The organism is Sorlinia euscelidii (genome assembly GCF_036452135.1).
Classification (GTDB): domain Bacteria; phylum Pseudomonadota; class Alphaproteobacteria; order Acetobacterales; family Acetobacteraceae; genus Sorlinia; species Sorlinia euscelidii.
The window spans coordinates 115,343-230,685 of record NZ_JAWJZZ010000003.1; the positions used below are offsets into that span (position 1 = coordinate 115,343).

A 115,343-nucleotide genomic window follows, 5' to 3' on the forward strand; every position below is an offset into this window, starting at 1 on the left:
GAAACCCACGCGTGTCAATCTGACGCCATCCAGGCGAAACTGGTCAAGCCCGTGAGACGAGGCTTCCAACGCAACATGATCAACATGATGGGTTTTCAGCTCATGCAATGTCTCAGCAAGTTTGACCGGGTCGGGCGTTGTCAAAGGGGGAAGGCGCAGGTCCAGACCCTCAGAAACGAGGCCGAGCGTACCGATACTGGCGCAACGCACGCCCCGCATCATCCAGATCTGCCGCAGAAAATCGGCCGTGCTCGTCTTGCCATTCGTGCCGGTGATCGCCGCGATCTCGGCAGGTTGCGCGCCATAAAACGCGGCGGCGAGAAGGGCGAGGTCACGCCGGGGATTGGCGGAGGCGAGATGGAGGGTTTCACGGCCCGCGACGATGGTCACCGCATTCGGGCCGTGAGGGGACATGACGACATCAACCCCCTTCGCCACAGCTTGCGGAATATAGGTTGCGCCATCGACGGCGGCGCCATCAATCGCGACGAAAAGACTGTTCTGCGTGGCCAGGCGGCTGTCACCCGTCACCCCGCCAACCTCCCGATCCGCCCATTCCGGCTTTAAGGAGGCGGGCAGGCTGATGCGCGCTTGTCTGAATAGCTTCTGCAATTGCATGGCAAACGACCCTCCTTTACTTCCTGGGATGTGACGATGATTTCAGTTTGGTGGATTGCGGTTTTTTCTCCGCTTTCCTGACCCGCGCCGCGCCCGGGTCATTTCCCGGCCCGAGCGGTCGCACGCCGGGTGGGATGGCGGGCTCCAGCGGCATGGCCAGGGCGGCATCGATTTTAGCGGCATTTTCCACGTCGGGGAAAAGCCCGAGTATGGGACCAATGCGCGCGATCAACTTCCCGGCTGTCGGCGTTGCATTCCAGCCCGCTGTTGAGAAATTGTAGGTCTCCGGGATGCCCTTTGGTTCATCGAGCATGACGTATACGGCGTAACGCGGATTATTCATGGGGAAAATCGATGTAAAAGCGGAGATATTCGCGTGTTTGAGATAGTGCCCATTCGCGCCGATCTTTTCCGCCGTGCCGGTTTTGCCGCCCACGAAATAACCCGGCACCTCGGCTTTTCTGGCTGTGCCCTGCGTCACGTCGAGGCGCAGCATCCGGCGCAGAAGGCGGGATGTGCCGTCAGAAAGGACGCGTCGCCCCACGGGCGTCACGGCGCGCTCATCACCATCCCGCGTGGGCGGCAGGCCGACGCCTGTGCTCGGCGTGGCTTCCTCCGCACCCAGCGTGTCGGGGTCCTCATCGCGTGAAAGGAGGGTTGGGGTGATGAGGATGCCCCCATTCACAGTCGCCGCTGTGCCACGGACGATGGCCAGAGGCGATTCCGCAATGCCGTGACCGAAGCCGATCGTCATCACCGTCGCGACCCCCCAGTTTTTGCGGGCGGGCACAATGGGGCGGGCGGCTTCGGGAAGTTCGACGGGCACGCGGTCAAGAAATCCCATTTGTCCCAGCCATAATCGCTGCCTTTCCGCCCCGATATCGAGCGCGATATGGGCCGCTGCGGGATTGGAGGATTTCGCCAATACATCCGGGAGGGCCAGCCAGGGGGCAAAATGATCTGACTTGATGTCACGAATGGTGAAGCGCCCAATCTTGATCGGAATGGTTGAGAACCGGTCCCAGATATGCGCGACTTTCATTTCAAGCGCGGCCGCGGCGACTTGCAACTTGAAGGTCGATCCGGGCTCATACATGCCCGTCACAGCGCGGTTGAAGCGGGCATCGTCCGGTGCGCGGCCAAAATCATTGGCGTCATAATCGGGCAGGGAAACCATTGAAAGGATTTCACCCGTCCGCACATCCATGACGATTCCGGCCGCGCCCTTCGCCTGGAAATGATGCATCGCTTCATTGACCACATCGCGCGTGACAACCTGCACTCGTGTATCGATGGAAAGGCGGATCGGTGTCCGATCTTTCAAAAGGCGGTCATTGAAAAATTTCTCAATACCCGCCACGCCATGGTCATCAATATCCACGGCACCCAATATCTGAGCGGCGGTTCGGCCAAGCGGGTAATGACGACGCTCACCATTTTCGAAGTAAATGCCGGGGATGCCCAGATTATTGACAGCCAGTTGCTGTGACGGTGAGATGTCCCGCGCAAGATAAACAAACTGCTTGTCCTGCCGCAGCCTCTGCACCGTCGATTTCACATCGAGATCCGGCAGAACCGTCTTGAGCTTTTTTGCAGTGTCGGCGGGGTCAATCAATTCCTGCGGGTTGGCGTAGACTTGCGCAACGGGGAGGGACATGGCCAGGATCTGGCCATTGCGATCCGTGATCGCGGCGCGCTGCACCTGTAAAACCGGCATTGTCCGCCCGTCATTGCCTTCCGTCAGATCCGGCACAATCGGGATTTGGGCGCTGGCTTCACCACTGGTCGGCAACATCGGATTGATGATGGAGACAAGGAGGAGGCGAAGGCAGAGCGCCAGAAAAAGAAACGTAAACCCAACACCGACCCAGAAAATACGGATATGCATCCGCTCCAGATAAGGCGGCTCCCGCCGGGCTGCGATGGGGGCAGCGGGGCGTTGCGCTCTCCGGTTCAGACGCGTTCTGCGTTTTCCGTCATCGTGAGGTGGGGTGGGCACGGTTTACTAGGTGGGACAAATTAATTGCGCCGTGGCGCGGGCGGTGGCAACGCACCGTCAGCCATTGCAAAAGTGGACTCCGTATTATGTGTACCCAGCTGACGGTAACGTGTTTTCGTGGCTGCCAGACGCCCGCCTGAGGAGGGGCGCCAGGCCACAGCAGGCGTCGCTACAGCGCGGGCGCCGCGGTACGTGGCGTAATGCACATGCGAATCGGCATGCGCGCGCACCGCCGGTGTCGCCTCATGTTTCAAGGGGGGTGTGGCCAGGGCCAGGCGCGTTGAAAGATGGGGCTTATCGGTTACAACATGATGGGGCGACGCGTCTCGCTGTGCGGCGGCCATGACTTCAGTCGGCTTGGCTTTTATGGCCGGACCCATCTGCGTTGCGGGCGCAAGCGCTGAATACTGCGCCAAAGTGTCGTCCGCCGGAGCGGAAGCCGCCGCGACCATCACATCACGTTGCGGTCCTGCACGACCGGGGGCTGGCAATGCGGCAATGGCCGTGCCTAATCTCTTATATTGCGTGGGCGCCATCGGCGTGAGATCCGTCAGGAAGCGCGCAGAAAGTTTCTGCAGGCGATCCGGCTGGTTTAGAAGCGCCCATTGGGATTGCAACATGGCGGTTTGCTGCCGTACATCGTCCGTCTGTCGCACAATGGTCCTGATATTGTCGTCAAGGACATTTGTTTGATGCTTCTTCGAGTAAAGGAAAAGCCCGGATGCGCCGGCAAGCAGAACGCAAAAAATAGTATATGGCCGAATCATGATGTGCCCTCGAGTGGCTCGATAATATGTCGTGTTTTTTCCAGTACCCTGATTTTTGCGCTGCGGGCGCGCGGGTTTTGTTGAATTTCGTCGTCAGAAGGGGTGAGCGGCTTCCCGTGCGGCAGCCGGAACATATTTGTCGGCTCCGCCATTGTAATCGGCATGTGGCGCGACGGGCGCGCGACGCGACCCGCGGACGCCTGCATGGCGCGTTTCACGAGGCGATCCTCCAGCGAATGGAACGTAACCACCACGAGGCGCCCCCCCTCACGTAACAAAGCGGGTGCTGTCTCCAGCACGCGCTCGAGATCATTCATCTCGTCATTGACGGCGATGCGAATGGCTTGAAAAGTCCGTGTCGCCGGATCAATGCGTGAGCGGTCAGGATGCACCACCTTGCGAATGATGGCGGCAAGCTGTCCCGTCCGTTGGATGGGTTCTTCCTGCCGCGCCGTGACAATCGCGCGGGCGACACGGCGGGCGAGGCGCTCCTCACCATAGTGATAGATGATGTCCGCCAGCGTGGCCTCATCCGCCTCATTGACGAGATCCGCCGCGGATTGACCGGATTGTGACATACGCATATCGAGCGGCCCATCCTGGCGGAAGGAGAAACCGCGTTCAGCCTGATCGATCTGGAAAGATGACACGCCGAGATCAAGCACAATCCCGTCAAACGGCGCGACATCGGCGAAAAGCGTGGCCATGTCGCGGAAATTACCCTGGCGGATCTCAAAAGTGGGTGCGGCCCCGCGATTATCAGCGGCAGATTGGGCCTGCAGCGCCTGCCCGCGCGTGATCGCGTCAGGGTCCTTATCCAGTGCGAAGAGATGGGCTGGCGACTCGGCCATCATGGCGCGCATATAGCCACCGCCGCCAAACGTCCCATCAAGGTAAGTGCCACGCCCGTTGATCTGCAACAGCGTGAGGACCTCACGCAGCATGACCGGGTTATGGCCTTCAGATTGCGGCACGGTTGACATTTTGACGCGCGGGGAAAGCGGAAGGGTCATCATGCGTCTGACCCCTTGATGGATGAAGCGGAACGCTGCGCCAGGGTCGTGCGGGTACGCAGGCGCGCTTCCTCCCGCCTTCTGATGGCCGCACCCGGCTCCCAGATCTGAAAAACGCGTCCGAGGCCCATGAAAGTGACGTCGTCAGATAATCCCGCATGTTGCTTGAGCATATCGGGGAGGATGATGCGGCCCTCTTTATCCGAATCGATTGGATAGGCATCGGCATAGAGGCTGGCAGCGAGGTCGTCATGCTCCTCGGAAAAAATGTCGATGTCGTCAAGCGGGCGGGCAAGCGCACCGAAAGAGGAGGGGGGCCAGGCTTCAATGCAAGGGTGCAAATGCGATGGGCGCAGGATCACAAGCGCACCATCGTCGGAATGCAGCGCCTTAAGCGCGTTCCGGAACGGTGCGGGGATTGATACACGCCCTTTGGCGTCAAAACGGTTTTGGTGCGTGCCTAAAAACACACTCACGCCGCCTTGCTCCCGTCAAAATCTGTCATCAAACACCCGTGAAATCAGTTAACGAGTGTCTTTGTCATTTTGTGGGATATCATGGGATTTTATGGGAAGTCAAATAAAAAACCGCAGAAAACCGCCAAAAATCAGAGGTGTACGCGCGATTTTAAGTTTTTATTGGAGTTAAAAAAGCGTTTCATTTGCCGTGCAACAATATGGAAAGGCCCTCTTCTGTTTTTTATTTGTTCTTATTACGTTCCCGTTTGATCGTGTCAGGGCGAGCGCTTGCATTAACGATTAACGGTAGGTCAGATGGTCGATAAGCCGGGTTCTGTCCGCCGAGGCGGGGCGACCATTCATCTTGGGCGCGACTCACATCGCACCTCATGCAACCAACCCGAGTGACAGGGCGGAGGGGCCCCTCATCACGTCAGACGTGACGCGTCACTCCTATTCGGTCTTGCTCCCGGTGGGGTTTACCATGCCCCGGACGTTACCGCCTGGGCGGTGCGCTCTTACCGCGCCGTTTCATCCTTACCCAAAGCCCGAAGGCCCGTTGAGCGGTTTGATTTCTGTGGCACTTTCCCTGAGGTTGCCCTCGCCGGCCGTTAGCCGGCACCGTCCTTCCATGGAGCCCGGACTTTCCTCTGCACGCAGCTTGATGCTGGCGCAGCGGTCGCCTGACCATCTGACCCGTGTTTTACGTGCAGCAGGGGCGGGGTTTCGTCAAGATAAGTTTGCCTTAACCCCGCCTCGCCAGTGGCGTCACTGCACGGGCATGGGGCGGTAATGGCCCGGACTGCCCGCGTCATTCTGCAATGTGCGATCCGCCTTGTTCACAAGAATCGTGAAGGCCGTGGCCGTCTTGCCATCAACGCCAGGGCAGCCATCCGTTGCACGCACCAGAAACTGGACATGCGTTGCATGCGCCGGGTCAGCCCCATTGATGATCGGGACAACGCAACGACGTGGCACGTCCAGCAGCCCCTGATCCTTTACGAGCAGGCGCAGATGCTCCGTCAACTTGGTGTTGTCAAACCAGGCCAGATCATTGAACTGAACCTTGTCCGCCGCTTTTGGGAGCCATCCCATCTTGGCGGCCAGCAGCGCCAACAGCGCAACCGGGATAATGACCAGAAGACGGCGCAATATATGCTGCCGCAACGTCCGCCGCGGTCGACGCGTAGGGCCGGGCCCGGATGGCGGCGGCGCTGCGCCGTCCTGTTTCTGCGCTGTCATGGTTCAGAGAGACATGTCTTCATGCCACTTGGCATGATGACGTTTCAGCATGTCGCGCGCTTCATCCGGCCCCCAACTGCCAGCCTTATAATGCGCCATGGGTGTTTTACGGTCAGCCCAGGCTTTCATCAATGGCGCCAGCCATGTCCATGCTGCTTCGACCTCATCCCGACGGATGAACAGGATCGGGTCACCCCGGACCGCATCCAGCATCAGGCGCTCATAAGCATCGGGGTAACGCGTCTGGAATGTCTGCGCGAAATCAACTCGCATCGTTGCCTGGCCAAGGCTGAAATCATCATGCACGGGGTTTTTGGCGTTGAACGTCCAGGAAATACCCTCATCCGGCTGGACACGGATGGCCAGCACATTGCGTTTGGCTTCCGTCGGAAAAAGCCGCGACTCCGTCGGCTTGAAGGTGATGACAACCTCACTGACCTTCTGCTCAAGTCTTTTTGCCGTGCGGATGAAGAACGGCACGTTTTTCCAACGCGGGGAATCAATTTCGGCGCAGAGCGCGACGTAGGTTTCGGTCTGACTCTCCTTGCCAAGCTCTTCCAGATATCCGGGGACATTCTCAGAACCCATTTTCCCCGCCACATATTGCCCGCGCACGGCGTGAGACGCGACCGTCTGACTGTTAAAAGGCTTCAGCCCCTGAAGCACGGCGACCTTGGCATCGCGCACATCATCGGCGGCCATGGAGGCGGGCTTTTCCATCCCGATCAGCGCGAGCACCTGAAGCAGGTGATTCTGGATCATGTCGCGCAGCGCGCCGGACTCATCATAATAAGCGGCGCGCCCTTCAACACCCACGGTCTCGGCAGCGGTGATCTGAACGGACTCGATATGGTCGGATGACCAGACAGCCTCAAACATCGGGTTGGAAAAACGCAGGGCAATCACGCCTTGCACGGTTTCCTTGCCGAGGTAATGGTCGATGCGGAAAATATTTTCTTCCTTGAAATACTGCCCGACCGAATCATTGATGTCGTTTGCGGTCGCGAGATCGACGCCAATCGGTTTCTCCAGCACAACGCGTGCGTCGCCGACGGCGAGTTTCTTGTCATGCAGGTTTTTCGCGATCGCGCCGTAAAGGTTGGGCGCTGTCGCGAAATAAAAGACGCGCACGCGGTCAGCTCTGTCCTCGGAAACGAGCGCGCGCAGACTGTTCCAGTCACTTTCCGGTTTCGAGCCATCAAGGCTGACATAATGGACAAGTTTCAGGAAACGCTGAATTTTGGCGTCGTCGAAATCCTCTTTCTTGACAAACTTCTTGAGGGCCTCCAGCGCACGTCCTTGATACGCTTCACGGGTCAGAGGCGAGCGCGCCGTGCCGATGATACGCGCCTCTTCCGGAACCTGCCCCTCAAGCATACGGTAGTAAAAGCCGGGGAGCAGTTTGCGCATCGTCAAATCACCTGTTGCGCCGAATATGACGTAATCAAATGGCTTGACGGTTACGGTACGAGACATGGGTCTCACCTTTCTTAATAACAAAATGAAATATCGTGGCCATTATGCACAGACGTAAGCTGAGGGTAAAGGAGACGGCAAGTCCGCCCCTGGATGCCTGACGTTCTGCAAGACCGTTTCGCTTCGACGTGCTTTTCACGATGCCGAAGCGGCGACAGGAGGGAGATCGATACAGGGCGGCGACGTTGATCGCCCATTGACCAAACGGAAGAACGATTGATAATCCGACCCTGAGATTATTCGATCATGAGGGCTTATATCTATGGATGATACGACAATAACGCAAGATGCCGCCGCTGAAAGCGGCATGGTATCCGCCCAGCGGCTTCAATCGATCATTGATCGGGTTGAACGTTTGGAGGAGGAGCGCAAGGCGCTTGCGAGTGACATCAAGGATATTTTCCTCGAGGCGAAATCGGCGGGTTTCGATGTGCCCGTGCTGCGCCAGCTTCTCCGTATCCGCAAGCAGGAGCCATCAGAGGTGGAAGAGCAGGAAACCCTCCTCCATCTCTATCGTCATGCCTTAGGAATGTAAGCATTCGAAATAAAATTCGAGGAAGAGGGTAGCGGTGTGTCGATGGACGATATGTCTTCAGTTCTACCGGAAACGATGTCTTTGCCCCTCATACTTGGCTTTGTCATCGCCTTTCTTCTTTTCTTCTTCGTGGTACTGATGAACATTATCCGTCGCCGCCTGCACGTGATGGAGCGGCAATTGGTGGATATCGGCGCTGACCTCCGAACCGTGTCTCTGCGCCTCGCCATGGATGAGTTCGATGAACCGGCCATGCACGCAGACGGCACAGATGCGGACCTGTCGGAAGACCGGCCCAGCGTGTCTCTTGCCGCCGCGCCAGCTATGGCGTCATCAGCGCCGCCCATGGTGCCGCTTCAGGAGGTCGCCATGCCACGGGCGCGTTACATTAATAATGATGCTGGCAACATGCCTGTCCTGCCCCCGGAGGCTTATCAGGATTACGCGGATAATCCCTCAAATCTTTCTTCCGCCGATCTGTTGAAGCAAACGCATTTTGACCCGCCCGTCGGAGCTATGTCGGGCAAGGCCGCGCGACGTGCCGCGACGCAGCCGCCCCCGACGCCGGAAGAGGATGGCGATATCTGGCGCCTCCGCGCGACGCGTCGCGCCCCGACCACGCGCAGTGACGGGACACATGGCGCGCCCCATGCCGCGCCGCCTAAGGTGCGCAAGGAGCCCACGCTGAAATGGCCGCCCAAACCGCCTTCGACGTAAGCAACACAGTTTGTAGAGGGCGGTGTGCAGGCGGTCCTTAGCCGGAAACTGTTCTTCGCAGCATGACGAGGTCATCCCGATGGATCAATGCGTCGCGATGCGTGCCCGCGAGATCATCCGGGAAAGCTGCGCTGCGCTGTCCGGCCATCCTCTGAGCTTCTTCTGATGAGTAGGATGTCAGGCCGCGTGCTACCGCCGCGCCTTTCGGGTCCGTAACCGTCACAAGCGCATTACGCGGAAATTGGCCGTCAATTTTCTGCACCCCGACGGCGAGAAGTGAACTGCCCTTACGAAGCGCCTGCACGGCGCCCGCATCAATCTGAAAGGTGCCGCTCGGCCGTAAAGACCCCATGATCCATTTTTTGCGCGCTTTACCGGCACCCGCATGGGCGCTGAACCATGTCGCCCGTGCGCCGGACGATAATTTTCTCAGCGGATGATCAATATTCCCGCGAGCGATGGCCATCCGGGCACCCGCTTGTGTCGCGATATCCGCGGCGATCAGTTTCGTCTTCATCCCGCCGGAAGAGTAGCCGGGTGGGGGGTTGCCCCCCATCGCGCGAATCCGGTCGTCGATCTCCTCAACGAGGGGGATATGGGTGGCATCTGCGTGGGTGCGGGGGTCCTGGGTGTAAAGCCCGTCAATGTCGGAAAGCAGAATCAGCGTGTCAGCATCCACCATCTGCGCGACGCGCGCCGCGAGGCGGTCATTATCCCCGAAGCGGATTTCCTCAAACGCAATCGCATCATTTTCATTGATAACGGGCACGCACCCCATGCGGAGGAGCGCCCGAAGGGTTGAGCGGGCATTGAGGTGACGCTCCCGATTTTCCGTGTCTTCCGACGTCAGCAGCAATTGCGCGGCGGTGAGGCCATGATGCGCCAGGGAGGCACTCCAGGCCTGCGCAAGGAGAATCTGCCCGACACTTGCCGCGGCCTGCTTCTCCGCCAGGCTGAGGCGGGCGGCGGTCATATTGAGTTGCGTCCGTGCCAGGGCGATGGCACCTGATGAGACGATGATAACTTCAATGCCCAACCGGCGCCAGGCTGCAATGTCCTCACTGACACTATCGAGCCAGCCATCGCGCAATTTGGCAGCTTGCGTGTCAACAAGGAGGGCGCTGCCGATCTTGACGACAATGCGCTCCGCGGATTGGAGAGGAGAGACCATACTCACATGTCCGTCAGGATTGTTTCAATGACCTTACGCGATCCTGCGCGGCGCGCAAAAGCTTTTCCAACCCGATATGGGAGACGGCGGAAAGGAGGAAAATCTCCGTGCCGGCTGCTTTTTCAAGCGCGCGTTTTTTGGCGCTGATCTGCTGGGGCGTCAGGGCATCACATTTATTAAGCACGATGATTTCAGGCTTGTCCGCAAGTGACGTGTCGTAACGTTCCAGCTCCGCGCGGATCAGGCGATAATTTCTGACGAGATGCTTTTCCGTCCCGTCCAGTAGGTGGATTAACGCTGCACAGCGCTCAACATGGCCGAGGAAGCGATCACCCAGCCCCGCACCATCGCTCGCGCCCTCGATCAGTCCGGGAATATCGGCGATGATGAATTCTTCTGTCATGGAAAGGCGCACCACACCAAGTTGCGGGTGGAGTGTGGTGAAGGGATAATCCGCAATTTTCGGTTTCGCGCGGGACGATACTGAAAGTAAAGTGGATTTACCGGCATTGGGTAACCCGACAAGACCAATATCGGCGATGAGCTTCAGCCGAAGCCACACCCATCTCTCTTCCCCCGGCCAACCTTTATCGGCACGGCGTGGGGCGCGATTGGTGCTGGTTTTGTAATAAGCATTGCCGTAGCCGCCATCCCCCCCGCGACAAAGCAGGATCTCCTTACCGTCAGCATCAAGGTCCGCCAGCATGGTCTCACGCGATTCATCGAAGATCTGCGTGCCAATGGGGACGTTGATGATGACATCATCCGCTTTGGCGCCGGTCCGATCAGAGCCTGCGCCATTCCCGCCTTTCCGCGCCCGGAAATGCTGCGTGTAACGGAAGTCGATCAGCGTGTTGAGGTTGGGTACGGCTTTGAAAATGATATTTCCGCCGCGACCGCCATTTCCGCCGTCCGGACCGCCGAATTCCACGTATTTCTCGCGTCGGAAAGCAACGACACCGTCACCGCCATCACCGGAACGAAGATAGATTTTGGCCTGATCCAGGAATTTCATGGGCCACCTGTGGCTCGGTTCAACACAAAGAAAAGGCCGGTCTGTCGCAAGACCGGCCTTGGGGGAAGGTATAACCTTCCATCATTTAACGCGTCAGGATTTACAGGGCGACAGAGACGTGAACCCGCCCCTCTGCCCGACGCGTGAATTTGACGTGCCCGTCCGTGAGGGCGAAGAGCGTATGATCACGGCCCATCCCCACATTGTCACCGGCGATCATTTTTGATCCACGCTGGCGGACGATGATATTGCCCGCGATCACGCGCTCACCGCCGAATTTCTTAACTCCAAGGCGGCGGCCCGCGCTGTCGCGACCGTTACGGCTTGAACCGCCTGCTTTCTTTTGTGCCATTTCAGCTTCTCCCTATCTTCCGGCGACGCGATCAGGCCGCGTTGATGCCTGTAATGCGCAGCACTGTCACGGGCTGGCGATGGCCGTTTTTGCGACGGCTATTCTGCCGGCGGCGCTTTTTGAAGATGATGATCTTCGGCAGGCGATCCTGCGCGATGACGGTTGCCGTCACGGTCGCGCCCGCGACCAGAGGGGCGCCCAGCGTCACCCCGGCATCGGTGCCAACCGCCAGAACGTCAGAAAATGTGACGGTGCTACCGGCTTCCGCCTCAAGTTTCTCAACTTTGAGTGTTGCTTCCGTGGTCACGCGATATTGCTTGCCACCCGTACGTATAATTGCGAACATAAATCCCTCGTAAGACCGAACTCTTGACGATTTTTGCCGAAGTTTCTCCCCGGTCGGCACCGCCCAGTCGCTTTTTATTTATAGCCGCCTCACGGCAGCAGGCCCCGTGCGATACCGGAAAAGACCCGCTTACGTCAACTGTTTTTCACCCTTCCATGGCCTCCGGGCGGCCTGGCCTCAAAAAGAAACGTCATCCCCTTGCAATAGGGGCGCTTTCCCGCCTATGAGAACTCAGCCGACGACCGGAACCCGTGTGGAGAGGTGCCAGAGTGGTCGATTGGGACGGTCTCGAAAACCGTTGTGCCTTCACGGGTACCGTGGGTTCAAATCCCACCCTCTCCGCCACGGCGTCCTTGCGCATCCCGCCAGAGCGAATTGAGTCCACGCGACGCTGCGCGCAACGTCCGGTCTTCCCCGATGACATAACATAATGAGTAAGCGCCCGATAATGACGGGCCGCGTTTCGCGCGGTGCGCCTTTTTTGTGCGGTGGCGCCTGTTGGAGCGCGCATGGCTTCCGGATCATCGCGTCTGCTGCTGCTTATTGTTGATCAGCCGATATGGGGCGGTTTTTCATTGTTACGAGGCGAACGCCATCGCCTCTGTCAGGGCGCGTCAGGCGTGCAATTGAGCGGGAAAACAAGTTTTTCAGCATTAACGCTATCTGCCGATTACGCAGCGGGTCGCGAATCCCGTGGGTTGTCAGGGAGGACGGCCTGAAGCGTGATGTCAAGGCTACATTAATCTCGCTTTTCCCGATTATTGATTCCGGCATTTGCAACCCCCATTACCTTTCAGGACACGAGGTTTAACGATTTTATACGCCTAAATCGTGACGCGAAAGCGACAGCGATATAAATCGTTAACGCACGTGAAACTATAATGATAAGTGGGGGTAATGCGTGAAACGATCTGTTAATGATTGTTGGAAGCGACATAAACAACCTTGAATTTAAAGTTGGTGCCTCTTTCTCTGTTTAAATTCGACATTAAAGAAATGGCCGACACCGCATTCCCGCCCGGAAGGAGGCTTGTTGCGGACGGCTCCGTCGCGATTTGGCGGAAAAAACCGGGCCGAAAAGGCGAAGGGGGAGAAGTAAAAAATTCTGACCTGGATGGATTAAAGAAATATTTCTGATCGCCCTGCCAATATTGTCGTCGAGAAATGCCCATCTCGTGCTGAAAACCGCGCCTGACCGCCAGCAATAATCTGCCCGATCCTACCCATAATCCTGGCTTTCAGAGGATGGGCGGGGCGGTGATCAGCCGAGGCGACGGACAGGCCGCGTCACCCGGTTTCACGTCTTTTGGCACAGGGAATAGGTCAGCCCGTCAGTTGCACAGGGCGCGTCGCGTCGAGAAATTGCGCATTGGCCTGAAGTTCGGCGCGGATAACAACGAGATAGGCAATGCCGCGGATCAGCTCCATGCGCGTCATGAGGTCAGCCTCACTATATTCAAGCGCGCGAAACCGTCGAAGCGCCACGCCAGCAACGCGTGCGGAACGGACATGCTCATCATGCGCACGTTCGATCCTGTCCAGAAGCAGGGTCGCCGCGCGGCGCGCGCGATCCGGCAGGTGATCACGATTCAGGAGGGCGCGCAGGCGAATGATATTCATCCCAAGCGTCAGCGTGGCCAAGGTGCCTCTGAGATAGGTCTCAACAGTGGGGGAGGGCGCGCTGCCAGCGTGACGGATCAATTTTGCGAATCGATCGAGATTGCCGCTGATCCACATTCTTGTATCCGGCAAGGTCTGGAGATGACAGAGCGCTCGCAGTTCTGCGAGCATCTGCCGCCGCAATCGCATGCGTTCCGTTTCGGGGTTGAAGGGGATGATGATGCGGAAAGCCAGAACCGCCGCCGCAGCAGCGCAGACGACGGCGAAGGCTGAATTGAAAAAGGAAATCTCGTCAAGCCGTTGATGATTCTGAATATTGAGCATCGTTGGCATGAGGAGGCCGAACGCTGAGGAAACGCCGGTCGTCGGTTTATTCAAGCGCGCCAGACCTGAAATGAACATTGGTGGGAAAAGCGCGAGAATCAGCGTCTCATAAGTGTCAAAGGCCGGGACGAAGATCATCGTCAGGAGGCCGGCAATAAGGGCGGACCACAGGGCACCCCTGAAAAACTGTGTTGTGCCGAGAACGGGATTTTCCTGGGTCGCGAACAGCCCGCAGATCAGCGCGAGATTCGATATGAAGAGGGGGCCGGATGGCCAGGCGGTGATTTCATAAAAGAGGGCGCAGATGATGATGGCGGAGAAGACGCGGATGACATTATTGACCGCCTCTCGGATGTCGCGATGCACGGGCAGGTGGAATCGAAAACGATCGCGCGGGATCTGATGCGTGCTGGCATTATATTCCAGCAAGGCATCTTCGATTTCCCTTAACATTTCCGATATGGAAACATAAAGGACGCGCATATCAACTTCATCTTCCCGCGATGGAAAAGGCGATGCTGGCGTGTCGTCATGGGTTTGAGGGGTGATCGCGGCGTCGCGACAGCTTATCCGCAGAAGGTGTAATTCTGTCAGAATATCCGCCAGGGGGGCATCCTGTTCAAGGCGCGGCGTGATGGTGAGGACAAATTCCCGCACGCGCGCCAACATCTCATTCAGGCGCGGTTCCCGGTGTTTCAGCGCGGCGAGACGCGCCGTCATGCCGAGACACCGCGTCAGCAGGACGGCGACGGCGGCGAGGTCGGCCCGGGCGTGATCCCCTTCATGACCATGGGGGCCCATTTCGATTTCCAGATATTCGACTTCACTGTTCAGGCGCAGAATCCGCCCGAATAATTCCCGCCCCTGCAGCGCAATTGACCTGTCCTGACCCAGCACATCGGCGGCGCGTTTAAGGACGGCATCAAGAATCCCCTGGAGGCTTCTCCTGATACCGATGCGAGCCCGTTTCTCCTGCTGGAGGGAGAAGATCATCCCCATCGCCGCTTCGCACACGACGCCGAGGCCAATATAAGTGCTTCGGGACACGGCGAGGAAAAAGACATTATCCGGTGCCTGTGAGGCATCCAACGCAATGATGGCGCACGTATAGCCAGCCAGCGTCATGGCATAGGCGCGGTAAGAGCTGAAAAAAGTCGCCAACCCGGCGCAAGACCCGACCCATAGCGCCAAAGCGGGGAAAAAAAGCCAAGGTTCCTGCGGGAATGCGGCGATCAGTAGAACGCTGGCCACACCCCCCAGCAACGTGCCCGCCAGGCGCCACCGCGCTTTGGAAAGGCTTTCCCCGCGTGTCGCTTGCGCAACAGCCCAGACGGTCGAGGGCGCCCAGACCGGACTGTCCAGCTCCATCCACAAAGCGATTGCGAGGGCGACGAGGGCAGCAATCGTGTTGCGGAAGGCAAATTCAACGGCTTGCGGCGATGGGGCATAGAGCCATTTCCATCGGGCGCGGAAATCATGGTCGGTCGCGAGGCGACGACCGCGACCCAATCGGGTGGCGCATAGCAAAAAAAATCGTTCAGCCACCGTCACGCGTGGTTCCTGCCTAAAGATGCGTGCGTCAAAGAACGTCTTTGAGCCTGCCGGAAAAGACGCACTCCATTGCACAATGAAGCATTGAACGCAGCGTTAAAACGGACATTGTCCCACAACAGGATATATAAAAACCTTCAATGTCGCGTCAATTTAAGTTGGATGAAGCTGCGCCTGGCTTTGTGACGTGGCTTCCGCAACGAGTCGCAGGTCTGAGAGGAAGCGACGTTTTTCAAAATCCTGGGAGGCGCGGTCTTGAATGCGCAAAAGGTAGGATGGGTGGACGGTGATGAGCGCCTCAGAATTTCCAAGGCGGAAAAATCGTGAGCGCTCGCGATTAACGGTCACGGGGCGCCCCAACATGGCTGAAGCGGCGGAGGCACCCAGCAAAATAATGTGCGTCGGTGCGATGAGCGATATCTCCTGCGCGAGCCAGGGGTGACATTGATGGATGTGGATGAGGTCCGGCTTTTGATGAAGGCGGCGCCCGTAACGATTCACGAAACGGAAATGTTTAACGGAATTCGTGACATAAAGACGCGCTCGCTCAAGGCCGACCTCACGCAGAGTTTGGTCAAGCAGGGCACCGGCAGGACCGACAAAGGGGCGACCGGAGAGATCTTCCTGATCACCCGGCTGCTCCCCGATCAGCATGATTTTCGCATCAAGTCGGCCTTCCCCGAAGACCGTCCGTGTGCCGATGTCACAAAGTTCACAGGCTGCGCAATCAACAGCGTGTGCCCTCAGCTGCGCGAAACAACTTTCACGATTCGGTTCAGGCCCGCCTGCCAGACTCTCTTGATGAACTTCAGCTGGCGCGTCGGGGATGAGAGAGGGGATGGTTTTAACCGGCAGACGAAGTTGGGGAAGCTGCGCCCAATACCCTGATCCGAAAGCAATCTCCGATTGAAACTTTTCGTGCTGCGCTTTAAGCCCCCCTCGGGAGAAGAATAACGCACTCCCCGTCCATCGAATCGAGACGGTGTCACCTGAAACAACCCAAGGAGAGGGGATGATGCGCGTTAAAGTCGCGGCTTGACCTGTGAAGATGCGCTGGCCCCGCATGTCAAATAAGGATTGCGTTGAACGGTCAGGCGCTGTCTCCCTGCTGAAAAGTGCCAATTTTACAAAAGATTCACGGAAGCGCAGCACAGCCTCACGACCAGCCTGGATGAGAGTGTCGAGTTTGGGGGTCAAAGCTGCAATCTGGGCGTCATCCTGCTGTTGCAACGCCATGACAAAGGTGTAGAGCGTCTCAAAACGATGTGGATCCTGAGCGTGAAACGCCTCCTGCAATTGCACGTATCTCTGACGCGTTATTTTAAATGGTGAAGTGTTTTGTTCTGTCGAATCAAGGTTCTGACGTTGAAAAAGATCATCAGGAGGGTTAACGATCCAGTTGATATTGCGGGAATTAATACCGGCAGAAACATGCTTCCGAGTGGCGTCACGCCATGATCGGAAGTCATCATGATGCGCAAGTGTCACGTCAAACATATTGTTATTTACCTTTCATCCAGATGTGACCGGAAAATCTCCGCACTATAATTTTTTTTAATAAAATAAGAATATCTTCCGAAATACTTAATAACCGCTTTTCTCTCAGTGAGCGATTGGCATCGCTGTTGTGCAGTTTGATGAGGCATTAACGATCATTGACGAATTTCAACCGGTAGAAGCTTTTGAGACGTGCGAATCAGAGTTTCTTTTTTTTTGTAATTCCTGTAGGATTAACAGCATTAACGATCCTCTCGTAAGGCATCGGGGCACATTTGAAGCCGATATTTTGTAGCAACTTCTTTATCATGGGAACGTTCTGAGTTCCCGAGTAAAAAACCAGACCAGGGTAAATAAATGTCCGAGCATGACAACAATAAAGCTCTCCTTGAGCTTACAGTGAAAATCGTCTCTTCACATGTTGCAAATAACCCCGTGACAAGTGAAGATCTGCCTTCGATGATCAAACGCGTCTATGAAGCCCTTCGCGGGGCCGGCGCCGTTGCAGCAGAGCCAGAGCGTCCGCAGCCAGCTGTGCCCATCAAACGCTCGGTATTTCCAGATTACATTGTGTGTCTGGAAGACGGCAAGAAGCTCAAAATGCTGAAGCGTCACCTTCAGAGCGCTTACGGTATGAGCCCGGAACAATATCGTGAGCGTTGGGGCCTGCCAGCGGACTACCCTCTGGTCGCGCCGAATTATGCGGAGCGTCGCTCACATCTCGCGCGCGAGATCGGGCTCGGTCGCAAAATCAACGCCAATCTTGATGTTTCCGGCCGGAAAGATCGCACCCTCGGTAATGAGAATGAGGGTGGCTCGGGTCGTTCAGGCCGCAAACGCGCTTAATAAAGAGTAGGTCGTCGCTTCTCCTCCAGCGGTGCGTCAGGCGCCGGGAGGAGTATGTGACTTATTTGCAACTTACACGCGAAGAAATAGCTCGGATTTCGCCTGTCGCGAGAAGAATTACTTATTTTCCGAGCAAAAAAAATGCGGTAATTTGAGCTCGTTAAGCAGAGTTCATACATCCATTCGCGACCGAATGGGGCTACCGTTAACTGTCTTTAAATCTTTATCTCCTCGACAATAAGCGTGCGGTAGATTTATCAAAGTGAGCCGCATCAAGCAATTTTTACTGGGCTGGGTCTCGACATGCCTGGGGTTGCTCGGTGTTTTTGGTGGTTGCGCGATGCCATTATTTGTCAGGAGGGGGGAGCATGACGAGATCTGAGCTTATCGCACTGCTGAGTGAAGCATACCCGCAGCTTACAACCCGAGATATAGAGCGCATTGTGCAAACGCTTTTTTCCGAGATTGTTTCCGCCCTCGCGCGCGGGGATCGGGTGGAACTTCGTGGTTTCGGTGCTTTCGGGGTTAAGAAACGCGGTGCCCGGCTGGGTCGCAATCCCAAAACGGGTGAAGCCGTGGAAATAGATCAGAAATATGTTTCATTTTTCAAAACCGGGAAGGAACTTCGGGAGCGCATCAACGCCAAGGGTTGATCGAGGCGAGGGCGCAACCTCTCATCGCGAAATTGACAGAATCTTAGATTTCGAGAGTTGTGCGAGAGGTTGATTTGGCAATCATCGATATATTACAGGCGTCGGTACCCCCGATATTCCCGAGACTGATTTCATTCAATAGAAAATTGCGCAACATGATGAGCCGCATCGAGGCTTTTAGATTTTGCGGGTAGACAAGGTAAAGCTCAAGCGCCGGGACAGGATGGTCCGGGACAAGCCGCACGAGGTGGGGGTAGGATGCCGCCACGTAACTCGGCATGGCGCCAACACCCAACCCTTCTGAGATCGCTTCCGCCATGGCAGGGTAACTATTAACCTCCAGATGGCTGCGGGAGGGCATGTGCTGCCGTTTGCAAAGCGCCTTCCGAAGCCAGTTTGCGTGCGGCAACATAAGGGGATCACCGGAAAAACTAATGACCTGATGTTGTGCAAGGTCACGGAAATGGCGTGGAATGCGCCTATCCGCCAGATAATCCTGACTCGCGTAAACAGGTATTGAGAATGTCGCGAGATGTCTCTGGATCAGGTCAGGTTGTCGCGGCGGGTGCACGCGTATCGCGACATCGGCCTCACGCTGGTTAAGATCAAGATCTGTGTCGTCAAGTAAGACCTGAATATCAATCTCAGGTTGCTGAACGAAAAACCGTTCCAATCGTGGTATCAGCCAGTAAAGACCAAATTCGGATGTCGTTGTCAGTTTAATGACGCCCGTCGCTTTCGCGGTGCTGTCACGCAGCGATTCCTGTGTGGTGATGAGTTTCTCAAAAACCTCCCGCACAGTGGCGGCGAGGGTTTCACCCTGTTCCGTCAGGATCAGGCCCCGCGCGCGACGGTTAAAGAGCTGCACCCGCAAATCATCCTCCAGAGAGGAAATCTGACGCGAAACAGTGGATTGGCTCAACCCCAGTTTCTCACCAGCGTGGGTGAAGGAGCCCGCTTCAACCACAGCGTAAAAAATGCGCAGCTTGTCCCAGTCCACTCTCATTCCCCCACGCAAGATCTCATCAAAAACAGGAAATATATTATCCTTGGCCTATGCGTGTGATGATGGTGGCGCGTCAATAGGTGTGAAGGTGATCCGGCTCGAAAAGCGACACAATCCCTGTAAGCCGTGAAGACGGGGTCATGATTCACCCGCGATGAAGCGCTCCGCCTCCAGCGCAGCCATACAGCCTGTGCCCGCTGCCGTCACAGCCTGCCGGAAAACCCTGTCCTGCACATCACCGGCCGCAAAAATCCCGGGACGGGATGTGCGCGTTGAGCCGGGAGGCGTCGTGATATAGCCCTCCGCGTCACAATCTACGAACTTGAGAAACGGCGCCGTGTTCGGTTGATGGCCGATCGCGATGAAAACGCCATCGACCGCCAATGTCTCCAGAGTGTTTTCCTGGCGATTTTTCAGACGAAGCCCGCTGACGGTCGCCGGTGTGCCGTCAGAGAGAATGTCATCGACGCTGCGATTCCACAGAACCTCGATTTTAGGATCAGCGAAAAGCCGCTTCTGCATGATGCGTTCCGCGCGCAGCGTGTCGCGTCGATGGATGAGGGTTACTTTTTCCGCATGACGTGTCAGATAAAGGGCCTCCTCAACCGCTGTGTTCCCGCCACCAACGACCGCGACATGTTTCCCGCGGAAGAAAAACCCGTCACACGTTGCGCAGGCGGATACCCCAGCCCCTTGCAAACGGGATTCGGAGGGGAGGCCAAGCCATTTCGCCTGAGCGCCGGTGGCGATAACAGCCGTTTTGGCCAGATAAACATCCCCGGAATCCCCCGTGAAGCGAAATCGAAATGGGCTATCATCGCCGAGATCCTCACATGTTGTGACGAGATCCGTCACCATGCGGGTCCCTACGGCCTTTGCCTGGGCATGCATCTGCTCCATCAGCCATGGCCCCTGAATGGGCGCCGCGAAGCCAGGATAATTTTCCACATCGGTTGTGATGGTCAATTGCCCGCCAAGTTGTAGACCCGTCACCAATATCGGCTTAAGATTGGCACGCGCGGCGTAAATCGCAGCCGTATAACCGGCGGGCCCTGCACCAATCACGATAAGGTCCGTTTCATATTTACGCGTCATGCTGTCTTACCCATAAGATTGTCTATCGCATTCAAACTGTGGCTCTTCACCTACAATCCAGATATAGAGAATTCGAACGAAACACCAAACGGAGTTTCAGAGGAAGTTTACTGGCATTCTATGACGCGACATGATTCCGACACCTATAAGGCAATCGCATCCCCCCCAATAGATGATCACGCGTTGGACGCGACCGACCTTCGAATTGTTGGGGAATTGCAGATTCATGGCCGCATGACCAACGTTGAACTCGCGCGTCGCACGGGGCTCTCTGCGCCCCCATGTCTCAGGCGGGTGCGACGATTGGAGGAGCTTGGCATTCTCAAGGGCTATCATGCCGATGTGGATGTTGAAAAGCTCGGCTGGCCCATCACTTTTTTTGCGTTGATCGGACTCGAAAGTCAGAAGGGCGCCGCCCTGGAAGATTTTGAGGGGCGGGTCGCGGACTGGGATGAGGTGCGCGAGTGTCACATGATTCGCGGCGGTGGTGATTTTCTGCTGCGCCTCATCGCGCGGGACCCAAATCATCAGAACGAACTTACCCGCCGTTTGACGGATCTCGACGCCGTCGCACGTGTCGTGACCTTGCAAACCATCCGCACCAGCCTCAGCCGGGCCGGAATCCCTCTATGACGGCGCGCCCGCCGGTCGAACTTTCCATTATTGTGCCCTGTTTCAATGAGGCAGGGAACATTCAGCTTTTTTACACCGCGATCTGCAAGGTTCTGACCGATACGGCGTGGGAAATCATCTTCGTCGATGATGACTCGCCGGATGGCACGTCCCGGATCGTGACATCCATCGCGCAGCAGGATGCGCGCGTTCGGCTTTTGCGCCGTGTCGGGCGGCGCGGGCTGTCATCGGCGGTGATTGAAGGCGTGCTTGCCTCCACCGCGCCGCTACTCGTCGTTATGGATGGCGACATGCAGCACGACGAATCCATCCTTCCGCAGATGATCTCGCCCCTTCGGGAAAATCGTCAGGATATAACGGTCGCCAGCCGACATATGGAGGGCGGTGACAGTGCGGGGCTGGCGCATCGAGGGCGACACCTTCTTTCCCGCACCGGGATCAGACTCGGCCAGATTTTTCTCAAGCACCCTTTGACCGACCCGATGAGCGGCTATTTCGCTTTTCGGCGCGACTGTTTCAGTCAGGCGCTCCCAAAGCTGACGGGGACCGGTTTCAAGATCCTGCTGGAAATGCTGCTCGCCTTGCCGCGCTCTGTGCGCATGGGTGAGGTGCCTTTTGTTTTTCGCGAGAGACATGCGGGTGAGAGCAAATTAGGGCCGATTGTCCTGTTTCAATTTCTCGGCATGTTGGTAGAGCGTGTGATCGGGCACATCGTCCCCATGCGCTTCTTCGTTTTTGCTTTTGTCGGGGCGCTTGGCATATTGGTCAATCTGGCCGTGTCGGAGGGGGCGCGTTTTGCCGGGTTGGGTTTCGGGGCCAGTCAATCAACCGGTATGGTCGCCGCGATCATCACGAATTTCTTTTTGAATAACTGCCTGACATATCATGACCGTCCCCTCAAAGGCTGGCTGCGCCTCTCAACCGGTTTCGCGGTTTTCATGGTCGGATGCAGCCTTGGAGCTTACGCGAATATCGGCGTCGCGGAGATGATCTATCATGCTGACCGGCATTGGAGTCAGGCCAGCGCCGCGGGTGCGGTGATCGGCGTGGTATGGAATTACGCCGTCGCCTCCACACTTGTCTGGCGGTAACAATGCGCCTGGCCCTTTCCAATCATATCGCGGTCGGGTCCCTTCTCATTTTCGTCACTGTGGCGCGACTGATCCTCGCCGCCGAGATCGGCCTGACGCCGGATGAAGCTTATTACTGGATCTGGTCCCAGCATCTTCAGGGGGGTATGTTGATCATCCCCCCGCCGTGGCCTTCATCATCCGCGCCGGCACATGGATCTGGGGTGATACGACATTCGGCATCCGATTTTTCGGGCCGATTCTGGCGCTCGCCGGTTCGATTTTACTCATCAATGCAGGTCGGGACCTGATGGGGCGGTGCGAGGACGGCATCAAAGCCGCGCTCCTTTTCAATGCGACGCTCTTCCTCGGTGTCGGGGCGGCGACGATGACGCCGGATACGCCGCTCATCTTCTTCAGCACACTGGCCTTGTGGGCGCTGGGGCGTCTTTATGTGACACAGCAACCTGCATGGTGGCTCCTTATCGGCGCGGCTTTCGGGCTGGGTTTTGACAGCAAATATACCGCTGTGCTTCCAGCTCTTTCCTGCGGGTTGTGGTGGCTTTTCTCACCTCGAAAACCGCCCTTCAAATGGGTTGCTGGCGGCGCGCTGATGGGATGGCTCGTCATTTCGCCTGTCCTTCTCTGGAATGCGCAGCATCATTGGGCGAGCTTTCTTAAACAGGGCGGCAGGGCGCAGGATTGGGCGCCATCGCGTGCCGTGCAATTTGTTGGAGAATTGCTGGGGGGGCAGATCGGCCTCGCGACGCCGCTTATCTTTCTGCTGTGTGTGGGCGGTGTCGTTGCGGCGATAAAACAGGCGCGTCGCGGCGACGCTTTGTGGCTGCTCAGCGCCATGGTGGTGCTTCCGAGCGGCGTGTTTCTGCAACATGCATTCGGGGGAAGGGTCCAGGCGAACTGGCCGGTCATTCTTTATCCCGCCGCGATTCTGCTTGCCACACGTATGCGCGGTGTCACCGCGGCTGCCTGCCTCGGTTATGTCATGACGGGCCTCATTTATCTTCAGGCTCTGACTCACGTCATACCGCTTTCACCCCACCATGATATCGTAGCGCGCCAAACCGGGGGGTGGCGGGGTTTCGCGCAACATCTTGCGCGGCAGAGTCAGGGGCAGGCGGTCATATTCCGGGATTATGCGCAAGCGTCCCTCGTCCATTTTTACGCACCCGAACTGACGATCTACAGCACGGACCCGCGTTGGCTCTATCTTGATCGACCGGTCGGGCGGGAAGTAACGGCGCTTCTGGTTGAAAAACAGGACTCGCGGGATGCTATTCTGCACGGCTGGGTTGCGGCGTCGCCAAACCCAACGTCCTTATGTCGAAAGGCGCGGGGACAGAATATAAGATGTTACCGACTGACGCCGGTTGAAAAATCAGGAGGGGATTCGGTCATTATCAGGCGGGTGGGGTGATGCCAGGGCGCCAGCCATAAAAAAACCGCCCCGAAAGGCGGTTTTTACCGAACGTCGCGTGACGGCTCAGAAGCCTTCACGTTCCAGACGTTTGCGCTCCATTTTACGTGCACGGCGCACCGCTTCAGCAGCCTCACGCGCGCGGCGCTCAGAGGGCTTCTCGAAATGGCGGCGCAGCTTCATTTCACGAAAAATGCCTTCGCGCTGCATTTTCTTTTTAAGCGCTTTGAGCGCTTGATCGACATTATTGTCACGGACCAGAACCTGCACGTGCCTGTCATCTCCTGTCGCCCAATCGGTGTTGCGGGCTTGCTGAATAAATACGGTCAAGGACGCGCCATTTCGGCTTTTCGTCCGATCAGGTGGTCGCATTAGCATAATTGCGCGGCGCAGCACAAATGTTTTCACGTTTCCGCGCATTTTTGCCTATAAGAGTCAGTCGAAACACGCGCTTAGCCCGCCGGGAGCCCGCCGGTGCGCCAAAGCAAGGCAGAGAGGGCTGTTTACGATGCGTGATATCCAACACGCGCGCCGCCAGGGGCTCCCCGCGCGTAATGCCGCCTCAACACATCTTTACCTCCGTGAGGAACAGGTCCGCAGTGCGTGGGAAGCCACGACAGAGGCCTTTCGCCAGCTTGAGAAACAGTCAGATGCAAGGCGGATGGAGCACGGTATCGGCAAGGCGCATCAGCGCATTCTGATCCTTCTGGCCAATCGGCCCGGCCTCTCCGTTGGGGATGTGCAACGTAAACTGGTTGTTTCAAAGCAGAGCCTCAACCGGGAGTTGAATTTGCTGCTTCAAAAACGATACGTCACCTGCACGGTCGATGGAGTCGATCGACGCGTGCGGCGCCTCCACGTTACCGATAAGGGGCGTGAACTCGCTGATATCTGCTTCGAACCGCTGCGTCAGTCCCTGACGGCGGCTTACCGTCAGGCCGGGGCGCAGGCTGTGGAGGGGTTTCAACAGGTTCTCGCCTGTCTGACGCGCGATGGAGAAGAAACTTGAAATCAGCGCATATCCTCGTCGTCGATGATGACCCCCGTCTTTTAAAGCTGATCAAGCGTTTCCTTGATGAGAATGGCTTTCGGGTGACGACGGCCGCCAATGCGGCGGAGGCGCGTCATTTTCTCAAAATGGTTCAGCCTGATGCGATGATTGTGGATGTCATGATGCCGGGTGAGGATGGCATTTCCCTGACGCGGGCGCTGCGGGATGAGGGGTGCACATGGCCGATCATGGCGTTAACAGCGCGCGGCGAACCGGAGGAGCGCGTTGACGGGCTTGAGGCCGGGGCGGATGATTATATGGCCAAACCTTTTGAACCGCGGGAGCTGGTCCTTCGGCTTCAGGGCCATTTACGGCGCGCGACCGGGCAGGTGCCTTGTAGCGGAACGCGTCTGATCCGGATAGGCACGTTGGAATTTGATGCGCATCGTGGGCTGCTGAATGGTGGCGACGGCACGATCCATCTCACGGGCCGGGATGTCGCCCTGCTTCAACTTTTCTGCGCCCGCCCTGGGGCCATTCTGTCGCGTGAGGTGATTGCCGGTGCGCTGGCGCTGGAAGATGTGAGCGAGCGCAGCGTGGATGTGCAGGTGACACGACTGCGCAAGCGTATAGAACCGGACCCGAGAGAGCCGCGGCACCTACAGACAGTGCGCGGACGCGGCTACGTCTTCAGACCCTGACGGAAGAAGCTCTATGGTTTTTCGAAAAATCGGGCGCAGGATTGAACGGCCTTTACGGCGATTTCTGCCGCGCTCGCTTTTCGGGCGGTCGCTTCTCATCGTGTTTGTGCCCCTTTTTGTGACGCAACTTGTCGCATTCCAGCTTTTTTACGGCAATTATCTCAGCCTCGTCTCAAGACGCCTGGCCGACTCCGTTGTCGCTGAACTGGCCATGACGGTGCGGCTGGTGGCGCGCTTCCCGAACGAGCGTGACTGGATTCTGGACCAGGCGCGTCGGGAGCAGCAACTTGTCGTCACTTACGGTGATATGTCCGACGCCAAAATCCAGCGCACGCGCAACGTTTTAGGCCCGATGTACGACGACCTGCAGGATGCTGTCAGACGCGTCTTTCACACATCTTGCCGTATTGATTGGCACGCGACGTCGGATAATGTGCGGTTCGAGTTGCCGTATCGAGGCGGGCTGCTAAGTGTTGAAGTGCCGCGAAAAAGACTGGTGACGGGACCGGTGTGGTTTTTCCTCGCCTGGGCGGGCGGGAGCGCGACCATTCTTTTCGGCATTGCGGGGCTTTTTATCCGCAATCAGGTCCGCGTCATACGCGGGATTTCCCATGCTGCGGAGCAGTTCGGTATCGGGCGCGATGATGGGCCGATCCATCCGCGTGGCGCGCGGGAAGTGCGCAAGGCGGCGGTGGCTTTCAACCGGATGCAGGCGCGCGTCAACCGGTTTGTTGAGCAGCGAACGATCGTCCTTGCCGGCGTCTCTCATGATCTGCGCACACCGCTGACTCGCCTGCGTCTGTCACTTGCGATGATCCCGAATGCCGGCGTAATCGAAGCCGAGGCACTTCGGCCCGACATTGCCGATATGGTGTCCGACATTGCGGAGATGGAGGCGCTGGTGAACAGCTACCTGACTTTCGCGCGCGGGGAGGGGGCGGAAGCGCCGGTTGAGACGGATCTCAGTGCCTTGCTCCGTCGGATTGCCGCGGATACGGAACGTGCCGGCGGGCGCATCACCCATATTGATATCCCGGACGGCATTTCTGCCGTCGTGCGACCGGATGCGCTGCGGCGCGCGCTCGCCAATATCGTTGAGAATGCGCGCACTCACGGGGGCAACATATCCATAACCCTCAATCGCCGTGAGACAGAAATCTTTATCTGCATTGATGATGACGGCGAGGGCATTCCCCCGCATTTGCGGGAGGAGGTTTTTCAGCTTTTCTCACGCAATCGCGCGACGGTCAGCGGGAGTGGCCTGGGGCTGACCATAGCGCGCGATATCATGCGCGCCCATGGGGGCGAGATCACGCTTCTCGATAGCCCGCGGGGCGGGTTGCGTGTCCTGGTGCGTCTGCCGACGCCTGATTAAGGCGGCCTCAAACCCCGTGCCTAACGCGCAAGATCTTACGGGATCGAGTTACCTGTCCCGCCATTACCAGTTCCGATGGCGCCACCCCCAAGCGGGCCCTGGCTGCCGCCGAACTGGTTATTCATGTTTCCAAGCGGGTTGTAGCGGCCCACATTGCCCAGCAATTGCTGGAAGATATTGACCTTCGTCCCTGGTGCCGGCGTCGCGCCCGGCGCCATGCCGACATTATACCGGTCGCCGGAATCATATTGCGACACATTGCGCAGGACGCCGCCATGGTCAAACGCCAGCACCGTTACATCCTGTTTGCGGATTTTAGGATAGCTCAGCGGCTGTTGATGTGTGACGAGCGAAATGTAGATCCACTTATTATCGTCAAAAGTGGATGTCGTCGTCGGAGAGCCGATCAATTGCCGCACGTCATCCTTCGTGCTGGTGCCGGGGACGAGGAGTTTGAAATCGGATTTCTCAACCAGCGTGCCGCGATTTTGCGGAATCGGCCCGAAGACGGAACAACCAGCCAGTAAGGGTACGGATAGCGCCAAAGTGGCGGCGGCATAACGCAGGGAAAAAGCCGGACCCCTGGATGTGTGGACAAGTTTCACGCGTGTCATCAGCCGCAGATTCCCGCTTTCATTTGAGCTCCGTCATGTTATATCATCTGCCGATATCATAACAAGATGCCGTGCGGGCCTGACAGAGTGCGTGACACTATAGTGTCACCTGTCGGCGCAGCGCAATCTTCAAACGGTGCTGATGGCGCACAACTTTTCATTTAAGGACATGCCGCGTGGAGCTTCCTTCTGAGCTGGATTGCCGTGTGGCGCTTCACGGCCGAAACGGGGCGGAACGTCGCGTTAAGGTGGAAGCTAACCATGAGGAATGTGAGCGCATCGCTGAACGCCTTATGATCCCCGCCGTCAAGATGCTGACATGCACTTATAAAGTGATGCCTTTGCATGACCATTCGGTCATTTGCGACGGGTGGCTTGACGCGCAGGTTGTGCTGGCCTGTTGTGTCTCCGGCGAGCAGTTCGAGGATGTCGTGTCAGAGGCGTTTCGTGTCCGTTTCGTGACGGAAGCGCGTGAAAGCCCGCAGGATTTTCTTGACCCGGACCTGCCGGATGAAATCATTTTTGACGGACAGGTCGTTGATCTCGGCGCGCTGACGATTGAGCAACTGGCCCTGGCATTGCCGCCTTTTCCGCGCAAGCCTGACCTTCCGGAGGTCGATGCGGCCGAGGATCCCGCCACGTCGGATGACGATATGCCGACGACCCGCCCCTTCGCGCATCTCGCACATTTAATGAGTAAGAAGTCCCGCAAGGGCGATTGAGGTACGTCTCAGGCGCGAACACGCACGGATATTGTGCCGGTCAGGCGCTGACCCCATATAAACTGTGACGCCCGGCCTTTGACGCGCCTTATTGTCAGCATGTCCCGCCTCAGAAGGTGGGTGAGTCAGGCCCCGTGCGAGAGGTGCGGCGGATCAGGCGACGAGACGCTTGCGAGTTTTAAACGTGTCTGCTAGAGGATGCGCGCCTTATTACATTGAATCGTATCGCTCTGCATCACAGTCGCTCGACGTCTGGGACGGGCGACTTACTGGAAAGAGACCTTTTACCATGGCCGTTCCGAAAAGAAAAACCTCGCCATCCCGTCGCGGTATGCGCCGGAGCCATCACGCCCTGACGATTCAGGCGAGCGCAGAATGCGCCAATTGTGGTGAACTGAAGCGCCCGCATCACGTCTGCTCTCATTGTGGACATTATGACGGACGTGAGGTGGTTGCCGCCGGCAAGACCCTGAAGACAACCGTCCGCGCCTGATCCTGCGGCGGCTCGGCATGCCTTTGGCGGCTGAAGAGGACGGGTTGATGCGTGAGGCTCGCAATGATTGACAACGTCGTGGCGCCTGATCAGGCAGCTTCGTTCAGCCTCGCGATTGACGCGATGGGCGGGGATGACGCGCCTGAGATTGTCGTTGCCGGGTTAGATCTGGCCGCTGACCGCCATCCGGGCGCACGCTTCCTCCTTTTCGGTGATGAGGCCCGGCTGACGCCCCTCCTCGCGCGCTACAAAAAAGCGGCGCAGATCGCACAGATCGCCCACACGACGGAAGCGATCACGATGGAGATGCGGCCGACATCGGCCCTGCGCCTTCGGGACTCCTCCTTGAGAATGGCCATCACGGCGGTGGCGGATGGTCGGGCACGCGGTGTTGTCTCCGCAGGGAATAGCGGCGCCCTGCTCGCATTGGCTAAAATCCTCCTCAAAACCCTGCCGGGCATTTCCCGCCCCGCCATGGCGGCCGTCAATCCCTCCGCCCGGGGTGATGTCGTCATGCTGGATCTCGGGGCGAATATTTCCTGTGATGCGCGCAATCTCGTTGAATTCGCGGTCATGGGTGAAGCATTTTCCCAGGCTGTCCTCGGCCTGCCGGCCCCCCGCATCGGCCTGCTTAATGTCGGGGTTGAAGAGCTGAAAGGCGATGAGCGCCTGCGATGCGCTGCCGATGCCTTACGCGCCTCCCCGCTCAGTGCGCAATTTCTCGGTTTTGTTGAAGGGCACGACATCACGGCGGGGACGGCGGACGTCGTCGTTACGGACGGGTTCACCGGCAATATCGCCCTCAAAACGGGTGAGGGGGCGCTTAAGCTCGCGGCCCAGCTTCTGCAGCAGATTTTCAAAACGAATCTGCTGACGAAAATCGGCTATATTCTCGTGCGTCCCGGGCTGCGTCGAATGCGGGAATGGATTGACCCCCGCCAATATAATGGTGCCGTTTTCGTGGGGTTGAACGGCATTGTCGTCAAATCCCATGGTGGTGCCGACGCGGAGGGGTTCGCCTCCGCGATTGATGTTGCGATGGATGCTGTCGATAATGAGGTTAATAAAAAGATCCGCTCCCGGCTGAAGCAGATTCAGTTCCTGCAGGAAGCCCCGGACACATATGAGAGCGGCGCCCCCACCCCAGATTGAACATTCTGAATAACGCCTGATTTGCACTAAACTGTACTTTGCCGGGCCGATCCGACACGGTAGAGTGGCGTGCAAAAAAAAAGGAAGTCTTTATGCCTGTCCGCTCTAAACTGATCGGGTTCGGGGGGTATCTCCCTGACAAAATCGTCACGAATGCGGACCTCTCAACGCGGGTCGATACGTCGGACGAGTGGATTCGCACCCGCACCGGCATCGCGCAACGTCACATTGCCGGGCCGGACGATTCGGCGGCGAGTATGGGGGAAGCCGCCGCACGGGCCGCACTTGATTATGCGGGTGTCGATGTGGAGACGGTGGACGCCATCATCGTCGCCACCGCCACGCCGGACCAGCCTTTCCCCGCCGTTGCGACGCGCATTCAGGGTGCGCTCGGCCTTAAACGTGGTTTTGCCTTCGATATCAGCGCCGCGTGTTCCGGCTTTATTTACGCGCTGGCCGTTGCCGATTCTTTCATTCAGACTAAGCAGGCGCGCCGCGTGCTGGTGATTGGCAGTGAGGTTTATTCCCGGATTCTCGATTGGTCCGATCGCACCACATGTGTGCTCTTCGGCGATGGGGCAGGGGCTGTGCTGCTTGATGTCGCTGAACCGGAGTCGGAAAGTGCCATTCTGTCGACTCATCTGCATAGTGACGGTGCCCATGCTGATATTCTCTATGTGGAACGTGAGGGGCAGGATGGCCCGTCCCTACGTATGAACGGCCGGGAGGTCTTTCGACACGCCGTGACAAAGCTCGCAGAGGTTGTGGATGAGGCCCTGAATGCACATGGCATGACGGGCAAGGACGTGCAGTGGCTCGTCCCACATCAGGCCAATCTGCGCATCATTGACGGCGTCGCTAAAAAGCTCGCTCTGCCTCAGGAACGCGTCATTGTGACGGTTGACCGCCATGCCAACACCTCCGCCGCCTCTATCCCCCTGGCGCTCAACGAAGCTGTGCGCGACGGACGTGTAAAAAAGGGTGAAATTGTGTTGTTGGAGGCGCTTGGAGGCGGACTTACCTGGGGCGCCGCGCTTCTGAGACTGTAACAGTTACTGTTTTATTGACGTTAATATTTGACGCAGAAAATTACCGTGGTAGCTTGTGCACATGTCTACAATCACACGCGCTCATCTGGTCGATTTACTTCACACCCGTATAGGTTTGTCGCGGCAAGACAACTCTGACGTGCTTGAAAGCGTATTAGAGAATATCGCAGCAAGCCTCGAGTCCGGCGAAACCGTGAAATTAAGCGGTTTCGGGACGTTTGCCGTCCGCAAAAAGGGGCGTCGCATTGGTCGCAACCCCAAGACGGGGGAAGAGGTGGCCATACAACCTAGGAGTGTCCTGATTTTCAGGCCAAGCCAGATGTTGAAGTCAGCCCTCCGCGCGGCCCCTATCAAGGAAAAGAGAGTCGTCGAGGAGGTCACGTAAAATGGTCGATGGAAGGCCTGTTCCCGATTCTCAAGATGAGGCATTCGGCGCGAACTCAGCCAAGAGATACGGCAAGAAAGCGCCTGACGCCTATCGCACGATAAGCGAAGTCGCCGACCTTCTCCACGTCCCTCAACATGTGCTGCGATTCTGGGAAACGCGGTTTGATGAGGTCGCGCCGCTTAAAAGTGGTGGTGGCCGTCGTTATTACAGCCCGGATCAGATCGACCTGCTTCGCCGGATTTCGGAGCTTCTCTATGTTGAGGGTTACACGATCAAAGGTGTGCAACGGGTTCTGAAAGGCCATGGCGAGGTCCCGACGCCTGAAGCGGCATTCAGAACGTCGGACTACGTTCCCGCAGTTGGTTTCGCTGAGGATAGTGCGACGCCCTTCATTTACCAGTCGGGCAGCACGCAGAACTTCCAGGACGGTATCAGCGCGGCGGCCCGGTCTAAAACGCTTGAAGATGTATCGCGGGGCCATACGGGTCGGACTCAAATCGAGCCTGGCAATACGCCCTGCCTGCGCAATGGCTCAGAACCGAAAATCACATCGGGCTCTGCTGAGACCCGCCCAGATCGTAAGGCTGATGAGGCCGCGAGTGGGGAGCAGATGGATTCGGCGCGCTACACACGATTGATGGATAAGCAGGCGCAATTAATTGAGCTCCTGCGTGACGTGCGGGTTGAGTTGCTGGCGTTGCGTAAAAACCTCCCCTTACCTTAGAAAATCCCTCAAAGGCGCTTGCAGGCGGGGCCGCCCCCTGCTAAATGCGCAGGGGTCCAAACGACGGACGGGCAGTAGCGCAGCCTGGTAGCGCATCAGTCTGGGGGACTGGGGGTCGTGGGTTCGAATCCCGCCTGCCCGATATCTCCGTCCGCGTTTGGTCTTTCACGAAGCCATCTCATTTTTCCGGCGCGGTGCGCTCACCGTTTCCGTATTGCTCCACATCCTCCATAGCATATGCAATGCCGCCATGATGGCTGGCCCGAGGAAGAGCCCAAGCAACCCCCAACTTTCCACACCGCCGAGTATGCCGAGAAGCACCCAGAGGAATGGCATCCTGATCGTCCCACCGATAATGACGGGACGGACGAAGTGGTCGGCGATGAAGATAACGAGGCAGCCAATGGCAATAATCAGACATGCCGCGACCATTTTGCCTTGGATCAGCACCAGAAGCGCCGCGACCATCACCGTCGGCAGGGCGAGAAACGGGATCATCGCCGCCACACCCGTGAGAAAGGAAAAGAGAATCGGCTGCGGCGTGCCGGCAAAAGCATAAACGACACCCATCACAAAACCCTCTCCCAGCCCGACGAAAACAAGACCGGCAATGGTGCCATGAATCGAGAAAATAATCTGACGCGCGATGATTTCCCCGCGTTGCCCGAATGTCCTCTCCGAAACGGTGATGAGCCGCGCAATAATGCTTGCGCCATCCCGGAGGAGGAAGAACAGCGTTAAAATGGAAAAGAGAAAGAGGGTCGAACGTCGCAGGATGAGGGAGGTGACCTGTTTCGTTACCGCGACGCGATGCCCGCCTGTATCAAGAGAATGGAAAATCTGGTTCAGTTGCTGCGGGTCCGCGAGATATTTCTCCCAGGCATTGGCAATAGTCGTCTGAAGAAAAGGGAGGTCTCCCAGCCATGGCGGGGCGGGAACACCCTCATGCCGGACCGAATCCAGCCAATGCAAAGCCCCCTGCGCCTCTTCTGCTGTCTTCACGGCCAGATAGCTCATCGGGATGAGGAAGATCAGCGCGACAAAAAGCGTGAACAAGGCGGGTATCCAGTTGGAATGTCCCCATCTCTGCTCTGCATGACGGTAAAGCGGCCAGCAGGCGATGGCGAAGACACAACCCCAAAGCAATGCCGGCAGGAAGGATTGAAGGGTGTAAAGGGCGAGAAGCACAAAAAACACGCCGAGCAGCGCCCGGGCACGCCGCTGTGCGGGGCTGCTCATTTCCTCAGGCGGCGGCGGGGCGGTCTCCGCGGCGCGGCGGCGGGATGGCTTGCCGGGTCTTTGTGCTGAACTTGGGGGGTGATCGACGCCGGTTTTCATGTCCGTCCTGACTGCTTCCCGCTTTTCCGCGGAGGGGAGAGGGTCGTCAAACGGCAAGACACTGCGCCGAATTGACATAAATCTTTTATAGCAAAAACAAGGGCGCACCGCTGCGTCTTTTCAGAGCGCCAGAGGTTGTTTTCAGATCTGACGCGCGGCATCGCTTTACGGGGTGACAGGCTCAAGTTTGATGTCCTGATAAAGGACAGCGCCGATCTCTCGCGCTTCATGGGGGGTGAAGAGGCCATGACGTATAAAGAAGTCGATGAGCACAAGATTGACATTAAATTTGAATTTGTCAGTGTCCCGAACAAGGTCCAGAACGGTCTTCAGCTTCATCAGTTCAAACCGCGTCACCTCTCCATCCACGGGGCGGGGCGTGAAATCCTCCGGCAGGAACAGGTCATAGCAATAAAGCGTGTCGCGCCGTAAACCTTCAGGCCGATTCTGGACGTAATTCAAGAGACCGACCTGCTGTGCCTGATGACTTAATGAGGCCGGGATGCCCGCCTCCTCGGCCGCTTCCTTGATCATTGTATCGAAAGGCGACAGCCCTGCGGGCACGCCACCTGCAGCGAGGTGATCCAGCTTGCCTGGGTCGAGGCGTTTATCCGCTGCACGATGTCCGACCCAAAGGAGGCACTGATTGTCGCGCATGACGATGCCATTCATATGCACGCCGCGCGCGGCCATCCCGAGAAGCGGCAGCGCGCCACGATCAATCTGTCCGAGCACATGCCCATCCAGCGTGAACACGTCAAAAAGCTCGTTGAAACAACGGAATAATTGTTTCTGCGACAGAATCTCGCCAATTTCGGTCAGGCGATGATGTCCGGCAATATGCACGCCTTTCTGAAGCGTCGCGTGACCGGCTTCCTGCGGGATGTGCATGGCGATCTCGGCAGCGACCCAGCCGATCATATGGCCGTGATAAAAGAGCGGTTGCCGTGTCGTGCGAAGAGAGGAGGGGCGTAAAACGCTTATTTTTTCCAAAAAAAGGGCCGTCTTAGTGCCCTTCGCCTTAACGCATTCCATTCTCTGCTTCATTCCTTCCGCGCTTTACCGGCGGCGTGTCTCAGGGCATGACGGGCAAACAGCGGCACGGCGCGGGTGGCCCGTCCCGGATGGCTGTTCGAATGATTTTTAGCACAACTCCTGTCAAAAAGCGTGCCAAATGCACGGGATCTGTGCTTTCAGCTTGACGAAATCGAGCCTCTCCGTCATAAGCCGCGCCTGAATACCCATGTCGTGTGCCGGGGAGACCTCTCGGCGATCGAGAATTGTTTCGAGGAAATCTGCTATGTCTCGCCGCTGCCAAATTACAGGCAAAGGCGTGCTGACTGGCAATAATGTCAGCCACGCCAATAACAAAACGCGCCGTCGCTTCCTGCCTAATTTGCAGGATATCACGCTTCTGTCCGACACGTTGCAGACGGGCGTGCGTCTACGCCTCAGCACGCAGGGCATCCGCACGATTGAGCATAATGGCGGGCTTGACGCCTTCCTGCTTTCGGCACCGAATCGCAAGCTCCCCGCGGAAGCGCAGATCATCAAGCGCCGCATCCGTCGTGTGATGGAAAATCGGGCCGAAAAGTCAGCCTGACGGTCGGTCCCTCCCGGATGGGGCTGTCCGCATCCGGGATATTCTGAAGTTTTAAAGCCTTATCGTCAGCCGTCTTTGACCCGTTTCCTTGACGCATGGCGACATGGTCGATCCAAAACCCCCTCTGGTGAATAGGGGATTGTGACGGCCTCGGCGGGGGTGTTTCAGAAGGTCTGAAGCGCCTCAAGTGCATTGTGGAGGTTTATCCGTGTCCGACAGCAGCGTCGCAGAAGCCAAATCGGCTCTCTCCAAAATCCGAAATATCGGCATCACCGCGCATATTGATGCCGGCAAAACGACGACGACGGAGCGTATCCTTTATTATACCGGCATGTCGCACCGCATTGGTGAAGTCCATGACGGTAACACAACCACAGATTATATGGCGCAGGAGCGTGAGCGCGGCATCACCATCACGTCAGCCGCTGTAACCTGCGAGTGGAATGCGCACCGCATCAACATCATCGACACGCCTGGCCATATCGACTTTAATATTGAGGTCAATCGCTCACTGCGCGTTCTCGATGGTGCGATCTTCATTATTGAAGGTGTGGCCGGTGTCCAGCCGCAATCCGAGACAAACTGGCGTCTCGCGGATCGTTATAACGTCCCGCGCATCATTTTCATCAATAAGCTTGATCGCACGGGGGCGGATTTCTATCGCGCTTTCGACACATTGAAGGAAAAGCTCGACATCGTCGCTATTCCGCTTCAGTTGCCGATCGGCGCGGAAGAGAATTTTGTCGGTGTCGTCGATCTCGTTGAAATGCGCGCCATTATCTGGGAAGGCGGCGAGCTGGGTGCGAAATTCCACTATGAGGATATTCCGGCCGAGCTGAAGGAAAAAGCCGAGGAAGCCCGCCAGAACCTGCTCGACACGGCGCTGAGCGTCGATGAGACGGCGATGGAGGAATATTTTGAGAAAGGCGACGTCGCGGTCGAAACGCTGAAGAAATGCATCAAGAAGGGTGCCATTTCCGGTGAGTTCCGCCCCGTCCTTTGTGGTACAGCCTTTAAAAACAAGGGTGTGCAACCCCTCCTTGACGCGGTGATTGATTACCTCCCGGCACCGGATGAGGTTGAGGGTATCCGTATCGCGCCGCCGGAAGATGAGGAGGTGGACGAAAACTTCCTGCCGATCGTCCCGGTTGATCCGGATGGTAAATTTGCGGGTCTCGCTTTCAAAATCATCTCTGACAAATATGGCACGCTGACTTTCGTGCGTGTTTATCGCGGCGTGCTGAATGCCGGTGATACCGTGATCAACACGATCAAGGGCCATAAAGAGCGCGTGGGACGGATGTTCCAGATGCATGCGGATAAGCGTCAGGAAGTCAAATCCGTCGGCGCCGGTGATATCGCGGCGTTCGTTGGGCTGAAAGATACGGTCACGGGTGACACACTTGCGGATCCGAGTGACCCCGTCGTGCTTGAGCGCATGCAATTCCCCGTCCCGGTCATTGACATCTCCGTTGAACCGAAGACGAAAGACGCGGTTGAGAAAATGACTCTCGCCCTGCAGAAGCTTGCGGCGGAGGATCCTTCCCTCCAGCTTAAAACGGATCAGGAAACGGGTCAGACCATCCTTTCCGGCATGGGCGAGTTGCATCTCGACATTATTGTTGACCGTCTGCGCCGTGAATATGGCGTTGAGGCCAATGTCGGCGCGCCGCAGGTCGCTTATCGTGAGACGATCACCCAGACGCATGTTGAGACCTACACCCACAAGAAACAGTCGGGTGGTTCGGGTCAGTATGCTGAGGTGAAGATCGAATTCACCCCGGTTGAGCGGAATGCGGACATTCAGTTTGAGAATAAAGTCGTGGGTGGCGCTGTTCCGAAGGAATATATTCCGGCGGTTGAGAAGGGCATCCGTGTCCAGTCATCCACGGGTGTCCTGGCGGGTTTCCCGACGGTGGACTTCAAGTTTACCCTGCTTGACGGTAAATATCACGATGTCGACTCATCGGCTCTGGCCTTTGAAATCGCGGCAAAAGCATGTTTCCGTGAGGGGATGAAGAAGGCCGGTCCCGTCATTCTTGAGCCGATCATGGATGTCGAGATCACCACACCGAATGATCACGTTGGTGACGTTGTGGGTGACCTTAACCGTCGCCGTGGCATCATCCAAAGCCAGGAGACAGCGGGCTCAACTGTGATGATCCGGTCTCAAGTGCCGTTGAAGGAGATGTTCGGGTATATCTCGCATCTGCGTTCAGCCACGAAGGGCCGCGCTTCCTTCACCATGCAGTTCCACCATTATGACCCCGTCCCGCGCAATGTCGCGGATGAGATCATGGCCAAATCTGCCTGAGTCTTGTTAAAGCTCGAAAAAAAGACGCCTCCCAATCGGGAGGCGTTTTTTTTATACCGGTGGCGGTCGATTTCTTGTGAAGAGCCCATAGAAGAAGAGCAGGATCATCGCGCCGATGACAGAGGCGATAAAGCCCGCCGGCTGACCTTCAGCATAGAAGTTCAGCTGCTGACCGATCCACTCCGCGAGAAACGCGCCCGCAATACCGAGGATGATGGTGATGATAAAGCCACTCGGCGCCCGTCCGGGCATCAGCAGCTTGGCGACAAGCCCCACCAGAAATCCGACGATCAACGTCCACAAAATGTGCATAAAACGTCTCCAGACATAAAACCATTGCACTGGAAAACGAGTCAGATCGACTTAAGTTGACCTGACAGAAAATTACGTAGCAAATCGTGATATTTCCACACCGTGCAAAGGGTCAATGGGGCAGAAATGGCGCGGTAAATCAGCCAAATGCACCGTTCGCGTGCATGACGGCCGTGCTGATCTCTCTCAGCAGGTCAAACAGCCGCGCCATGGGGCGGAAGATCGTTTCATGTTCCCTCATGAAGCCTTGATCATCGCGAGCGCCCTGTGGCTCATGAAAACTCAGCTCAGACGGTGTACCAAGATATTGCGGGAAGATTTCCCCCAGCTTCTTGAGCGCCAATGGGATCTCTAATTGCAGGATCAATTGTAAGAGCCGCTCGCGGGAAATATTGTTTCGCGGGCTGAAATACGGGATGCGCGTGGCCAGCAGCCAGATTTCCTCAATCACGGCATGGCGTATCGCGTGGAGGATGCGCTCATCCCGCGCCATATGCAGGCCGTGCGACCAGACAGAATTAAGCGAGATGTGGTCTGCCTGGACGTGTCGATACATGGGTGGAAGATGCCGCCAGAACCCGAGCTCCTCCAGCCCCTTCGCCAGACGCATATATTGGCTGCGACGAGACTCATTGTCACTATTCGCCGCGCGGTCCAGCCAGGTGCCTGGGTCAAGCAGGTCAATAACGGCGCGCAGGGCGCCGATATCCGAGTGACTCAGGGCCTGCCGTGCAAAATCCAACGCCAGGTCAAAGCGACGGCTGGTGCGGGAGAGGCGCTCAAAACTATCCGCGTGCCGTGCCGCGGCGGAGCCCAGCCCCTGAAGCACATTCGCCCACCAGCCAAGCTGTTCCAAAATGGCGTTATTCGGGATCGCGCGCAGCTGATTGACGTGTGAAATACGTGTCACGCTGGCGCCATCCGCCTGCCGGGCTGAGGGGCGCGAGCCGGATTTATCAATCAAGGCCGGCCCGAAGGCCCCCAACATGCCAGCATAACCGGGATCCTCAACCAATGTCGCCATATCCAGCGCGATGGTTGAGAAGAAATCGAAGGAAAATTCCGGATTGGCGTAAATCGGGTCGGAAGAGGCTGTCTGTGTTTCCCGCGAAAGATGCTCCGCAATGGTCACGATTGTGGATGTCGCGAGTTCCGGCGTGCCGAACAGCGTGTAACCATCCGCCCCTTGAAATGCGGCTTCCTCTCGCACACGGATGTTGGCTTCCTTGAAGAGATGCGCCGTGTAAGCGGGTGAAAAATATTCCAGCCTTTGCTGAAAACTGAAAGGATGGGAACCGCGCCCGATACTCTCCCCATGCGTGTCAAACAACACAAGCTCAATATCGGTCAGCTCATGGCGGCGCATGAGCTCAAGCGTTTTGAGTCGCAAGCGTTCAACCAGATTGGTTGCCGCCAATTGCCCGATATAGCGCCCCGAATCTGAATAACCAAATTGCAGGCACAAACGGCCATTATTGCGCAGATAGTCTCGCCAATGAGGGGAGCGGAAGCATTCTTCCAGGATTGTGTCGCCGTGCTCCAGCGCGGACTGAGTCTCAAAAAGCGGGGAGATCTGGATCTGATCATCCCGGATGCCGAAATGCCGGGACAGCCACAATGTCGCCAACAATGTAAAGCCGCTCTCCGTCTCCGCAATCAAAAACCGGATCGGCGTCGTCTGGTCGATATGTTTGAGGATCTGCGCCATCGTCATCATCAGCCGCGCCGCGGAAATTTGCTCCATCAGCAGGGAGCCGAAGTCAACCGGGACGGGTGGCGCCTTTTCATTGAGCGCTTCGTTGATCTGGCCGATCACCTTCCGCCGTCGGGAAGGGATTGCAGGGTCATCTTCAATGCTCAGACGGTGGCGAACGACATTGTAAATCTGTGTCGCGTTCAGCCGGGTATGGATATGCGCCGCGCTCAGCCCGTGGGCCGTGAAGCCACTCCAGGCAATGTCGATCTCACGACGGGCGGCCGCGTCACATGTCTCTCTGGCCGTCTGGTAGAGATCTGACAGTGCATCTGCGTCCAGCAGGGCTTCATCACGCCGCCCGATCAGAACCGCCGCGAAGGCGGCAACATCTTTCGCGGCATTTCGGCCGGGCCGGGGGCTTGCACTGCGCTGCGCTGAGACAGCGTCAATCGCCACACGCAACCGGGCGAGGAAAGGGCTGTCCGTCGGCAGAAATTTTGCAAGCTGCGCCTTAAGACGCCGCAATTGCGTTTCCTTGAGCGCGAGACGGATTGCAATCGTGTCCCACCAGTGAATGTCGCTGCGCCCATCCGTATCGAACCCCACCCAACTCGCCAGAACGACAGGACTTGGTAATAAAGCCGCGTCAGGCCATTTTTCCCGGCAGGCATCCAGGAGTGCGCGGTTGAGCGCGTCAATCGCATCCCGCCCCGTAATATGGCGGCGAGGGCGAGGTCCTGCTCATGCCAGAGTGTTGGCGCTTCTAGCCTTCGATGTGACGCCAGTTTCGGGACTTCAAGCGCGGGGTCTGTCGCGAGGTGGGCAAGCTGCTCATAGACAGCGTCGCTCAGGGCAAAAGTCGGGTGCGCCGTAAAAACGGCGGAAAAAGCCGGGCGCGCCAGACGGTCACGCAGGTCTTCAATCCGTTCACATTGCGCGACAAGCTGACGGGCGGCCGAGATAAGGCGATCAGCCAGAGGCACTTCTGCGTCCAGCCCGACATAATGGCGAAGATGGGCCGCGCGATGATGCAGCGCCGTGTCCCTCAACTGCCGAACCGTCTCTTCCAGATCGTCAATGCTGAGTTCCTCGCTGGCAAGTCCGGCGCTGATGCGCTGCGTCATGGCACTGACCTGGCCATGCCTCTTTTCAGCTAGGGTTGGGTCACCCTCCAAAGCCGCCATCAATCTCGCGTTTGATGCCTTTGGTCGCGACGTCCGCGCCGTCATGGCCGTCTCCGCAGGGAAGGGACGTTCAGTTATCGGGGCGTTAGGGCGTTCTGTCGGCAAGATTATCTCAATATGCAAAGGAGGTTTATCGGGTGCATTCTCTACAAGCCTCCGTTCGTGCGCAATGATGTTTCATAAGGCGAGAGGAAGAATTTTAGGTTATCAGGGCGACTTACGGGCGACAGTGACGCAGATGTAACGCATGTCGCGGTGGGGACGGTGCATGCGCGTGACAGGTCAGGAACATACCGTCCGCCACGTAAAAAAATCAGGCGGCCGGGTTTTATCCGATTGGGCCTTCAGACGTTGCAGGGTGATGCCGATAATTATTCAGTCAGATCAGAATGCCGCGAACGCTTATCGAAAAATGCGGCGTGTGGCGACGAGTATGCTTGTGGTCATGGGCGGTGTCGGCGTGGCATCGACCGTCCTGCCCATGATGCATGTCGTCAGGGAGGGATGGCTCGTCGGGCTGATCGGGGCGGGTGCCCGTGCCGGTTTTGTGGGGGGGATTGCCGATTGGTTCGCGGTCACGGCGCTTTTTCGCCATCCGCTCGGACTGCCCATTCCCCATACGGCGATTCTCGTCCGTCAGCAGGCGCGCCTGGCGGAGGCGACCGGACGCTTTGTCGCGTCGCAGTTTTTTGATGAGGCTGAAGTCACCCGCGCGCTCGAATCCGCACAATTACCGGGCCGGTTGGCGGGCTGGCTGGGCCATGATGCTTTTCGCGCGACCTGCTCCGCCGCCATTCGGGGCGCCCTGCCGGGCCTGCTGGACAGGGTGGAGGATGGCACGGCCGCCTCCGCCATCCGACGCGGTTTTGAGATGCTCGTGGCCGGCAAGGCGACAGGGCCGCTCCTGATCCGCATTTTACGCAGTCTCGTGCGGGATGACCTGCATCAGGAGGTGGTTTCCTTCCTCCTCCTGCGACTCAAAAATGCGATTCAGGAGAAGGAGGATCACCTGCGCCGTTTCATCCAACGGCGCGTGACGGAACAAGGCGGCAAAGTCGTGGGCTGGATGATCGGCCCTTCCGTCGCGCAGAAAGTGATCACGTCCCTTTATAATGAGCTGGAAGGAATCGACCCTGCCGACCCTCAGATGCGGGAGAATATTACGGAATGGCTGCGGCGGGAGATTGATCTGCTCGAAAATGACGCGCCGCGTCGCGCCCATCTGGAGGAGAGCCTACTGCGCCTGATTCGTCATGACAGCGTCCTGTCATGGAGCGGGCAGATCTGGCACCGCCTTCGCAGCCGGATCGAGGATGATAGTGAGGCGGATGACGGTGTGACGGCCCAGTTCATCGACTCGATTCTGCTCAGCACCTCTCACCATCTCAAGTCTGACCCGGCAACGGCGCAGAAGGTCGACGCCACGATCCGCGCCATTATTCTGCGTGTTCTGCCCGCGATCCGTGCCCAGCTCGCGCAATATATCGCCAGCGTCATGTCGAAATGGGACAGTCAAAGCCTGACAAACCGTCTTCAGGAGCGGATCGGGAAAGACCTGCAATATATCCGCGTCAATGGAACGCTGGTGGGGTTCATCATCGGCGCCATGCTGGAAGCCGCTTCCCGCTTCTTCCGCATGGCGATGCATTGAAAACGCGATAAAAAAACCAAAAAGCCCTTGACTGAAAACGGGACCGGGTCCATCTCAGGGGCAAAGAGGACTTGCGTGGTCTTGAATGAATTTTACCGAATCTTTGAGGTAAGCGATGTTGCGACTTTCCAAATTAGCTGATTACGCGGCCGTGCTGCTGGTGCAGCTTGGCCAGCTGGACACGCTCGCAACGGCGTCCTCCCTTGCGCAATCCACAGGTGTGCCTGAGCCGACCGTCGCGAAACTACTCAAAGGTCTGGCGGGAGATGGACTTGTCACCTCGTTTCGGGGGGCGCGCGGCGGATATCGTCTCGGTCGACCGCTTGATCAGATCTCAGTCGCATCAGTCATTACGTCGGTAGATGGGCCGATTGAGGTCACAGCCTGCGTCAATGGCCGCTATTGTGATGCGGGGCCGCTCTGCTCTCTCTCCGGTCATTGGGACATGGTGAATGACGCTGTCTTCCGCGCGCTGGAAGCCATCACGCTGGCGGATATGATGCCGTCACGCCCCCAGGCAAAAGCGGCGCCTTTAGCCGCCATTATTGATACAAGTCCCCGTTATCGTCATGGAGCGTCTTCATGAGCGCGTCGACCGAGACTCGCGACACCATCGAATCCCTCGCCCAATCGGGATATAAGTGGGGGTTCGAGACGGATATCGATATGGAAATGGCCCCGAAGGGCCTCGATGAAGATATCATACGTTATATTTCCGCCCGGAAAGATGAGCCGCAATGGATGCTCGATTGGCGTCTTCAGGCTTATAAGGCGTGGACATCCATGGCCCCGCCGCAATGGCAGAAGCCGAAATTCCCGCCGATCGATTTTCAGGACGCCCATTATTTCGCGCAGCCAAAAAAGAAGCCCGGCCCGAAATCCCTGGAAGAAGTCGACCCGGAACTCCTCAAAACCTACGCCAAACTCGGCATCCCCCTGCATGAGCAGGCCATTCTGGCCGGTGTCGAGGGTGCTGATGCGCCTGCTGACGGCCAACGTCCGCCCATCGCGGTGGACGCGGTCTTTGATAGTGTTTCGGTTGTCACGACATTTCGCGAGACGCTGCGTGCGGCGGGTGTGATTTTCTGCCCGATTTCAGAGGCGATCCGGGAGCATAGCGACCTCGTCAAAAAATATCTCGGCAGTGTCGTGCCCGTCAGTGACAATTTTTACGCTGCGTTGAATTCGGCGGTTTTTACGGATGGTTCTTTCGTCTTTGTGCCAAAGGGCGTCAAATGCCCGATGGAGCTTTCAACTTATTTTCGAATCAATGCGCGCAATACCGGACAGTTTGAGCGGACGCTGATCATCTGTGAGGATGGGGCCTCCGTCTCCTACCTTGAGGGCTGCACCGCGCCCATGCGTGATGAAAATCAACTTCATGCTGCGGTCGTGGAGCTTGTCGCCCTGGATGACGCCTCCATCAAATATTCGACCGTGCAGAACTGGTATCCCGGTGATGCGGAAGGTCGAGGCGGCATCTATAATTTCGTCACAAAACGCGGCGCCTGTCGTGGCCGTAACGCCAAAATCTCATGGACGCAGGTTGAGACAGGCTCTGCCATCACCTGGAAATATCCATCCTGCATTCTGGCGGGGGACGGTTCGGTCGGAGAGTTTTACTCCGTGGCCGTCACGAATAATCATCAACAGGCGGATACAGGTACCAAGATGATCCATCTCGCGCCCAATACGCGCTCAACGATCATCGCCAAGACGATCTCTGCAGGGCATTCGGACAGCACCTATCGCGGCCTTGTACGCATGACGCCGCGTGCACGGAACGCGCGTAATTTTTCACAATGTGACAGTCTTCTGATCGGTGATCAGTGCGGTGCCCACACGATTCCCTATATTGAAAACCGCAATTCCTCCGCGCGGGTGGAGCATGAGGCAACGACATCCAAAATCTCCGAGGATCAACTTTTTTACTGCCGGTCCCGCGGCATATCGGAGGAGGATGCGGTGGGTCTGATCGTGAATGGTTTCTGCCGCGATGTCCTGAAGGAATTGCCCATGGAGTTCGCCGTGGAAGCGCAGAAGCTCTTACAGGTCAGTCTCGAAGGCAGTGTCGGATAGGATGAAGCGCATGAATGATTTTCTCAAAATTACCGACCTGCATGCCGAGGTCGCGATGTCGGAACCCCCAAAAAAAATCCTGAATGGCCTGACCCTCTCCGTGCCACAGGGTGAGGTACACGCGATCATGGGGCCGAATGGCTCGGGGAAATCGACGCTCTCTTATATTCTGGCCGGGCGCGAGGATTATGCCGTGACGGGCGGTTCCGTCCTGTTCAAAGGGCAGGATCTGCTTGCCTTGACGCCGGAGGAACGCGCCGCTTCGGGTGTTTTCCTCGCTTTTCAGGCGCCGGTTGAGCTGCCGGGTGTCAATAATGCTAATTTCCTGCGGATCGCCGTCAATGCAGTGCGACGCGCGCGCGGTGAGGCGGAGCTGGACGCGGTCGCCTTCCTGAAAGCCGTGCGCGCTGAGACGAAGCATCTGCACATGTCCGATGAGATGCTGAAGCGTAACGTTAATGAAGGTTTCTCAGGCGGGGAGAAGAAGCGCAATGAAGTGCTTCAGATGCGGATGCTGCGCCCGTCATTCGCCATCCTCGATGAGACGGATAGCGGGCTGGATATCGACGCGTTGCGCATCGTGGCGGAAGGCGTCAACAGCCTGCGCGGCCCTGATTTTTCCGCGCTGATCATCACGCATCATCAGCGCCTGCTCGATTACATTAAGCCAGACCGTGTGCACGTTATGGCCAAGGGGCGTATCCTGCATAGTGGTGATGCGTCCGTGGCGGTCGAACTCGAAGCGAAAGGCTATACGCGTTACCTGGAAGGTGCGGCATGACGGCGACTCAAAGCCTATCGCCCGGCCTCGTCGGCTTTCTTGATCGCGCCCGGTCCGGTGAGGGGGCGCGTCTATTGCGGGAAACCGGCCTGCCGCATCGACGCATGGAGGCCTGGCGTTATACGAACCCCCGCTCCCTGTCGGAGCAGATTTATGCCGCGCCATCGCATCTGGATGCCGCCGCCCTCTCTGCGCTTCTCAGCACGCTCCCTGACCTGCCGGGCCGCCGCGTGACTTTCGTCAACGGCGTTCTGGCGGAAGGTGATGCAGGCGCGCATGCGGGGGACCTCGATCGTGAACCGTTCGAGACTACAATATCGCCTCTGACGGCGCTGAATCGTGCCCTGCGCCAACCGGGCCTCACCCTTGAAGTCGGGGAGGGGGTTGATGAAGGCACCGTCAGTCTCACAACGATGAATCAGCATGAAACGCTGTCCTCGACCCATTTGCATCACCGCATTCATCTGGAACGCGGTGCGCGTCTCGTCCTTCTTGATTTCCAGAAAGGTAACGGCCCCTATCTGGCCAATCCCGTCTATGATCTCGATGTGGGACCGGGCGCGACCCTTGCGCATATCCGCATTATCGAGGATAGCCGTGCGGCTGAGTCCCTTTCCGTGATTGAAGCGCGCGTCGCAGCCGGTGGCGTTTATAACAGCTTTACACTGGTCCTTGGCGGGGCGCTCTCCCGGCAGGAAATTGACGCCCATCTGATTGAAGAGGGTGCGGCCGTGCATATTAACGGGGCCCAATTGATCGGGACGGGCCAGACGGGCGACATCACCTCCGTCATCAATCACACGGCGCCGCATTGCCAGTCGCGCCAGACTGTCGCGAATGTGATTTACGGGCGTGGCAAAGGGGTTTTTCAGGGTAAAGTCGTTGTCGCACCTCATGCGCAGAAGACAGATGGTTTCCAGATGAATCAGGCGCTGCTTCTCTCCCCTGAGGCGGAAATCAACAGCAAGCCGGAGCTTGAGATTTACGCGGATGACGTTAAATGCTCCCACGGGGCAACGGTCGGGGCTATTGATGATGAGCAGCTTTTTTACCTGCGCACGCGCGGCATTGATGAGACGCGCGCACGCGAAATGCTGATTGAGGCTTTTCTGATGGAGGTGATTGCGCTGGCACCTTGTGAGGCCCTGTTGCCATTTTTACATCAACGTGTCGCCGCATCCGCCAATCTGAGACATGTTTCATGAGTGACGTCGTGACCCCACCTTTATTGCGTGAGGATTTCCGCAGCCATTTCCCGATTTTACGGGAAAAAGTGCACGGGCGGCCCTTCACCTACCTCGATAGCGCCGCATCCGCGCAAAAGCCGGAAGTTGTTATCGAAGCGATGGCCGAGGTGATGCGTCACCAATATGCCAATATCCATCGCGGCCTGCATTATATGAGTGAGCATACGACTGAGGCCTATGAAGCCGTCCGCACGAAAGTCGCACGCTTTCTCAACGCGCCGCGGCGGGAAGAAATCACCTTCACGCGCAACAGCACGGAAGCGATCAATCTCGTCGCCTATAGCTTCGGGAGCCTCCTTGAACCCGGCCAGGCCGTGCTGATTACGGAGCTGGAGCACCATTCCAATATCATTCCGTGGCAGCTCCTCCGGGATCGCTGCGGGATCTCCCTGCGTGTCGCGCCGATCACGCCGGAGGGGGAACTTGATCTCGACGCGATGGAAGCGCTTCTTGCAGACGGGAAGGTCGCGCTGGTTGCGGTCACGCACATGTCCAACGTGCTGGGTACGCTCACCCCCATTTCCCGCATCGCCGCGCTCGCGCACCAATATGGCGCGAAACTGCTTGTCGATGGGTCACAATCCGTCGTGCATGAGGCCGTCGACCTCGAAAAGCTCGGTGCGGATTTCTTCGTCTTCACCGGTCACAAGCTTTATGGTCCGACCGGTATTGGCGTGCTTTGGGGGCGCACGGCGTTGCTTGAAGCGATGCCGCCCTTTATGGGCGGCGGCGAAATGATCGAAAGCGTGACCTTTGAAGCCTCCAGCTGGGCGCCCATCCCGCATAAGTTCGAGGCAGGGACACCGCCCATTATTGAGGTGATCGGGCTGGGCGCAGCGATTGATTTCCTTGAAAAATATGATCGCGCGCAGCTTCGGGCGGAAGAACAGTCATTAACCAAAATGCTGCTGTCAGCATTGGGCACCGTCAAAGCGGCGCGCGTCATTGGCGCTCCGGCGCAACGCGGCGGCGTCGTCTCCTTTACGCTCGGCAATATCCACCCGCATGATCTCGCCGTTCTGCTGGATCAACAGGGGATCGCGATACGCGCCGGTCAGCATTGCGCGGAGCCGCTCCTGCGGCGACTCGGTGTGACAGCGACGGCGCGGGCAAGTCTGGCGGCCTATTCCACCCAACAGGATGTTGAAGCCCTGATGGCGGGGATTGAAAAAGCCCAGTTCGTTTTCGGGGAGGGTCATTAATATGAGTGCCACCCCACGTCACGTCCTGACTCAGGCGCTCAATGCGCCTGACGAGGCCGCTTCTTCTCAGTTGAACGAAGATCAGATCATCGGCGCGATTGCCTCGGTTTATGACCCGGAAATACCGGTCAATATCTATGAATTGGGCCTGATTTACGCCGTCGATATGTACGAGGATGGGCGCGTCAATATTGAAATGACGCTGACAGCCCCCAATTGTCCGAGTGCGCAGGAGCTTCCTTTACAGGTCAAGCAGGCGGTCGAGTCCGTGCCGGGTGTGACGGCGGCGAAGGTTGAGATCGTCTGGAACCCACCCTGGGATATGAGCCGCATGAGCGATGAAGCCCGGCTTGCGTTGAATATGTTTTGAGAGTCTGACAAGAGGTCTGTCATGCAGGATAACCACCCCGCCACCCCCCAACGTCCCTCCCTGCCGCCATTGATGGAAATGACGGAAAATGCCGTATCTCGTTTGCGGACGCTTTATGCAGGGGCGCAGAAGGGGAAGACGCTGCGCATCTCTGTCTCCAACCGTGGCTGTTCCGGTAAGTCTTACGAAATGGACTTTGTTGACGCGCCGAACCCAGGTGATGAATCGGTGGTGAAGGATGATGTCCGTCTGTTCGTCGATCGCAAGGCCACGCTTTTCCTCATCGGGACGGTGATGGATTTCGAGGCCGGAATGATGCAGTCCGGTTTCACCTTCTCCAACCCGAATGAAAAAGGGCGTTGCGGCTGCGGCGAAAGCTTTTTCACTTAAGCGAGTCGTTTCGCCAGCCTTTTACGGTCCAAAGTCAACGCCACGACCGCTTCAACCTCCGCAGACCAGAGAAACTGGTCGATAACGGACCAGCTCAGTAACCCATAGCCCTGCCGCACGAACGGTGCGAGATCATTCACCAGGGCTTGCGGATTGCAGCTGACATAAATGACGTCTTTCACGCCCGAAGCGGCAACGCGCGCCGCCTGCGTGCCAGCACCTATGCGCGGCGGGTCCACGACGACGAGGCGAGACTTCTCGAGTTCTTTCTGTTGCAGAGGCTGGCGGGCCAGATCCCTGACGGAGCATGAGAGACGCCTTCCCGTCCGGGCAGCATCCAGTGCCGCGACGGACGACGCCGCCCCCTCATACGCCTCGACAAAACCATGTGCGCTGAGGGGCAGGGTCAGTGTACCCATGCCGCTATAAAGCTCAGTGATACGGTCGCGTTTATTAAGTTTCGGAAGCGCGTCACAGACGGCGGCGATGATGGCAGCCTCACCGGAGGCGGTCGGCTGCATGAAAGATCCGGGCGGCGGGGACAAGGTCGTGCCTGAAAAATGATGCGTGACGGGGCGCAGTTGCGCGATGACCTCCGGCGCACTGCTAAAGGATTTCCCCTGTCGCCAACAGATGCGCGGAATGCGGTGCGCGGCTGCGAACGCTGCGATTTTGCCGCGATCCGAGAGGGAGGGCGCGGCATTCGCGCCAATGACGATATCTGCACCGGAGTCGAAGAGATTAATATGGAGATCCGCCTCACGCGAGATTGCGCCGAGGCGACGCATCAATTCACGCAGGGGTGCTACCAACGCGAAAATCCGGGGGTCGAGAAGTTGGCAGGATGTCATATCGATCGGCGCGCTTTTGCGCTGATGGAGGCCGATCACCACACCTTCCTCACTTTTGACCACGGCGAGATCAACACGGCGGCGGGATCGGGGTGCAGACTGGTGCATCAGGGTCGGTACGGGCACGTCAAAACCCGCACGTTCCAAAGCCGCTTGCACGCGGGCGCGCTTCCAGTTCAGCTGATCCGGGAAAGGAAGACGCTGCGTCGCGCATCCACCACATTGCGTGAAAATGGTGCAGGGCGGGGTCATAGCGTGCGGTGCGGGGGAGACCAGATGATGTCCCAGGCAATGGCCTGCTTCATCCGTCTGAAGGTCGAGAACATCTCCGGGGACAAGATGAGGAAAGTAATAGGAGCGCGCACCAATTTGGGCAACGCCGTCCCCCTCTCGCCCTAATGAGGTGATCGCGACGCGATGCGTCACCGACATTATTCGGGGGAACCGACCGCGCCTGTATCCGAAATACGGTTCCGTCGCGGCGCATTCATGAAGTTTGGCACCGCGCTTCCAAAACCTGGCCCGTCATGATCCGTCACCGCCTGGATGTTTTCACGGTCCTGACGGGACGTCGGGCGTTTACCCTCGCGATGGCGCTCCCGCTGAGCCTGATGCGGAACCTCATCGCGTTTCGTCTCGGCGGGCCTCCGCTCTTTCTGACGATGATTTCGCTGACGGTTGGCGCGGGGATCCGCCTCATCGCGCCAATCCACCATTTCGATCCCGTCAATTTCGGGGCGTGGCAATTTTTTATGGGTCAGCTCTTCTATCGCGTCCAGAAGCGGCTTCTGCGTCGGGGTTGCGAGACTGAAAGCATGACCGGTTTTACCCGCGCGACCTGTGCGCCCGATGCGATGCACGTAATCTTCAGCATTGAATGGCAGGTCGAAATTAAAAACATGGGATAAACCGCCAATATCAATGCCGCGCGCGGCGACATCGGAACAGACAAGGATTTTAATATCGCCGTTTTTGAATTGCTCCAACGTTTTGAAGCGCGTCGCCTGATGCAGGTCGCCATGCAGGTGACCGACGGAGAAATGGTGTTTATGCAGCGATTTCTGCAGGATATCGACATCACGTTTGCGATTGCAGAAGACGATCGCATTCTGCACGTTTTCCCGCTGGAGGAGCGTGCGCAGAGTGCGGCGCTTCTCGCGTTCTTCCACGATAATCAGCGCTTCCTCAATGGTCGTCGCCACAGATGCCGCGCGAGACACCGTAATTTCCTCCGGGTTACGGAGGAACTGGTCCGCGAGATTTCGAATTTCGGGCGCCATGGTGGCGGAGAAGAAGAGCGTCTGACGATGGGCCGGTAAGAGCGACGTGATGCGCTGGACATCGGGGATAAAGCCCATATCCAACATGCGATCCGCCTCATCGATCACGAGAATGCCCGCCTGATTGAGCAGCAACCCGCCGCGATCGTAAAGATCCAGAAGACGGCCGGGCGTTGCGATCAGGATGTCGACACCCTGATTAAGGGCCGCGCGCTGATCCATCATGCTCTCGCCGCCGATCAAAAGCGCGTGATTGAGGTTCAGATGCTTGCCATACAGATTGAGATTTTCCGAAACCTGAAGGGCAAGTTCCCGTGTCGGTTCCAGAATAAGGGAACGCGGCATCCGCGCCCGCGCGCGGGAGCCTGTGAGGATTTCCAGCATCGGCAGAGTGAAGGAGGCGGTCTTCCCCGTACCCGTCTGCGCCACGCCGAGCACATCTCGATGACGGATGACAAACGGGATGGCGCGCGCCTGGATCGGCGTTGGGCGTTCGTACCCGATTTCCTCGATTGCCTTCAAAAGGGGGGCGGATAAGCCGAGCGCATCGAAGGGGGGGAGGTCCTCTTCCTCCGATTTCGGCGCTTCGGCTGGCGCATCGATAGATGAGGCTGACTGACCTTCCGGGGATGTCGTTTCATCCGGGAGGAGCGCCTTTTTACCCCGCGTGCGACGTGTTGAAGGCGCTTTGCGGCTTTTTGCAGCCGGCTCCGGCGTGGTGGCTGGTGACGTGGCAGGGGCTTCCGCGGCCGTTTCAGAATCCTCGGGCGCGACAAGGGCTGCGGCCTCCTGCTTTCGACGGGTGCGACGTTTCGGTTTATCGGTTGAGGCGGATGCCAAAGCGTCCGCCTCCGTGGAAGTGGCGCGGGATTTGACGGGCGCGCGGCGCTTCTTCGGTGTCACAACGTCTTTTTCAGCCGTCGCTTCCGTGACGATGTCCAAGGATACCGGCTTTGACGCGGCTTTTGCACGGGTGGCTCGCTTGCGTGCGGGTTTGGCCGGTGCACTGTCCTCTGGTGGGGCAGCGTCACTTTCGGGCGTCATTTGGCTCTCACCCTTGACAGATCGAGACCGTGATGGGGTCGCTTTGCGCGGAGCGCGCGCGGATGATTTGGTCTTGGTAGTTACAGAGCTGTTTGACAAAAAAACTGCCTTCTGATGACACGGTTCAATACCGGGGTGAGGCGCAACGCTGAGTTGCGGAAGCGCGCAACGACCGGGACTTATTCGCGTCCCTATATCGGATAATTGACTTAAGGTTCAATGATAACATGTCCAGAGCGGCGGTAAGAAATAATTTTTGTTCAAATCCCGCTATTTATGACACCTGCGACAATGGCAACAACGCCCAGCGCACTCATCAGGATGAGTCGGTAGTAAATCGCCCGCAATGTTTCCGGCTTTGAGCGGATCGCGCGCCGCGCGGTTCGGAAAGGTCCGAAATAACATGAAATGAACAGAATAGCCATCAGCAACGCCGCGCCCTGCATCGCATTGATCGGCCAGGGCAGGGCGGAGAAACGGCCGATGCGCGTGACGAGAAGCCAGCCCGTCACCAATGTTATAAGCATGACAGGCCATGAAATCCGGAAATAGCGCGTCAGCGCGGCGAGGATGACGTTGTGGCGTTGCACGGCGTCCAGCGCGCGGACACTGGCCCGCGTGACGGTAACGATAAACCCGCCACCGCCGACCCACGTGATGATGCCGATAATGTGAAGGGTTAAAACAACATCCCACAAAACTGCGTTGATCATCTCATCTCCAAGTCAGGTTTTCGGCTTGCACGGTTATCACGATTTGGCGAAGCTGCAAGGGGGCAAAGCAGGCGCGCCACGCCATGAATCTTGCCCATAACGCGTACGCCGCCGCAGTGCCTTGATTTTCAGTCTCGGATTTGGGGTGAGCTGGCGGTGCGACTTTCAGGATGAGGGTATCGATCGTGTCACTGCCGCATCAGTTCTTTCATCATGCCGTGCTGACCCCGGCGGAGTTTGCCGCGCTGGATGCGACGGCGGCCCGGATCATCGGCATGGAAACGCTGATCGCACGCGCCGGTTGGTGCGTGGCGCGGGAAGTCAGGTCACGCTACGCGCCGTCCCGGGTCCTCATCCTTTGCGGGCCGGGCAATAATGGGCGCGATGGCCAGGAAACAGCGAAGAACCTGGTGCGGGCGGGATGGGACGTTAAAATGGCATTTTACCCTGACACATCGCAGTCATCGCCGGAATGGCTTGCGCGGGCGGGGATTGTCGCAGTGCCCTTTATCGCCGAGGAGGCAGCGCGCGCGGATCTTGTCATTGATGCTGTTTTCGGCGCGGGGCTGAATCGTCCGCCGGATGCCGCCCTGATATCGGTGCTGCGCGCAGCGCGACGGCGTGTCGCCATAGATGTGCCGTCAGGTGTGGACGGTGCGACGGGTGATATGCCTGATGACGCACCTGAATATGATTTGACCGTGACCTTTGTGCGGCTGAAACCGGCGCATCTTCTCGCCCCTGCACGATTTATGATGGGCGACATTGTCTGCTGCGATATCGGCATGGACGACGCACTTGTTGCATCCCATGCCGGACAGGTTTTTCAGAATACCCCTGAGCTCTGGAAGATACCGGCCATGTCAATGACAGGTCATAAATATGACCGTGGCATTGTCAGCATTATCGGTGGCGCCGTTATGCCCGGCGCCACGCGGCTGGCGGTGGACGGGGCGCGTCGCAGTGGGGCGGGCCTTGTCCGCATCGCGGCCGGTCTTTCAGCGCCCCTCTATCATATTGTTGCGCCGGCCGATGTCATCGTCGATGCTGACCCTCTTGAAACGTTACTGGATGACGCGCGTCGGAAGTGCTGGATCTGCGGTCCCGGCCTGACGAAGGATGAGGTCGGCGCGAGTTTCAATCTTCTGGTGGGTGCGGGGCGTCAGATTGTTGCAGATGCAGGCGCGCTCGCCTGGGCCGGGTCCGCGCCGGAGATGTTAAGGGGTGCGACCGTTATCACACCGCATATGGGTGAATTTGCCCGGCTTTTCGGCGGAAAGCCCCGTGATCTGATCAAGGCGGCAGGTCAAGCGGCCGTGAAAACCGGCGCGGTCGTCATTCTGAAAGGCGCGTCAACGCTTATCGCCGCGCCGGATGGGCGCGTTGCCATCAACGTCCATGCTTCCCCGAAATTGGCGACGGCAGGCGCGGGCGACACGTTGAGCGGCGTCATCGCGACCCTTCTTGCCAGCGGCATGGCGCCGTGTGAGGCGGCCTGCGCCGCTGTCTGGATACATGGGGAGGCCGGACGTCGCGCCGGTCCATGGCCTCCGGCAGAGGAATTCGCCCAACATCTTGGCGCCGCGCGGGAAAGCGTAGAACGCCGCTTGTGAAAAACCCCTAATTGCTGTAAGCCGCGCGGCAAAGCCTTAGAGCGATCTCAAGGCCTGACTTTATGCGGGCGTGGTGGAATTGGTAGACACGCCAGACTTAGGATCTGGTGGCGTAAGTCGTGGGGGTTCAAGTCCCTCCGCCCGTACCAACTTAATTTGTGCTGTCGACGCAAAGAGGTCCATGCCTGGCACGATCGTCGATAGCAGCTTCGTCGAGAGGATCGCCTGGAAGATGCAGGTTACGCAAACGCAATCCGAAGGTCTCAAGCGTGAATTCAAAGTCACGGTGCCCGCATCCGACCTGCAGGAACGCCGCGCCGCCCGGTTGCAGGAGCTTGCGCGCACGGTCAATATCCCCGGCTTTCGCCCCGGCAAAGTGCCGGCATCGGTCGTCAAACAGCGTTTCGGTCAGTCGGTTGAGGGGGAAGTCCTCGATAAGACGATCAATGAATGCGTGTCGGAGCTGATGAAGACTCATGATCTGCGCCCTGCATCCCAGCCCAAAGTGGATGTCGGCCAGCTTGACGATGCAAGTGACCTCGAATTCACGCTGAACCTTGAAGTTCTGCCCGCGATCACCATTCCGGAAACGTCGGATATCACTTTGACGCGCATGACAGCGAAACCGGCGCAGGACGGCATTGACAAGGCGTTGGAAGAGCTTGCCAAGCGGAATCGCAGCTTTGAGAATATTGAGGAAGCCCGCCCCGCCAAGGAAGGTGACGTGCTGAACGTCAATTTCGTCGGGAAGATTGATGGCACCCCCTTCGATGGCGGCACGGCCAATGACGTCAATGTCGAAATCGGTGGCGCTGGCTTTATCCCCGGCTTCGCTGAGCAGATTGAAGGCATGTCCGCCGGTGAGGAAAAAACCATCAATGTGACCTTCCCGGCTGATTATCAAGCGAAAGAGCTTGCCGGGAAGGAGGCACAGTTTGAGATTAAAGCCAACAGCCTCAAAAAGCCTGTCGACCCCGCGATTGATGATGAGCTCGCCAAGAAAATGGGTTTTGAGTCGTTGGAGAAGTTGCGGGAGCTGATTTCCAGCCAGGCTGAAAATGAATATTCCCAACTGACGCGACTGCGCATCAAACGGGAATTGCTCGATAAACTCGCCGAGAGAACAGATTTCGAGGCGCCGGAATCGATGATCGAAGCTGAATTCGGGCAGATCTGGCAGCGTATCGAGCAGGACCGGCAAAATGGTTCACTCGATGAGGAGGATGCCAGCAAGTCGGAGGATGATCTCAGATCAGATTACCGCAAAATCGCCGAGCGCCGCGTGAAACTCGGACTTCTTCTGGCGGAGATCGGTCGTGAGAAGGAGATTTCCGTCTCACGTGAAGAGTTGATGGGTGCCGTCCAGCAGGAGGCTATGCGCTACCCTGGGCAGGAACAGGCTGTTTTCGAATTTTTCGGGAAAAACCCGCAGGCCGTTGAAGGTTTGCGCGGGCCGATTCTGGAGAATAAGGTCGTCGATTATCTCATTGAGCTGGCACAGGTGACCGATAAGGAAGTGACGCCGGAAGAGCTGGCTGACATGCCGGGCGCCAGCCTTTAATAAGATCATCACGAAAAATTTTGTAAACGGGGTCGGGCTACCAGAACGGGTCCGGCCCTGTTTCATTTTTCTGAGTCAGTGACATTTCACAACAATCCGTTATCATGCGGTTTCAGTTGTTTTTAGCGAGGGGTGACTATGTCCATCGAGGATCGCAATCCGTTCGAGATATTCAATAATGCGCTGGTCCCGATGGTCGTGGAGCAGACCTCTCGCGGTGAGCGCGCATTCGATATCTACTCCCGCCTTTTACAGGAGCGCATTATTTTCCTGACCGGGCCGGTTTATGATCAGGTGGCCTCCCTCATCTCCGCACAATTGCTTTATCTGGAAAGCGTTAATCCTTCCAAGGAGATCTCGTTTTACATCAATAGCCCGGGTGGCGTCGTGTCCGCGGGGCTGGCGATATATGACACGATGCGTTACATCCGGTGCCCCGTCAGCACAGTCTGCATTGGTCAGGCGGCTTCCATGGGCTCCCTTTTGCTGGCAGCGGGCGAGAAGGGGCGACGCTTCGGCCTGCCTAATGCGCGCGTCATGGTGCATCAACCTTCCGGCGGGGCGCAGGGTGTAGCCGCGGATATCGAGATCCAGGCGAAAGAAATCCTCGTCATCCGTAGCCGATTGAACGAAATTTATCGAACACATACCGGTCAGACACTCAAGGAAATTGAGGGCGCGCTTGATCGCGATAAATACCTGTCTGCGGAGCAGGCCATGGAATTCGGGATCATCGATGAGGTCGTCGCGCATCGGACGAAAGAGCCGGTAAAATAATTCTCTATTGATTGCATGACGGGTAAACCGCCATAATGTTATTTCCTTATCGGCGCTTCGCGCGGTTTCTGGAGGTTGAAGCTGCATGACGCACAATTGCGTGGTGCGTCAACGCGGCAATTTAGTTTGTGTTTCTTCAGAAATGTCGATGTGCAAAAGACGTCTGGGGAAAAAGGAGTGCCTATGAACATCAAGTCCGGCGATTCGAAAAATACATTGTATTGTTCGTTCTGCGGCAAATCTCAGCATGAGGTGCGTAAGCTGATTGCCGGGCCAACCGTGTTCATCTGTGACGAATGCGTCGAACTCTGCATGGATATCATCCGGGAGGAACATAAATCCCACCTCGTGAAATCGCGGGATGGGGTGCCCACCCCCCGAGAGATCTGCAAGGTGCTGGATGACTACGTGATCGGGCAGGTCCACGCCAAAAAGGCGCTCTCCGTCGCGGTGCATAATCATTATAAGCGCCTGGCGCACGCGCAGAAGAATAATGATGTCGAAATCTCGAAATCGAACATCATGTTGATCGGGCCGACAGGCTCGGGCAAGACGCTTCTGGCGCAGACTCTCGCGCGCATCCTCGACGTGCCATTCACCATGGCGGATGCCACGACACTGACCGAAGCCGGTTATGTTGGCGAGGATGTTGAAAATATCATCCTCAAGCTTCTTCAGGCGTCTGACTATAATGTTGAGCGCGCCCAACGCGGTATCGTCTATATCGATGAGATCGACAAAATTTCCCGCAAATCGGATAATCCGTCGATTACGCGGGATGTCAGTGGCGAGGGCGTTCAGCAAGCGTTGCTGAAATTGATGGAAGGTACGGTCGCGTCCGTGCCGCCACAAGGTGGGCGCAAACATCCGCAGCAGGAATTCCTTCAGGTCGACACCACCAACATGCTGTTTATCTGCGGCGGCGCCTTTGCAGGTCTGGATAAAATCATCGCTGCACGTGGGAAGGGCTCCGCCATGGGGTTCGGCGCGGAAGTGCGCGGCGATGATGAGCGTCGTCTGGGCGCCGTCCTGCAAAGTGTTGAACCGGAAGATCTGCTTAAATTCGGCCTCATACCCGAATTTATCGGGCGTATCCCTGTTATCGCCACGTTGGAAGACCTTGACCGCGACGCACTCGTCTCCATCCTGTCAACACCGAAAAATGCTTTGGTCAAGCAATATCAGCGCCTCTTCCAGATGGAGGGTGTCTCACTGACCTTCACCGAGGATGCGCTGGGCCAAATTGCGCGGCGGGCGATGGACCGTAAAACGGGCGCGCGTGGCCTGCGTTCGATCGTAGAGAATATTCTTCTCGACACGATGTTTGAGCTTCCCGGCCTTGAGAGTGTCGAGGAAGTGGTTGTGAATAAGGACGTCGCTGACGGCAAGGCCAAGCCTGTTTATGTTTACGGCAAAGGTGGGTCCGCCGAGGCGAAGGAGCAATCAGCCTGAGGCGATGCCGCGCGTCGGCACTGCCTTGAAAAAGGCGCGGATTGTGCACATTTATGGTGCGATAAGTGACCTGCCCGAAAGCAGGGGGGAAACGGCCCGGAATCTGTGCCGATATCACGGGCAGACAAGGTGCGATCGTCCATCAGGAGATCAATTTTGTGACGGAAAATATGAAAGATAGTGGTGAGAAAGCCGTGCCGGACGCGCGTAAAGCCGTCGAGAGTCCGGCAGCCGATTATGTCGCGGTTCTACCGCTTCGCGACATTGTGGTTTTCCCGCATATGATTGTGCCGCTCTTCGTCGGGCGTGAGAAGTCAGTGCGTGCGCTGGAGGCAGTGACCAGCCAGAACAAGCAGATCCTTCTCGTTGCCCAGAAAGACGCCTCGCAGGACGATCCTTCATCCGACGATATTTATGGTTTCGGTACGGTTTCAACGATTCTGCAATTGCTGAAACTCCCTGACGGCACCGTCAAAGTCCTCGTAGAAGGTGTGCGCCGCGCGCGCATCAAATCGTTACAGGATAGGGACGGACATTTCGAGGCGGTCATCGACGAGGTTGATGACGACCTCAGTGAGGATGAGGAGCTTGATGCGCTTGGCCGGACGGCCATTTCTCAGTTCGAGCAATATGTTAAACTCAATAAGAAGATCGCGCCGGAGGTGATGATCTCAATCGGGCAGATTGAGCAGCCTTCCAAACTGGCGGACACGATTGCCAGTCATTTGACGCTCAAAATCCCCGATAAGCAGAAATTACTTGAAACAATATCGGTCTCCCAGCGGCTGGAGCAGGTCTTCACGCATATGGAGCAGGAGATCGGCGTCCTGCAGGTCGAAAAACGCATTCGTAACCGCGTTAAACGACAGATGGAGAAGACGCAGCGGGAATATTACCTCAACGAGCAGTTGAAGGCGATCCAGAAAGAACTCGGAGAAGGTGAAGAGGGTCGTGACGAGACAGCGGAGATTGAGGAGAAAATCAAATCCACCCGTCTGTCGAAAGAAGCGCGTGAGAAAGCGACAGGGGAATTGCGCAAGCTGAGGGGCATGAGCCCGATGTCCGCCGAGTCGACCGTCGTGCGGAATTATCTCGAATGGCTCCTCTCCCTTCCCTGGAAGAAGCGGAGCAAGATCTCCAAAGATCTCGGCGCTGCCCAACAGATACTCGATACGGACCATTACGGACTTGAGAAGGTCAAGGAGCGGATCCTCGAATATCTGGCGGTCCAGTCGCGCGCGCAGAAGCTTAAGGGGCCGATTTTATGTTTCGTGGGCCCGCCCGGTGTCGGTAAAACGTCGCTGGCGCGTTCCATCGCGAAATCGATCGGAAGAAATTACGTCCGCATGTCGCTCGGTGGGGTGCATGATGAGTCGGAAATCCGCGGACATCGCCGCACCTATATCGGCTCCATGCCCGGGAAAATCGTCCAGGGTATGAAAAAAGCCAAGACATCGAACCCGCTCTTCCTGCTCGATGAGATTGATAAACTAGGCTCGGACTGGCGCGGCGACCCTTCTTCGGCGTTGTTGGAAGTTCTCGACCCTGAACAGAACGGCACTTTTAACGATCATTACCTTGAAGTCGATTACGACCTCTCAGATGTCATGTTCGTGACGACGGCGAATAGCCTGAATATGCCCCAGCCTTTGCTGGACCGGATGGAGATTATCCGTATCTCCGGCTACACGGAAGATGAGAAAGTCGAGATCGCCCGGCGTCACCTTGTTGAGAAACAGGCCAAGGCCAATAATCTCAAATCTTCGGAATGGTCACTAAGTGATGACGCGTTGCGCGAGATCATCCAGAGCTACACACGTGAGTCCGGCGTCCGTAATCTTGAGCGAGAAATTGCCAAGATCGCGCGCAAGGTCGTCAAAGCCATCGTGACCTCCCCGGACACAAAAAAAATTGATGTCACAGTCGAGAATCTCGCCGGGTTCCTCGGCGTGAAGAGATTCCATCATGGTGAAACCGAGCAGGAGGACCTTGTCGGCATGGTTTCCGGCCTGGCCTGGACGGAAGTTGGCGGCGAGATTTTGACGATTGAAAGCGTGTTGCTGGACGGTAAGGGGCAGGTGAAGGCGACTGGGAAATTGGGGGAAGTCATGCAGGAGAGCGTTTCGGCGGCTTTCTCCTACGTGCGGTCTCGCAGTCCTGAACTGGGCATTTCACGCAAAGTCTATGAGTCGCGTGACATTCATGTGCATGTGCCGGAGGGCGCCACGCCGAAAGACGGACCTTCTGCCGGTGTGGCCATGGCCATCTCCATCATCAGCACCCTGACCGGTATCCCGATCCGTCACGATGTCGCCATGACGGGTGAAATCACGCTGCGCGGCCGCGTGCTGGAAATTGGCGGCCTTAAGGAAAAGCTTCTGGCGGCTGTCCGGGCCGGGATCAGAAAAGTGTTCATCCCGAAGGATAATGAGAAAGACCTGGTTGATATCCCGGAAAATGTGAAATCGGCCCTGTGCATTGTCCCTGTCTCACATGTCAGTGAGGTGGTTAACGCGGCCCTGACGCAGCCGGTAACGCCGATCATCTGGTCAAACGAGCCGGATGAGAAATTAACAGGGCGTGAAAATCGGGGTGAAGGGGCCGGACTGCCGCATTAACGCCCGGCGCCCCGATGTCCGCCATATGTGACATCGGGGAAGCCCTGTGTTGTTTGGGTTTCGCTGGCGTCGTCAAGCGTCAAAATTATCTGTTTTTATAATCTTTCTGGTTTCGGAAGGTGTTGACGTTAAAAAAAACCTCTCCATACTGCACCCGACCGAGGCCGAAAGATTGCGGCTTGGGTCATGTGGTAAAAGGCCCAATTTGGAAAGGCATAAAATGAAAAAACCCCTCAACAAGCAGGAGCTTATTGCGGCTGTCGCGAGTCATGCTGATTTGCCGAAAGCAAAGACGGGTGAAGTTATTGATGCCGTTTTCGAAGTGATCCAGAAAGCCCTGGTCGACAACCAGGAAGTGCGCCTCGTCGGGTTTGGTTCATTCGCGACGGCGACACGTAAGGCGACAAAAGGTCGCAACCCCCGCACCGGTGAGGAAATTCAGATTCCCGCTTCGACGTCCGTCCGTTTCAAAGCGGGCAAAGGCTTGAAAGACGCCGTCGCCTGAGCCAATTTCTGGCACATGTCATCTGCCATGTGCCAACATCATGGGCGATTAGCTCAGCGGTAGAGCGTCTCGTTTACACCGAGAGGGTCGGCGGTTCAATCCCGTCATCGCCCACCATGATATGCTGACAGGGCGCGAATTGTCTAAAATCAAATGGCGCTTGCGTATTTATGAGACTCTTCCATCGACTTCGGCTTTCTGCAAGGAGCAGGCCGAGGCCGGTGCTGCAGAGGGGCTGGCCATCTTGGCCCGTCGGCAGACAGCAGGGCGCGGCACAAAAGGCCGCATCTGGGTCGCACCGTCCGGCAACCTGTCATTCTCACTCCTTTTACGCCCCGTTGACATCGTCTCCTGCCTTAAAACCCTGCCATTTCTGGCGTCGATCGCCGTCTACGAGGCGATACAGGCCCTCCGCCCGACAACTGAGCTTACCCTCAAATGGCCGAATGACATCTTGCTGCGGGGTGACAAGGTCAGCGGAATTCTCATTGAGTCCAATCCTGGTCCCGCGGGGTGGATTGTGATCGGTATCGGCGTCAATATCCGATATGCGCCTGAAATCCCGGGCCGCCATCTTGCCTGCCTCGCCCAGCTCGGTCTTTCACCCGCGCCGGAAGCTCTCGCCAAGATGATTATGGACCATCTCAGTGCCGGGCTTGCCGCTTTCGCCTCTTCAGGCGTTGATTTCGTGCGGGATGCCTGGCTCTCCCGCGCGCACAAAATCGGGACGCGCCTTGCAGTCACGACGGGAGATGACTATACAGAAGGTTTGTTTCACGGTTTGGGTCCGGAGGGTCAACTTCTGCTTTTGACAGAGGGCAATAAGGTAAAATCGTTCCTGTCGGGTGAAACGTCCATGATGCTACAGGTTCGCGATGCTTCTTGCCATTGATGCCGGCAATACAAATATTGTTTTCGCCCTCCATGACGGGGAGAAATGGCGCGGTAACTGGCGCATCTCGACCAATAATCACCGCACTTCCGATGAATATGGCGCGTGGCTGACCACTTTGCTTGAAAAGCAGAGTATTTCATCAAAGCAGATCTCCAGGGCGATCATCGGCACCGTCGTCCCGGCCGTACTCTATCATTTAAGGCTGCTCTGCCGCGCCTGGCTCGATATTGAGCCTCTCATCGCCAATTCGCGTTCCGATTGGGGCCTCGGCTGCAAAGTTGATACGCCGGATGAAGTGGGTGTTGACCGCCGCCTCAACGGCCTCGCTGCGCATCATAAATTTGGCGGCCCCCTCGTCGTCGTGGATTTTGGCACGGCGACGACCTTTGATGTTGTGGATGAGGAAGGGGCTTTCTGCGGCGGCGCGATTGCACCGGGGGTCAATCTTTCACTTGAGGCGCTGCACCAGGCTGCGGCGCGCCTCCCCCGCATCAGTGTCGGCAGGCCGACTTCGGCGATTGGGCGCAACACCATCGTCAGTATGCGCTCAGGCCTGTTCTGGGGTTATGTCGGGCTGGTGGAAGGCGTTGTTTCTCAAATAAAGGCGGAAATGAATACCCCCCTCGCCGTGATAGCGACAGGTGGACTGGCGCCTCTTTTCTCAGAGGGGACGTCGCTTTTTCAGCATGTTGTCCCGACTCTGACACTTGATGGACTGCGCCTCCTCGCGGACAGAAACCCTTCTCAGAATTCCATCGATCGCGATGATTGACACCGAAATTAAGCTTTAATCACAACATTTTCTGGAGAATATATGACAGAAACCATCGGCAATTTCGCCTTTCTGCCTCTCGGCGGAACGGGCGAAATCGGCATGAACTTGAATCTTTACATGTTAGACGGGCATTATCTGGCTGTTGATTGCGGGATCGGTTTTTCCGGCAATGACACGCCTGAAGCTGAAATCCTCATGCCCGACCCAACCTTCCTGGCTGAACGTCACGACCAACTTTGCGGCCTTATCGTCACCCACGCACATGAAGACCATCTGGGCGCGATTGAGCATCTCTGGCCCCAATTTAAATGCCCGATTTACGCGACACCTTTCGCCGCCGCCGTCCTGCGGCGCAAGCTTGGTGAAGCGCGTATGCTCGACAAAGTGCAGGTCAATGTCATCGCGCCGGGTGCGCGTTTTGAGGTCGGCCCGTTTGATCTGCAATTCATTTCAGTGACGCATTCCGTCCCTGAGGCGCAGTCCCTCGCCATACGCACACCCTATGGCAATTACATCCACACAGGTGACTTCAAAATCGATGAGGCCCCCCTCCTTGGGCCGATGACGGATTTCGACAGCTTCCGGCAATTAGGTGAGGATGGCGTGCGCGCCGTGATTGGCGATAGCACAAATGTTTTCCGTGAAGGCCCCTCCGGCACGGAACAATCGGTGCGGGAAGGGCTGACCTCCCTCATCGCGGACCTAACCGGTCGCGTCGCGGTCACATGTTTTGCCAGCAATGTCGCACGCGTGGAATCCATCGCGATGGCGGCCCGGGCCGCGGGGCGAAAAGTCGTGACGGTGGGGCGCTCCCTGCGCAACCTTGAGGTCGCCGCGCGGGAATGTGGTTATCTGACGGATATTCCACCTTTTCTGACGGAGCAGGATGCGGCCCATATCCCGGATCGTGAATTGCTTCTGATCGTCACGGGAAGTCAGGGTGAACCCCGTTCAGCCTTGACGCGGATCGCGGCAGACACGCACCCGAACATCTCCCTCGGGGAGGGTGACACCATTATTTACAGCTCGCGCATGATCCCCGGTAATGAGCACGCTGTTATCGCCGTGCAGGATAATCTTTCCCGCCGCGGTGTGCGTGTTCTGACGGATCGTGACCATCCTGTACATGTTTCAGGACATGCCACCAGTGGGGACCTGCGCAGACTTTATGAAGTTCTGAAACCTGAATATGTCGTCCCCACCCACGGTGAATGGCGCCATCTGACAGCCCATGCGGACCTCGCGCGCAAGGTGGGTGCGAAGACGATGTTGCTCGAGGACGGGGACATACTTCAACTGGCGCCCGGCAAGCCGGAAATCATCGATACGGCGCCGACCGGGCGTTATGTACTGGATGGCAGCCGCATATTGCCCCTTTCCAGCGATGTCCTTACAGCACGGCGACGTATGCTTTATAATGGCATGGTGATGGGCAGCTTCGCTGTCGATGATGAAGGTTTCATGATCGGCCTGCCGAAAATCAGCGCGCCCGGCCTGCTTGAAAGCACGGACCCGGAAACTGATCGGATTATTGAGGATTTCGCCAATGCCATTGACGATATCCCCGATAATATACGCGCGGAAGATGATGCGTTCCGAGACGCTGCCAAGACGGCGCTGCGACGCGCTTTGGGACGCAAGTTGCAAAAGCGTCCCCTCGTGGATGTCCATCTCTTACGCGTTTAATAAAATCTGATAAAACGAGGGTGGGGGCGTCTTTCCTCACCCATCAGCATCCCGGAACTCTCCATGCGCCTTACAAAAAGCTTTCTGCCGACCCTCAAAGAGGTTCCCGCCGACGCCCAGATCGCGTCACATCGCCTCATGCTGCGTGCGGGGCTGATCCGGCAGACAGCATCCGGCATTTACGCCTGGCTGCCCGCGGGTCTGCGCGTTTTGCGGAATATCGAGCGCATCGTGCGGGAAGAGCAGAACGCGATCGGCGCGCAGGAAGTGCTGATGCCGACCCTCCAATCCGCCGATCTCTGGCGGCAATCAGGCCGATATGATGCGTATGGGCCGGAAATGCTGCGAATCCAGGACCGCCACGGGCGCGACATGCTTTACGGTCCGACAAATGAGGAAATGATCACCGAAATCTTCGGGCAGTCGGTCAAATCCTACCGTGAGTTGCCGCAATCACTTTACCATATTCAGTGGAAATTCCGCGATGAGCGGCGGCCCCGCTTCGGGGTGATGCGCGGGCGGGAATTTCTGATGAAGGACGCTTATTCCTTCGATGCGGATTATGACGGGGCGGTCATCTCTTACCGCAAAATGATGCTGGCCTATCTCAGGACGTTTCAGCGTCTGGGCGTGCGGGCCATACCGATGCGGGCGGATACCGGGCCAATTGGCGGGGAACTCAGCCATGAATTTCTGATTCTGGCCCCGACGGGAGAGAGCACCGTCTATTTTGATGCGGCGCTGGAGCAGCAGGATTGGCTAGCGCAATCGGTGGACTTTCATGATCCTGAAAGTCTGGGGCGGTTTTTTAAAGACGTTACCACTTCTTACGCCGCAACCGATGAGATGCATGATGAAACGGCCTGGAAAAGCGTCCCTGCCGACCGGCAGCGGGAAGGGCGGGGGATTGAGGTCGGCCATATTTTCTATTTCGAGGATAAATACACCAGATCAATGGGTGTCACCGTCAATGGCCCGGATGGGGCGGCGTTTCATCCTCATATGGGCTCTTACGGCATTGGCGTCTCCCGCCTGACCGGCGCGATTATCGAAGCGCATCACGATGCGCAGGGCATCATCTGGCCGGAATCGGTTGCGCCCTTCAAGGCCGCGGTCCTGAATCTCAAGCCTGGTGACGCGCAGGTTGATGAAATCTGCAACAGGTTCAACCAACTCGGGGGTGACGCTGTATTGCTGGATGATCGGGATGAGCGCGCTGGCGTTAAGTTCAATGATGCGGACCTGATGGGTCACCCATGGCAGATTATTGTCGGACCGCGCGGCGCCAAAGAGGGACGAGTCGAGTTGAAGAACCGTCGCTCCGGCGAAAGGCTTGACCTCAGCGTTGATGAGGCAATTGAAAGGGTTTTATTGTAAATATGTTCAATGCTTTTGAGAGAAGTGTCGCAGGGAGATATTTGCGCTCCCGTCGGGGTGAACGCTTTGTATCGATCATCGCGATTTTCTCTCTTATCGGCATTGCATTAGGTGTGGCGACGCTGATTATCGTCATGGCAGTCATGAATGGTTTCCGTGAAGACCTGATGTCCCGGGTGCTTGGCCTGAATGGCGCGCTCAATATTTACGCGGGCCAACATGTCATCACGTCCTATCAAGACGATGCCGCCCAGATCCGCACGATCAACGGTGTTACCCGCGTCACGCCCATGGCGGAGGGGACCGTTTTGCTTGACGCCGCCGGCTATAGTGCTGGCGGTTTGATGCGTGGCATCTCAGCAGATGATTTCGCCGCGCTTCACGCTTTAAGCGATAATATCGTCGCCGGACGGCTGGAGGATTTTCACGGACCGGACGCCATCGCCATCGGGGCCGCTTTATCAGTGAAATCCGGGCTGCAACTCGGTAGTAAAGTGACGCTGCTTTCCCCCCAGGGGCGCGCCACGCCGTTTGGCACCATGCCGCGCATACGGAGTTACAGAGTTTCCCTCATCTTTGATGCCGGGGTGAATGATTACGATTCCAGCATCGTATTCCTGCCGTTGGAGGCGGCGCAGAAATTTCTGATGATGCCCGACGGCGTATCCTTTATTCAGGTCGGGCTGGATGACCCGATGAAGGCCCGGGCGGTCGGCCGTGAAATCGCGCAGCGACTGGGTGACCCGCAATTGCGCATCATGGATTGGACGCGCAGCAATAATGCGTTTCTCGGCGCGCTGGATGTGCAGCAGAACGTCATGTTTCTGATCCTGACGCTGATCATCCTCGTCGCGGCTTTTAACGTGATTTCTTCCATGATCATGATGGTCAAGGATAAAACGCGGGATATTGCGGTGTTGCGCACATTGGGTGCGACGCGCGGTGCGATCATGCGCATCTTCCTGATGTGCGGCGCCTCTGTCGGGGTGTGCGGCACGATCATCGGCTTCATCATCGGTGTCGTTTTCTGCCTGAATATTGAGCGCATCCAACATGGCATTGAGCATCTGACCCATACAAATCTCTTCAATCCCGAATTTTACTATCTTGAGCATCTGCCCGCTCATCTTGTCTGGTCTCAGGTTATCGATGTGCTCGTCCTCTCACTCATCCTGTCATTCAGCGCCACCCTTTACCCTGCCTGGCGCGCGGCACGGACGGACCCGGTGGAGGCGCTGCGTCATGAATGAGCCGCCCGTTTTCTCCCTCTCCAACATCGTTAAAATTTACGAATCCGGTGATGAAAAATTACGCGTCCTTGATGGGGCGTCGATCACCCTTCAGGAGGGCGAGATCGTTGCGCTCATCGCCCCCAGCGGGACAGGGAAATCGACTCTTCTGCATATTGCCGGATTATTGGAGCGCCCGGATGCGGGTCAAATTACGATTGCGGGGCGCGATGTGACGCGCCTCTCCGACGCGGAGCGTTCAGCCCTGCGCCAGGATGAAATCGGGTTTGTCTATCAGTTCCATCACCTCCTCGCTGAATTCACCGCGCTGGAAAATGTGGTGCTCCCCCAACGGATCGGGCGTATTCCTGCTTCAATCGCGCGTAAAAATGCGGCGGATCTGCTGGCGCAATTCGGCCTGTCCCATCGTCAGGACCATTTGCCTGGTCGCCTCTCCGGCGGGGAAAAACAGCGCGTGGCGATTGCGCGCGCCCTGGCCAACCATCCCAAAATCATCCTCGCCGATGAGCCAACGGGAAATCTTGACGGCAAAACATCTGACCTCGTTTTTGATAACCTCCTGGAAGTCGTCCGCAAAGCGCGCGCAACGGCGCTGATCGCGACCCATAATGAGGTGCTCGCACAACGTATGGACCGCGTCATTATCTTGCGGGATGGGAAGCTTCACGCGGTCTGAGCGGCCCAGTCGCAAAAGCGCGCCGCCATCAATGCAAATATATTCCTGCATGATTTTGATGCCGTCAGCCGCGCGTGTCTGATATTGTGACGTCATGTCACATGCCGATTTCGTTCACCTTCGTAATCACTCTGCGTACTCCCTCAGTCAGGGGGCGATTCGGATCCCGGATCTGGTCGATCTGGCCGTCGAGAATGAGATGCCGGCCCTGGCATTGACGGATACAGGCAATCTCTTCGGCGCTCTCGAATTTTCACAATATGCGGTCAAAAAGGGTGTGCAGCCCATTATCGGGTGCCAGCTCTCCCTCACATTGGACGACCCGACCGCGACGGCACAACTTTCGGAGACGCTCGTCCTCCTCGCCCGCGATGATAAAGGGTTGGAGAACCTGCAATTCCTCTCCTCCGAAGGTTTTCTGACGTCGGACCCCGGCGACCCGACTCTATCGCTGGAAGCAATTTGCACCCGCGCTGAAGGGTTGTTTCTGCTGACGGGAGGCACGCGCGGGCGGCTTTTCCGCCTGCTTGCGGCGGGGATGGAAGATGAGGCGACGGCGCTCCTTCAGACCCTCACATCGCACTTCAAAGATAATATGGCGATTGAGCTGCATCGACATGGTCAAGCGCAGGAGCAGGCGGTGGAGCCGGGTCTGATTGCTTTGGCGGACCGATTCAGCCTGCCGCTTGTCGCCACGAATGAGTGTTTTTTCGCGCGTCCAGCAATGTATGAAGCCCATGATGCCTTACTCTGCATCGCGCAAGGGCGCACCATGGCAGAGGATGATCGCTGGCGCGTGACGGACCAGCATTGGTTCAAGCCACCCTCGGAGATGCGCAAAATCTTTTCGGATCTCCCTGAGGCTTGCGATAATACGTTGCTGATCGCCCGCCGCTGCGCCGTGGCGGTCGATACGCGTGACCCGCTCCTGCCTGTCTGCCCCAAAGTGGATAAAGGCGCCAATGAGGATGAGACGCTCCGCAAAATGGCGCGGGAAGGGCTGGAAGCGCGTCTGGCACGCCGACAATTATCGGCGGAAAAACGCGCTCTTTACGTTGAGCGATTGGAGACGGAACTCGACATCATCCAATCCATGGGTTTCCCCGGGTACTTCCTGATTGTTGCGGATTTCATCCAGTGGGCGAAAAGTCACGACATTCCGGTTGGGCCGGGGCGTGGTTCGGGTGCGGGGTCACTCGTGGCCTGGGCTTTGACGATCACCGATCTCGACCCGATTCCATTCAACCTCCTCTTTGAGCGCTTCCTTAACCCTGAGCGCGTCTCCATGCCGGATTTCGATATTGATTTCTGTCAGGACCGGCGTGACGAAGTGATCCGTTATGTGCGCGGGGAATATGGGGGGGAGCGCGTCGCGCAGATCATCACATTCGGTAAATTGCAGGCGCGCGCGGCCGTGAGGGATGTTGGGCGCGTGCTTGGCCTGCCCTTCGGGATGGTCAATCGTGTTGCGGAGCTGATCCCGAATAACCCTGCCAAACCCGTCACATTGAGTCAGGCGATTGATGGCGAGCCGCGCCTGCAGGAAATGCGCGATAATGATGAGACATTGCGCCGCCTGCTCGAAATCGCGCTTCAGCTCGAAGGGTTGTTTCGCCATGCCTCCACTCACGCGGCCGGTGTCGTCATCGGGGATCGCCCCCTCGTTGAACTCGTCCCACTTTACCGAGACCCAAAAAGTGACATGCTCGTCACGCAGTTCAACATGAAATTCGTTGAGCAGGCCGGGCTGGTGAAATTCGATTTCCTCGGCCTGACGACGCTGACCATTCTCAAGCGCGGCGTTCACTTTCTCCACCAGCAGGGGATCGACGTGGATATCACGGAAATCCCGCTCGATGATGCTCCGACTTACGCCATGCTGGCTCGCGGCGATTCCGGTGGGGTGTTTCAGTTCGAAGGCGCGGGCATGCGCGATGTGCTGAAGCAGATGCGCCCGACGCGGTTTGAGGATCTCATTGCCGCCGTGGCGCTTTACCGCCCGGGCCCGATGGCCAATATCCCGGATTACTGCCTGCGCAAACACGGTGCCGATTGGGCCCCGCCCCATGAGGATATTCGCGATATCCTCGAAGAGACGTATGGCATCATGGTGTATCAGGAACAGGTGATGCAGATTGCACAGAAACTGGCCGGATACAGCCTCGGCGCCGCAGACCTCCTGCGGCGGGCCATGGGCAAGAAGATCCGGTCGGAAATGGACACGCAGCGAGAGATTTTCGTCGCCGGGGCGACAGCGCGCGGCGTTGAGGCAGGGCAGGCTGCTGAGATCTTCGACTTGATGGCGCGATTTGCGGATTACGGCTTCAATAAATCGCACGCTGCCGCATACGCACTGGTTTCGTATCAGACAGCATGGATGAAAGCGAACCACCCCGTGGCCTTCATTGCGGGATGCATGTCACTCGCGCGGGAAAAGACGGAGAAGCTTGCGGCTTTATGTCAGGAAGCGCGCCATATGGGCATTTCCGTTTTGCCCGTGGATATTAATCGCTCCGAGGCTGATTTCTCCATTGAGAAGCAGAAAGATGGCAGTTACGCCGTGCGTTACGCCCTTGCAGCGGTCAAACGCGTCGGGTTCGCGGCGATGGAGACGCTTGTTCAGGCGCGTGGGGATCAAGCCTTCCGGGATATCGCGGATTTCACGGCGCGTTGCGATGCGCGCGCATTAAATAAGGCACAGATTGAAAATCTGGCGAAAGCCGGGGCGTTTGACAGCCTTCATCCTGACCGCGCCGCCGTCTTTGCCAGTGCCGAGACGATTATGCGGCGGAGCCAGTCACAGACGCAGGAGGCGGCCTCCGGTCAGATCGGCTTGTTTGGCGGTGCGCCGGCAGCGGATGACCTGCGTCTGGCCCATGTCAAACCCTGGACAGCGTTTGAACGCCTGGCTTCTGAAGCGGAGGCGGTAGGTTTCCACATGACCGGCCACCCGTTAGATGCCTACCTCTCCGTCATCAAACGCACGAAGGCGTTGACATCCGCCAGTCTCGCCGCCGCGGCGGCGTCGAATCCCGGGCGTGTGCGGATTGCAGGGTGTGTCGTTGATAAAAAAGAGCGCCCGACGCGCAGCGGCAGTAAAATGGCGTGGCTCCGCCTATCTGACCCGTCAGGGGGGTGTGAGGTCACGTTATTTTCCGAAGTGCTGAATCGCTGCCGTGACCTGCTGGTGCCGGGGCGGGCGGTGATGGTGACGGCAGATTTGCGGCAGGATGGGGAGGCCCTGCGCCTGACCGCGACGGAAGTCATGGACCTTGAGGATGCTGCGGCGCAACATGCCGGTGAAATGCGCGTCTGGGTCAGTGACATCGCGGCAATTGAGGAAATTCAAAGCGTGTTGGAGCAGGCAAAAGGCGGGCGGGGCAAAGTCGTGCTCGTGCCTGTGCTGGATGATCTGCGCGCTGTTGATATCACCTTACCCGCCTCATATCGTGTCACACCCCGCATGGGGGAACGGATCGACGCGGTGCGCGGGGTGGAGAGGGTTGATCATCTGTAAAGCCGTTCACATCGCGGATCACGGCGCCAATCCCGCTTGAAATAACCGCCTTTTGCCGCTATATCAGCCCCATGCGCCCGTAAAGGCGTGTAATTCGCACGCATGAAGCAGAATTTCTGGTGCTCCTTTCGGGGCAAATCATGCGGAGGTTTAACCAGAGAAAAGGATCAGCCACATGGCGATGCCCGAATTCACCATGCGTCAGCTTCTGGAAGCTGGCGTGCATTTTGGTCACCACACACGTCGTTGGAACCCGGCCATGGCCCCCTATCTTTTCGGGGTGCGCAATCAGGTTCATATCATTGACCTTCAGCAGACTGTTCCGATGCTGGACCGCGCCTTGCGCGCCGTGCGCGATACGGTTGCGAGCGGGGGGCGTGTGCTCTTCGTCGGTACAAAGCGCGCCGCGGCAGAGCATGTTGCTGAGGCGGCACAGCGTTGCGGACAATATTACGTCAATCACCGCTGGCTCGGCGGTATGTTGACGAACTGGAAGACCATCACCGGCTCCATCAAACGTCTGCGCCAGATCGATGAAACCCTTGCGGGCGACACAATGGGGCTGACCAAAAAGGAAGTCCTCGACATCACGCGTGACCGCGAGAAGCTTGAGCGCTCCCTCGGCGGTATCAAGGAAATGGGCGGTCTGCCCGATATCCTGTTTGTGATCGACACGAATAAAGAGAAGCTCGCGATTGAGGAAGCCAATAAACTGGGCATTCCCGTCGTGGCCATCCTCGACAGCAATTCGGACCCTGCGGGCGTAACATACCCTATCCCGGGCAATGACGACGCTATTCGTGCCATCACGACTTATTGTGACCTCGTGGCGCGGTCCGTCCTTGATGGTATCTCCGCAGAGATGGCGGCATCTGGCGTTGATGTCGGCGCTTCGGAAGAGCTGCCGACGGAAGAAGCCGTGGCGGCGACGGAAGAGGCTGCGGGCGAGGCGGCTTCAGCCTGATTGGCATCGGCGCCTTCAGGCGCTGACATCATCATAATGGCGCGCCCGCTGCGATCGGCCGAGGCGCGCCGTTTCTATTTGGAGGAAAGAGGGATATGGCTGAAATCACGGCAGCTCTGGTGCGCGAACTCCGCGAGAAAACCGGCGCGGGGATGATGGATTGCAAAAAAGCGCTGACTGAGGCCAATGGCGATATGGAAGGCGCGATCGACTGGCTCCGCACGAAAGGCCTGTCCCAGGCCGCGAAAAAATCGGGCCGCACCACGGCGGAGGGCCTCGTTGCCGTCGCGTCGGGTGATAGAAAGGCCGCGATTGTTGAAGTCAACGCTGAAACCGACTTCGTGGCGCGTAATGAGGCGTTCCAGGACTTCGTCGTTGCCGTGGCACATGTCGCGCTCGAAGTGGGCGACGATCTTGAAACGATCAAACAATATAAACTGAAATCCGGCCGCAGCGTGGCGGATGAGCTGACCCATCTGATCGCGACAATCGGTGAGAACATGGCGCTGCGTCGCGCCCGCGTGCTGAGTGTCCCGAATGGTGTCGTGGCGAGTTACGTCCATAGCGCGCTGAAGCCGGGCCTCGGCAAAATCGGTGTGCTGGCGGCGCTTGAGGCTGAGTCGGAGAGTGAGGCGATTCTGACGCTGGGCCGCCAGATCGGCATGCATGTTGCGGCAACGCGTCCTAACGCTGTCGATGTTGCCTCCATGGACCCGGAAACGGTGGAGCGGGAAAAAGCCGTGCTTGTCGAGCAGGCCAAGCAATCCGGTCGCCCTGAAGCGGTGATTGAGAAAATGATCGAAGGCCGCATCCGGAAGTTCTATGAAGAAGTTGTTCTTCTTGAGCAGGTCTGGGTTCATGATGGTGCCACACGCGTCGCGAAGATCGTTGAAACAGCGGGCGCGAAGCTCCTTGCGTTTGAGCGTTTCCAGCTCGGTGAAGGCATTGAGAAGGAAACAAGCGATTTTGCGGCAGAAGTCGCGGCAGCCGCGGGCAAATAAAAGCCCGGCAAATGATCGATGGATGATGGCAGATGCAGTTTGATTGCTCTGCCATCGCCCTCTCATGTCGGCGCTATGGTGAAGGTGCCGCCATCGTTCATCTTTACACGGCTGAGCTAGGCCGTATCGCCGCCTATGTCCATGGCGGCGCATCAAGGCGTCAAGCCGCGATCTGGCAGGCCGGCGCCCTTGTCTCATGCCATTATACGTCCCGTTTACCTTCGCAACTTCCGCAGGTCAGCGGTGAGACGATGCTGGAAACGGCAGCCTTCCTTATGGATCGCCCCGCCATCCTTGCCATGGTCAACGCGCTGGCCGCGCTGATTGACCAGGCGCTGCCGGAGGGGGAACCTCAGCCTGATTTCTTCGCAGAGACGGTCTCAACCCTCGTTGCCCTGACGCGCGGGCAGGGGGATGCGGCGTCAATGGCTTATTTACGGTGGGAATGTGCGTTGCTGCAGGCAGCCGGGTTCGGGCTGGATTTGTCATCCTGCGCCGTAACAGGCGTGACAGAAAATCTGATCTATGTCTCGCCGAAATCCGGGCGCGCTGTCTGTGCGGATGCTGCCGGAAAATGGCGTGACCGCCTCCTGCCTTTGCCTGGATTTATGCTGACGACTTCCGGCGGGCCGTCGGACGCGCACGTCACCGCCCGGGACATACGGGATGGCGCGCGCCTGACAGATTACTTCCTCGCGCAACATGTGTTTGGCGCGCGGCACCTCCCAATCCCGTCTCCTCGCCAGCTTTTACAGGATCGGCTTGAAAAAGCGGCATCTGTCGGCCCCGGAACGGCAGAGAATACATCGCAAGATTGAAACAGCCCGCATCTACTGGCATTTATGTCAGCAAGGCGCGTATTGCCGTGAGATAAGGAGAGGCCGGGATGGAAAGTGATGCTGCGGGGCGGATCGAGGATGCCCGACTTTCCGAGGCGCTGAGTGAGCGCTACCTCGCTTACGCCATGTCCACCATCATGGCGCGCTCTCTGCCGGATGTGCGGGACGGCCTCAAACCGGTCCATCGTCGGCTGCTTTACGCCATGCATCAACTTAAGCTTGACCCGACTTCCGGCTTTAAAAAATGTGCGCGCGTGGTCGGAGATGTGATCGGTAAATTCCATCCGCACGGGGATGCCTCGGTTTACGAAGCGCTCGTCCGCCTGGCGCAGGATTTCGCCGTGCGCTACCCGCTCGTTGAAGGGCAGGGCAATTTCGGGTCCATTGACGGCGATAATGCCGCGGCCATGCGCTACACGGAATCGCGTCTGACCGTTTTCGCGGCGGCGCTTCTTGACGGGATCAGTGAAGACACGGTCGATTTCCGACCGACTTACGATAATGAAGAGAGTGAGCCCGTGGTCATGCCGGGCGCCTTTCCGAACCTCCTCGCGAACGGGGCTGCCGGGATCGCTGTCGGGATGGCCACCAGTATCCCACCGCATAATGCGGCTGAATTATGTCAGGCGGCGGTGCATCTCATCAAAACGCCTCAAGCCTCAACGCGTGACCTCATGGCCTTCGTCCCCGGCCCCGATTTTCCCACAGGTGGCCGCCTTGTTGAAGACCCGGAGACGATTTTACAGGCTTATGAGACCGGGCGCGGCAGTCTGCGGACGCGGGCCAAATGGAGTCAGGAGCATGGTCGCTTCGGCTCCTGGACGATCATCGTCACGGAAATTCCGTATCAGGTGCAGAAATCCAGATTGATCGAGCAAATCGCTGAACTTCTCGAACAACGGAAACTCCCCCTCCTTGCGGACATCCGGGATGAAAGCACAACGGATATTCGTCTCGTGCTGGAGCCAAAATCCAAGACCGCCAACCCGGATGTGCTGATGGAAACATTATTCCGGCAGAGCGCGCTTGAGAGCCGTTTCAGCCTGAACATGAACGTTCTGGATGCCGAGCGTGTACCCCGCGTGATGGGGCTCAAGGAAATACTACGCCACTGGCTTGACCATCGTCATGAGGTTCTCAAGCGCCGGTCTCAATTCCGGCTGAATGCGGTGGAGAAGCGGCTCGAAATTCTGGAGGGCTTCCTCGCCGTTTACCTCAATCTTGATGAAGTGATCCGTATCATCCGGGAGGAGGATGATCCGAAGCAAAGTCTCAAAGATGCTTTTGGGCTGACCGAATTGCAGACGGAATATGTCCTGAATATGCGCCTGCGCTCCCTCCGCAAACTTGAGGAAATGGAAATCCGCAAGGAACGCGATGGATTGGCGACGGAGCAGACAAGTTTGAAGGCCCTTCTCGACAGTGAGAAGCGTCGCTGGACGCGCATCTCGAAAGAGCTTGAGGAGACGACCCGCGTTTTCGCCAAAGGGCCTTATGGCCCCCGGCGCACCATGATCGACGAGCCCCCTGCCTCGATCGACCTGTCCTCTGCGGAAGAGGTTGAGAAGGAACCCCTGACCATCATCCTGTCCCGCGAAGGGTGGATACGCGCCGTGCGTGGTCATGGCATTGACGTTGAAAGCCACAAATTCAAGGAAGGCGATGGTTTCCGGCAACAACTTGCCTGTCAAAGCACACAGCGCATTTGTATCCTCACCTCTGACGGGCGCGCCTTCACGATCAAGGCGGCGGAATTGCCACGTGGACGGGGGTACGGTCAGCCTATTCGTCTGCTCGCGGATATCCCGCAGGATGCAGGTGTCGTCTCTCTCTTCGTCATCGAAGAGGATGGCCGGCAGTTGATCGCGACCCGATCCGGCCGCGGATTAATGATCACCCATCAGGACCTTGTTGCAGAAAAGCGAACCGGCAAACAGGTGGTTAATCTTCGTGACGGTGATGCGGTGTTGGCGGGCATCACGGCGGCGGGGACGCATGTGCTGACATTGGGTGAAAACCGGCGCGCCCTGATCTTCCCCCTGGAGCAGGTGCCGACCCTCTCACGCGGCCAGGGTGTGACATTGCAGAAATTCGCGCATGGCGGGCTGGCGGATATCCGGGTTATGGACCTGGCGGAAGGGTTGATCTGGGCGGAAGGGCAGAAACGACGCGTGGCGGCGGATCTTGACGGTCTGGTTGGGCGCCGGGCCCTTCAGGGCCGTCCCGCGCCCGTCTGGATGAAGCCAATTTAAAGGCGCGTCTGTTTCTCTCGACGCGACTCCCTCTCCATCATCTGCGACGAGATTTTAAAAATGGCGCTTCAAGTCGGCGCCATGCTTTATCTTGAAAGATTTCAGCCGGGCGAAAGGCCGATTTGTACGCCATTTTCGGGCTGTTTGCGACCCAGTTCCCGAGATAAAGGTGAGGAAGATGGCGCTCTCGGGTCAGGGCGATTAATTTGACGATGGCGTAAATCCCGAAAGATCGCTTCATGCAGTTCGGTTCATAAAATGTATAGACCGCCGAAATGCCGCACGACATGATGTCAATCAGTGAGACGCAGACGAGTTGACCGCCAGTCGCACGAAATTCGATGACGTTGGATGGGACGGGGCTGCGTTCAACGATATCGCGGTAGGCATCAAAATCCATCTCCTGCATGGAGCCTGTTGGATGCCGGACACGCTGATATTTCTGAAAAAGCTGATATTGCTCAAGCGTTGCGTCCCGAGCTGATGCACGGCAGGTGAGGTCACGATGGGTCCGCAATACGCGTTTCTGCTGGCGGGAAGGCGTAAATGCCGCGACGGGCAGGCGGAGGGGCAGGCAGGCCCGGCACAGCACGCAATCGGGTGAGAAAGCGACGTCACACATGCGCCGATAGCCGCGCAATGTCAGGTCACTCATATCTGCCGCGACATGCGGGCCTTGCAGCAAGGTCACGCGCTTTCGCTCTCTTTGCCCCTCAAGATAGGGACAGGCCTCTTCAGGGAGGTGATAAAATCGACGTTTAGGTTTCGTTGCGGTCGTTATTTGTCCTATTGTCATCCTTCCTGCATAAACATATTTCCCCCGTTGATGAAGAAGCCGCCTTCTGAGTCCGGGCGATTTTACCGGTTATCGGGTGCCGCGCGCCCTGTTCATATCGGGGTGGTTTCGGAATGACACAGATTTTAACGACGCCGGATATCGGTTTTCTGACCTGTCGCTTTGCGGTCACGCTTATCGTCGTTTTGCATGTGCTCAGGACAAAGCATGACACGTCGGCCGCCGTGGGGTGGATTGGCTTTTGCTGCTTCATGCCTTTTACCGGCGCGGTGCTCTATACAATGTTCGGCATCAACCGTGTGCGTCGCTTGGCGCAGAGACTCGTGCTGGAGCATCGCTGGCCCGGCCGCGACCGTCTGATGGAACATCGCCACGCGGTGGAGGGGCGTTTCGCGCCCTTGGCCTCCATGCTGTCCCGCCTGACGGAGCGCCCCCTTTTAGGGGGGAATATGGTTGAATGTCTGCATAATGGTGAGGGGATTTATCCCCAGATGATCGCCGCCATCGACTCCGCGCAGCATTCTGTTCTGCTCTGCTCCTATATTTTCCGTGCAGATGAGGTGGGGCAGAGATTTGTCGCCGCCCTGAAGCGCGCCAAAGCGCGCGGCGTAGAGGTGCGTGTCCTGATTGATGGGATCGGGAGCGGTTATATTTATAGCGGCATTGCTCGGGCTTTGACGCGTGCCGGGATACGTCATGCGCGCTTCATGCATTCCTTTCTGCCCTGGCGGATGCCCTTCATCAATCTGCGCAATCATCGCAAAATCCTTGTGACGGACGGGGCTGTCGGCTTCCTCGGCGGTGTGAATATCGGCGCTGAAAACCTGCTGACCGGCTCCTCCCGGCAACGGGTGGCAGACACGCATTTCGCCCTTCGTGGCCCGGTGGTTCAGCAATTGACGGAGGCGTTTGCCCGGGATTGGTCATTTACCGTCGGGGAGGAGCTGGAAGGGTCAAAATACTTCCCTGAAGCCACGGCCGAGGGCCATGTCCCCCTGCGTATTGTCACGGCGGGGCCGGATGATGATCTTGAGAAAATCGAATATGCCATTCTCCAGGCGCTGACTTTGGCACAGCACCATGTGCGCATTATGACGCCCTATTTTCTACCGGGAGAACGCCTGACGACGGAAATCTGCCTGGCTGCCCTGCGCGGCGTCAAAGTGGATATCGTGATCCCGAAACGCGGCAATCACCGCATTATCGACTATGCGCGTGATGCCAGTCTCGGACCCTATTTACAGGCGGGATGTGCCATCTGGCTTGCGAAGCCGCCATTTAACCACGCGAAATTGATGGTGTGCGACTCGACATGGTGTTTCGTCGGCAGCAGCAATATGGACCTCCGCAGCCTAAGGCTGAATTTTGAGATCAATCTTGAGGCTTACGATACGCGCCTTGCTGAAAGTCTTGCGCATTTCATCGATTCCCATAAGGCGAACCGCCTGACATCCGCCTATCTCAAATCCATCCCGTTCCTCAAACGTGTGCGTAATGCGGCTATCCGGCTTCTAACGCCTTATCTCTGACGTGCGGCGCGATTAGCGACGTGGCGGGGCGTCGAGGGCAAGCTTGACGAAGATCGGATGATGGTCGGACCTGAAATTCGGCAATATCTGATGAGTCATGAGATGCATCCCGCGCACCAGGCATCGATCAATGCGGATCGGGAAGATCTCCGCCATGCGATGGGTGGGGGCACGCGGCCCCACATCCTGAAATTGCGGAAGAAGGGTCGGGCCAACGAGGTTGAAATCACCCATGATGATGGCCTGGTTGCGTAACATCGGCACGAGATGGCGCAATTGGCGCCGATTGAGAATCTGCCCATGGGACAAATGCACATTGGCGATGGAAAAACTGCCGAAATCAATGATCTGGGCATGACGCCGGACAATCAGCCCCGAGGGCAGGCGACACCGCACCGGCGCGCGGGAAAATGGGTGTCGGCTCCAGCAGGCCAATCCGTGAATGCGTTCCGGCAGGGCGAAACGCGCATAATAGCCGCCGAGGCGATCTGTCAAAGCGGAGAGGCCCGCCACGGCTTCCTGCATCAAAACGATATCCGGTTTGACGGCTTCAATCAGCGCGACGACATCCTGCACCTGAGCCCCTACCTCATGAAGAAGGTTCCAACTTAGGATTTTGACGTATTCACCCGCGTAAATCTGCGCCGTATCGCGCGGGGGCACGGCGAGGGGTGGTGAGATGGATGTCACAGCGTGTCGGGCCGCGTTTGGGCGTAAGCGCCGCTGGCAAATTCCGTCGTCAGCGTATAACCGACGCCGAGAAGCACCGGCCCGAGGAAGATCCCGACACCGCCGAGCGTGATGACACCGCCCAGCACGCCCAGCACCGTCAGCAGGTAAGGGAGCTGCGCGCCGCGTGCAACAAAAGCCGGGCGAATGATATGGTCCGCCCCGGAAATAATAATAACGCCATAAATCGCGAGAAAGAGCCCTTTGGCCCAGCTTCCATTCAGGATGAGCCACAAGGCCGTTGGCACCCAGACAATTGGCGCCCCAACCGGAAACACCGCGACAAAAGCCGCACATCCGCCGAGGAGACCGGCTTCCGGCACGCCGCAAAGCATCATGCCGATTGTGGTCAGCACGCCCTGAATGATCGCCGTCCCGAGTATCCCGTAGACGGTGCCTCGCACCACACTGCCAATCACATCAATCAGGCGATAAGCATAATCACCCGTGACGCGGCGCAGTAACGCGGTGATGACACGCCCCAACGCGTCGCCATTCAGCCAGAAGAAAAACGCGATGAACAACGCCATGACGAGTTCAACCAACCCACCGGCAATCTGGATCAGGACAGATATCGTATAACGCGCGATCTGGCCCGCATAAGGGCGGATTGTCGCGCCGATACTGCCAATATCCCGCGTCCATTCCGTGTAAAGCGCCGTCAATTTTCCGCCGAGATAGGGGATATGGGCGATCCATAATGGGGCCGCCTCATTTTTGCGGAAATGGGCGAGCCCGGCCGTGATGCTGGCCGTTGCGGCGGGCAGGTCCTGTATCCCGGTCGAGGTGAGGAGGGCGAGCGGGAGGACAATGGCCACGGCGCAGATGATCATCATCGTCACCGCCGCGAGGACAGGCGGGATGCGTCGCCGCAGGCGCTTGAAAAGCGGCCAGGTCGTGAACGTCAGGATGGCGGCCCATAAAATGGCGGAAAGAAATGGCCAAAGGACGACGCCGCAGCCATAGGCGACGCCGACAAGTAAAAAGCCGAGCATGATGCGTTCGGTCGTCACGAGCTGTCTCCGTCCCTGATTTGATCGGCCTTTCGGCGCGGGCTCATCCCTTAACGCGGGTCAGCATAACATTTTTCAGAGAATAAAACGCGATTCACAATTTTATGCGCGCTGATAAAATCTTAACCTGAGCGATCCGGATCTGATGCGGCGTTTCAACGCGTCCTGATCATATCCGCACTTTGTCACTTGACGTGCATTGACTGCCGTAAAATCATGAATGCGCAAGATTTATGCCTGCATAACACCATGCCACGCAGCGGAATTTCCCATTTTCCGATGCGCGACATGCAGGTTAGGGTTGAAATGATCGCGCGTCATAACGGCGTTTCCGACATTGGCAGCAAGGTCGGTTCGAGGAAAGGGAAGCATCATCGATGACGGATGCCATGGAACAACGTGTCACAGGAGGGTGGAGCCGCTTCGCTGATATGGTTGTGCGCGCGGGGCGTCACGATTCATTGCCGGAGAGCGGGCAATTCATCAATGCGCCGGTTGCGCGGGGTTCCACCGTTATTTTCCCGAGTCTTGAGGCGATGAACGCACAGGGCCATCGCACTTATGACCATGAGGTGATTTACGGTGCGATGGGCAACCCGAACCAGCATCTTCTTGAACGGCTGATCGCGGAGATTGAAGGTGGGCGTGACTGCCAGGCTGTGTGCTCCGGCCTGACCGCCTGTGCCCTGCCGCTTCTCGCTTTTGCAAAAGCTGGAAGTCACGTCCTGATGTCCGATGCGATTTACGGCCCGACACGTCGTTTCGCTAAAACGATGTTGCGACGCTTTGGGGTGGAGACCAGCTTCTACCCCCGCTGGCGTCAAAAGAGACGCTGCAATCTCTAATGCGGCCGGAAACATGCATCATCGTCGCCGAGAGCCCGGGCAGCCTTAGTTTTGAAGTTCAGGATGTGCCGATGATCGCGGAACTTGCCGCTTCTGCACATGCGAAGCTGATCGTCGATAATACGTGGGGATTGGGCATCTTCCAGCCTTTCGCGCATGGCGCACATATTTCCGTCCAGGCATTGACGAAATATGCGGGCGGGCATTCAGACATTATTCTGGGGGCGGTGACCGTCAATGCGCGGGAGGATTGGGTGAAGCTGAGAGATGCGGCGATACAGCTTGGCCTCTGTGCCAATCCGGATGAAAGCTGGCTGACGTTGCGGGGATTACGCACCCTCCCTGTCCGCCTCGAAAAACAGGCACTGACCGCTTACAGAATGGCGCGATGGCTGCAATCCTGCGCGCCGGTCGCGCGTGTTCTGCACCCGGCTCTGGAGGATTGTCCCGGGCATGATAACTGGCTGCGCGACTTTAGCGGTGCGGGATGTCTCTTCGGGGTGGTATTGCAACCGGAGATTTCCGATGCGGCCATGCGGGCCATGCTTGATCGCCTTAAAATTTTCAGCATCGGCGCGTCATGGGGCGGGTATGAGAGCCTCGTTATGCCGATCTCCGGGGGCATTGTGCGCGATCACGCCCATCATCATCTACCCGGCCCCGCCTTCCGCCTTCAGATCGGCCTCGAAGACCCTGAAACGCTTAAAGAGGATCTCGCCGCGGCCATGGCGGTTTTGCATTAAGTCTATCGGTGCCGAAAGGCGAGCGCTTCCATCAGATGCGCCGGCTCCAGAGACGGAGAGCCGGCCAGGTCCGCAAGGGTGCGCCCCACACGGACCAGCCGCGTCATCGCGCGGGCGGAGAGGCGTAATTTCGTGCCGATCTCCTCTAACTGAGACCGCGCACCGTTTGTGAGACTCAGCTCTTCAAAATCGGCACGGGCATTGATGACGCCCTGACGCGCCATTTGCCGCGCGCGTGCGTTTTCGACACGCTGGCGCACCACCGCGCTCGCCTCACCTTTGACGGCGCGGGTCAGCTCGACCGGCGTGGCGGGTTTAAGGAACACAGCAAGATCCATCCGATCCATGAGCGGGCCGGAAATCCGGGCCGTATAATCCTCCGCACATCGCGGCGCTTTGCGGCATTGGCGGTCCGCATCGCCGAGATAGCCGCAACGACAGGGATTCATGGCCGCGACAAGCTGAAAATGCGCGGGATAGGTCACGTGATGGGCGGCACGCGCCACGGTGATGGTGCCGGTTTCAATCGGCTGACGCAAAGCCTCAAGACAGGCGCGCGAGAATTCCGGCAATTCATCCAAAAAGAGAATACCGTGCTGCGCCAGGCTGACTTCACCCGGACGGGCCCGCGCGCCGCCACCCGCCAGGGCTGGCAGAGAGAGGGAATGATGCGGGTCCCGAAAAGGCGGGCGTGTGATGAGCTGCCCATCTTTAAGAAGGCCGCTGAGACTGTAAATCCGGCTGACCTGCAATATCTGATGCCGGTCAAGATCGGGCATAATGGAAGTCATGCGCGCGGCAAGCATCGATTTTCCAGCGCCAGGCGGGCCGATCATTAAGAGTGAGTGCCCACCTGCGGCGGCGATTTCGAGGGTGCGGCGCCCGACGGACATGCCTTTAACATCTGCGAGGTCCGGCTCAGGCGCGGGTGGGTGCAGGGTTAAAGGGGCCGGGGCGGAGAGAACCTGCCGCCCCTGAAAATGCGCAATGATCTGGGACAGGTCCGCCGCCGCGTAAACCGGGAGTTCCTCACTGGCCCATTGTGCCTCCTGACCTTGCGCGGCCGGGCAGATGAGGGAGAGCGCCTTCTCCGCGGCGCAGATCGCCGCCGATAAAGCGCCGGAGACCGGGTTGATATGCCCATCCAGTGATAATTCGCCCAGCGCCGCACATTGCTCCAACGCGTCGGACGGGATGACACCCATGCCGCAGAGCAGGGCCAATGCGATGGGGAGGTCGAAATGCGACCCTTCTTTCGGGATGTCAGCCGGGACGAGATTGACGAGGATGCGTTTCGGCGGCAAGGCCAGGCCCAGAGAAGCAAAAGCGCAGCGCACGCGTTCCCGCGCTTCCCCAACGGCCTTATCAGCCAGGCCAACGACAATGAAGGAGGGAATGCCGGCAGAAATATGCGCTTCAACCGTCACCGGAATAGCTTCGATCCCGGCGAAAGTGAAGCTTTGCACCCGTGTGATCACGGGTAGCGAAGGCGCCTTCTGACTGCGATGTTCGTCAAGTATCGACACGCCGACATAGTTAACGACGGCAGTTAATGATGACCAGCGGAAAAAGAAAAAACTTTATCTCTGGTAAATCAGCCTTGTGCGAATGGTCCCATCAAGCGCGCGGAGACGTTGAAGGAGGGTCTGGTCAACCTCCCGATCCGGCCCGGCGTCACTTTCAACCACGACGTAACCAACCTCGCCATCCGTCTGTAAATATTGTGAGACGATATTACGGCCCGCATCTGAGAAGATCTCATTGAATTTTTGCAGAATGCCGGGTCGGTTTGCATGGACATGCATGAAGCGGGAGCCTTTCGGCCGCTCGGGCAGCTGCACATTGGGAAAATTAACAGCGCCCAGCGTTGACCCGACATCCGAATATTCGACGAGCCGCTTGGCCACCTCAACGCCGATCCTCTCCTGTGCTTCAACGGTGGAGCCACCAATGTGCGGCGTCAGAATGACATTATCCAGCCCCTGAAGCGGTGAGGAGAATTTCTCATCCCGGCCCTTCGGTTCGACAGGGAAGACGTCGATCCCGGCACCCATCAGATGGCCGTCCTTCAGAGCCGCTGCGGCAGCGTCCAGATCCACCACCGTCCCGCGGGCATTATTCAGCAGGATGCTGTTGGGCTTCATGGCGCGAATCTGCGCGTCACCCATCAGATTGCGCGTCTCAGGCGTCTGCGGAACATGAAGGCTGACAATATCAGATTGTGCCAGAAGCGCCTCAAGAGACGCGACGGGGGTGGCGTTACCATGGGGGAGTTTATCGACGATATCGTAATAAATGACGTTGAGGCCGAATGACTCAGCCAGCACGGAAAGCTGTGAGCCGATGGATCCATATCCGACGATACCCAGCGTCTTTCCGCGCACCTCCCAGGAATTTATGGCCGACTTGTCCCAGCCACCGCGATGACATTCCTCCGAGCGGGAAGGGATGCGCCGAAGCAGCATGACGATTTCACCCATCACCAGCTCCGCGACGGAGCGCGTGTTGCTGTAAGGGGCGTTAAAAACCGGGATGGCTGCATGGCGCGCTGCGTTAAGATCCACTTGATTCGTCCCGATGCAGAAGCACCCGATCGCCATGAGTCGGTCAGCCGCGCTGATAACTTTTTCCGTCAGTTGCGTGCGGGAGCGGATACCCACCATATGCACGCCCTGAAGCGCCTCGGTCAGCGCCTGATCGTCCAATGCGGTCTTGAGGTGGGTAATCTCGTGATATCCCTTCGCCCGGAACCACGCCGCCGCGCTTTCATGAATGCCCTCCAGAAGCAGAATGCGGATTTTGTCCTTGTGCAGAGATAACGTCATTGAGCCTCATCCAACCTTGCGCGCCGCCTCAATGGCGGCCCCGTCTTCTGAAGGTTTCCTAAACGATTATGTGCGCGCGGGGAAGGTATTTCCAGTTCCAGGCACGAGTTAGGAAGGGGCGTTGAGGGCGGTAAGCGCTTCCCGACTCAAAGAGGGGCTGGCGCAGGCGAGCACGGTGCCATCGCTTTCCGCTGTCAGCTTTCTGCCGTGCCAGTCGGTGATGCAGCCGCCAGCGCCTTCCACGATGGGGACAAGCGCGGCCCAGTCCCAGATTTTCATGGTGCTCTCCGCGATAATGTCGATCATGCCGAGGCTGAGCAACCCATATGCGTAAGCATCCCCCCCCAACTGGTGCGTCGGACGCGACGCTGAAGCTGCGCAAACCGAGTGGCGTTCTCACCAATGTGCATGTCGGGCGCGGTGCAGGAAAGTTCAGCATCCGCCAATGACGCGGTTGCACGCCGCGTCCCGACCTGCCCCGACATCGTCGCGCTGGTGAATCGCGTCTCCGCCCCCGTCATGCCGAACCACCTTTCCCCCGTGATGGGCTGGTCGATCAGCCCCGCATAGGGGACGCCGTCACGCAGCACGGCAATCAGCGTCGTGAAACTCGGGCGACCGGTGATGAAAGCCCGCGTGCCGTCAATCGGGTCAATCACCCACTGCCATCCGGCCCCGGAGGGGTCGCCGCCAAATTCCTCCCCCAGAATCTCATCTGTCGGGTGGGCAGACTGAATGATTTGCCGTAACAGCGTCTCAACTTCATGATCAGCCCTGGTGACCGGGCTGGCATCATCTTTGGACGTCACAGGCAGCGGGGCGCGGAAATAGCGTTTTAAAACAGCGCCAGCCTGATCTGCGCATAAATGCATCGTCTGTGACAGGCGGGCGAGGTCAGTCACTTAGGGCTCCTTCAAAACGGGCATGCTGAGATTGACGCCCTTATCTGCACTGAGGCATGAAGTTGTGCAATCGATTCCCGGTTCGATGCCCCATCGGTAAGTCTGGAGCCAGCGCGTCCTCATGAAACCCGCCATCATCATCCCGTCGCGTCTTGCGGCCTCCCGTCTGCCGGATAAGCCTCTGGCGATGATCGGCGATAAACCCATGGTCGTGCATGTCGCTGAGGCGGCCCTGGCCGCAAATGTCGGGCCGGTTATCGTCGCGGCGGGTGATCGGGAGATTATGGAGGCGGTGGCGGGATGCGGTGTGCATGCCGTGCTGACGGACCCCGCCCTCCCCAGCGGGACGGATCGCGTTCACGCCGCTCTGCAGGAATTTGACCCGGATGGCGCTTTGGATACGGTCATTAATCTTCAAGGCGATCTTCCCCTGATTCGTCCTGAAGACATTGCAAAAGTTCTTGTACCGCTCAATGGCTCGGATTTCGATATCGGCACACTCGTCGCCCCGATCACGTCCGAAGTGGAGGCGCATACGCACGCCGTCGTCAAAGTCGCCTGCGCGTTTGAAAGGGAGGGGGGTATCGCCCGGGGGCTTTATTTTTCCCGCCATGTTATTCCGTCCGGGGCGGGGCCTCTATGGCATCATGTCGGCATCTATGCATGGCGCCGCCCGGCCCTCGACCATTTCGTCACGCTTCCCCCCTCCGCGCTAGAAAAGCGGGAGTCGTTGGAGCAGTTGCGTGCCCTTGAAAATGGCATGACGATCGGCTGCGCCCAGATCGCGACGGCACCTCAATCCGTCGATACAGCGGATGACCTTGACATCGTCCGTCGCCACGTTGAGACGCCATGAGTGTCATCGCGTTTCAGGGTGTCGCGGGGGCTTATTCGGATCTCGCCTGCCGCCAGGCCCGTCCAGGTTGGGAAACGCTGCCTTGCACGAGCTTCCCTGACGTCATTCAGGCCGTGCAGGAGGGGCGTGCCGATCTCGGTATGCTGGCTTGTGAAAACTCTCTTGCCGGGCGCGTGCCGGAAGTGCACGCTCTGCTGCCGGAGGCCGGTCTCTCCATCATCGGCGAGCACTTTCAGCGTGTCGAGCACTGCCTGATTGCGCTTCCCGGTGTTGAAGAGCGGGAGATCCGTCGCCTGCACACCCACCCGGTGGCCATCGGCCAGGTCCGCAAATTGATTGCCGCATTGAATGTGCAGGCGATTCCGGCTTTCGATACGGCGGGGGCGGTCAAACTCGTGGCGGAATGGCAATCGCGTGAGGATGCAGCCGTGGCGTCTGAGCTTGCCGCGCAGCTTTACGGGCTGACAGTGCTCCGCAAAAATGTTGAGGATGCGGCGCATAATACGACGCGTTTCTACCTCGTCGCCCGGCAGGGCGGCTGGCCCGCGGTGGAAAAAAGCGCGGATACAATGACGACTGTGCTTTTTCGCGTTAAAAACAGCCCGGGCGCGCTATACGCCGCTCTGCGTGGTTTTGCGGAGGCGGGAATCAACCTGACGCGTCTGGAAAGTTACATGGAGGTCGGCTCCTTCAACGCGACGGGCTTCCTCGTTGATTTCGAAGGGCACCCCGAAGAGGCGCGGTCACGCGCGGCACTCGCTAATATGAAGGCCTATGCGGATCAGCAAATGGTCCTCGGCGTTTATGGTAAAAGTCCAGCCCGGCAGTGAGTGTTGAGACGGATGTGCATTGTCGTCCGGGCGTGTCGGCGTTAAACTGCGTTTTTTATTGCTGATTTCAGGTGAAGATCGGGTTGCCCCCGATTTGGGTAGGGTCATGTCCGCACGTAAGATTTTCCAGGGCTCTTTGGTCGCGTTGCTGACGCCCTTTCAAAAAGATGGGTCTCTGGACCTGCCGGGCCTGACGCGCCACATTGAGTGGCAGATTGAGAACGGCACGGAAGGTTTATGCCCCGCCGGCACAACGGGGGAAAGCCCGACCCTGACGCATGATGAGCATGGGCTGGTGGTCGCTCACACGGTCAAAATCGCCGGTGGACGGGTGCCGGTCATGGCGGGGGCCGGGTCGAACAGCACGCATGAGGCGGTGGCCATGGCGCGCCATGCCAGGGCTGTTGGCGCGGATGGGCTGCTGGTGGTGGCGCCCTATTATAATAAGCCGACTCAGGAAGGGCTCTACCGCCATTACATGACCGTGGCGGACGCAACGGATTTACCGCTTTTTGTTTATAATGTCCCCGGACGGTCCGTTGTGGAAGTTCTGCCGGAGACGCTTAGCCGATTGGCGGGCCATCCCAATATTGTCGGGGTAAAGGACGCAACCGCCAATCTCGTGCGCCCCTTACAGGTCAAGCGTCTCACGAAAAAAAAATTCACGCAGCTCTCCGGTGAAGATGGAACAGCCTTGGCCTTCCTCGCCAGTGGAGGGGATGGGTGTATCAGTGTCACGGCCAATATCGCGCCGCGTCAGTGCGCTCAAATGCACAAGGCATGGCGTGAGGGGCGTGTCGCGGAAGCGATGGATATTCAGCAGAAGTTAACGCCGGTGCATGATGCGCTTTTCTGCGAGTCGAACCCGGGCCCCTTGAAATATGCGGCGGCGAAGCTCGGCCTTTGCGGGGACACGCTGCGCCTGCCGCTTCATGACGTCAGCGTGGCATCAGGAAAACTCATTGATGCTGCTTTGGCCGAGGCCGGATTGACGGGGTAGAGCGTGGCGAGTCCAAAAAAAAAATCAACGCTGATCTCTCACGGGATTGCCGCGCAAAACCGCAAGGCACGATTTAATTACACGATTATCGAGACGGTAGAGGCCGGGCTTGTCCTGAAAGGGGCAGAGGTGAAGAGCCTCCGCCACGGGCGCGCGACCATTACCGAAGCCTATGCGGGAGAACGCGACGGCGAGTTATGGTTGCTGAACGCCTATATCCCTGAATATCAGGGCGGCGTTCTTTCCCGATTTGAGACAAAAGCGCCCCGGAAGTTGCTGCTTCATAGAAAGCAGATGGCGCATCTCCTCGGTGCAGTTTCACGCGATGGTGTGTCTCTTGTGCCGCTGGATATTCACTTCAATAAGCGGGGCGTCGCGAAACTGACTTTGGGTTTAGGGCAGGGCCGGAAGAAAGAGGATAAACGCCACGCCATCGCTGAACGCGACTGGCAGCGCGATAAAGCGCGCCTCATGCGGTCCAAAGGTAAGGATTTTTGAGTCGATGCGGTGTTTAACCCCGCAATCACCAAGCTTCGGATCAGCATCTCTCTCATCGGCTCCCTAAAATAGAGAAGCTGGAGACGCGTGCAAGTTCAAGGCACCGCGTCAAAGCCGCAAGATGATTGAACGCTATGGACATGTTTCAGTAAATGGTGACCACCACGGACAACCCTGGGAAAAGATGCGCGGTTGGCGACAAAAAAAAGGCCGATCGATGACCGGCCTTTTCTTAAGCAATATTGTCGAAAGTTTAACCGGCGTCGATATCAGCAGCTTCAGGGCCTTTGGAGCCTTGAACAACCTTGACATTGACAGCCTGCCCCTCAGAGAGGAAGTTCAAGCCGGAACGCTCCAGCGCGGAGGCGTGGATGAAGATGTCCTTGCCGCCACTTTCCGGCGTGATGAAGCCGAAACCCTTCGTTGCATTGTACCATTTGACGGTGCCACGAAGATCCTGAGCGGAGGAAAGGTCCGGCGCTGCACGCGGGGGACGGCCACCGCCGAAACCACCAGCGCCGCCACGGGCACCGAAGCCACTGCGGGGGCGCGGGGCCTCAGCCGTGCTTTCATCGACAGAAATCACTTCCGCCACCTGACGACCCTTCGGACCCTGGCCGATCCGTACGGAGAGAGTCGCACCGGGGGACGCTGCCGAGAAACCAGCATTGGAGAGCGCATTGGCATGGAGGAAGACGTCGCCCGTGCCATCAGCAAGTTCGACAAAGCCGAAGCCCTTCTCCCCACTGAACCACTTTACCGTGGCGCTGACTTCCGGTCCCGAAGCGACGACTTGAGCGCCGCCGCCTGATGGACGACGATTTTGTGAATTGGGGCGGTCCCCATATGACGGAGCGGACATGAAATCATCGTCAAATCCGCCGCGGCGAGGGGAACGGGGGCTGCGGTCGGTTCTGTTACTTCTCAACGGTCTAATCCCGAGATCTGGGCGCGGTCTCTTCAATAAAGAGAGCGCTGGTGGCGTAAATCAAAATTTTACTGAGAATCGGTCTGCGACGTGCAGCCTAAATCGCACAGGTAAAATTTCTCGACGATACTAGCATGCTTTTGGAAAACCGTGCCACAGGAAAAGGTGTAATAAAATCAGAGGTGTCACAATTTCTGGAAATTAAATAAAAATTTATCAGAACAATTCTAAAACACACATCTCTGTGTCAAGAAATTATAAACTTTTACTCTTAACCAATTTTTGCAAGAGGCGGTTCAATGCTCAAATCCCTCCATGTCGTGCGTCGTGTCGCTCCGTGTGTTCTGGGGGTAGCGTGTGTGGCGCAGGCTGCCGCATCTCCCCCGACGGACGCACGATCAATCTGGACGCTTCAGGCTGAGAATGACGCCGTCTCCACCCTGAAAGGCACTTCCGACCAATATTACACCTCCGGCCTGCGGGTAAACTGGACGTCCGGCACGGATCAGCTGCCGCGATTTTTCGCCCGCATTAATCGCGCTTTGCTGGGTGACGGGGTGCAAAGGATGAGCGCCGGCGTGCAGCAACTCATCTTCACGCCCAGCGACACGCAGGCCAACCCCCCCGTGGCGGGTGACCGGCCTTATGCCGGTGTGCTGCTCGGCACGCTGAATCTGATCAATGACACGGATCTGTCACGTTCCGTCGTCGGGATACAGCTTGGCGTTATGGGCCCTGCCGCAGGCGGTAAGCAGGTGCAGAACGGCTTTCACAGCGTGATTGGTGATTCGTCGAACCAGGGTTGGAATCATCAGTTACGAAATCAGCCCGTCTTTCAGGTTCAGGGCGGACGTATCTGGCGTTTTCCGCTCATCAAGGTGGCGGGTATCGAGACGGATATCCTGCCTGCCATTTCCGCGGCGATCGGTGATTACCGGATTTACGGCGGTGGGGCTGCGACATTGCGGATCGGGCAGGGGCTGAACAGCGATTTCGGCAATGCGACGATCGGGCCGGGCCTCGATGGCACGGACGCTTTTGTCAGGACGAAGCCGGTTGCATGGTATGTCTATGGCGGCGTGGAGGGCCAGGCCGTGGCGCTTGATGCCTCCCTCCAGGGAAATACATTTTACCGATATGGGCCGCACACCAGCAAGAAGTGGGATCAAGGCACCATCCATGCCGGTGTCGCCGTCATGTGGCGTGGTTTGCGCCTCTCCTACAGTCAGAACTGGCAGACGGCGCAATTCAGGCAGTCGCGCGCGGGCCTCTTCAATTACGGGTCCGTCAAATTATCGTTCAAGTTTTAGCTGATTTGCGCGTTTTCAGCGCTTTACGCCGCTGGGGCAATGCCGCCCCCTGCGGCGCCCCCAACAAAAAACCCTGCACCTCCTCATAGCCGTAAGATGCCAGGAAGGCCATTTGCTGCTCTGTTTCCACGCCTTTCGCACAGCATGTGATGTTAAGACCGCGGGCGAGGTGAACAATATGCTGCAATATCCGGCTTGAGCGCGGGTCCGTTCCGAGCTTCGTCAAAAACGAACGTGACACCTTGATTTTATCGACCGGGTAAAGGGAGAGACGCTCCAGGGAAGAATAGCCTGACCCGAAATCATCCAGTGCGATGCAGACGCCCATCGCCCTGATCCGGGCCAACTCCCGATAAACAGCGGCGGAAGGCCCGAAATCCGCTTTTTCCGTCAGGTCGATCTGAAGGCGGGCAGGGTCAAGTGAGACGTCGGAAAGGATGCGCTCAAGCAGTTTCGACAGGCGCTCCTGATAAAGCCAGGTCGGTGAAATATTGACGCAGACGGAAAGCGCATCCTGCCAATTGGCAGCAGCGCGGCACGCTTCGCGCAGGCTCCATTCATCCAGGCGCTCAATCAGGCCGGAGATTTCCGCACATGGGATGAGCGTCGCGGCGGATACCAGCCCATGTCCGGGGCGGTCCCATCGCAACAGCGCCTCGCGCGAGACGATTTTCATAGAAGAAAGCGACGTTGTTGGCTGCCACTGAAATGATAATTCTTTCTTCTCAATCGCCGCCAGCAATTCCTGCTCCAGCCGCTGCGGCGCCTGCGCCGGTGTCAGGCTCTCATCGGGTGGCACATGCGTTTTGCGGCGGCGGTGCCATCCTTTCTTCTCCACTTCCAGATCGGCGATGCGGAGGAGGGACATGGGGTCATGTCCGTGCTCGGGGTACGTGGCGACAGCGAAATTCATGTCCGGTGCATATTGGATGTCACCGATCTGAACCGGGCGGGACATGATATTGCGCAATGTGGAGATGTGGAGATCGACGACGGTGCGATTATCACCAGGTTGCGTGACGAGAATGAAATTTCCCCCGCCGGAATGCCCGATCAAGGCATAATGCGTGCCGCTTTGTGCAATCCGCGCCGCTAATTTGTCGATAATCTGGTTGGCGATATCCCAGCCATAAAGCTGATTGATGTGATCGAGACTTCCGAGGGAAACGCGAATGACGGAAAAACTGCGACGGCGCGGCAGGTGCTTCTCGCCATCCATCTGCTGACGGATAAAATCGAGGCATTCTGACCGTCCCGGCAGGGATTTAACCGAAAGCGTCGGATGCGGCGGGGCAAAAATCGTTGAAAAATAAGGCAGAATTTTCCTCAACCGGGAAAGTGTTTCTTCCGGCGAAGATTTCAGATGGCCGAACTGCGTTACAACGTACGACTTGTCATCATACCGCCCGAAGGCTGTCGCCACCCCCGTCTCCGCGATTTCGATATGCGCGTCGTGGTGACGCAAAGCAGGCATGACGCTTTCAACGGAAGGCAGGTCCACGCGGCCCCGTGCGATGACCCGCACCGGATGTTTTTTATCGTTAAGTGTCAAAAGGACGAGGCGGTCCGCGCCAAGAAGGTGCCGAGACATGTCCAATATCGACTCTTCGATTCGGTGCGACGGAAGATTCGACATTTTTGAAATCCATCTTTCATCACCGGCATCGCGGCGCGATCAGGCCGAGGCCGTGTAATGTGGCGTTAAATGCGCCCAGTTCACCTATCGGGGGACTGTATAACCTATTTTAACCAGATGCGAGCAAATCCCAAGGCTGGTCACCATTAAATATGCGTGTAAGTAACCTGTATTGATCATTGTCATCTGTAACGCCCGATTGTGTTTCACGCCAGTAGGCGTCACTCATTTGACGGGCGATTTCCAATATCTTCTCTAGCGGGACTCCGTTTAACAGGCGGGGGTCCGGCAGGCCGGTCTGGCGTCGGCCGGCAATATCACCCCCGCCGCGCAATCGATGATCCTCCTCCGCGATGAGAAAGCCATCTTCCGTCTGTTTTAGCAGGGCAAGGCGTTGCTGGGCATTGAGTGACGTCGCCTTGTCGAAAAGCAGCAGACAATATGACCGCTCATGTCCCCGCCCGACACGGCCGCGCAATTGGTGCAACTGGGCCAGGCCGAACCGCTCCGCATGCTCAATCACCATGACGGAAGCCTGCGGGACGTCCACGCCAACCTCGATCACGGTTGTCGCAACGAGGATTTTATATTGCCCCTCCCGAAATTGCTGCAATATCGCCTGGCGCGTCGCACTGTCCTGACGCCCATGCACCAGAGCGACTTTTCCGGGGAAGAAACGCGCCAGACTTTCATAACGAGCTTCCGCCGCGGCGAGGTCCAGTTTCTCACTTTCCTCGATCAGGGGGCAGACCCAGTAAATCTGGGCCTGTTCAAGGATTTTGCGCCCGATTGCCTGATAAACCTCGCTTATGGCGCTGAGGAGGTGCAGGGATGTCTGGATGGGCAGGCGTCCCTTCGGTTTTTCATCAATACGGCTTACCGCAAGCTCTCCCCAACGCGTCAAAAGAAGCGTGCGGGGGATCGGGGTGGCCGTCATGACGAGCATATTGACGTTCTCGCCCTTATTGCTCAATTTCACGCGCTGGGTGACGCCGAAGCGATGTTGCTCATCAATGACGCAAAGCCCAAGCTTCGCAAACGCCACCCCATCCTGAAACAAAGCGTGCGTGCCGATCACAATGCAGGCGGACCCATCGGCGATGGCCGCCAGCGCCTCACGCCGCGCCTTGCCTTTGACATTGCCGGATAAAAAGACGGTCCTGACCGGTGAGAGGGCGGAAATAGTCGCGAAGTGCTGTCGCGCCAGGAGTTCGGTCGGCGCCATCATCGCAGCCTGCATGTTCGCTTCCACAGCATGGAGCATGGCCATCAGCGCAACGATCGTCTTGCCGGACCCGACATCCCCCTGAAGAAGGCGGAGCATCGGGCTTGGCTGCGTCAGATCCGCGGCGATCTCACCAATGACGCGTTGCTGGGCGGCTGTCAGCTCATGGCCGAAGCGGCTGAGCGCTTCTTTTTGTAACTCGGCCGTGCCGATCAACGCACTGCCCGTCTGCTGCCGAAGCCGCACGCGCGTTGCACCCAGCGCGAGCTGGTCATGAAAAAGCCGGTCACAAGCGAGACGCTCCCGCGCGCCACGCTGAAGATCCGGCCATTCGCTTTCACGTCCTGGCTTGATCACGCGGTCCGGGGCATGGAGGGTGATTAGGGCATCCTTAAAATGCGGCCATTTCTGCGCGCGCAACATCGCCGGGTCCAGCCATTCCGGGAAAGGGGGGAGGGTGGCGAGCGCGGCGGAGACGGCGCGGCGCATGGTTGAGGTGAACAACCCGGCCGTCAAAGGCCAGACGGGCTCGATTGCTGGGATCATATGCCGACGTTCCGCCGGGACGAGGTAATCCGGTTGCGGCATGGTCAGCCGACCATGATAAAGCTCCACGATGCCTGAGACGGCGATGGATTGCCCGATGGCAAGGTTGCGGATAAAGGCGGAATTGAAAAAGACGAGGTCAATTTCAGCATTTTCATCCCGCAGAAGGATGTGGGAGGGCTGGCGCGGACGCGATGATCGCTCAATGCGTGTGACACGGCCGATCACCGTCAATATGTCGCCCCTGAGGCAGGCCGCCGCCGCCTGCCCCAGCGGGACAGGATGGGCGCGGATTATATAACGGTCCGGCAAGGTCAGGAGGAGATCCATCACGCGATGACCGCCCGCAACTTTCGCCAGCAGGGGCGCCGCGCGGGCCCCGACCCCTGGTAAGGAGAGGAGCGCGGCGTCAAGGGGCGCAAATATATCTTCGGGTTCTGTCTCGTTCATCCATTCACCTGACGGGCTGACACGACAACCCTCAACCGTTATAGGAAAACCCACATGAACAACAAGACGTCTTCCTGAAGGGCGACAGAGTGACATTATAGCGTGTGAGGTAAAAAGGCGTCATCGTGGGGCAGACAGTTGATTATCCGACCCTCTGGGGTGTGCCGGACTCTTATACCGCGTTTTTTCTGCGCACGCGGTTGAGTGAGCATGCGGGGACGCTCGTGCACATCGCGCGGGATGACGCGGCGATCGCGGTTATCGGCGATGTATTGAATTACCTTGAACCCGGTCTGGAGATCCTGCGCTTCCCTGCATGGGACTGCCTGCCTTATGACCGCGTTTCACCCCACCCGGTGATCATTGCTGAGCGCGCCGATACATTGTCCCGCCTTCTGGATGCGCCGAAGGGGCGACGCGTGGTGCTGACGACGGTGGCCGCTCTGGTGCAGCGCGTCACCCCGCGTGATGTGTTTCAAGGGCAGACAATGCGGATTTCCGTCGGGGAATCCTGTGATCCGGAAACATTGATCGCCCTCCTCATCGCGAGTGGCTACAGCCGCACCGACACAGTCAGGGAGCCGGGTGAGTTCGCCAGTCGGGGGGGATCTTCGACCTTTTCCCCCCGTCCGAAGCCGCGCCCCTGCGTATTGATCTCTTCGGCGATGAAGTTGAGAATATCCGGCGTTTCGACGTCCAATCCCAGATCTCAACGACGCCGGTCAAGATTTTTGAATTACGGCCAGTGACGGAATATATGCTGACGCCGGAGACAGTCAGTCGCTTTCGCACCGGGTGGCGGGATGCTTTCGGGCCTTCCTCAGCGCGTGACACGCTTTATGAGCATATCTCGGAAATGCGTCGCCATCCGGGCATTGAGCATTATCTGCCGCTCTTCTACCCGGAACTTGAGAACATCTTTGATTATATCCCGGACGCGGCTGTCAGCGCCGATTATCAGTTTGAGGAAATTCTGCTGAACCGGCTGGAGATGATCAAGGACCATTATGCGGCGCGGCGGGAACTCGCTCATGAGGGCGAAGCGCTCTATCGCGCCCTGCCACCCCACCGGCTTTATCTCGACCGCGCTCGCTGGGATGCCATGCTCAGCCGCCAGAAATGCATCAAGATCAGCCCGTTCGCCAAACCGGATGTCGGGGTCGGGCTGGATGCCGGTGCGCGGGCGGGTCTTGTCTTCACCCGTGGAAAAGACCAAACGCGGGAAGGCGTGTTTCAGGATTTGAAGCGCCAGCTGAAGGATTGGGCGGCGCAGGGGCGACGCGTTTACATCACGGCATGGTCAACCGGGTCCCGCACGCGTATTGCGGCGCTGCTGGGTGATCATGGCCTCGTTTACGAGAATTTTGACCCATGGGCCGATGCGGCGGGAGTCGCGACCGGCATTATCGGGTTGATTATCCTGGGGCTGGAGCGCGGCTTCATTGCAGACCGCGTGGTGTTTATCACGGAGCAGGATCTGCTGGGCGGACGTATCGCGCGCCCACCGCGTCGCAAGCGCAAAGCCGATCAGTTTATTTCAGAAGCCGCGGAGATCAATGAAGGGGACCTCGTCGTCCATGCGGATTACGGCATCGGGCGCTATGAAGGGTTGGAGACCATCAGTGTCGGGGTGGCGCCGCATGATTGCTTGCGCCTGCTTTATGATAATGACCAGAAACTCTATCTTCCGGTGGAAAATATTGAATTACTGAGCCGCTTCGGGTCGGAGCAGAATGGCGTTGCGCTTGACCGTCTCGGCGGGCCTGCCTGGCAGGCCCGTAAAGCGAAGATGAAAGAGCGCATCCGCGATATGGCGGCGGAGCTGATCCGCACGGCGGCCGGGCGATCCATCCGGGAAGCACCTAATCTGGCCCCGCCGGACGGGCTCTGGAACGAATTCTGCGCGGGTTTCCCGTTTATTGAGACGGATGATCAGACGCGGGCCATCAGTGATGTGCTGGAGGATCTCACGTCAGGCAAGCCGATGGACCGCCTCATTTGCGGCGATGTCGGTTTCGGCAAAACGGAGGTCGCGATCCGTGCGGCGTTTATCGCGGCCATGTCCGGGGTGCAGGTGGCGGTTGTCGTGCCGACAACCTTGCTGGCGCGTCAGCATTACCGCAGTTTCACGTCACGATTTTCCGGCTTTCCCATCCAGATTGCCCAATTATCGCGCCTGGTGAGTGCGGCGGAAGCCACGCGGGTGCGCGATGGTCTCGCGGCGGGCCGGGTGGATATCGTGATCGGCACGCACGCGCTTCTGGCGAAAACGATCAAATTTGCCAATCTCGGCCTGCTGATTATCGATGAGGAACAGCATTTCGGCGTCGCGCATAAGGAGCGCCTTAAAGCGTTGCGGGAGGATGTTCATGTGCTGACATTATCCGCGACGCCTCTGCCGCGCACCTTACAGCTTGCCCTGACGGGCGTGCGGGAGATGAGCCTGATTGCGACACCCCCGACAGACCGCCTGGCCGTGCGCACCTTCATCACACCGTTCGACAGTGTGATGATCCGTGAGGCCATACAGCGTGAGCGCTTTCGTGGCGGGCAGATTTTCTGCGTCGTACCGCGCGTCGAGGATATGGAGCGCATGTCCGAGAGATTGCGCGAGATCGTCCCGGACGCCAAAATTGTGCAGGCCCATGGCCGCCTTGCCGCGTCAGAACTTGAGCGCGTGATGACGGAATTTTCAGACGGAAAGCACGATATCCTGCTTTCGACCAATATTGTCGAAAGCGGCCTTGATATGCCGGCCGTGAATACGCTCATTATTCATCGTGCCGACATGTTCGGGCTGGGTCAGCTTTACCAGTTGCGTGGGCGCGTGGGGCGCGGCAAGCAACGGGGTTATGCTTATCTGACCTGGCCGCAGACGCACCCCCTCAGCCCGGCGGCGGAAAAACGGCTTGAAATCATGCAATCCCTTGACAGTCTGGGGGCTGGCTTCACCCTGGCCGCGCATGACCTTGACTTGCGCGGCGCTGGTAATTTGCTGGGTGAGGAGCAGTCCGGCCATATCAAAGAGGTGGGTATCGAGCTTTACCAGCAGATGTTGGAGGATGCGGTGGGTGACCTCCGCCATGCGGGGGAGACGGCGCGCGCGCGGGATGAAGATTGGACGCCCATCATCGTGCTCGGCCTCCCCGTTCTGATCCCGGAAGCTTACGTCAAGGACCTGCCTGTGCGTCTTGGGCTTTATCGCCGTATCGGCGTGCTGGAAGGTGAGGCCGAAGTCGACGCCATGCGTGCGGAGATGATCGATCGTTTCGGCCCGATCCCCCCGGAGGTTGAAAATCTCCTGAGCGTGATTGAAATCAAGAAAGCCTGCCGTCGCGCGCACGTGGAGCGCGTTGAAGTTGGGCCGAAAGGTATGGTCATCCAGTTCCGCAAGCAGCAATTCCCGAATCCGGACGGGTTGACGAAATGGATCGCGCGCAACGCGGCACAGGGCGTCAAACTCAGGGCGGATCACAAGCTGGCCATCGTGCGGGAGATGACAAATGCCCAGCGCATTGCTTATGCGCGGAAGGTCACCGCCGTCCTTGCCCGAATGGTGGAGAAAAAAACGGGGGCACCGTGATCGCTTAGCCGAAACGCCCCGGCGGCGCGTCGTCACATGAAGCGCAAGGCGCCTAAAAGGTTCATACTCGACACGTGCCGCCGGTTTTTCCGTCGCATGAGGCGCAGAGACTCTTCAACAAAATTTCGAAAGCAGTGGCAGCTTTACTGGGTGCGGCACGCGTCGTCGCCAAGGCGATGGTCGCGCGCGGCGTGTCTCCCAGGATCGGGTGAAACGTCACGCCCTGCGTATGGATTTGTTGCAGATAGGCGGGGATGATGGCCACGCCCATCCCGGCAGCGACCATCGGGATCGTTGCCGCGACCTGCGGCGCGGATTGCCCCAATTGGGGAGAAAAACCGGATTGGAGGCAGGCGGAGATGATCGTATCGTAAAATCCAGGCCCGAGATGACGCTCAAACAGAATTAATGGATCCTCCGCGATTTCACGGAGATGAAGCCCCTTCGCCTTTGCACGCGGGTGTGTCTCAGGCAGGGCGATCACGCTGGGCTCATCGATCAAGGGGCGCACGACGATATCGGCATCGAAAACGGGGGGCGGACAATGGCCATATCGACCTGGCCGAGGCGCAGTGATGCACAGAGCGCCGGCGTATTGCTTTCTTCCAGCGTGACGGTGACGCCAGGCTTTTCACGCCGAAAGGCGGAAATTGCCGCCGGTATCAGCGGAAGAAGCGAGACACCGCCCGCCATACCCACCCGCAAATGACCCTGATCTCCAGCCCCCAGCGCGCGGGCCAGAGTCTCGAATTCCTTCGCCAGGGAGAGAATGGCGCGCGCACGTTCAACCAGGACGTCACCAGCCGATGTCAGCGCCGCCCCGCGGCCCGAACGATCAAAAATGCGCACGCCGAGATCATCTTCCAGCCTTTTGACCTGCTGGCTCAGAGGGGGTTGCGCCATATGCAACGCTTCCGCCGCCCGCGTGAAGGTTCCGTGATCTGCGATGGCGGTGAGAAAGCGGAGGTGTCGCAACTCCATATCGATATCCCCCATATATGGAAATTGGCTTAAATATATATTGGATACGCATCGGGGCAAGTCCTAACGTTTCCGCGTGGCAATGGTAAGGACTTTTCAACGATGACGTATACAGTAGGCACGTATCTGGCGGCGCGACTCAAGCAAATCGGTGTGGCGCATCATTTCGCTGTCGCCGGAGACTATAATCTTATCCTTCTCGATCAACTCCTCGGCTATGATGGGCTGAAGCAGATTTACTGCTCCAATGAGCTGAATTGCAGCTTCGCGGCTGAAGGTTATGCACGGGCGCGCGGTGTGGCGGCGGCGATCGTGACATTCGGAGTTGGCGCCCTTTCCGCAACAAATGGCATTGCCGGGGCCTATGCGGAAAACCTGCCCGTCATCCTCATCTCCGGCGCGCCCAATTCCAACGATCAGGGCTCCGGGCGCATCCTGCATCACACGATCGGTAAAACAGATTATAATTTTCAGCTTGAAATGATGCGGCCGATCACCTGCGCGGCGGTCGAGATCAATGACGCTGCCACAGCGCCTGAAAAAATCGATTACGCCATCCGCACCGCTTTAGCGGAGCAGAAACCCGCTTATATCAGCATTGCCTGCAACATTGCCGACGCACCCTGTCTGCGTCCCGGCCCGATGACGCTCAACCGCCCGCTTCGGAATCATGATCGGGCCAGCCTCAAAGCCGCGCTCGACGCAACATTGGATTGGCTCGAGGGGCGTGACAAACCAATGATCATCGTCGGGAGTAAACTCCGCGCTGCGCAGGCGCAGAAACCGGCCATTGCCTTGGCCGAAAAAATGGGGAGCCCCGTCGCCGTCATGGCGGCCGCGAAATCCTTTTTTCCGGAAACGCACCCTTCTTTCCGTGGTGTCTACTGGGGCCTCGTGAGTGACCCGGGCGTGGAGGAACTGATCAACGCGTCGGATGCGGTGATTTACCTCGCGCCTGTCTTCAATGATTTCTCGACAGTGGGTTGGCATGCCATGCCAGAGGGTGAAAACGTGCTCGTGGCGGACCCTGACCGCGTGACATTGGCGCAAACCACCTATGATGGCTTCTCACTCGTCGAATATCTCGATGCCCTGACGGCGCAACTTGCGCAGAGAGGCGCCATCGCGGCACCTGATGCGCCGCGTCCCTTTAACCCGACACCCACCCCGCCCGACGCGCCCCTCACCAATGATGAGATGACGCGTCAGATACAGGGCCTTATGACGTCCGACACGACGCTATTCGCGGAGACAGGGGACTCGTGGTTCAATGCCATGCGCCTGAGCCTACCCGCGCACGCGCGTCTCGAGCTTGAGATGCAATGGGGCCATATTGGCTGGTCGATCCCCAGTATGTTCGGCAACGCGATCGGGTCGCAGGGGCGTCGCCATGTCGTGATGGTCGGTGATGGCTCCTTCCAGCTCACGGCGCAGGAGGTCTCTCAGATGATCCGTCAAAAATTGCCGGTTATCATCTTCCTTATCAATAATCGCGGCTATGTCATTGAAATTGCGATTCATGACGGGCCTTATAATATGATCAAAAACTGGGATTATGCCGGTTTGATGGATGTCTTCAATGCAGAGGACGGCCATGGGCTGGGACTTCATGCGAGGACCGGGGCGGCGCTTGATGCGGCTATTCGACGGGCGCTCGCCAATAAGGAGGGCCCGACCCTCATTGAATGCGCGCTTGACCAGAAAGACTGCACCAAGACATTGCGGGATTGGGGTTTGCAGGTCTCTGGCACAAACGGGCGCCGGGCCCAGATTTCCTGATTTGCCGCGGATTTTCATTCTCGCCCCCACGTTTGGGCGCCTCGTATGTCGGGGCGTCCAGATTTTCCTTGAACGCGGGAATGGATGAATAAATCATTTCAACTCCCCAACGTAAGTCACTGATATTTAGATAATCCGCGAGTAAGGTCCCATCCGTGACGTCGCCTTGCGAGAGGGCTGTCATTCAGCTTTGTAACAGAGGTCACTTTACTCAGTGGCTCAGGGGTCAGTCTTCACCAAAAAGGTCGAGGAGCTTCTTCAGCACGGTCCCGCCAAGCTCATCCGCGGAGCGGATGGTGATGCTGTTGCGGTAATATCGCGTGACATCATGGCCAATACCGATTGCGAGCAATTCCACCGATTTCTGCGACTCAATCTTGCGAATGACCGCGCGGAGATGTTCCTCAAGATAAGCGTGATTGTTAGCTGAAAAAGTGCTGTCATCCACCGGTGCACCATCCGATATCACCAACAGGATCCGCCGCTTCTCATGCCGCTTGAGGAGGCGCTGCCACGCCCAAAGCAGCGCCTCACCATCGATATTTTCTTTCAGCAACCCCTCTTTCAGCATGAGGCCGAGATTGAGGCGCGCGCGTCGATAAGGGGAATCGGCATTTTTATAGATAATGTGCCGCGTATCATTCAGCCGTCCGGGATTTTCAGGTCGACCTTGCTCAAGCCAGTCCTGACGACTTTTACCGCCTTTCCAGGTGCGGGTTGTAAAGCCGAGAAGCTCCGTCTTGACGTGACAACGCTCAAGCGTGCGTGCGAGGATATCGCTGCAAAGCGCAGCGACAGAAATCGGGCGTCCGCGCATGGAGCCGGAATTATCGATCAGCAAAGTCACAATGGTGTCCTTGAAGGCGGACTCATGCTCGATCTTGAATGATAGGGGTGTGGCAGGATTGATGACGATGCGCGGCAGACGCGTGGCATCAAGGAGGCCCTCCTCCTGATCAAACTGCCATGAGCGCTGCTGTTTCGTCATTAAACGGCGCTGTAATTTGTGCGCCAGCCGCGCCACGACCGACTGCGTGCCCGATAATTGCTGGTCGAGAAGGTGCCGAAGATGCGCCAGTTCTTCAGGGTCACATAAATCGGCCGCGTTGGCCTCTTCATCATATTCTGTCGTGAAAATGCGATAAGAGGCGGCTTCCGCTTCGGAGGGCTCCGGGTCGCCTCTCGACATTGTCGGGGAGGGGTCATCGCCGGGCGGGGCATCATCGCGCCCCAATTCGCCCTCCATTTCGCCTTCCTCATCCGCCTCATCACCTTCTGATTCGGCCTTTTCCGACGGCTCATCCTGTGACGCCTCGCCGCCAGCATCGTCGGCGTCATCCGGGGAGGGGGCGGGCTCCGCGTCTTCCTGCGTCGCCGGGGGCGGCGCATCCTGCGCATGGTCAGGCGTATCGAGTGTGGCGAACAGCTCTAAAAATGATTCGGAAAAAGCGGCCTGATCATCTCGGATGGCCGCGAGATGACGCAATTTCTCCTGAGCTACTGGCGAGAGGGAGTCGCGCCATGCTGACAAAGCCGGGCCGATCAGGCGCGGCAGGGAGCCGGGCATCATGGCGTCGCGCAGGAGGAGTTCAAAGGCCAGAGGCGCCGGCATATCCGCCTTCTCCTGCATACGCATCGTGCCCTGCATAAAACATTTGCGTTGCAGCCGTGCAGCGAGATTCTCCTGCACGCCCCGCATCATACGCGCGCCATAAACCTCACACCGTGCTTGTTCCATGGCTTCAAAAGTGGCGCGCCGTGTCGGGTCCGGGATGCGACTGGATATGTCCAGACGGAGGTCGTGATGCTTGCGAAACAAAGCTTCCGCATCCGCGACGCCGCGCATCTCGGCTTCCTCCTGCGACGTGACATGTCGCGGCATGTAAGGGAGATGAACGGTGCCCTGGCTTTCCTCTTGCGGTGGTCCTTCCAGAAACGTGACGGCGAGATGAGGGTCCCCCGCCATGGCGCGAAGCGTTGCCTTCGTCGCCCGCCTGAAACCATCGCCAGAATCACGTTTGCCCAGTTCCGGATCAGGCTTTGGCGGGGTGGGCGGTTGGGAGCTCATGCCCGAAACCCGTTAGAGCGGATTCAGCGTTTCACCGAGGCAACGCTGATAAAATTCGGCGATGATTTCTCTCTCAGCCTCATCGCATTTATTGAGGAAGGTCACGCGGAAAGCGAATTGCCGATCACCGAATATCTTCGTGTTCTCGGCCCAGGTGATGACGGTGCGCGGTGACATGACCGTTGCGAGGTCCCCGGACATGAAACCCTCGCGAGTCAGTTTCGCGAGCTGCACCATATTGCCGATCACCGCGCGCTGGGCGTCGTCATCCAGCGCGACATCCATTTTGGCGCACACGATCCGCACTTCCTGTTCGGGCGGGAGGTAATTCAGCGTCGCGACGATGTTCCAACGATCCATCTGCCCCTGATTGATTTGCTGCGTGCCATGATAGAGCCCGGTCGCGTCGCCCAGCCCCACCGTATTGGCGGTGGCGAAAAGGCGGAACCACGGGTCGGGTTTGATGACGCGATTCTGATCCAGCAGCGTCAAATGCCCCTCTGCCTCCAGAACACGCTGGATCACGAACATGACATCGGGCCGCCCCGCGTCATATTCGTCAAAAATCAGGGCGGAAGGCCGCTGAAAACACCAGGGTAGAAGACCTTCGCGGAAAGATGTCACCTGCTTGCCGTCTTCAAGGACGATGGCGTCTTTACCGATCAGGTCAATGCGGGAGATGTGACTATCGAGATTGATGCGCACCGTCGGCCAGTTGAGGCGTGCCGCGATCTGCTCAATGTGGGATGATTTGCCCGTGCCGTGAAATCCCTGGACATATACCCGCCGGTTAAAGGCAAATCCGGCGAGGATGGCGCGCGTCGTATCCAGGTCAAATTGATAGGTCGGGTCAATTTCCGGCACGTGACTCGTGCGGACGGAGAAGGCTGGCACTACCATATCGCTGTCAATGCCGAAAACCTCACGCGCGGACAGTTTCCTGTCAGGCGCTTTCAATTCTCTCGCGGTATCTTCCGTGGGGTTTTCGGTCGTTGGGGCCCTTTTGGCGGCGGGCGAGGGGCTCTTCATACGCGGGGCATGTCCTTAACCTCAATTTTGTCTCAGGAAGGATATCGCGTTCCGCCTCAAATGCAAATCTTTCCCCGACATGTCATTGTGTTGAGAGAAAGGCGCGGATCGTTGTGTACGCCACGTTGATTTCCTTGAAACGGGCCTCTGCGCGCGGGTCACTGCCATTTGCATCCGGGTGATGCTGCCGTGCGAGGTTGCGGTAGTGCGCCCGGAGTTCCTCCATCGTCAGGGGCCAATCCAGCCCAAGCGCACTAAGGTGCTGTTTGATGGGTTTTGGCGCCCGGCGTTCCAGCGCATCATGGGGGAGGGGACGCGCACGCGCGTGGCGCGCGCGGCTGAGCAGCCCGAGTGGATCACGCAAACGTTCCTCAAATTTTGAAGGTTTGCCGAGGCTGCCCAATTTCCAGGAGGGGCGCTGCCAGGATGAGTCAGATTGCAGATGTGTTTCAATCTGAATCGGCGTCATGCCCTTATAAAAATCCCATTTGGCGTTATATTCACGGACATGATCAAGGCAGAACCAATAATATTCCCGTAGCGTCTGGCGGCTTTTAGGTGCACGATAACCGGCATTTGCCGTGCAGCCCGGCATATCACACATGCGCCCCGGCGCGTCAGGGTCGGGGTCAAAGGCACGATGACGTGTCTGGCGGCGCTTGGTCATCGCATCAATGTGTGACGTCATCCAGTCTGGTGCAAGGAGAAAAGCTTAATGAATGTCCATGAGACACGCGCAGCACGTATTGAGCGCGTTTTGACGCAGGCCCTCGCGCCGACGGAAATTGAAATCAAGGACGTCACCCATCGTCATGCGCGCCACAAGGATCGTCTGGGTATAGAGGGGCAGGAAACGCATTTTGCGGTCAAAATCGTCAGTGACCGCTTTGAGGGCCTTTCCCGCATTGCCCGCCATCGCCAGGTCAATGAACTCCTGAAAGCTGAATTTGAGAGCGGCCTTCACAGCCTGGCACTGACAACGCAGACGCCCGGCGCGTCATGATCACGAAGTTTCGACATCTCGCCTTCATGGGCCTGGCCGCCTTTTTGAGTGCCTGCGCCTCTGGCGGAATCAGTCATCTTTCCCCGTCCGACCAGGCCATGGTTCATGATGTTGAAAATGCCCTGAACCGCCCGCAACCCGTCACTGGCGCCTTCGAGCAGGTCGGGCCGGGCAATTGGGCCGGACGCGGACACTTCACCTATCATCCCGGCTACCTGCTTCTCGCCTACGATGTGCCGCATGGCCTCCGGGCGGAGGCTGAAAATCAACATCTCGTCGTGACGGACAAAGCCAATGGCGCGGTGACACGTATCGGCCTTGCCCGGCACCCTCTTGGCCTCCTCCTGCGCAAACCCTTGCGGCTGACCCGCGCAATTCAGGTCACGCAACTGGTTCAGACGCCGGGCTTGCTGCGCATATCCCTGGCGGAGGCGGCCAACCCGTCACAAGGGCTCCTCTCTCTCGATTTTGAAAAGACCCCTGCGGGTCTGCGGCTTAAAAACCTGATCGGGACGGATGTCAGGAAGCAGCAGATTCAGTTGAGCCTGCATGAAAGCCCCTGACGTCACGGCACATTCTGAGGCGCCTGCCTGAAAATATCGTGCCAGCTTGCTTTCATGGCACTGTCAAGCGCCGCCATGGTGACGTCCGGCTTAAATCGCTGAATGCTCGTCACGCCGTAATCACGAATGCCGCACGGCACGATGCCGGAAAAATCCTCCAGCCGCGGGGCAAGATTAATGGAGACGCCGTGCGTCGTCAGCCAGCGACTGACGCGCAACCCGATCGCGGCGATCTTGGCCTCTTCCCCGGTCAAAGGGTCGGTCGTCCAGACGCCGATACGCCCGGGCCGCACATCCGCTACAATTCCAAACGTACCAAGCGTTGCGATGATCCATTTTTCAAGATCCGCGACAAAACGGCGGAGATCCCGCGGTGGGGTGTCGCCGTGGGGGCGGCTGAGGTCCAGCATGAGGTAGGCGATGCGCTGGCCGGGGCCATGATAAGTCCATTGCCCGCCACGCCCCGCCGCATAAACCGGCAGAGCGTCCGGATTAAAGAGATCCTGCGCGCGGGCTGACGTGCCGGATGTGTAAAGGCGCGGATGCTCCAGCAGCCAGATCAATTCCTGCCCCGTGCCCGCCTGCATGCGTGCCTGATGCGCCGCCATCTCCGCGAGGGCGTCCGGATAATTGACGGGCGATGATGCCGTCCTCCACATAATTTTTTCAAAATTTTCCGCCGTGATGATTGCCTCACTCTTCCGCATAAGCTATAGCCCCCTTCGACGAGTGGTATCGCTTATTGCAAGACACTTGTCACGTTGCGGTCGTGGCGGAATGGTATACGCGCAAGCTTGAGGTGCTTGTGGGGGAAACCCCGTGGAAGTTCGAGTCTTCTCGACCGCACCACTTCTCTCAGAAGATGGTAGTCATATCTTATGCATTTCTCGGGTCACACCCGATACGATGCGGGGCCTCCCCGACGGATATGGCATTTCCCTCAATGGTCATAAGTAAATGAAATGACCATATTCAAAAAATTCCCCCTTTGATTTACACTACGCTTAAATTGCCGTCGCGATGATAATCATAAGTGACGATGCTCGCATCAATAGGGGTTTAGTTTTGAAAAAGCCGCTCAGAAAGGCCGTATTGCCCGTCGCAGGTTTGGGGACACGCTTCCTCCCCGCGACAAAAGCCATGCCGAAAGAGATGCTTCCGGTCGTTGATCGTCCGCTCGTGCAATATGCGATTGATGAAGCGCGCGAAGCGGGTATTGATCAGTTCTGCCTGATCACAGGCCGTGGCAAGGACAGCCTCATCGATTATTTTGATGTCGCGTTTGAGCTGGAGACGACCCTCCGGGAGCGGAACAAGTTTGCATTGCTGGAAACGCTGGAGCCCAGCAGTATTGAAGCCGGGTCACTCGCGGCTGTCCGTCAGCAGGAGCCGCTCGGGCTGGGCCATGCCATATGGTGCGCGCGGTCTTTTATCGGGGATGATCCTTTTGCGATCCTTCTGCCGGATGACATCATCAAAGGTGGGCGCGGCTGCCTGTCACAGCTTGTGGACGTCTATAATGAAACTGGCGGGAATGTCGTCGCCGTGACCGAAGTCCCACGCGATTACACGAATCGTTATGGCATACTCGATGTGGGTCAGGATGATGGCCGCACGGTTGAGGTTAAAGGATTGGTCGAGAAACCGGACCCATCCGTTGCGCCGTCCAACCTTTCCATTATCGGCCGGTATGTTCTGCGCCCCGAGATCATGACGCACCTCTCCAAGCTGGAGCGCGGTGCTGGCGGTGAAGTTCAGTTGACCGACGCCATGGCGAAGCTCATTGGCGACATGCCTTTCCATGGTCTGCGCTATGAGGGCACGCGTTATGATTGCGGTGACAAGGCGGGCTTCCTTGAAGCGCAGATTGCTTTCGCGATTGATCGTCCCGACCTCGGACCGGCCGTCAAAGCGTTTCTGCGGAAATATATTTAAAGGTCCGGGCATTGCGCCTGGGACGGTGAGGGCGTCACGTCAGCGCCCCCGCCATCCGGGCCGGAAAGAGGGGGGTTGTCACGGAGGACGAATTCCAGACATTTCTTGAACCCGGTATGTTGGTGCGGCACCCGACCCGACCGGAATGGGGCATCGGGCAGGTCCAATCCGCGATTGCCTGGCGTGTCACCGTGACATTTCCTGAGCAGGGAAAACAAATGATTGACGCACGACACGTCACGCTGATCGTGCTGCCGGAAGGGGCCTGACTTTTGCCGGGGGCTGCGCGGCGCGTTCCGATGCGGCGCTCCTGGTATAATGGGGTTCTGGACGTGGCTTTTCCGCCGGTCTGTCTGCATTGCAAAGCGGAAACCCTCTCCCACAACGCCCTCTGCGCAACCTGTTTCGCGCAGGTAGAGCGGATCTCACCGCCCTTCTGCCATGGATGCGCCGCACCGCTCCCCGCTGCGGAACATCTCAATCAAAACCATCACTGCATTTATTGTCAGAATTCCCCACCACCATGGTCGACAGCGCGCGCCGCGTTTATTTTCGGCGAAGTGACGCAATCTCTTATTTTCGATCTGAAATATGGTGATCGCACGGAGGTTGCGACATTTTTCGCCGACGCCATGATGCGCCATGGCGGGGACCTTCTGTCCGACGCTGATCTCATTGCGCCAGTGCCACTACATTGGCGGCGCCTGCTGCGGCGAAAATTCAATCAGGCGGCCATAATGGCGCGGACACTAAGTCGAATTTATCCCGGGCCGTTGCAGCTCGTGCCGAACCTGTTGAAGCGCATCCAACACACAGGCGCCCTCGCGCGTCTGGGGCCTGATGCACGTATGGAGAGGGTGCGGGAGGCCATCACGCTTAACCCGCGTTACAAGGAGATGATCAAAGGGCGACACATTGTTATGGTTGACGATATCTTGACCACCGGGGCAACGCTCTCCATCTGCTCTCAACGGTTGCTGGATGCCGGTGCGACCCAGGTCGCGATTTTGGTTGCGACCCGTTCCGGCCGACACATCCTTCCCTTTGCCCATAAGATTCATGGTTTTATTAATGCCGAAGATTGAAATTTATACGCAGGAACATTGCCCTTACTGCACCCGGGCCGTCGCTCTATTGACGCAGAAGAACGTCGCGTTTGAGCAGATTGATGCCCCGCGAGGCAGCGCGGCGCGTGAGGAAGCGACACGTCGCTCGGGCGGAAGCAGAACGGTTCCGCAGATTTTCATTGATGACCGCGCCATTGGCGGTTGCTCGGAATTATTCGCGCTGGAGCAGCAGAGGAAACTCGACCCGCTTTTAAGGCGTGCTGGATGATTTCCTTTGAGCTGCGATGCGCGCAGGCTCACGCATTCGATGGCTGGTTTTTGAGCACCTCGTTATTTGCTAAGCATCGCGCGGCGCAGCTTGTCGCCTGCCCCCATTGCGGCACGACGCACGGATCAGAAAATTTTGATGCATCTCTTCGACGGCCATCGTCGTTATCCGGGTCGATTCCGGTGTCGGGTCATCTTCGCGCGGCGCTACGGCGATTGCAGCGTGTTGCTGAAAATCATTGCGAGAATGTCGGGCGCCGCTTTGCTGAGGCGGCGCTTAGACGCCATGAATTCGCTGGAGGCGCCGAAACCATCTCAAGAGGAATTTATAGGCAGGCCTCCTCACAAAAGCGTGACATTTCAACGGAAAAAGGCATAAAGTTCCTCTCCATCCCTTGGGGCCCTATCGATGATGCCTAGGCTTGCGTCACGCGCCGCCGTGCTTCTGGTCGCGTTTTTTTCATTTCATGCCGTAGCCAAACCCGCACATCTCAACCGCGCTGCGCAGGGCGATGTGACGGGAATATGGATGGCGCAGACGCAGGACGGCGTTTTTCATATCTTCCATTGCGGGGCGGAAATTTGCGGCCGCCTCGTCGGTATGGATTATGAAGGGCCCGTGCCGCATGACGTTCTGGGTCGATCTCAATGCGATCTGACGATGCTGACAGGTTTCACGCCGCGCGGGGACGGGCAATGGCAGGGAAAGATCTTCGACCCTGAAGGCGGTAAGGTCTATGATGCGATCATCTGGTCGCCCAACCCGAATATCCTCAAACTGCGCGGTTACCTGCTTGGCATCCCGCTCTTAGGTCGGACGCAGATATGGACGCGATATACGGGCCACATCGGACCCGCCTGCAAAATGACAAGATAATCATGACGTTATCCCTGTCGCTTCACTGTTTACGAAACATCGCCTGATAATTTATGCGCGTATCGGATGTCAGGCGGCTGGCGGCACCGGCATAAAGCGTGCCGGTAATGTCAATCATTTTAAGCCCGGCCCCGCGTGCGGCGCGGACGAGTTCAGAAGGTTTGATGAATTTTCGCCATTGATGCGTGCCGACGGGCAGAATCCGCATCACATATTCCGCCCCGAATTTCGCGATCGCGAGGGAGCGCATCGTGCGGTTGAGCGTTGAGATCGCGACCAAACCGCCCGGGCGGGTCAGGTCGCTGAGGAGATGCAGAAACATCTCGGCATCTGTCACATGTTCAATGACTTCCAACGCGCTTATGGCATCAAATGTGAGGCCCTGGGCAACGAAATCCTCCGCGGCTCCTTGTTGGTAGACGAGGCTTCCTCTCCCCGTTTCCGGGTGGGAAATTTCCTGGTGGGATTGCGCCGCCGCGATGGCCTCCGCCGATGCGTCCAGCCCGGTCACCTGATAACCCAGCCGCGCATAAGCCTCACTGGCGATGCCCGCACCACAACCAATATCGAGCAGCTTGACCGCTTCCCCATCCGGTCTGGAAAGCGATCTGAAGAATTGATGATTCCAGTTTGTGCGGAGCGGATTCATGTCATGCAGCGCCCGCATGGGCCCTGACGGGTCCCACCATGACGCTGCCAAACGTCCGAACTGTGCAATTTCCTCAGCGGATATGGACGACGCCCTGTTCATGTCTCTGTAACCCTTCATCAAAACTGGACGAAACGGCGTTAAATTTGTATTCACCGCGTTTGGGCGCATGTTTAACATGCCGAAGCCCGGATTTCACCCGGTGTTGAGCCAAGCCTGCCGGGCTTTATACAAAAAACGACATTTCAGGAGTTTTTATCACGATGGCGCCCCAGAAGGATCATGAAGTCAGTCGCATCGTGATGAAATTCGGTGGCACCTCCGTGGCCAATATTGAACGCATGCGCGCTGTGGCGGCCCGTGTCAAAGCGGAGTGGGAAAGCGGGAAGCAGGTTGTCGTCGTTGTTTCCGCCATGGCGGGTGTGACCAATCAATTAGTGTCCCATTGCCACGCCCTGTCCCCCCACGTCGATATGCGGGAATACGACGCCGTCGTCGCAACGGGAGAGCAGGTGACAAGCGGGCTGATGGCCCTTGCCCTTCAGGCAGTCGGCGTTCCGGCGCAATCCTGGATGGGCTGGCAGATCCCGATCATCACAGATGATGCGCATGGTAAAGCCAGCATTCTGGGCATTGATGGCGCAAGGCTGATTCGCTGCCTTGAGGCCGGCATCGTGCCGGTTGTCGCCGGGTTCCAGGGCGTCTGTCCGGCGGAAGAGGCGCCAGCCGCGACAGAAGTGGACAGCATCGCCACTTTGGGCCGCGGAGGGTCGGATACATCGGCTGTCGCCATCGCCGCTTCCGTAAAAGCGGGTCGTTGTGACATTTATACCGATGTGGATGGTATTTATACAACGGACCCGCATATTGTCAGCGCCGCCCGCAAGCTGGACCGCATCACCTTCGAGGAAATGCTTGAGCTGGCATCGGTCGGCGCAAAAGTTTTGCAGACACGAAGCGTCGCCCTCGCCATGCGGGAGCGTGTGCGCGTGCGCGTTCTATCCAGTTTTGACGAATCGACGGATGACTCAGGTTCATGCGTTGTGGATGAGGAAGAGGTAATGGAAAAAGATCTGGTGACGGGGATCGCCTACGCGCTTGATGAAGCGAAAATCACGGTGAGCCACCTCCCTGACCGACCCGGCATTGCGGCGGCCATATTTTCCACCCTCGCGGCGGCGCGGGTCAATGTTGACATGATTGTGCAAAGCGTCGGGTCGGACGGTTCCACCAATATGACGTTCACCGTCCCGAAGACGGAGCAGGGTGCTGCCATCTCCGCGCTGGAGGCTGCAAAAAGCGACATACAGTTCGGCGCGATTCACTCCGCGCAGGACGTTGCGAAAATCAGCGTGGTTGGCGTCGGGATGCGGTCCCATAGCGGGATGGCAAGCACCATGTTTACAACGCTCGCGGAGCGGGGAATAAACGTGCAGGTGATATCAACGAGTGAGATCAAGATCTCGGTCCTGATCAAGGCGGAATATCTGGAACTGGCCGTGCGCGCCCTGCACACAGCCTATGGCCTCGATGATCAGGACGGGGGACATCAGAATGGTTGAGCTTAATCGCGCACGTGCGGAGGCCGCGCTCGCCGGTCTCTGGGCGGATGGCTGTCGCTTCCTCGGCACAAAAACGGCCATATTGGGCGGCGCTATGTCATGGGTGAGTGAGCGACACCTTGTGGCGGCTATCTCCAATGCCGGGGGGTTTGGCGTCATCGCCTGTGGTGCCATGTCGCCGGACCGGCTGGCGGAGGAAATCACCGCCACCCGCGCGCTGACGGATGCGCCTTTCGGCGTCAATCTGATCACGATGCACCCTGACCTTGACCGCCTTGTCAGTGTCTGTCTAGAGCTTAAGGTCGGGCATGTCGTGCTGGCGGGCGGTGTCCCTGCCGGCGTAACCATCAAGGCGTTGCGAGATGGCGGTATCCGCACGATGGGTTTTGCGCCGGCGCTCGCGCTTGGCAAGCGCCTTGTCCGACTGGGCATTGAAGCATTGGTGATTGAAGGCTCTGAAGCTGGTGGCCATGTCGGGCCGGTGTCTCTTAATGTCCTCGCTCAGGAGATCCTGCCGCACCTACGGGATGTGCCGATTTTTGTGGCGGGGGGCTGGCGCGCGGCGATGCCATCCTCAGTTATCTTGAAATGGGCGCCGCTGGCGCGCAATTGGGCACGCTCTTCGCAGCATCTCAGGAAAGTATCGCGCATGACAACTTTAAATCCGCTTTTTTAAGGGCGAATGCGCGCGATGCCGTGACGTCGGTTCAACTTGATGAGCGTTTTCCCGTTATACCCGTTCGTGGCCTGACAAATAATGGGACGCGGCGTTTTCTGGCGCATCAGGCGGAAATCCTTCGGCGTTTTCAGGAAGGTGAAGTGAGCAGGGAAGACGCACAGTTGGAAATTGAGCATTTCTGGGCCGGCTCCCTTCGACGGGCCGTCATTGATGGTGATATCGAGAATGGCTCTGTCATGGCGGGGCAATCTGTCGGTATGGTCAAAGCGGTCAAACCCGTTGCACAGATTATCAATGACCTCGTTGATGAGGCGATACAGAGCCTTATGAAGCGCAAAGCGGGTTAAACAATCGATATTTCAGGCGAGAAAGGCGATTTTTGGATGAGCAGCGGTGGGGCGTCAAATGGGAAAGCTTCCAGAACCGAGCCGCCGGCTCATTTCCCCGTCGGTAAACGTCTTAAAGCACAAAGGGTCAAGCTTGGCTGGGATTTAAGCGATGTCGCGGCCTGGCTGCGCATCCGGGAAACCTACCTCATCGCTTTTGAGGAAGGGCGAACGGAGGACCTCCCCTCCGGCGTTTACGTGGTGGGGTTTTTACGCAGCTATGCGCGTGCCCTCGGCCTGGATGCGGATGACATCGTATCGGAGTTTCAGGCGGTCATCCCCTTATCCAAAGTGCGCAGCCCGGCCCTGAACATCCCGGAACCCCTGGTGGGACGTGGTGTCCCTGTCGGGATCTGGGCGGCAATCGGGCTTGTTCTGATCGTCATCGCTTATACCGGCATTTACCATTATGCGGGAGATGACAGCGAGGACGTGCGGGACAAGCTCGCGGCCGGACCGACGAAAACCGTACCGAAAAATGCGGGACTATCGCCCGAAATTGCCGCTGTCATGCCAGAGCCACCCGCCCCGGCGCCGCCCGCGGAAGCATCTTCCGTGCCACCCGCCGCAATGCAAGCGGCGGAAGCGACCCCCGTCGAAACCACGTCAAACGCAGCGTCCATCGGGCAAGCCATCCCGCCGGAAACGGATCATGCCCCGCCTGGCGCGACACCCATCGCGGCACCGGGAAACGATAGCCAGGCCATTGCCGGGCAGGCCACCCCGACTGGACAGGACATGGCGACGCCGCCTTCTCCGCTCCCCACCGTCCCGGAAAGTCCGACCGGTTTTGACCTTGTGGCATCGCATAATACGTGGGTGCGCGTGACGGATAAGGATGGCCAGGATGTCTGCAATCGCGTGCTCAAACCCGGTGAAATCTGCAGCGGCAAGCGCGATAAGGCGCCATACCGCATCACGACCGGCAATGCGGGCGGGGTGGCTTTCCGGTTCGGGGATGCTGTGACAGCGCCCCTTGGCGAGAACGGTCAGGTGATCCGCAACCTTACTTTGACGGCGGAGGATATTGCGCAGGGTCGTGCGCCCGATAACACGGCCTCATCCACACCGGAGACGCATCCAACGGATTCCATTCTGCGGCAGAGTGACACGCCGCCTGCGATCGCGACGGATCAGACGGGTGAGGGCGGTGCGTCCCCAACGACTCCCGAGGCGACCCGGCAAAATCAGCCGCCTCCGGCAAGCGTGGTGGCCCCCAAACAGAAAAAGCGGCCCGAAAAATCCGAGAGTGACCGCTTAAATGACCGACAGCTCGGCCAGATTCGGGCGCAAGTATCACCCTGAGGAAAGATTTTGCGGCATAACGCCGCCAGAGGTGGAAAGTCACGCCCTAACTCTGGTATTAGGCGCCAGAGTGCCTAATTATATGTCATATTTGTCATGGACGCCGATGCCCGATGGGCGGCGATTCATGGAGGATTGTGGAGAGTATGAGCGGATATCGCCCCTATCAGCATATTGAACGCCGAAAATCCCGGCAGATCATGGTCGGCAAGGTTGCGGTCGGAGGTGATGCGCCCATTTCCATCCAGACAATGACAAATACGTTGACGTCAGACGCCAAGGCGACAATCGAGCAGATCCGCCTTGCTGAGATTGCCGGCGTGGATATTGTCCGCGTTTCCTGCCCGGATGAGGAAAGCACCGCCGCTTTATCTGAGATCGTGCATGAAGTGAACGTGCCGATCGTCGCCGATATTCACTTTCATTATAAGCGGGCGATTGAGGCGGCAAAGGCGGGCGCTGCGTGCCTGCGCATCAATCCCGGCAATATTGGCAGTGCCGAGCGTGTGCGTGAGGTTGTCTCCGCCGCGCGGGATCACGGATGTTCCATCCGGATCGGCGTCAATGCAGGTTCACTTGAAAAACACCTGTTGGAAAAATATGGTGAGCCGAACCCGGAGGCTTTGGTTGAGAGTGCGCTGGAGCACGCCAAAATCCTCCAGGACCATGATTTTCACGAATTTAAAATCAGCGTCAAAGCGTCCGACGTTTTCATGGCCGTCGCCGCCTATCAGCAACTTGCCGATAGCTGTGACCACCCTTTGCATATCGGCATTACGGAAGCCGGTTCAAAACGCGCTGGCACGGTGAAATCTTCCATCGGGCTGGGCAATCTGCTCTGGGCCGGTGTGGGTGACACCATGCGCGTCTCCCTCTCCGCGCCGCCGCAGGAGGAAGTTCTTGTCGGCTGGGATATTCTCAAATCGCTCGGTTTACGTCATCGTGGCGTCAAAATTATTTCCTGCCCATCCTGCGCGCGCCAGGGCTTTAATGTCGTGGAAACTGTGCAGATTCTGGAAGATCGCCTTCAACACATCAAAACACCCCTGACCCTGTCTATTATCGGTTGCGTCGTGAATGGGCCGGGAGAGGCGCTGATGACGGATCTCGGTGTGACGGGCGGCGGTGCAGGGCGCCACATGGTGTACGCGGCGGGGCGGCAGGATCATCGCCTTGAAGACGGGCAGGATATGATCTCGCATATTATTGACCTGGTGGAGGCCCGCGTCGCGAAAATCGAGGCGGAAAAAGCGGCCGAGACTGAACAGAATGAACCAAAAAAAGTAAACGCCTGATTTTATGCCAGCTCTGCAACCTGCGCGCGGTACGCACGACCTTATCGGCGACGAAGCGCGCCGTCACGCCCATGTTATCCAAGTCGCGCGGCGCGTCACCGCGCGATATGGCTATGAGGAATGGTCGACCCCGATTTTTGAGGATACGCGCGTTTTTTCCCGAACGCTCGGAGATACGTCCGATGTGGTGACG

Annotated in this window: 101 protein-coding genes, 5 tRNA genes, 1 other RNA gene and 5 pseudogenes (2 of these 112 running past the window's edge); 71 read left to right on the forward strand and 41 right to left on the reverse strand. The window is 57.8% G+C overall.

Going from position 1 to position 115,343, the window contains the following annotated elements; all coding sequences use genetic code 11:
• The 8 genes from CGLAMM_RS06165 to zwf all read right to left on the reverse strand — a co-directional run.
• Positions 1-618, reverse strand: partial view of a UDP-N-acetylmuramoyl-L-alanyl-D-glutamate--2,6-diaminopimelate ligase gene (locus CGLAMM_RS06165; RefSeq protein WP_418115488.1) — the 5' end (the start) only. It extends 927 nt beyond the left edge of the window; 618 of the gene's 1,545 nt are visible here — the first part of the coding sequence; it begins with the start codon at positions 616-618; the stop codon falls past the left edge of the window.
• A gap of 16 nt (positions 619-634) precedes the next feature.
• Positions 635-2,506, reverse strand: coding sequence for a peptidoglycan D,D-transpeptidase FtsI family protein (locus CGLAMM_RS06170; protein ID WP_394820217.1), 1,872 nt, complete (start codon positions 2,504-2,506; stop codon positions 635-637).
• A gap of 131 nt (positions 2,507-2,637) precedes the next feature.
• Positions 2,638-3,384 (reverse strand): cell division protein FtsL, encoded by a 747-nt coding sequence (gene ftsL, locus CGLAMM_RS06175; protein ID WP_394820178.1) that lies wholly within the window; start codon positions 3,382-3,384, stop codon positions 2,638-2,640.
• Entirely contained in the window at positions 3,381-4,400 is a 1,020-nt protein-coding gene (gene rsmH / locus CGLAMM_RS06180; RefSeq protein ID WP_394820179.1) for a 16S rRNA (cytosine(1402)-N(4))-methyltransferase RsmH, read from the reverse strand. The genes ftsL and rsmH overlap by 4 nt, the downstream gene beginning before the upstream one ends.
• The gene (mraZ, locus tag CGLAMM_RS06185; RefSeq protein ID WP_394820180.1) at positions 4,397-4,873 is read right to left on the reverse strand and encodes a division/cell wall cluster transcriptional repressor MraZ; all 477 of its coding nucleotides are present in this window, start codon (positions 4,871-4,873) and stop codon (positions 4,397-4,399) included. Before mraZ ends, rsmH begins: the two co-directional genes overlap by 4 nt.
• Positions 4,874-5,162: 289 nt before the next feature.
• Positions 5,163-5,550: RNase P RNA component class A (gene rnpB / locus CGLAMM_RS06190), an RNA gene on the reverse strand.
• A 73-nt stretch (positions 5,551-5,623) separates the two neighbouring features.
• Entirely contained in the window at positions 5,624-6,097 is a 474-nt protein-coding gene (locus CGLAMM_RS06195; protein WP_394820181.1) for a hypothetical protein, read from the reverse strand.
• A gap of 3 nt (positions 6,098-6,100) precedes the next feature.
• Entirely contained in the window at positions 6,101-7,573 is a 1,473-nt protein-coding gene (gene zwf / locus CGLAMM_RS06200) for a glucose-6-phosphate dehydrogenase (RefSeq protein WP_394820182.1), read from the reverse strand.
• A gap of 262 nt (positions 7,574-7,835) precedes the next feature.
• Between zwf and CGLAMM_RS06205 the strand changes: the two genes are divergently transcribed.
• Together CGLAMM_RS06205 and CGLAMM_RS06210 are read left to right on the forward strand one after the other, a co-directional pair.
• Complete coding sequence (locus CGLAMM_RS06205) at positions 7,836-8,108, forward strand: DUF2312 domain-containing protein (protein WP_394820183.1); 273 nt, start codon at positions 7,836-7,838, stop codon at positions 8,106-8,108.
• 75 nt (positions 8,109-8,183) lie between these two features.
• Positions 8,184-8,825: a hypothetical protein gene (locus CGLAMM_RS06210; RefSeq protein WP_418115489.1), complete on the forward strand. Its 642-nt coding sequence runs from the start codon at positions 8,184-8,186 to the stop codon at positions 8,823-8,825.
• Between the two features lie 37 nt (positions 8,826-8,862).
• On the opposite strand, the gene proB is transcribed toward CGLAMM_RS06210, so the two are convergent.
• The 4 genes from proB to rplU all read right to left on the reverse strand — a co-directional run bounded on the left by proB (position 8,863) and on the right by rplU (position 11,709).
• On the reverse strand, positions 8,863-9,996 hold the full coding sequence (proB, locus tag CGLAMM_RS06215; protein ID WP_394820185.1) for a glutamate 5-kinase: 1,134 nt from the start codon (positions 9,994-9,996) through the stop codon (positions 8,863-8,865).
• 13 nt (positions 9,997-10,009) lie between these two features.
• Complete coding sequence (obgE, locus tag CGLAMM_RS06220; protein ID WP_394820186.1) at positions 10,010-11,011, reverse strand: GTPase ObgE; 1,002 nt, start codon at positions 11,009-11,011, stop codon at positions 10,010-10,012.
• Between the two features lie 100 nt (positions 11,012-11,111).
• Positions 11,112-11,363, reverse strand: a complete 252-nt coding sequence (gene rpmA / locus CGLAMM_RS06225) for a 50S ribosomal protein L27 (RefSeq protein WP_319807288.1) — start codon at positions 11,361-11,363, stop codon at positions 11,112-11,114.
• Between the two features lie 31 nt (positions 11,364-11,394).
• Positions 11,395-11,709 carry a 50S ribosomal protein L21 gene (gene rplU / locus CGLAMM_RS06230; protein WP_394820187.1) on the reverse strand — a complete coding sequence of 105 codons (315 nt, stop codon included), beginning with the start codon at positions 11,707-11,709 and terminating at the stop codon, positions 11,395-11,397.
• 255 nt (positions 11,710-11,964) lie between these two features.
• Here rplU and CGLAMM_RS06235 point away from each other — a divergent pair.
• Together CGLAMM_RS06235 and CGLAMM_RS06240 are read left to right on the forward strand one after the other, a co-directional pair.
• Positions 11,965-12,054: transfer RNA gene (locus tag CGLAMM_RS06235), tRNA-Ser, on the forward strand.
• 615 nt (positions 12,055-12,669) lie between these two features.
• The gene (locus CGLAMM_RS06240; protein ID WP_418115490.1) at positions 12,670-12,846 is read left to right on the forward strand and encodes a hypothetical protein; all 177 of its coding nucleotides are present in this window, start codon (positions 12,670-12,672) and stop codon (positions 12,844-12,846) included.
• Between the two features lie 186 nt (positions 12,847-13,032).
• Here the strand turns inward: CGLAMM_RS06240 and CGLAMM_RS06245 are convergent, their stop codons facing one another.
• Together CGLAMM_RS06245 and CGLAMM_RS06250 are read right to left on the reverse strand one after the other, a co-directional pair.
• A complete protein-coding gene (locus CGLAMM_RS06245; RefSeq protein WP_418115491.1) occupies positions 13,033-15,198 on the reverse strand; it encodes an FUSC family protein in 2,166 nt (721 codons plus the stop codon).
• Between the two features lie 159 nt (positions 15,199-15,357).
• Complete coding sequence (locus CGLAMM_RS06250; protein ID WP_418115492.1) at positions 15,358-16,701, reverse strand: UdgX family uracil-DNA binding protein; 1,344 nt, start codon at positions 16,699-16,701, stop codon at positions 15,358-15,360.
• Between the two features lie 357 nt (positions 16,702-17,058).
• Between CGLAMM_RS06250 and CGLAMM_RS06255 the strand changes: the two genes are divergently transcribed.
• Complete coding sequence (locus CGLAMM_RS06255; protein WP_394820189.1) at positions 17,059-17,547, forward strand: Ros/MucR family transcriptional regulator; 489 nt, start codon at positions 17,059-17,061, stop codon at positions 17,545-17,547.
• A 368-nt stretch (positions 17,548-17,915) separates the two neighbouring features.
• Complete coding sequence (ihfB, locus tag CGLAMM_RS06260) at positions 17,916-18,200, forward strand: integration host factor subunit beta (RefSeq protein WP_319807294.1); 285 nt, start codon at positions 17,916-17,918, stop codon at positions 18,198-18,200.
• Positions 18,201-18,243: 43 nt separating this feature from the next.
• On the opposite strand, the gene CGLAMM_RS06265 is transcribed toward ihfB, so the two are convergent.
• Entirely contained in the window at positions 18,244-19,200 is a 957-nt protein-coding gene (locus CGLAMM_RS06265) for a LysR family transcriptional regulator (protein WP_394820219.1), read from the reverse strand.
• A 144-nt stretch (positions 19,201-19,344) separates the two neighbouring features.
• Positions 19,345-20,301 carry a thioredoxin-disulfide reductase gene (gene trxB, locus CGLAMM_RS06270; protein ID WP_394820190.1) on the reverse strand — a complete coding sequence of 319 codons (957 nt, stop codon included), beginning with the start codon at positions 20,299-20,301 and terminating at the stop codon, positions 19,345-19,347.
• 120 nt (positions 20,302-20,421) lie between these two features.
• Between trxB and CGLAMM_RS06275 the strand changes: the two genes are divergently transcribed.
• The 3 genes from CGLAMM_RS06275 to CGLAMM_RS06285 all read left to right on the forward strand — a co-directional run bounded on the left by CGLAMM_RS06275 (position 20,422) and on the right by CGLAMM_RS06285 (position 23,439).
• Entirely contained in the window at positions 20,422-20,934 is a 513-nt protein-coding gene (locus CGLAMM_RS06275) for an Lrp/AsnC family transcriptional regulator (protein ID WP_394820191.1), read from the forward strand.
• Entirely contained in the window at positions 20,931-22,025 is a 1,095-nt protein-coding gene (locus CGLAMM_RS06280; protein WP_394820192.1) for a glycosyltransferase family 2 protein, read from the forward strand. Before CGLAMM_RS06275 ends, CGLAMM_RS06280 begins: the two co-directional genes overlap by 4 nt.
• Before the next feature lie 166 nt (positions 22,026-22,191).
• On the forward strand, positions 22,192-23,439 hold the full coding sequence (locus CGLAMM_RS06285; RefSeq protein ID WP_394820193.1) for an ArnT family glycosyltransferase: 1,248 nt from the start codon (positions 22,192-22,194) through the stop codon (positions 23,437-23,439).
• A 66-nt stretch (positions 23,440-23,505) separates the two neighbouring features.
• On the opposite strand, the gene rpsU is transcribed toward CGLAMM_RS06285, so the two are convergent.
• Complete coding sequence (rpsU, locus tag CGLAMM_RS06290; RefSeq protein ID WP_141459012.1) at positions 23,506-23,709, reverse strand: 30S ribosomal protein S21; 204 nt, start codon at positions 23,707-23,709, stop codon at positions 23,506-23,508.
• A gap of 238 nt (positions 23,710-23,947) precedes the next feature.
• On the opposite strand from rpsU, the gene CGLAMM_RS06295 reads away from it, so the two are divergent.
• The 3 genes from CGLAMM_RS06295 to CGLAMM_RS06305 are packed head-to-tail and all read left to right on the forward strand — an operon-like array spanning position 23,948 to position 26,506.
• Complete coding sequence (locus tag CGLAMM_RS06295; RefSeq protein ID WP_394820194.1) at positions 23,948-24,448, forward strand: MarR family winged helix-turn-helix transcriptional regulator; 501 nt, start codon at positions 23,948-23,950, stop codon at positions 24,446-24,448.
• On the forward strand, positions 24,445-25,131 hold the full coding sequence (locus tag CGLAMM_RS06300; RefSeq protein WP_394820195.1) for a response regulator transcription factor: 687 nt from the start codon (positions 24,445-24,447) through the stop codon (positions 25,129-25,131). The genes CGLAMM_RS06295 and CGLAMM_RS06300 overlap by 4 nt, the downstream gene beginning before the upstream one ends.
• Before the next feature lie 13 nt (positions 25,132-25,144).
• Entirely contained in the window at positions 25,145-26,506 is a 1,362-nt protein-coding gene (locus tag CGLAMM_RS06305) for an ATP-binding protein (RefSeq protein WP_418115493.1), read from the forward strand.
• 35 nt (positions 26,507-26,541) lie between these two features.
• Here CGLAMM_RS06305 and CGLAMM_RS06310 read toward each other — a convergent pair whose 3' ends face one another.
• On the reverse strand, positions 26,542-27,120 hold the full coding sequence (locus CGLAMM_RS06310; RefSeq protein ID WP_394820198.1) for an outer membrane protein assembly factor BamE: 579 nt from the start codon (positions 27,118-27,120) through the stop codon (positions 26,542-26,544).
• A gap of 176 nt (positions 27,121-27,296) precedes the next feature.
• Here CGLAMM_RS06310 and CGLAMM_RS06315 point away from each other — a divergent pair, with 176 nt between their 5' ends.
• From CGLAMM_RS06315 to CGLAMM_RS06345, 7 genes are all read left to right on the forward strand, one after another.
• The gene (locus tag CGLAMM_RS06315; RefSeq protein ID WP_394820199.1) at positions 27,297-27,842 is read left to right on the forward strand and encodes a DUF177 domain-containing protein; all 546 of its coding nucleotides are present in this window, start codon (positions 27,297-27,299) and stop codon (positions 27,840-27,842) included.
• Between the two features lie 289 nt (positions 27,843-28,131).
• Entirely contained in the window at positions 28,132-28,335 is a 204-nt protein-coding gene (gene rpmF, locus CGLAMM_RS06320; RefSeq protein ID WP_319807305.1) for a 50S ribosomal protein L32, read from the forward strand.
• A 63-nt stretch (positions 28,336-28,398) separates the two neighbouring features.
• On the forward strand, positions 28,399-29,487 hold the full coding sequence (gene plsX, locus CGLAMM_RS06325; RefSeq protein ID WP_394820200.1) for a phosphate acyltransferase PlsX: 1,089 nt from the start codon (positions 28,399-28,401) through the stop codon (positions 29,485-29,487).
• 92 nt (positions 29,488-29,579) lie between these two features.
• Positions 29,580-30,536: a beta-ketoacyl-ACP synthase III gene (locus CGLAMM_RS06330; RefSeq protein ID WP_418115494.1), complete on the forward strand. Its 957-nt coding sequence runs from the start codon at positions 29,580-29,582 to the stop codon at positions 30,534-30,536.
• A gap of 61 nt (positions 30,537-30,597) precedes the next feature.
• Positions 30,598-30,921, forward strand: coding sequence for an integration host factor subunit alpha (locus CGLAMM_RS06335; protein ID WP_319807308.1), 324 nt, complete (start codon positions 30,598-30,600; stop codon positions 30,919-30,921).
• A 1-nt stretch (position 30,922) separates the two neighbouring features.
• Complete coding sequence (locus tag CGLAMM_RS06340) at positions 30,923-31,648, forward strand: MerR family transcriptional regulator (protein ID WP_394820201.1); 726 nt, start codon at positions 30,923-30,925, stop codon at positions 31,646-31,648.
• Positions 31,649-31,716: 68 nt separating this feature from the next.
• Positions 31,717-31,790: transfer RNA gene (locus tag CGLAMM_RS06345), tRNA-Pro, on the forward strand.
• A 23-nt stretch (positions 31,791-31,813) separates the two neighbouring features.
• Here the strand turns inward: CGLAMM_RS06345 and CGLAMM_RS06350 are convergent.
• Both CGLAMM_RS06350 and CGLAMM_RS06355 read right to left on the reverse strand, forming a co-directional pair.
• Entirely contained in the window at positions 31,814-33,064 is a 1,251-nt protein-coding gene (locus CGLAMM_RS06350; RefSeq protein WP_394820202.1) for an AI-2E family transporter, read from the reverse strand.
• 87 nt (positions 33,065-33,151) lie between these two features.
• Positions 33,152-33,979: an NUDIX hydrolase gene (locus CGLAMM_RS06355; protein WP_394820203.1), complete on the reverse strand. Its 828-nt coding sequence runs from the start codon at positions 33,977-33,979 to the stop codon at positions 33,152-33,154.
• A gap of 307 nt (positions 33,980-34,286) precedes the next feature.
• Here CGLAMM_RS06355 and rpmB point away from each other — a divergent pair, with 307 nt between their 5' ends.
• Both rpmB and fusA read left to right on the forward strand, forming a co-directional pair.
• A complete protein-coding gene (gene rpmB, locus CGLAMM_RS06360; protein WP_394820204.1) occupies positions 34,287-34,589 on the forward strand; it encodes a 50S ribosomal protein L28 in 303 nt (100 codons plus the stop codon).
• 208 nt (positions 34,590-34,797) lie between these two features.
• Positions 34,798-36,903, forward strand: a complete 2,106-nt coding sequence (fusA, locus tag CGLAMM_RS06365; RefSeq protein ID WP_394820205.1) for an elongation factor G — start codon at positions 34,798-34,800, stop codon at positions 36,901-36,903.
• A gap of 51 nt (positions 36,904-36,954) precedes the next feature.
• On the opposite strand, the gene CGLAMM_RS06370 is transcribed toward fusA, so the two are convergent.
• The 3 genes from CGLAMM_RS06370 to CGLAMM_RS06380 all read right to left on the reverse strand — a co-directional run bounded on the left by CGLAMM_RS06370 (position 36,955) and on the right by CGLAMM_RS06380 (position 40,035).
• The gene (locus CGLAMM_RS06370) at positions 36,955-37,215 is read right to left on the reverse strand and encodes a GlsB/YeaQ/YmgE family stress response membrane protein (protein WP_319807314.1); all 261 of its coding nucleotides are present in this window, start codon (positions 37,213-37,215) and stop codon (positions 36,955-36,957) included.
• Positions 37,216-37,354: 139 nt separating this feature from the next.
• Complete coding sequence (locus CGLAMM_RS06375) at positions 37,355-38,959, reverse strand: phosphoenolpyruvate carboxylase (RefSeq protein WP_394820221.1); 1,605 nt, start codon at positions 38,957-38,959, stop codon at positions 37,355-37,357.
• A gap of 314 nt (positions 38,960-39,273) precedes the next feature.
• Positions 39,274-40,035 (reverse strand): hypothetical protein, encoded by a 762-nt coding sequence (locus CGLAMM_RS06380; protein WP_394820206.1) that lies wholly within the window; start codon positions 40,033-40,035, stop codon positions 39,274-39,276.
• Positions 40,036-40,528: 493 nt separating this feature from the next.
• On the opposite strand from CGLAMM_RS06380, the gene CGLAMM_RS06385 reads away from it, so the two are divergent.
• The 8 genes from CGLAMM_RS06385 to CGLAMM_RS06420 all read left to right on the forward strand — a co-directional run bounded on the left by CGLAMM_RS06385 (position 40,529) and on the right by CGLAMM_RS06420 (position 47,815).
• Entirely contained in the window at positions 40,529-41,746 is a 1,218-nt protein-coding gene (locus tag CGLAMM_RS06385; protein WP_418115495.1) for a DUF445 domain-containing protein, read from the forward strand.
• Between the two features lie 115 nt (positions 41,747-41,861).
• Positions 41,862-42,332 (forward strand): SUF system Fe-S cluster assembly regulator, encoded by a 471-nt coding sequence (locus tag CGLAMM_RS06390; RefSeq protein WP_394820316.1) that lies wholly within the window; start codon positions 41,862-41,864, stop codon positions 42,330-42,332.
• A complete protein-coding gene (gene sufB / locus CGLAMM_RS06395) occupies positions 42,329-43,825 on the forward strand; it encodes a Fe-S cluster assembly protein SufB (protein WP_394820208.1) in 1,497 nt (498 codons plus the stop codon). Before CGLAMM_RS06390 ends, sufB begins: the two co-directional genes overlap by 4 nt.
• A 10-nt stretch (positions 43,826-43,835) precedes the next feature.
• Positions 43,836-44,606: a Fe-S cluster assembly ATPase SufC gene (gene sufC, locus CGLAMM_RS06400; RefSeq protein ID WP_394820317.1), complete on the forward strand. Its 771-nt coding sequence runs from the start codon at positions 43,836-43,838 to the stop codon at positions 44,604-44,606.
• Positions 44,603-45,811 carry a Fe-S cluster assembly protein SufD gene (gene sufD / locus CGLAMM_RS06405; RefSeq protein ID WP_394820318.1) on the forward strand — a complete coding sequence of 403 codons (1,209 nt, stop codon included), beginning with the start codon at positions 44,603-44,605 and terminating at the stop codon, positions 45,809-45,811. Before sufC ends, sufD begins: the two co-directional genes overlap by 4 nt.
• Complete coding sequence (locus CGLAMM_RS06410) at positions 45,808-47,055, forward strand: aminotransferase class V-fold PLP-dependent enzyme (RefSeq protein ID WP_394820319.1); 1,248 nt, start codon at positions 45,808-45,810, stop codon at positions 47,053-47,055. The genes sufD and CGLAMM_RS06410 overlap by 4 nt, the downstream gene beginning before the upstream one ends.
• A 1-nt stretch (position 47,056) precedes the next feature.
• Complete coding sequence (locus CGLAMM_RS06415; protein ID WP_394820320.1) at positions 47,057-47,425, forward strand: SUF system Fe-S cluster assembly protein; 369 nt, start codon at positions 47,057-47,059, stop codon at positions 47,423-47,425.
• Between the two features lie 21 nt (positions 47,426-47,446).
• A complete protein-coding gene (locus tag CGLAMM_RS06420; protein ID WP_394820321.1) occupies positions 47,447-47,815 on the forward strand; it encodes a HesB/IscA family protein in 369 nt (122 codons plus the stop codon).
• On the opposite strand, the gene CGLAMM_RS06425 is transcribed toward CGLAMM_RS06420, so the two are convergent.
• From CGLAMM_RS06425 to CGLAMM_RS06435, 3 genes are all read right to left on the reverse strand, one after another.
• Entirely contained in the window at positions 47,812-49,098 is a 1,287-nt protein-coding gene (locus CGLAMM_RS06425) for a class I SAM-dependent RNA methyltransferase (protein ID WP_394820322.1), read from the reverse strand. The genes CGLAMM_RS06420 and CGLAMM_RS06425 overlap by 4 nt on opposite strands.
• Entirely contained in the window at positions 49,098-50,990 is a 1,893-nt protein-coding gene (locus CGLAMM_RS06430; RefSeq protein WP_394820323.1) for a DEAD/DEAH box helicase, read from the reverse strand. The genes CGLAMM_RS06425 and CGLAMM_RS06430 overlap by 1 nt, the downstream gene beginning before the upstream one ends.
• Positions 50,991-51,250: 260 nt before the next feature.
• Positions 51,251-51,703: a hypothetical protein gene (locus CGLAMM_RS06435; protein WP_394820324.1), complete on the reverse strand. Its 453-nt coding sequence runs from the start codon at positions 51,701-51,703 to the stop codon at positions 51,251-51,253.
• 185 nt (positions 51,704-51,888) lie between these two features.
• On the opposite strand from CGLAMM_RS06435, the gene CGLAMM_RS06440 reads away from it, so the two are divergent.
• The 19 genes from CGLAMM_RS06440 (at position 51,889) to parC (ending at position 75,461) form a co-directional block, all read left to right on the forward strand.
• Positions 51,889-53,316 (forward strand): NAD(P)H-hydrate dehydratase, encoded by a 1,428-nt coding sequence (locus tag CGLAMM_RS06440; RefSeq protein ID WP_394820325.1) that lies wholly within the window; start codon positions 51,889-51,891, stop codon positions 53,314-53,316.
• Positions 53,317-53,380: 64 nt separating this feature from the next.
• Positions 53,381-53,465: transfer RNA gene (locus CGLAMM_RS06445), tRNA-Leu, on the forward strand.
• A gap of 83 nt (positions 53,466-53,548) precedes the next feature.
• The gene (tig, locus tag CGLAMM_RS06450; RefSeq protein WP_394820421.1) at positions 53,549-54,877 is read left to right on the forward strand and encodes a trigger factor; all 1,329 of its coding nucleotides are present in this window, start codon (positions 53,549-53,551) and stop codon (positions 54,875-54,877) included.
• 138 nt (positions 54,878-55,015) lie between these two features.
• Positions 55,016-55,654: an ATP-dependent Clp protease proteolytic subunit gene (locus CGLAMM_RS06455; RefSeq protein ID WP_394820326.1), complete on the forward strand. Its 639-nt coding sequence runs from the start codon at positions 55,016-55,018 to the stop codon at positions 55,652-55,654.
• A gap of 183 nt (positions 55,655-55,837) precedes the next feature.
• Positions 55,838-57,106: an ATP-dependent Clp protease ATP-binding subunit ClpX gene (gene clpX / locus CGLAMM_RS06460; protein WP_418115496.1), complete on the forward strand. Its 1,269-nt coding sequence runs from the start codon at positions 55,838-55,840 to the stop codon at positions 57,104-57,106.
• A gap of 170 nt (positions 57,107-57,276) precedes the next feature.
• Complete coding sequence (gene lon, locus CGLAMM_RS06465) at positions 57,277-59,724, forward strand: endopeptidase La (RefSeq protein WP_394820422.1); 2,448 nt, start codon at positions 57,277-57,279, stop codon at positions 59,722-59,724.
• Between the two features lie 220 nt (positions 59,725-59,944).
• Complete coding sequence (locus tag CGLAMM_RS06470; protein WP_319807330.1) at positions 59,945-60,229, forward strand: HU family DNA-binding protein; 285 nt, start codon at positions 59,945-59,947, stop codon at positions 60,227-60,229.
• A gap of 42 nt (positions 60,230-60,271) precedes the next feature.
• A tRNA-Val gene (locus CGLAMM_RS06475) sits at positions 60,272-60,346 on the forward strand.
• Between the two features lie 43 nt (positions 60,347-60,389).
• Positions 60,390-61,121: a biotin--[acetyl-CoA-carboxylase] ligase gene (locus tag CGLAMM_RS06480; RefSeq protein WP_418115497.1), complete on the forward strand. Its 732-nt coding sequence runs from the start codon at positions 60,390-60,392 to the stop codon at positions 61,119-61,121.
• Positions 61,105-61,896 carry a type III pantothenate kinase gene (locus CGLAMM_RS06485; RefSeq protein WP_394820328.1) on the forward strand — a complete coding sequence of 264 codons (792 nt, stop codon included), beginning with the start codon at positions 61,105-61,107 and terminating at the stop codon, positions 61,894-61,896. The genes CGLAMM_RS06480 and CGLAMM_RS06485 overlap by 17 nt, the downstream gene beginning before the upstream one ends.
• A gap of 42 nt (positions 61,897-61,938) precedes the next feature.
• Positions 61,939-63,585, forward strand: a complete 1,647-nt coding sequence (locus tag CGLAMM_RS06490) for a ribonuclease J (RefSeq protein WP_394820329.1) — start codon at positions 61,939-61,941, stop codon at positions 63,583-63,585.
• 63 nt (positions 63,586-63,648) lie between these two features.
• Positions 63,649-64,962, forward strand: a complete 1,314-nt coding sequence (proS, locus tag CGLAMM_RS06495) for a proline--tRNA ligase (protein ID WP_394820330.1) — start codon at positions 63,649-63,651, stop codon at positions 64,960-64,962.
• 2 nt (positions 64,963-64,964) lie between these two features.
• Positions 64,965-66,212, forward strand: coding sequence for a lipoprotein-releasing ABC transporter permease subunit (locus CGLAMM_RS06500; protein WP_394820331.1), 1,248 nt, complete (start codon positions 64,965-64,967; stop codon positions 66,210-66,212).
• A complete protein-coding gene (locus tag CGLAMM_RS06505) occupies positions 66,205-66,888 on the forward strand; it encodes an ABC transporter ATP-binding protein (RefSeq protein ID WP_394820332.1) in 684 nt (227 codons plus the stop codon). The genes CGLAMM_RS06500 and CGLAMM_RS06505 overlap by 8 nt, the downstream gene beginning before the upstream one ends.
• A 94-nt stretch (positions 66,889-66,982) precedes the next feature.
• Positions 66,983-70,405, forward strand: a complete 3,423-nt coding sequence (gene dnaE / locus CGLAMM_RS06510) for a DNA polymerase III subunit alpha (protein ID WP_394820333.1) — start codon at positions 66,983-66,985, stop codon at positions 70,403-70,405.
• A 175-nt stretch (positions 70,406-70,580) separates the two neighbouring features.
• The gene (rpsB, locus tag CGLAMM_RS06515) at positions 70,581-71,369 is read left to right on the forward strand and encodes a 30S ribosomal protein S2 (protein WP_319807338.1); all 789 of its coding nucleotides are present in this window, start codon (positions 70,581-70,583) and stop codon (positions 71,367-71,369) included.
• Between the two features lie 95 nt (positions 71,370-71,464).
• Positions 71,465-72,370, forward strand: coding sequence for a translation elongation factor Ts (gene tsf, locus CGLAMM_RS06520; protein WP_394820334.1), 906 nt, complete (start codon positions 71,465-71,467; stop codon positions 72,368-72,370).
• A 32-nt stretch (positions 72,371-72,402) separates the two neighbouring features.
• Positions 72,403-73,188: a DNA repair protein RecO gene (gene recO / locus CGLAMM_RS06525; RefSeq protein WP_394820335.1), complete on the forward strand. Its 786-nt coding sequence runs from the start codon at positions 72,403-72,405 to the stop codon at positions 73,186-73,188.
• Positions 73,189-73,256: 68 nt separating this feature from the next.
• Complete coding sequence (gene parC, locus CGLAMM_RS06530; RefSeq protein ID WP_394820336.1) at positions 73,257-75,461, forward strand: DNA topoisomerase IV subunit A; 2,205 nt, start codon at positions 73,257-73,259, stop codon at positions 75,459-75,461.
• A gap of 37 nt (positions 75,462-75,498) precedes the next feature.
• Here the strand turns inward: parC and CGLAMM_RS06535 are convergent, their stop codons facing one another.
• Positions 75,499-76,257 carry an arginyltransferase gene (locus CGLAMM_RS06535; protein WP_394820337.1) on the reverse strand — a complete coding sequence of 253 codons (759 nt, stop codon included), beginning with the start codon at positions 76,255-76,257 and terminating at the stop codon, positions 75,499-75,501.
• 113 nt (positions 76,258-76,370) lie between these two features.
• Between CGLAMM_RS06535 and CGLAMM_RS06540 the strand changes: the two genes are divergently transcribed.
• The gene (locus CGLAMM_RS06540; protein ID WP_394820338.1) at positions 76,371-77,786 is read left to right on the forward strand and encodes a phospholipase D-like domain-containing protein; all 1,416 of its coding nucleotides are present in this window, start codon (positions 76,371-76,373) and stop codon (positions 77,784-77,786) included.
• A gap of 12 nt (positions 77,787-77,798) precedes the next feature.
• On the opposite strand, the gene CGLAMM_RS06545 is transcribed toward CGLAMM_RS06540, so the two are convergent.
• Both CGLAMM_RS06545 and CGLAMM_RS06550 read right to left on the reverse strand, forming a co-directional pair.
• Positions 77,799-78,467: an endonuclease/exonuclease/phosphatase family protein gene (locus CGLAMM_RS06545; protein WP_394820423.1), complete on the reverse strand. Its 669-nt coding sequence runs from the start codon at positions 78,465-78,467 to the stop codon at positions 77,799-77,801.
• A gap of 5 nt (positions 78,468-78,472) precedes the next feature.
• Positions 78,473-79,528, reverse strand: a complete 1,056-nt coding sequence (locus CGLAMM_RS06550) for an AI-2E family transporter (RefSeq protein ID WP_394820339.1) — start codon at positions 79,526-79,528, stop codon at positions 78,473-78,475.
• Positions 79,529-79,905: 377 nt separating this feature from the next.
• Between CGLAMM_RS06550 and metC the strand changes: the two are divergent.
• Positions 79,906-81,116 (forward strand): annotated as a pseudogene (gene metC, locus CGLAMM_RS06555) (cystathionine beta-lyase).
• Between the two features lie 2 nt (positions 81,117-81,118).
• Here metC and CGLAMM_RS06560 read toward each other — a convergent pair.
• From CGLAMM_RS06560 to CGLAMM_RS06570, 3 genes and pseudogenes are all read right to left on the reverse strand, one after another.
• Positions 81,119-82,594 (reverse strand): YifB family Mg chelatase-like AAA ATPase, encoded by a 1,476-nt coding sequence (locus CGLAMM_RS06560; protein ID WP_394820340.1) that lies wholly within the window; start codon positions 82,592-82,594, stop codon positions 81,119-81,121.
• A gap of 102 nt (positions 82,595-82,696) precedes the next feature.
• A complete protein-coding gene (gene serA / locus CGLAMM_RS06565; protein WP_394820341.1) occupies positions 82,697-83,941 on the reverse strand; it encodes a phosphoglycerate dehydrogenase in 1,245 nt (414 codons plus the stop codon).
• 108 nt (positions 83,942-84,049) lie between these two features.
• Positions 84,050-84,813 (reverse strand): annotated as a pseudogene (locus tag CGLAMM_RS06570) (inositol monophosphatase family protein).
• Positions 84,814-84,964: 151 nt separating this feature from the next.
• Between CGLAMM_RS06570 and CGLAMM_RS06575 the strand changes: the two are divergent.
• From CGLAMM_RS06575 to smpB, 4 genes are all read left to right on the forward strand, one after another.
• Positions 84,965-85,699 carry a 3-deoxy-manno-octulosonate cytidylyltransferase gene (locus CGLAMM_RS06575; protein ID WP_394820342.1) on the forward strand — a complete coding sequence of 245 codons (735 nt, stop codon included), beginning with the start codon at positions 84,965-84,967 and terminating at the stop codon, positions 85,697-85,699.
• Positions 85,696-86,529: a prephenate dehydratase gene (locus tag CGLAMM_RS06580; RefSeq protein WP_394820343.1), complete on the forward strand. Its 834-nt coding sequence runs from the start codon at positions 85,696-85,698 to the stop codon at positions 86,527-86,529. Before CGLAMM_RS06575 ends, CGLAMM_RS06580 begins: the two co-directional genes overlap by 4 nt.
• 106 nt (positions 86,530-86,635) lie before the next feature.
• Positions 86,636-87,529, forward strand: a complete 894-nt coding sequence (dapA, locus tag CGLAMM_RS06585) for a 4-hydroxy-tetrahydrodipicolinate synthase (RefSeq protein ID WP_394820344.1) — start codon at positions 86,636-86,638, stop codon at positions 87,527-87,529.
• Positions 87,530-87,532: 3 nt separating this feature from the next.
• Positions 87,533-88,027: an SsrA-binding protein SmpB gene (smpB, locus tag CGLAMM_RS06590; protein ID WP_394820345.1), complete on the forward strand. Its 495-nt coding sequence runs from the start codon at positions 87,533-87,535 to the stop codon at positions 88,025-88,027.
• Between the two features lie 253 nt (positions 88,028-88,280).
• On the opposite strand, the gene CGLAMM_RS06595 is transcribed toward smpB, so the two are convergent.
• Positions 88,281-88,955, reverse strand: coding sequence for a cold-shock protein (locus CGLAMM_RS06595; RefSeq protein ID WP_319807354.1), 675 nt, complete (start codon positions 88,953-88,955; stop codon positions 88,281-88,283).
• Positions 88,956-89,254: 299 nt separating this feature from the next.
• On the opposite strand from CGLAMM_RS06595, the gene CGLAMM_RS06600 reads away from it, so the two are divergent.
• Positions 89,255-90,265: a lipid A deacylase LpxR family protein gene (locus CGLAMM_RS06600; protein ID WP_418115498.1), complete on the forward strand. Its 1,011-nt coding sequence runs from the start codon at positions 89,255-89,257 to the stop codon at positions 90,263-90,265.
• Here CGLAMM_RS06600 and CGLAMM_RS06605 read toward each other — a convergent pair.
• Both CGLAMM_RS06605 and CGLAMM_RS06610 read right to left on the reverse strand, forming a co-directional pair.
• Positions 90,255-91,856, reverse strand: coding sequence for an EAL domain-containing protein (locus CGLAMM_RS06605; protein ID WP_394820346.1), 1,602 nt, complete (start codon positions 91,854-91,856; stop codon positions 90,255-90,257). The genes CGLAMM_RS06600 and CGLAMM_RS06605 overlap by 11 nt on opposite strands.
• A 154-nt stretch (positions 91,857-92,010) precedes the next feature.
• Positions 92,011-94,122, reverse strand: a complete 2,112-nt coding sequence (locus CGLAMM_RS06610) for an ATP-dependent DNA helicase RecG (protein WP_394820347.1) — start codon at positions 94,120-94,122, stop codon at positions 92,011-92,013.
• 125 nt (positions 94,123-94,247) lie between these two features.
• Between CGLAMM_RS06610 and mfd the strand changes: the two are divergent.
• A pseudogene (gene mfd / locus CGLAMM_RS06615) lies at positions 94,248-97,705 on the forward strand (transcription-repair coupling factor).
• Between the two features lie 61 nt (positions 97,706-97,766).
• Here the strand turns inward: mfd and CGLAMM_RS06620 are convergent.
• Positions 97,767-98,701 (reverse strand): annotated as a pseudogene (locus CGLAMM_RS06620) (LysR family transcriptional regulator).
• Positions 98,702-98,788: 87 nt separating this feature from the next.
• On the opposite strand from CGLAMM_RS06620, the gene CGLAMM_RS06625 reads away from it, so the two are divergent.
• On the forward strand, positions 98,789-100,465 hold the full coding sequence (locus CGLAMM_RS06625) for an alpha-keto acid decarboxylase family protein (protein ID WP_394820348.1): 1,677 nt from the start codon (positions 98,789-98,791) through the stop codon (positions 100,463-100,465).
• Positions 100,466-100,691: 226 nt separating this feature from the next.
• Here CGLAMM_RS06625 and CGLAMM_RS06630 read toward each other — a convergent pair whose 3' ends face one another.
• The 3 genes from CGLAMM_RS06630 to CGLAMM_RS06640 form a co-directional block, all read right to left on the reverse strand.
• On the reverse strand, positions 100,692-102,533 hold the full coding sequence (locus CGLAMM_RS06630; protein WP_394820349.1) for a cobaltochelatase CobT-related protein: 1,842 nt from the start codon (positions 102,531-102,533) through the stop codon (positions 100,692-100,694).
• A 12-nt stretch (positions 102,534-102,545) separates the two neighbouring features.
• Positions 102,546-103,562, reverse strand: coding sequence for an AAA family ATPase (locus tag CGLAMM_RS06635; RefSeq protein ID WP_394820350.1), 1,017 nt, complete (start codon positions 103,560-103,562; stop codon positions 102,546-102,548).
• Between the two features lie 82 nt (positions 103,563-103,644).
• Complete coding sequence (locus tag CGLAMM_RS06640) at positions 103,645-104,229, reverse strand: J domain-containing protein (RefSeq protein ID WP_418115552.1); 585 nt, start codon at positions 104,227-104,229, stop codon at positions 103,645-103,647.
• Between the two features lie 48 nt (positions 104,230-104,277).
• Here CGLAMM_RS06640 and CGLAMM_RS06645 point away from each other — a divergent pair, with 48 nt between their 5' ends.
• Both CGLAMM_RS06645 and CGLAMM_RS06650 read left to right on the forward strand, forming a co-directional pair.
• Positions 104,278-104,565 carry a BolA family protein gene (locus CGLAMM_RS06645; RefSeq protein ID WP_394820351.1) on the forward strand — a complete coding sequence of 96 codons (288 nt, stop codon included), beginning with the start codon at positions 104,278-104,280 and terminating at the stop codon, positions 104,563-104,565.
• On the forward strand, positions 104,562-105,128 hold the full coding sequence (locus CGLAMM_RS06650; protein ID WP_394820352.1) for a LolA family protein: 567 nt from the start codon (positions 104,562-104,564) through the stop codon (positions 105,126-105,128). The genes CGLAMM_RS06645 and CGLAMM_RS06650 overlap by 4 nt, the downstream gene beginning before the upstream one ends.
• Positions 105,129-105,130: 2 nt before the next feature.
• On the opposite strand, the gene lipB is transcribed toward CGLAMM_RS06650, so the two are convergent.
• Positions 105,131-105,835 carry a lipoyl(octanoyl) transferase LipB gene (gene lipB, locus CGLAMM_RS06655; protein ID WP_394820353.1) on the reverse strand — a complete coding sequence of 235 codons (705 nt, stop codon included), beginning with the start codon at positions 105,833-105,835 and terminating at the stop codon, positions 105,131-105,133.
• Between the two features lie 56 nt (positions 105,836-105,891).
• Between lipB and CGLAMM_RS06660 the strand changes: the two genes are divergently transcribed.
• From CGLAMM_RS06660 to CGLAMM_RS06690, 7 genes are all read left to right on the forward strand, one after another.
• Positions 105,892-105,977, forward strand: a tRNA-Leu gene (locus CGLAMM_RS06660).
• Positions 105,978-106,148: 171 nt separating this feature from the next.
• Positions 106,149-107,063 carry a UTP--glucose-1-phosphate uridylyltransferase GalU gene (galU, locus tag CGLAMM_RS06665; RefSeq protein ID WP_394820354.1) on the forward strand — a complete coding sequence of 305 codons (915 nt, stop codon included), beginning with the start codon at positions 106,149-106,151 and terminating at the stop codon, positions 107,061-107,063.
• 116 nt (positions 107,064-107,179) lie between these two features.
• Positions 107,180-107,332, forward strand: coding sequence for a DUF3553 domain-containing protein (locus tag CGLAMM_RS06670; protein WP_394820355.1), 153 nt, complete (start codon positions 107,180-107,182; stop codon positions 107,330-107,332).
• 30 nt (positions 107,333-107,362) lie between these two features.
• On the forward strand, positions 107,363-108,148 hold the full coding sequence (locus tag CGLAMM_RS06675; RefSeq protein WP_394820356.1) for a ComF family protein: 786 nt from the start codon (positions 107,363-107,365) through the stop codon (positions 108,146-108,148).
• Positions 108,135-108,398, forward strand: a complete 264-nt coding sequence (gene grxC / locus CGLAMM_RS06680; protein ID WP_394820357.1) for a glutaredoxin 3 — start codon at positions 108,135-108,137, stop codon at positions 108,396-108,398. The genes CGLAMM_RS06675 and grxC overlap by 14 nt, the downstream gene beginning before the upstream one ends.
• Positions 108,395-108,817, forward strand: a complete 423-nt coding sequence (locus CGLAMM_RS06685; protein WP_394820358.1) for a DUF1178 family protein — start codon at positions 108,395-108,397, stop codon at positions 108,815-108,817. Before grxC ends, CGLAMM_RS06685 begins: the two co-directional genes overlap by 4 nt.
• Positions 108,807-109,274, forward strand: coding sequence for a DUF2147 domain-containing protein (locus CGLAMM_RS06690; protein WP_394820359.1), 468 nt, complete (start codon positions 108,807-108,809; stop codon positions 109,272-109,274). The genes CGLAMM_RS06685 and CGLAMM_RS06690 overlap by 11 nt, the downstream gene beginning before the upstream one ends.
• Positions 109,275-109,296: 22 nt before the next feature.
• Here the strand turns inward: CGLAMM_RS06690 and ubiG are convergent, their stop codons facing one another.
• On the reverse strand, positions 109,297-110,025 hold the full coding sequence (gene ubiG, locus CGLAMM_RS06695; RefSeq protein WP_394820360.1) for a bifunctional 2-polyprenyl-6-hydroxyphenol methylase/3-demethylubiquinol 3-O-methyltransferase UbiG: 729 nt from the start codon (positions 110,023-110,025) through the stop codon (positions 109,297-109,299).
• Positions 110,026-110,186: 161 nt separating this feature from the next.
• Between ubiG and CGLAMM_RS06700 the strand changes: the two genes are divergently transcribed.
• From CGLAMM_RS06700 to hisS, 5 genes and pseudogenes are all read left to right on the forward strand, one after another.
• Complete coding sequence (locus CGLAMM_RS06700; protein ID WP_394820361.1) at positions 110,187-111,485, forward strand: aspartate kinase; 1,299 nt, start codon at positions 110,187-110,189, stop codon at positions 111,483-111,485.
• Positions 111,454-112,511 (forward strand): annotated as a pseudogene (locus CGLAMM_RS06705) (NAD(P)H-dependent flavin oxidoreductase). The gene CGLAMM_RS06700 and the pseudogene CGLAMM_RS06705 overlap by 32 nt, the downstream one beginning before the upstream one ends.
• A gap of 36 nt (positions 112,512-112,547) precedes the next feature.
• Positions 112,548-113,855 carry a helix-turn-helix domain-containing protein gene (locus tag CGLAMM_RS06710; RefSeq protein WP_394820363.1) on the forward strand — a complete coding sequence of 436 codons (1,308 nt, stop codon included), beginning with the start codon at positions 112,548-112,550 and terminating at the stop codon, positions 113,853-113,855.
• 146 nt (positions 113,856-114,001) lie between these two features.
• Positions 114,002-115,150, forward strand: coding sequence for a flavodoxin-dependent (E)-4-hydroxy-3-methylbut-2-enyl-diphosphate synthase (ispG, locus tag CGLAMM_RS06715; RefSeq protein ID WP_319807373.1), 1,149 nt, complete (start codon positions 114,002-114,004; stop codon positions 115,148-115,150).
• A 4-nt stretch (positions 115,151-115,154) separates the two neighbouring features.
• Positions 115,155-115,343, forward strand: the start of a protein-coding gene (gene hisS, locus CGLAMM_RS06720; protein WP_394820364.1) for a histidine--tRNA ligase. Its footprint extends 1,056 nt past the window's final position; only the first 189 of its 1,245 coding nucleotides appear in the window; its start codon is at positions 115,155-115,157; the stop codon falls past the right edge of the window.

Bases quoted from the DNA above. Each gene is read 5' to 3' on its own strand.
- CGLAMM_RS06170 (WP_394820217.1), bottom strand. From the start codon at position 2,506: ATGCATATCCGTATTTTCTGGGTCGGTGTTGGGTTTACGTTTCTTTTT.
- ftsL (WP_394820178.1), bottom strand. From the start codon at position 3,384: ATGATTCGGCCATATACTATTTTTTGCGTTCTGCTTGCCGGCGCATCC.
- rsmH (WP_394820179.1), bottom strand. From the start codon at position 4,400: ATGATGACCCTTCCGCTTTCCCCGCGCGTCAAAATGTCAACCGTGCCG.
- CGLAMM_RS06195 (WP_394820181.1), bottom strand. From the start codon at position 6,097: ATGACAGCGCAGAAACAGGACGGCGCAGCGCCGCCGCCATCCGGGCCC.
- zwf (WP_394820182.1), bottom strand. From the start codon at position 7,573: ATGTCTCGTACCGTAACCGTCAAGCCATTTGATTACGTCATATTCGGC.
- CGLAMM_RS06205 (WP_394820183.1), top strand. From the start codon at position 7,836: ATGGATGATACGACAATAACGCAAGATGCCGCCGCTGAAAGCGGCATG.
- CGLAMM_RS06210 (WP_418115489.1), top strand. From the start codon at position 8,184: ATGTCTTTGCCCCTCATACTTGGCTTTGTCATCGCCTTTCTTCTTTTC.
- proB (WP_394820185.1), bottom strand. From the start codon at position 9,996: ATGGTCTCTCCTCTCCAATCCGCGGAGCGCATTGTCGTCAAGATCGGC.
- obgE (WP_394820186.1), bottom strand. From the start codon at position 11,011: ATGAAATTCCTGGATCAGGCCAAAATCTATCTTCGTTCCGGTGATGGC.
- rpmA (WP_319807288.1), bottom strand. From the start codon at position 11,363: ATGGCACAAAAGAAAGCAGGCGGTTCAAGCCGTAACGGTCGCGACAGC.
- rplU (WP_394820187.1), bottom strand. From the start codon at position 11,709: ATGTTCGCAATTATACGTACGGGTGGCAAGCAATATCGCGTGACCACG.
- CGLAMM_RS06250 (WP_418115492.1), bottom strand. From the start codon at position 16,701: ATGTTTGACGTGACACTTGCGCATCATGATGACTTCCGATCATGGCGT.
- CGLAMM_RS06255 (WP_394820189.1), top strand. From the start codon at position 17,059: ATGTCCGAGCATGACAACAATAAAGCTCTCCTTGAGCTTACAGTGAAA.
- ihfB (WP_319807294.1), top strand. From the start codon at position 17,916: ATGACGAGATCTGAGCTTATCGCACTGCTGAGTGAAGCATACCCGCAG.
- trxB (WP_394820190.1), bottom strand. From the start codon at position 20,301: ATGACGCGTAAATATGAAACGGACCTTATCGTGATTGGTGCAGGGCCC.
- CGLAMM_RS06275 (WP_394820191.1), top strand. From the start codon at position 20,422: ATGACGCGACATGATTCCGACACCTATAAGGCAATCGCATCCCCCCCA.
- CGLAMM_RS06280 (WP_394820192.1), top strand. From the start codon at position 20,931: ATGACGGCGCGCCCGCCGGTCGAACTTTCCATTATTGTGCCCTGTTTC.
- CGLAMM_RS06295 (WP_394820194.1), top strand. From the start codon at position 23,948: ATGCGTGATATCCAACACGCGCGCCGCCAGGGGCTCCCCGCGCGTAAT.
- CGLAMM_RS06305 (WP_418115493.1), top strand. From the start codon at position 25,145: ATGGTTTTTCGAAAAATCGGGCGCAGGATTGAACGGCCTTTACGGCGA.
- CGLAMM_RS06310 (WP_394820198.1), bottom strand. From the start codon at position 27,120: ATGACACGCGTGAAACTTGTCCACACATCCAGGGGTCCGGCTTTTTCC.
- rpmF (WP_319807305.1), top strand. From the start codon at position 28,132: ATGGCCGTTCCGAAAAGAAAAACCTCGCCATCCCGTCGCGGTATGCGC.
- plsX (WP_394820200.1), top strand. From the start codon at position 28,399: ATGATTGACAACGTCGTGGCGCCTGATCAGGCAGCTTCGTTCAGCCTC.
- CGLAMM_RS06330 (WP_418115494.1), top strand. From the start codon at position 29,580: ATGCCTGTCCGCTCTAAACTGATCGGGTTCGGGGGGTATCTCCCTGAC.
- CGLAMM_RS06335 (WP_319807308.1), top strand. From the start codon at position 30,598: ATGTCTACAATCACACGCGCTCATCTGGTCGATTTACTTCACACCCGT.
- CGLAMM_RS06340 (WP_394820201.1), top strand. From the start codon at position 30,923: ATGGTCGATGGAAGGCCTGTTCCCGATTCTCAAGATGAGGCATTCGGC.
- CGLAMM_RS06350 (WP_394820202.1), bottom strand. From the start codon at position 33,064: ATGTCAATTCGGCGCAGTGTCTTGCCGTTTGACGACCCTCTCCCCTCC.
- rpmB (WP_394820204.1), top strand. From the start codon at position 34,287: ATGTCTCGCCGCTGCCAAATTACAGGCAAAGGCGTGCTGACTGGCAAT.
- CGLAMM_RS06370 (WP_319807314.1), bottom strand. From the start codon at position 37,215: ATGCACATTTTGTGGACGTTGATCGTCGGATTTCTGGTGGGGCTTGTC.
- CGLAMM_RS06375 (WP_394820221.1), bottom strand. From the start codon at position 38,959: ATGGAGCAAATTTCCGCGGCGCGGCTGATGATGACGATGGCGCAGATC.
- CGLAMM_RS06380 (WP_394820206.1), bottom strand. From the start codon at position 40,035: ATGACGCAGCGCATCAGCGCCGGACTTGCCAGCGAGGAACTCAGCATT.
- CGLAMM_RS06385 (WP_418115495.1), top strand. From the start codon at position 40,529: ATGCTTGTGGTCATGGGCGGTGTCGGCGTGGCATCGACCGTCCTGCCC.
- CGLAMM_RS06390 (WP_394820316.1), top strand. From the start codon at position 41,862: ATGTTGCGACTTTCCAAATTAGCTGATTACGCGGCCGTGCTGCTGGTG.
- sufB (WP_394820208.1), top strand. From the start codon at position 42,329: ATGAGCGCGTCGACCGAGACTCGCGACACCATCGAATCCCTCGCCCAA.
- sufC (WP_394820317.1), top strand. From the start codon at position 43,836: ATGAATGATTTTCTCAAAATTACCGACCTGCATGCCGAGGTCGCGATG.
- sufD (WP_394820318.1), top strand. From the start codon at position 44,603: ATGACGGCGACTCAAAGCCTATCGCCCGGCCTCGTCGGCTTTCTTGAT.
- CGLAMM_RS06410 (WP_394820319.1), top strand. From the start codon at position 45,808: ATGAGTGACGTCGTGACCCCACCTTTATTGCGTGAGGATTTCCGCAGC.
- CGLAMM_RS06415 (WP_394820320.1), top strand. From the start codon at position 47,057: ATGAGTGCCACCCCACGTCACGTCCTGACTCAGGCGCTCAATGCGCCT.
- CGLAMM_RS06420 (WP_394820321.1), top strand. From the start codon at position 47,447: ATGCAGGATAACCACCCCGCCACCCCCCAACGTCCCTCCCTGCCGCCA.
- CGLAMM_RS06425 (WP_394820322.1), bottom strand. From the start codon at position 49,098: ATGTCGGTGACGCATCGCGTCGCGATCACCTCATTAGGGCGAGAGGGG.
- CGLAMM_RS06430 (WP_394820323.1), bottom strand. From the start codon at position 50,990: ATGACGCCCGAAAGTGACGCTGCCCCACCAGAGGACAGTGCACCGGCC.
- CGLAMM_RS06435 (WP_394820324.1), bottom strand. From the start codon at position 51,703: ATGATCAACGCAGTTTTGTGGGATGTTGTTTTAACCCTTCACATTATC.
- tig (WP_394820421.1), top strand. From the start codon at position 53,549: ATGCAGGTTACGCAAACGCAATCCGAAGGTCTCAAGCGTGAATTCAAA.
- CGLAMM_RS06455 (WP_394820326.1), top strand. From the start codon at position 55,016: ATGTCCATCGAGGATCGCAATCCGTTCGAGATATTCAATAATGCGCTG.
- clpX (WP_418115496.1), top strand. From the start codon at position 55,838: ATGAACATCAAGTCCGGCGATTCGAAAAATACATTGTATTGTTCGTTC.
- lon (WP_394820422.1), top strand. From the start codon at position 57,277: ATGAAAGATAGTGGTGAGAAAGCCGTGCCGGACGCGCGTAAAGCCGTC.
- CGLAMM_RS06470 (WP_319807330.1), top strand. From the start codon at position 59,945: ATGAAAAAACCCCTCAACAAGCAGGAGCTTATTGCGGCTGTCGCGAGT.
- CGLAMM_RS06485 (WP_394820328.1), top strand. From the start codon at position 61,105: ATGCTTCTTGCCATTGATGCCGGCAATACAAATATTGTTTTCGCCCTC.
- CGLAMM_RS06490 (WP_394820329.1), top strand. From the start codon at position 61,939: ATGACAGAAACCATCGGCAATTTCGCCTTTCTGCCTCTCGGCGGAACG.
- proS (WP_394820330.1), top strand. From the start codon at position 63,649: ATGCGCCTTACAAAAAGCTTTCTGCCGACCCTCAAAGAGGTTCCCGCC.
- CGLAMM_RS06500 (WP_394820331.1), top strand. From the start codon at position 64,965: ATGTTCAATGCTTTTGAGAGAAGTGTCGCAGGGAGATATTTGCGCTCC.
- CGLAMM_RS06505 (WP_394820332.1), top strand. From the start codon at position 66,205: ATGAATGAGCCGCCCGTTTTCTCCCTCTCCAACATCGTTAAAATTTAC.
- dnaE (WP_394820333.1), top strand. From the start codon at position 66,983: ATGTCACATGCCGATTTCGTTCACCTTCGTAATCACTCTGCGTACTCC.
- rpsB (WP_319807338.1), top strand. From the start codon at position 70,581: ATGGCGATGCCCGAATTCACCATGCGTCAGCTTCTGGAAGCTGGCGTG.
- tsf (WP_394820334.1), top strand. From the start codon at position 71,465: ATGGCTGAAATCACGGCAGCTCTGGTGCGCGAACTCCGCGAGAAAACC.
- recO (WP_394820335.1), top strand. From the start codon at position 72,403: ATGCAGTTTGATTGCTCTGCCATCGCCCTCTCATGTCGGCGCTATGGT.
- parC (WP_394820336.1), top strand. From the start codon at position 73,257: ATGGAAAGTGATGCTGCGGGGCGGATCGAGGATGCCCGACTTTCCGAG.
- CGLAMM_RS06535 (WP_394820337.1), bottom strand. From the start codon at position 76,257: ATGACAATAGGACAAATAACGACCGCAACGAAACCTAAACGTCGATTT.
- CGLAMM_RS06540 (WP_394820338.1), top strand. From the start codon at position 76,371: ATGACACAGATTTTAACGACGCCGGATATCGGTTTTCTGACCTGTCGC.
- serA (WP_394820341.1), bottom strand. From the start codon at position 83,941: ATGACGTTATCTCTGCACAAGGACAAAATCCGCATTCTGCTTCTGGAG.
- CGLAMM_RS06575 (WP_394820342.1), top strand. From the start codon at position 84,965: ATGAAACCCGCCATCATCATCCCGTCGCGTCTTGCGGCCTCCCGTCTG.
- CGLAMM_RS06580 (WP_394820343.1), top strand. From the start codon at position 85,696: ATGAGTGTCATCGCGTTTCAGGGTGTCGCGGGGGCTTATTCGGATCTC.
- dapA (WP_394820344.1), top strand. From the start codon at position 86,636: ATGTCCGCACGTAAGATTTTCCAGGGCTCTTTGGTCGCGTTGCTGACG.
- CGLAMM_RS06600 (WP_418115498.1), top strand. From the start codon at position 89,255: ATGCTCAAATCCCTCCATGTCGTGCGTCGTGTCGCTCCGTGTGTTCTG.
- CGLAMM_RS06605 (WP_394820346.1), bottom strand. From the start codon at position 91,856: ATGTCTCGGCACCTTCTTGGCGCGGACCGCCTCGTCCTTTTGACACTT.
- CGLAMM_RS06610 (WP_394820347.1), bottom strand. From the start codon at position 94,122: ATGAACGAGACAGAACCCGAAGATATATTTGCGCCCCTTGACGCCGCG.
- CGLAMM_RS06625 (WP_394820348.1), top strand. From the start codon at position 98,789: ATGACGTATACAGTAGGCACGTATCTGGCGGCGCGACTCAAGCAAATC.
- CGLAMM_RS06630 (WP_394820349.1), bottom strand. From the start codon at position 102,533: ATGAGCTCCCAACCGCCCACCCCGCCAAAGCCTGATCCGGAACTGGGC.
- CGLAMM_RS06635 (WP_394820350.1), bottom strand. From the start codon at position 103,562: ATGAAGAGCCCCTCGCCCGCCGCCAAAAGGGCCCCAACGACCGAAAAC.
- CGLAMM_RS06640 (WP_418115552.1), bottom strand. From the start codon at position 104,229: ATGACCAAGCGCCGCCAGACACGTCATCGTGCCTTTGACCCCGACCCT.
- CGLAMM_RS06645 (WP_394820351.1), top strand. From the start codon at position 104,278: ATGAATGTCCATGAGACACGCGCAGCACGTATTGAGCGCGTTTTGACG.
- CGLAMM_RS06650 (WP_394820352.1), top strand. From the start codon at position 104,562: ATGATCACGAAGTTTCGACATCTCGCCTTCATGGGCCTGGCCGCCTTT.
- lipB (WP_394820353.1), bottom strand. From the start codon at position 105,835: ATGCGGAAGAGTGAGGCAATCATCACGGCGGAAAATTTTGAAAAAATT.
- galU (WP_394820354.1), top strand. From the start codon at position 106,149: ATGATAATCATAAGTGACGATGCTCGCATCAATAGGGGTTTAGTTTTG.
- CGLAMM_RS06670 (WP_394820355.1), top strand. From the start codon at position 107,180: ATGTTGGTGCGGCACCCGACCCGACCGGAATGGGGCATCGGGCAGGTC.
- CGLAMM_RS06675 (WP_394820356.1), top strand. From the start codon at position 107,363: ATGCGGCGCTCCTGGTATAATGGGGTTCTGGACGTGGCTTTTCCGCCG.
- grxC (WP_394820357.1), top strand. From the start codon at position 108,135: ATGCCGAAGATTGAAATTTATACGCAGGAACATTGCCCTTACTGCACC.
- CGLAMM_RS06685 (WP_394820358.1), top strand. From the start codon at position 108,395: ATGATTTCCTTTGAGCTGCGATGCGCGCAGGCTCACGCATTCGATGGC.
- CGLAMM_RS06690 (WP_394820359.1), top strand. From the start codon at position 108,807: ATGATGCCTAGGCTTGCGTCACGCGCCGCCGTGCTTCTGGTCGCGTTT.
- ubiG (WP_394820360.1), bottom strand. From the start codon at position 110,025: ATGAACAGGGCGTCGTCCATATCCGCTGAGGAAATTGCACAGTTCGGA.
- CGLAMM_RS06700 (WP_394820361.1), top strand. From the start codon at position 110,187: ATGGCGCCCCAGAAGGATCATGAAGTCAGTCGCATCGTGATGAAATTC.
- CGLAMM_RS06710 (WP_394820363.1), top strand. From the start codon at position 112,548: ATGAGCAGCGGTGGGGCGTCAAATGGGAAAGCTTCCAGAACCGAGCCG.
- ispG (WP_319807373.1), top strand. From the start codon at position 114,002: ATGAGCGGATATCGCCCCTATCAGCATATTGAACGCCGAAAATCCCGG.